Raw genomic sequence first — 91962 nt, 5'->3', positions numbered from 1 at the left:
GGGCGGGTTTCGGTGACCCCCGGGGTGCGCCGGCCGAGCCGGGCCCCCCCCCCCCCGGGATTACCCCCCCCCCGGCCCACCCCCCCGGCGGCGGCCCCCCCCCCCCCGGCGCCCCCCCGCCGCCGTTCCCGGGCCCGTACGGCTGTGTCATCGGCCACAGGGCCGGGCGCGCCGACGCCGGTGCGCGCGGGGCGCGTGCGCCGCCCGCGTGGTTCGTACGCCCAACCGGCGCACGCCTCCTGACGCCGCGCCCGCCGTCGCGGCAATCGGCCGAAACCGACTGACGGGCCCGCGCCACGGCGCACCCGCTCGTGTCCGGCCCGTCGACGCCGGGCGGTGCCCGTGGATAAGGTCGGGCCCCATGGCTGGCAGACCGCCGGGCGCACCGCCCCAGACGACTGCGACGAGGCCCGGCGCCGCCACGGCGTCCGGACCCGTGACGGCCCGGTTGCGCAGGAGGCTCCGCCGGGTCCGCCGAAGGCTGCGCACGGCCGGTGTCGACTACTTCCGCGGCGGCGCCGCCGACTGGCCGGTGCTCTGCGCCCTCGCCCTGCTCGTCCCGCTGCTGATCCTGCTCAACATCTGGATCCCCGCCTGGGCCCCGCCCACCGCGCTGGTCCTGCCGATCCTGGCCGGCGCGCTGCTGCTGCGCCCCGGCAGCCTGGTGGTGCTGTACGCGCTGGCGGCGCTCGGCCTGTCCGCCGAGTCGGTGATCCACACCGGCCAGCGGGTGGCCAGCGAGAACCCCGAGGCCTACGTCTACGGCGTCACCCCGGGCGCGGCCCTGGTGGTCGGCGCCGCCGGGGTGGGCGGCCTGCTGCTGGCCCAGTTCCGGGCCCGGGTCGGCGTGCCCTGGTGGGGCGGCTCGACCATGCTGTTCGACCTGCGCGAGCGGCTGCGGGTGCAGAGCCGGGTGCCGGAGCTCCCGGACGGCTGGCACGCCGACATGGCGCTGCGCCCGGCCGGCGGGCAGTCCTTCTCCGGGGACTTCGTGGTCGCCGCCCGTACCGGCCCGGGCCAGCGGCTGCTGGAGGTGGTCCTCGCGGACGTCTCCGGCAAGGGCATGGACGCCGGCTCCCGCGCGCTGCTGCTCTCCGGCGCCTTCGGCGGCCTGGTGGGCTCGCTGCCCGCGCACGACTTCCTGCCCGCCGCCAACGGCTACCTGCTGCGCCAGTCCTGGGAGGAGGGCTTCGCGACCGCCGTCCACCTGGTGCTGGACCTGGACACCGGCGAGTACGAGCTGCTGTCGGCCGGGCACCTGCCGGGGATGCAGCGGCTGGCGGGCGCCGGGCGCTGGGAGGTCAAGGAGGCCGAGGGCCCGCTGCTCGGGATCTACGACGGCGCGAAGTTCGACGGGGTGCGCGGCCGGCTGAACCGCGGCGACGTGCTGATGCTGTGCACCGACGGCATGGTCGAGGAGCCGGGCCGGGACCTCTCCGAGGGGATGGACCGGCTGATGGGGGAGGCGGACCGGCTGGTGCCCGGCAGCGGTCCGGGCGCGGGGGCCGGTGCGGCGGCCGCGCTGATCGAGACGGTGGCCCGGGACATCAACGACGACCGCGCGGTCCTGCTGCTCTGGCGCGACTGACGCCCCCTCGCCCCGGCCGTCCGTCACCGGACGGACCGGCACATGCCGCGGGCACCTGCTGTCAAGCCGGGCAGCCGATCTTCGGCCAAATCGGCCGCCCCGTCGGCTGACCGGACCTGCGGCTTCCGTTACCCGTCTCCGGCCGCCTTCCGGCCGCTCAGCGCCGCCCCGGCGACGATTCGTCAGAACGGCTCCGCTATCGTCCCGGTCGGCGGAAACTCGTCTCGCATCGCAGGATATCGGCGTTGGGCTGACTGTCAGACCTTTACGCAATCGGCACGGTCGACCACACTGAGTCCGGGCGGGACTGTTCAGGATTCGGGGGATGGGGGGCGTCACGTGCGGCACGGCAGACAACGTTCGACCGCGCCGGGCTCCCTCGCCGGTGGTGTGCCGGTCGATCCGCGATTCCGCCTCGGGACCGTCGGACAGGCCGGGGTCCGGCTTCGCAGGTGCCGCCGGGCGGCGGCACCACGCTATGAAACGAGGAAGTGAGTCCGGGTGGCACTCTCCGTCTCCGCGCTGGTCCTGTTCGCAATCCTGTGCATCATCTTCATCCGCAACAAGCAGTTGAAGATCGCGCACGGCATCATCGCCGCCCTGTTCGGCTTCATGCTGCACGAGACCACGGTCGCGGGCTCGATCAACTCCCTGCTGGCGAACCTCGCCCACAGCATCTCGGGCATCACCGGCGGCTGACCCGGCCGGGCCGTCCGCGACCCCCGCGAGGGGATCACCGGCCGGCCCGTCTGGCCTCCCGCCAGCGAGCGAACAGTCCCCGGGGGCGGGCCGCCGCCGGGGCGGGGGCGCGCATCGGCGCGGGTGCCGCGGCACCCGCCGCCGCGGCCTGCCCCGGCGCCGCCCGCTCGGCCGTCAACAGCACGAACAGCCGCGCCCAGCACAGTCGTTCGCCCCGCGGCCAGTCCATCGCGCGCAGCGCCGCCGACGCGGCCTCCGACACCTCGCCGTCGACCCGGACCTCGGCGACGTCGTCGCCCGCCTTCCCGCCCAGGAAGAGCTTCACCCCGACCGGCCCCGGCCCGGCCAGCTGCGGCCGCAGCGCGGGCGCGAGCGCCGGCAGCACCCGGTGCTCGGCGAGCCAGCCCGCCAGGTGCTCGTTGCCGAAGCCGAACACCGCCGCCGGCCCCTGGACGGCGTGCCAGCCCGGGAGTTCGGGGTGGTCCGCGTGGTCGGCGTGCACGCCGCGCCCGTCCGTCAGCTCGACCAGCACCGAGGCGGTGGTGGTCGCCCACATCTTCACCGCGTTGGCGAGCTTCTCCTCCTCGGTCTTGCCGAGGCCGGCCGCGCAGTCCCACACCACCGGCGCGTCCGCCCGGCCCAGGTGCAGCACGTAGCCGAGGTCGACGTGGCCGGCGCCGTCGTTCCCGGGGTGCTCGCGCACCGCCACCGCCGTCGTCCCCGGGCCGCGCACCACCTCGCCGTCGGCGCTGAACTCCTGTCCGAGGCGTGCCATCTCCCGGACGACACAGCGCTGTATGACGGCCAGCCGCTCCTGGGGACGCACCGGGACTCCTCCACCTCGGAGCGCGGCGGGTGAGCTCCCGCTCGAACTGCGCTCGAACGCCGCCGAGGCTATCGGCCCGGCAGCCAGGCGGGAAACCGTCCGGCCTCCCCGGTTCTCCGGTCGCGGAAATGTCTGGAATGCACCACTTTGGGAAGCGGAACCGCCCTGTGGCCGCCGGCCGGGGCCCTGCCGCCCGCCTGGAGAGCCCGCATGACCCCCGCCGCCCCGACACCCCCTCCGTCGCTCCTGGCGGCCCCTCCGGCACCCCTTCCGCCCCTCCTGGCGGGCCCGGACGGCTCCGGCCTGGCCGCCGAGATCGAGGCCTACCTCGCCTCGCTGCCCGCCCCCGCGCGCCGCCCGGTGCCGTACGTCTGCCCCCACGGCACCGCCGTGCGGCCGTGGTGCGCCGGCCACCCGGCGCCCCGGGCCACCCTGCTCGACCGGGTGCTGCGCCGCCCGGCCCGCCCGGTGCCGGTCAGCGCCGCCGACCACCTGCGGCTCGCCTCCCGCTACATCGGTGCCCACGGCTGGCTGCAGGGCGCGATGTGGGACGCACGCGGCCGGGTCTGCCTGCTCGGCGCCCAGGCCGCCGTCCTCGCGCACGGCTACGGCACCCCGGCCACCGTGCGCACCGCCCGGGTCCAGCTGATGGAGGTGCTGCACGCGACCGGCCGCCCGGCGCACTCCCCGGACGAGTACAACGACCGCCCCGCCACCAGGGAGGCCGACGTCCACCGGCTGCTCGACCGGGCGGCCGCCCGGGCCGCCCGGCTCGGACTCTGAACCGGCCCTTCCGGCCTCGCGGGGCCGGGTGGACCGCCCGGAAACGCCAACGGCCCCGGTGCGTGGAGACGCACCGGGGCCGGGCCGATGAGCGGGCGACGAGAATCGAACTCGCGTGACTAGTTTGGAAGACTAGGGCTCTACCATTGAGCTACGCCCGCGCGATCCCCCGGTCGTTGTCGGCCGGAAGTTCGGGGGACAGCGTACCTGGTCCGGTCGCTTCCGTGCACACCGGATTCTGCGCGCGCTCCCTCGGACCGCCCCCGAATATGTCGGCGAGCCGCCAGGGCCCGACGTGTACGCTTCCTCTCGGCACCACGGGGTGTGGCGCAGTTTGGTAGCGCGTCCGCTTTGGGAGCGGAAGGCCGTCGGTTCGAATCCGGTCACCCCGACAGTGCGGCAGGGTCTCGTCCACCGTGGCGGGGCCCTGTTCTGTTCGGGCCCGACGGTGGCGCCTGGCGTCCGCCTTTCGTGGTACCGGTAGGATGGGGCGCTGGCGGTAGTCCCTGCGGTGTCAACCCAGGTCAACCGCACGAGGGCGAGGAGTCACTCTCACCGTCCACCCCCCACGGGAGATGCAGCTCCAACCCTTCATCGCCCGTCTCGCCCGACCCATTCGTACGGCCTCGGCCGGCGGCCGGGAACGGCGGAGGCAACCTGACCGCAAGCCCATAGGAGACCTAACCGTGAAGAGCGCCGTCGAGACTCTGAACCCGACCCGGGTTCGACTCACCGTCGAGGTGCCCTTCGAGGAGCTCAAGCCCAGCCTCGACGCGGCGTACAAGAAGATCAACCAGCAGGTCTCGGTCCCGGGCTTCCGCAAGGGCAAGATCCCGAACCGGGTCATCGACCAGCGCTTCGGCCGTGGCGCCGTGCTGGAGGAGGCCGTCAACGACGCCCTCCCGCGCTTCTACACGCAGGCCGTCGACGAGGGCAAGATCGAGGTCCTCGGACAGCCCGACATCACCAACATCGAGGGTGTCGAGAAGCTCGCCGATGGCGGCGACCTGAAGTTCACCGCCGAGGTGGACATCCGTCCGGAGATCACCCTCCCGGACTTCGCCTCCATCGAGGTGACCGTCGACCCGATCGTCGTCTCCGACGAGGACATCGAGAAGTCCCTGGAGCAGCTGCGCGAGCGCTTCTCCTCGGTCAAGGACGTCGAGCGCGCCGCGGCCGCCGGCGACATCGTGGTCGTGGACCTGATCGCCAAGGTCGACGGCGAGGTGCCGGAGGACGGCACCGCCAACGGCGTCAGCTACGAGATCGGCTCGGGCCGCCTGATCGACGGCATCGACGACGCCGTGACCGGCCTGGAGGCCGGTGGCACCGCCACCTTCTCCACCGAGCTCAAGGGTGGCACCCAGGCGGGCCAGACCTCCGAGGTCACCGTCACCGTCACCGCCGTCCAGGAGAAGGAGCTGCCCGAGCTGGACGACGAGTTCGCCCAGCTGGCCAGCGAGTTCGACACCCTGGAGGCCCTGCGCGACGACTCCCGCAAGCGCCTGGAGCGCATGAAGGAGTACGACCAGGCGACCCAGGCCCAGGAGAAGGTGCTGGACGCCCTGCTCGGCCTGGTCGAGATCGAGTTCCCGGAGAAGCTCCTCAAGGACGAGGTCGAGACCCGCAAGCACAACCTGGAGCACCACCAGCTCCAGCCGATGGGCCTCGACATCGACAGCTACCTGGAGACCCAGGGCAAGACCCGCGAGGAGTGGGACGCCGAGATCGAGGAGCAGGCGAAGAAGGGCATCAAGACCCAGTTCGTCCTGGACCAGATCGTCGCCGACGAAGAGCTGGGTGTTAACCAGGAGGAGCTGACCGAGCACCTCATCCGCCGCGCCGCCGGCTCGGGTCTCACCCCGGACCAGTTCGCGCAGCAGGTCGTCCAGGGTGGCCAGGTGCCGCTGCTGGTCGGCGAGGTCGCCCGCGGCAAGGCGCTGGCCACCGTGGTCGAGGCCGCCAAGGTCGTCGACACCGAGGGCAACGAGGTCAACTTCGACGACGAGGACGAGACGGCCGAGACCGTCGAGGCCCCCGCCGCCGAGGAGACCGCCGCCGAGGAGAAGACCGAGGCCTGAGTGCCCCGGTAACCCCTGAGGTCTGCGACGGGCCCGGACGCCGTACGGCGTCCGGGCCCGTCGTCGTCCCCCGGGGCGGACCCGACCCTGCGCTCACAGCGAACAGTTCTGCGTGAGGGATTCTGCGGCCCGGCCTGCGCGTTAGGGTCCTTGGACAGCACCAATCACACCGTGATACCCGGAAGCTGTGCGACATCGTGACGGCCGTGGAGCGACCGTCCAAATCGACTGAGCAGGTGGCTAAGTGACGTTCCCGCAGATGCAGATGCCTGGCCCGATGGCGCCGCACGCCGCCTCTGGTGACGTGCTCGGCGGCCTGGGCGACCAGGTGTACAACCGGCTGCTCAACGAGCGGATCATCTTCCTCGGCCAGCAGGTCGACGACGACATCGCCAACAAGATCACCGCCCAGCTGCTGCTGCTGGCCGCGGACCCGGAAAAGGACATCTTCCTTTACATCAACTCCCCGGGCGGTTCGATCTCGGCGGGCATGGCGATCTACGACACCATGCAGTACATCAAGAACGACGTCGTCACCATCGCGATGGGCATGGCGGCCTCGATGGGCCAGTTCCTGCTGACCGCCGGCGCCAAGGGCAAGCGCTTCTCGCTGCCGAACGCCAACATCCTCATGCACCAGCCGTCCGCCGGCCTCGGCGGCTCCGCCACCGACATCCGCATCCAGGCCGAGCAGCTGCTGCGCACCAAGAAGCGGATGTCCGAGCTGATCGCCTTCCACAGCGGCCAGTCCTTCGAGCAGATCACCAGGGACTCCGACCGCGACCGCTGGTTCACGCCGGAGGAGGCCCTGGAGTACGGCCTGATCGACGCGATCATGCACAGCGCCGCGGACGTTCCCGGCGGCGGCGGCACGGGCGCCTGAGCCTCGGCCCGGCCCACGAGACCACAGCCACAACGCCCCGGAGGACAAGAACCCCCATGATCATCCCCAGCCTGTCGGCCGCCCAGGCCCGCGTCGAGGACATGCGCGCCGAGGGTCGCTACATCGTCCCGCGCTTCGTCGAGCGCACCACGCAGGGCATCCGCGAGTACGACCCGTACGCCAAGCTGTTCGAGGAGCGCATCATCTTCCTCGGCTCGCAGGTCGACGACGTCTCGGCGAACGACATCATGGCGCAGCTGCTGTGCCTGGAGTCGATGGACCCGGACCGCGAGATCCAGATGTACATCAACTCGCCCGGCGGCTCGTTCACGGCCCTGACGGCCATCTACGACACCATGCAGTACGTGAAGCCGGACATCACCACGGTCTGCATGGGCCAGGCGGCCTCCGCCGCGGCCGTGCTGCTCGCCGCCGGCACCCCCGGCAAGCGGATGGCGCTGCCGAACGCCCGCATCCTGATCCACCAGCCGTACACCGAGACCGGCCGCGGCCAGGTGTCCGACCTGGAGATCCAGGCCAAGGAGATCTTCCGGATGCGCGAGCAGCTGGAGCAGATGCTCTCCAAGCACTCCAACAAGCCGGTGGAGCAGGTGCGCGAGGACATCGAGCGCGACAAGATCCTCACCGCCGAGGAGGCCCTGGAGTACGGCCTCGTCGACCAGATCATCTCCACCCGCAAGACCTCGCTGACCTCCTGAGGCCGGCACCCTCCGAGGCGGGGCGCGCATCCTGCGTGCGCGCTCCGCTCCGGGTCGTCGGCGGCCTCCGCAACGGCATCTGTTCGGTATCAATTCGCCCAGGGCGTAGGGCAGACCCGGCGAAGAGGACGGAATCAGGGGCCCGGCAGAGTACCGTCGGATAGCGAGACCGATCGCCGTCGGCGTTGACGGTCCACAGCACCAGGCCCCGGAACTTCTGCGGGGCCCCTGGCGAAGGGGAAGCACCTCGTGGCACGCATCGGAGACGGTGGCGACCTGCTCAAGTGCTCGTTCTGCGGCAAGTCGCAGAAGCAGGTGAAGAAGCTGATCGCCGGCCCAGGCGTGTACATCTGCGACGAGTGCATCGACCTGTGCAACGAGATCATCGAGGAGGAACTCGCCGAGACCTCCGAGGTGCGCTTCGAGGAGCTGCCGAAGCCGCGGGAGATCTACGAGTTCCTGGACCAGTACGTGGTCGGCCAGGACCTCGCCAAGAAGGCGCTGTCGGTGGCGGTCTACAACCACTACAAGCGCGTCCAGGCCGGCGAGGCGGGCCGCAGCGGCGGCAACGGCCGTGAGGACGCCATCGAGCTGGCCAAGTCCAACATCCTGCTGCTGGGCCCCACCGGCTCCGGCAAGACGCTGCTGGCGCAGACCCTGGCCCGGATGCTCAACGTGCCGTTCGCGATCGCGGACGCCACCGCGCTGACCGAGGCCGGGTACGTCGGCGAGGACGTCGAGAACATCCTGCTCAAGCTGATCCAGGCGGCCGACTACGACGTCAAGAAGGCCGAGACCGGGATCATCTACATCGACGAGATCGACAAGGTCGCGCGCAAGAGCGAGAACCCGTCGATCACCCGGGACGTCTCCGGCGAGGGCGTGCAGCAGGCGCTGCTGAAGATCCTGGAGGGCACCACCGCCTCGGTGCCGCCGCAGGGCGGGCGCAAGCACCCGCACCAGGAGTTCATCCAGATCGACACCACCAACGTGCTGTTCATCGTCGGCGGCGCGTTCGCCGGCCTGGAGCGGATCATCGAGGGCCGGGCCGGCGCCAAGGGCATCGGCTTCGGCGCCAACATCCGCTCCAAGCGGGAGTCGGACGCCAGCGACCACTTCCGCCAGGTGATGCCCGAGGACCTGGTGAAGTTCGGCATGATCCCCGAGTTCATCGGCCGGCTGCCGGTGATCACCAGCGTCCACAACCTGGACCGCGAGGCGCTCCTGCAGATCCTCACCGAGCCGAAGAACGCGCTGGTCAAGCAGTACCGCAAGCTCTTCGAACTGGACGGCGTGGAGCTGGAGTTCTCCCGGGACGCGCTGGAGGCGATCGCCGACCAGGCGATCCTGCGCGGCACCGGCGCGCGCGGTCTGCGGGCCATCATGGAGGAGGTGCTGATGTCCGTGATGTACGAGGTGCCCTCGCGTCAGGACGTCGCCCGCGTGGTGGTCACCGGGGACGTGGTCTCCAAGCACGCCATCCCCACTCTCGTCCCGCGCGACATGATCAAGCGCGAGCGGCGCGAGAAGAGCGCCTGACCCGCGTCCGCCGCATCCGCAAGGGCCCCGCACCGACCGGTGCGGGGCCCTTCGGCGTCTCCCGGTGCCGGAGGGTCACCGGCGGTTCCCGGTGGACTACTTGGGGACCTCGGCGACCGCGCGCAGGTCGCGGGTGTCGGCGGCGAGCTTGTCCAGGTCCGGCTGGGCGCTCGGGTCGGCCACCGTCATGACCATCACCAGGCCGCTGCTGTCGGCCCAGGCGCAGATGCCCATCGTGGTCCCGGCCTCGCCCTCGCCGCCGACGACGGTGGCGCACTCCATCGCGCCGCCCTTGGGGCCGGCGTCCACCACGTGCCGGTTGTCGAGCTTGCGACCGGTGGACGCCATGCCCTGGAACGCCTGGTTCAGTTCCTGCTTCGGCGCCAGGACCTTGCCGTAGCCCCCGAACACGACCAGCTGAGGGTCCGACTGCGCGTTCTGGTAGAGGGCGCCCACCCCGGTGGGGCTCCAGTTGCCGTCGCCCTTGCCGAAGCTGGAGGTGAGCCCCTTCTCCAGGGTGTCGGCGACCTGGGGGTCGTCGCTCTGGCGCAGGTCCTTGAACGTGGCCGGCAGGACGATCTTCTGGGTGCCCGCGCTGCTGGCGACGTCGTAGACGAAGTAGGCGAGCGCGCCGCCGCCCAGCAGCACGAAGGCGCCGACGACGCCGAGCACGGTCCAGAGCGTCTTGCGGGACTTGCGCGGCGGCGGCACCGGCGGGTACGCGCCGTACCCGGGGTAGGCGCCCGGCTCGCCGACCGGCGGGTAGCCGGGCGGGGGGCTCTGCGGCGGGATGCCGCCGTAGCCCGGCGGGGCCGGTGGGGGCGGCGGTGCGTCGTGTCCCGGCTGCGGCGGGGGGCCGTAGGGGTTCTGCTCGGTCACGCGAGGCCTCTCTGATGGCGATGCCCGGGTGCCGCCCGGCGCGGCCGGCGGCGGCGGGGAGGTGGTGGTGACGTGGCGGGGCGGTGCCCCGGTTACTTGGCGACGACCATGGCGTCGCGGATCGCCCGGGTCCTGTCCGCGGCCTGGGCCGGGGTGAGGCCCTGGCCGCCGCCGGTCAGGCTGATCTTGCTGAAGGTGATCCGGCCGGTGGTGGACTTGTCCGCCCACACGCAGACCGTGGGCCCGGCCTTGCCCGCGATGACGCTGGCCACGCCGCAGGCGAGCTTCGCCGAGGAGCTGTGGCCGTCCTGCGCCGGGAAGTCCGTCAGCGGTGTGGACCAGGTCAGCCCGCCGCTGTCCTTCTTCGAGTCGTCGATGATCTGGCCGGGGTCGTTGAGCTCCCCGTAGACGCCGACCACGGAGAGCGTGTCGAGCGCGTCGGAGCCCTTGCTGTAGCTGGCCGCCAGCACGTTGAGGTTCTTGCCGAACTTCGCCGCCTCGGGCTTGGCCGGGTCGACGGCCTCCTCCTTGGCCGACTTCTGGGTGTAGCCGTCCGGCAGCGACTGCGGCGCGGAGATCTTGTACTGGCCGCCCTGGTCGTCGCCGAGGAACTTCCACGCGGCGAAACCGCCGCCGCCCAGCACCAGCGCGCCCACGACCAGGCCGACCACCAGGCCGGTCCGGCCCTTCTTCGGCGGCGGCGGGTAGCCCGGCTGGCCCGGCTGGCCGTACGGGGCCTGCGGCGGGTAGCCGTACGGGGGCTGCGGGGCGCCGTACGGCTGCTGCGGGGTGCCGTAGGGCGGCTGGGGAACGCCGTAGGGCTGGCCGTCCTGCGGCGGGTAGCCGTACTGGGGCGGCTGCTGCGGGGCGCCGTAGGGCGGCGGCGGTTGCGGCGGGCCGTACGGGGGCTGACCCCCGTACGGCTGAGGCTGTCCCTGCGGTTGTCCCTGCGGATACTGCTGGCCCTGGCCGTACATCTGCGTCCGTGCTCCCCCGCCGCACCCGCGGCCTGTCGTCGTGTCGTCCCGGGGTCCGTGCGGACACCGGACGAGTGCCCGGGAACGGTACCGTACGGTGTCCTCCGCCGAGCCGTTCGGGCGGGTCGCGTCCGCGCGGAGAAAGCGGTTCGTAACACGGGCCTGCGGTTACGTAAACTGTGCGTCGTGACCGACACGACGAACCAGCACCCCGTGAGCACCTTTGCCGGGGACGAAGCAGCCACTCTCCCGACGACCTACACCCCCGCGGACGTAGAGGGCGAGCTGTACGAGCGCTGGGTAGAGCGTGGCTACTTCACCGCGGACGCCAAGAGCGACAAGCCCCCGTTCACCATCGTCATCCCCCCGCCGAACGTGACCGGCAGCCTGCACCTGGGCCACGCCTTCGAGCACACGCTGATCGACGCGCTGGTCCGCCGCAAGCGGATGCAGGGCTACGAGGCGCTGTGGCAGCCCGGAATGGACCACGCCGGCATCGCCACCCAGAACGTGGTCGAGCGCGAGCTCGCCAAGGAGGGCAAGTCCCGCCACGACCTGGGCCGGGAGGCCTTCGTCGAGCGCGTCTGGAAGTGGAAGGCGGAGTCCGGCGGCCAGATCTCCGGCCAGATGCGTCGCCTGGGCGACGGCGTGGACTGGTCCCGCGAGCGGTTCACCATGGACGAGGGCCTGTCCCAGGCCGTCCAGACCATCTTCAAGAAGCTCTTCGACGACGAGCTGATCTACCGGGCCGAGCGCATCATCAACTGGTGCCCGCGCTGCCTGACCGCCATCTCGGACATCGAGGTGGAGTACCAGGACGACGACGGCGAGCTGGTCTCGATCCGCTACGGCGAGGGCGACGCCTCGATCGTCGTCGCCACCACCCGCGCCGAGACGATGCTGGGCGACACCGCGGTCGCCGTCCACCCGGACGACGAGCGCTACCGCCACCTGGTCGGCACCGAGATCGAGCTGCCGTTGACCGGCCGTCGGATCCCGGTGGTCGCCGACGCCCACGTCGACCCGGAGTTCGGCACCGGCGCCGTCAAGGTGACGCCCGCGCACGACCCGAACGACTTCGAGATCGGCCAGCGGCACGGCCTGCCCTCGGTCGCCGTCATGGACGAGCACGCGGTCATCACCGTGCACGGCCCGTTCCTCGGCCTGGACCGGCTGGAGGCCCGCTCGGCGATCGTCGCCGCGCTGCGCGCCGACGGCCGGATCGTCGCCGAGAAGCGCCCGTACGTCCACTCGGTCGGCCACTGCTCGCGCTGCAAGACCACCATCGAGCCGCGGCTGTCCATGCAGTGGTGGGTCAAGGTCGGCCCGCTCGCGAAGGCCGCCGGCGACGCGGTCCGCGACGGCAAGGTCAAGATCCACCCGCAGGAGATGGAGAAGCGCTACTTCGACTGGGTCGACAACCTGCACGACTGGTGCATCTCGCGCCAGCTGTGGTGGGGCCACCGCATCCCGGTCTGGTACGGCCCGAACGGCGAGGTCGTCTGCGTCGGTCCGGACGAGCAGCCGCCCACCGGCGAGGGCTGGCACCAGGACAACGACGTCCTGGACACCTGGTTCTCCTCCGGGCTGTGGCCGTTCTCCACGCTCGGCTGGCCGGAGCAGACCGAGAGCCTGGCGAAGTTCTACCCGAACTCCGTCCTGGTCACCGGCTACGACATCCTGTTCTTCTGGGTCGCCCGGATGATGATGTTCGGTCTCTACGCGATGGACGGCACCCCGCCGTTCCACACCATCGCGCTGCACGGCATGGTCCGTGACCAGAACGGCAAGAAGATGTCGAAGTCCTTCGGCAACGTGGTCAACCCGCTGGACTGGATGGACAAGTACGGTTCGGACGCGCTGCGCTTCACGCTGGCGCGCGGTGCCAACCCGGGCGTCGACGTGCCGATCGGCGAGGACTGGGTCCAGGCGGCCCGCAACTTCGCCAACAAGATCTGGAACGCCACCCGCTTCGCGCTGATGAACGGCGCCACCGTCGAGGGCCCGCTGCCCGCGCCGGAGGAGCTGACCGCGACCGACCGCTGGATCCTGTCGCGCCTGAACAGCACCGTCGCCGAGGTGGACGCGCTGTACGAGGACTACCAGTTCTCCAAGCTGTCCGAGGCGCTGTACCACTTCGCCTGGGACGAGGTCTTCGACTGGTACGTCGAGCTCTCCAAGACCACCCTGGCCAAGGGCGGCCCGCAGGCCGACGCCGCGCGCCGGGTGCTCGGCGAGGTCCTGGACGTCACGCTGCGGCTGCTGCACCCGATCGTGCCCTTCGTCACCGACACCCTGTGGACCACGCTCACCGGCGCCGAGTCGCTGGTCATCGCGGACTGGCCGACGGACAGCGGCTACCGCGACGCCGAGGCCGAGGCCGAGATCGCCACGCTGCAGCAGGTGGTCACCGAGGTCCGCCGGTTCCGCTCGGACCAGGGCCTCAAGCCGGGCCAGCGCGTCCCGGCGAAGCTGGAGCTGGACGGCACCGTGCTGGCCGTCCACGAGGACGCGATCCGCTCGCTGCTGCGGCTGACCGTCCCCGAGGAGGGCTTCGCGGCCACCGCCTCGCTCCCGGTCGCCGGCGCCACCGTCGCGCTCGACCTCTCCGGCACCATCGACGTCGCGGCGGAGCGCAAGCGCCTCGCCAAGGACCTCGCGGCCGCCGAGAAGGAGAAGGCGCAGACCACGGCCAAGCTCGGCAACGAGGCGTTCCTCGCCAAGGCGCCGGACGAGGTGGTCGCCAAGATCCGGGGCCGCCAGGAGGCCGCCGAGGCCGACATCGCCCGGATCACCGCCCAGCTCGCGGCGCTGCCGCAGGGCTGAGCCCGCACCGGTCCGTGAGGGGCCGCACTCCGCGACGCGCGGGGTGCGGCCCCTCCGGCGTTTCCGGGCGGCTCGGCCGGTCGCGGCGGCGGTGTTCTTTTTGCTACGCCTAATAGCCCATCAACATTGCTCCCTTCCGGCGAATATTCATCCTGGACCGGGTGAGGTCCTATTCCTTCCGAATTCATTCCGGTCTTGCCCGCGCGGGTTCGCGGAAGTTTGCAGGTCGGATGTGTACGGTGTGCACGGAGTTTCTGACGGGTGTTTCTGCTGAGCGTTCCTGCTGAGCCGACGGACGGGAGGGCATGGCGTGGTGGTGACCGAGGAATTGGCCGACGAACTTCCTGCCGAGGCGGTGGAGGAGGCCAAGGCCAGGGCGGCGACCCTGCTGCTGGCGTTCCGCCACGGCAACCAGCTCGCCTTCGACCACGAGCTGGACCTGCTCCTCGCCGAGCGCGCCGAGCGCGAGGTGACCACCCTGCTCGCCTGGATCGCCGCCGAGGCCGTCCGCAAGGCGTACGCGCCCGAGGTCGGCGACCGGGTGCTGCGGGCGATGGCCCGGCGCGCCCCGGCCGACAACGGCGCGGTCGCGGTGGACGAGGAGAGCGCGGACGCCGCCCGGCTGATCGAGGCGGTGGCCGCCGGCGAGGTGGCCGAGGTGCGCGGCCTGGTCGCCTCGACCGCCGACACCACCTTCCTGCTCGGCGGTCTGCTCCAGGGCGTCGCGATGATGCTGCCGCTGCTGCCCGAGGGCGAACTGGCCGAGATCACGGCCGAGTTGCGCCGCCGGCACGGCGGGCCCGCGGCCCACGTCCCGGAGGCCCGGGCCGGGGTCTGAACCCCGGTCCGGGGAGGGGCGTCACGGCATGGCGTGCAGGTGCGCGCCGATGGTGCCCGCGACGGGGCTGCCCGCCTTGGCGTCCCAGTTGGTCGACCAGGTCATCGCCCCGCCGATGCCCGGCCAGGTGGTGTCGGGCTTGTAGCTGCCGCAGTTGGTGCCGGCGGCCAGGCAGCCCAGCGCGTTGTCGACCACGCTCGGGCTGACGTACCCGCCGCCCGCCGCGCTGGTGGAGGCCGGCACCCCGAGCCCCACCTGGTCGGGCCGCAGCCCGCCCTTGAGCTGGATGCAGGCCAGCCCGGTGAGGAAGTCCTCGGTGCCCTGCGAGTAGACGTTGCCGTCGCAGCCGTTCATCGCACCGGAGTTGTAGTACTGCATGTTGACGATGGTGAGGATGTCCTTCACGTTCAGCGCCAGCTTGAAGTACTCCATGCCGGTCGACTGCATGTCGATGGTCTGCGGCGCCATGGTGAGGACGAACCCGCTGCCGCTCTTCGCCGCCAGCGAGTGCAGCGCCTGGCCGAGGTAGACGGCGTTGACGCCGTTCTCCAGGTCGATGTCGATCCCGTCGAAGCCGTAGCCCTGCATCAGCGCCCGGGCGGTGCCGGCGAAGTTGGCCGCCGAGGTCGGGTCGCTCACCGACACCGTGCCGTTCTGCCCGCCGACCGAGAGCACCACCTTCTTGCCGGCCGCCCGCTTGGCCGCGATGTCGGCCTTGAACTGGGCGTCGGTGTAGCCGCCGAGGCGGGAGGAGAGGGCGGGGTCCAGGGTGAAGCCCAGCCCGCCCGGTGTGGTGGTGGCGTCGGCGAAGGAGACCGCGATGATGTCGTAGGCGGCCGGGACGTCGCCGATCCGCTGGACGGTGGCGCCGTTGTCGAAGTTCTGCCAGTAGCCGGTCAGGATGTGCTTGGGCAGGCCGGGCGGCTTGCCGGTCGAGGTGGCGGTGGGGCTGCCGGTGCCGGTGTCCGTGGGGGAGGGGCTGCCGGTGCCGGTGGGGCTCGGGGACGTGGTGGCGGTCGGGCTCTGGGAGGGCTGCGGGCCGCCCGGGCCGATCAGTGAGACGTCGTCGGCGAGGAAGGCGGGCTGCCCGTACCAGCCGTGCAGGTAGACGGTGACGCTGGTGGTGCCCGGGCCGGTGGTGAAGCCGGTGCTCAGCTGGGCCCAGCCGGTGGAGTTCGTCCAGGTGCCGGGGTCGGTGCCGCCGGTGCCGCGGGCACCCAGGTAGACGTACGAGCCCTGGACCCAGGAGCTCAGCGTGTACGTCGAGGAGGGCTGCACGGCGACGGTCTGGGTGCACTCGCCGGTGTCGCCCGAGCCGGGGGTGGACTGCAGGGCGTAGCGGCCGGAGTGCGCGGTCGTGCTCTGGACGGCGCCGTTGCCACAGGACCAGCCGGACAGCGTGCCGGTCTCGAAGCCGCCGTTGGTGATCAGGTCGGGGTCGGCGGCCTGGGCGCCGGTGCCGGTGGCGAGGGCGAGCCCGCTCAGGCCGAGGGCGACGGCGCAGGCCCCGGCGATCAGGGTGTGGGCGGCGCGTGGGCGCCGGTGTCGGGCAGGTGGCATGACTCCATCTCCTGTGGGGGAGGCCCGGCGGCGCGCCTGAGTGGTGGGGGTGGAGCGCCGTCCGGGGTGTCGATGGTGCGCGTGCGGGAGCTACCGACAACTCAAGTCCCTGTCGGGGAAGGAGACTTGACTCACAAGGTGGAGTAGACCAATCCGGCTGTCAAGAGGGCGCTAGGCGGCCGACGGCCGTGCCGTGGAGTCGGTTGCTGCGGTACCGACTGCTCCGGGCTGGGCCGGCTCGGCGACCGCGGCGGCGACCGCGGCGGTGAGCGCGGCGATCCGCGCCGAGGCCAGGCCGTCGCCGTACGGGCTCGGGGTGGCCGCGAGCCGGGCGAGCCGCTCGGGGGTGTCGGCCAGCCAGGCCCGGGCCAGCTCGCCCAGGTCCTCGTCGGGGCCCACCAGTGCGGCGAAGCCCGCCGCCACCGCCTCCGGACGCTCGGTGGAGCGGCGCACCACCAGCAGTGGGCGGCCGAGCACGGTGCACTCCTCCTGCACGCCGCCGGAGTCGGAGACCAGCAGCGCGGCGTGGCTCGCCAGACCCAGGAAGTCGGCGTACCCGACCGGCCCGGTGACGGCCAGGCGCTCCAGCAGGGCGTCCAGTGCGAAGCGCTCGACGGCGGCCCGGGTGCGCGGGTGCATCGGGAACAGCACCGGGGTGCCCGCCCGGGCGATCCGGTCCAGTTCGGCCAGCACGGCGCCCAGCGCCTCGGCGGTGTCGGTGTTCTCCGGGCGGTGCACGGTGGCCAGCACGTAGCCGTCCGGGCGCAGCCCGTGCGCGGCGAGCAGCGCGGCGCGGTCGGCCGCGGCCGGCAGCTGACGGCGGACCACCTCGACGACGGTGTTGCCGGTGAGCGCGATCCGCTCCTCGGCGAGGGCCTCGGCGCGCAGGTTGGCGACGTTGTCCCCGGTGGCGGCGCAGAGCAGGTCGGAGACGTGGTCGACCATCACCCGGTTGTGCTCCTCGGGCATCGCCCGGTCGAAGCTGCGCAGCCCGGCCTCGACGTGCACCAGCGGGATCTCCCGGGCGTTGGCGGCCAGCGCCCCGGCGAGGGTGGCGTTGGTGTCGCCCTGGACGACGACGGCGGCGGGGCGGTCCTCGGCGAAGGCGGCGTCCAGCTGGCCGAGGGACTGGGCGATCTGGCCGGCCCGGGGGCGCCCGCCGACGCCGGTGAGCAGCTCGGGGCGGGGCAGGTCGAGGTCGCGCAGGAAGCGGCCGGACATCGCCTCGTCCCAGTGCTGGCCGGTGTGCACCAGGCGGGTGGCGTCGCCGAGTTCGTGGATCAGCGGGGCGAGCTTGACCAGTTCGGGGCGGGTGCCCAGGACGACGGCGACGCTGGCGGGGGGAAGGCACATGCTCATGGGGAGGCTCCGAGGGGGTGGGGCAGCTCAGGGCTCGGGCGCGGGGCTCAGGCGCGGGGCTCAGGACTGAGGCTCAGGACTCAAGGGCGGTGGGGGAGCCGAGGGCGACCTTCTCGGCGTTGCGCCGGGTCTTGGCCCAGCCGTTGCGGCCGAGCAGCATCCGGGCGGCGGCCCGGGTGGCGACCACGAAGAGGTGGTAGGCGTAGAGCCAGATCAGGACGCCCCAGAGCAGTCCGGTGAGCCGGCCGCGGTCGGGGTGGACGAGCCGGCGGTAGGCGAAGCCCCAGAACACCATCGGCAGGGTGGCGACCGCGAAGGCGAGCAGCATCCACGGGCCGAACCTGACGTGGAAGTCGGCGGTCTCGGCGGGGAAGAGCACCAGCCCGGCCGCCGTGATCCCGAGCGAGAGCGGGAACAGCAGGACCAGCAGCACGCAGACGACGGGCTGCAGGAAGGTGTACAGCACCTCGGCCTTGCCGGACCAGGTGTAGAAGGGGGAGCGCAGCACCCGGCCGGTGTAGCGCAGGCACTGCATGTTGCCCTGGGCCCAGCGGGTGCGCTGGGTGAGGAAGCGGCGCAGCGAGATCAGGCCCTCCTGGGAGACCTGGGTCTCGGTGACGTGGGTGAGCCGCCAGCCGGCCAGGCGCAGGTCGAGGCCGGACTCGTAGTCCTCCAGCAGGGCGCGCTCGGGCCAGGGGCGGCCGGCCCGGCCCTCCTCGGCGGTGAGCGAGTCGAGGGCGGTGAGGCGGGCGAACTGGCCGTTCCCGCCGAGGCCGACGCTGCCGGTGCGGCGGCGCAGCAGCTGCATGCCGGCGTTGTTGGCCTGGAACTCGACGTCCTGCATCCGGACCAGGGCGCGGGCGAACGCGTTGGCGGCCCGGCCGCGGCCGGGCAGCGGGAGTTCGTCGTCGGCGTTGCGCATCCGCACGCCGATCTGGACGGCGCCGGTGTCGGGGCGGCCGAGCGCCTTGCCGTTGCAGACCTGGGGGAGGGTGCCGGGGTCGAGCCGTCCGTCGGCGTCGACGACGCCGATCACCACGCGGGAGCGGTCGGTGTCCTCGGGCAGCCAGGCGGTGATCTCGCGGTAGGCGGCGTTGAGGGCGGCGCCCTTGCCGATCCGGGCGTGCGGGCGGCGGCGCTGGACGAGGTGGACGCGGTCGTCGTGGGCCGCGGCGGCGAGGACGAGGTCGCGGGTGGCGTCCTCGCTGTCGTCGTCGATCACCCACAGGTGGGCCTCGGGCGCACTGGCGCGCAGGCCGGCCAGGGTCTGGGTGACCACGGCCTCCTCGTCGCGGCAGGGGATCACCAGGTGCCACTGGAAGGCGGCCGGGTCGCCGGGCTCGGCGGGCCGGTTGTGCCGGAAGGCGTGCCGGGAGCCGGCCCAGTACAGGAGGAAGCGTCCGAAGACGAAGGCCATGTAGCCGACGAGCGCCAGTGAGACCAGTCCGGCGAACCAGACGACGGCGTCCTGGCGGAGCACGATCCAGTCGTGCAGAGCGTCGGGCATGGCGTAGTACTCCTCGTGATCAAAGGCGGCGCGGCTCCAGGGGGTGCGAATCGATGCTTCGTCGCGGTTCAAATTCGCCAAAGAGATAGTAAAGGGGGCAAATTGGAAACTCCGACCAAAGTGGTCGTTCTCACCCCGTGAGGACGGCCCGCCAACCCTCCGTAGACTGTGGTCGTGAGCGACAAGGCCGACCCGAACCCGTACACCCTCCGCCCCGCCGACGGCGACACCGACGACACCCTGCGCGATGTCGAGGTGGAGCTCTCCAAGCGCTGGCCGGAGAACAAGCTGGAGCCCTCGCTCGACCGGATCGAGGCGCTGATGGACATCCTGGGCCAGCCCCAGCGGTCCTTCCCCTCCATCCACATCACCGGGACCAACGGCAAGACCTCCACCGCCCGGATGATCGAGCAGCTGCTCAACACCTTCGAACTGCGCACGGGCCGCTACACCAGCCCGCACGTGGAGAGCGTCACCGAGCGGATCACCCTGGACGGCGCCCCGATCACCCCCGAGCGCTTCGTCGAGGTCTACCGCGACATCGAGCCGTACGTGCAGATGGTCGACGCGGCGCAGCCGGTGCCGATGTCCTTCTTCGAGGTGCTGACCGGCATGGCCTACGCCGCCTTCGCCGACGCCCCCGTGGACGTCGCCGTGGTCGAGGTCGGCATGGGCGGCTCCTGGGACGCCACCAACGTCATCGACGCCGCCGTCGCCGTGATCACCCCGATCGGGCTGGACCACACCGACAAGCTCGGCGAGACCACCGGCGAGATCGCGGTCGAGAAGTCCGGGATCATCAAGTCCGGTGCCGTCGCCGTCGTCGCCCAGCAGCAGCTGGACGCCGCCCAGAACATCCTGCGGCGCGCCGTCGAGGTCGACGCCACGGTGGCCCGCGAGGGCATGGAGTTCGGTGTGATCCGCCGTGAGCTCGGCGTCGGCGGCCAGCTGGTGACGCTGCGCGGGCTCGGCGGCGAGGAGTACGAGGACGTCTTCATCCCGCTGCACGGCGAGCACCAGGCGCACAACGCGGTGCTGGCGCTGGCCGCGGTCGAGGCCTTCTTCGGCGTCGGCGGCGCCCGCGGCGGGCAGCTCGACGTGGACAAGGTCCGCCAGGCCTTCTCCGGCGTCTCCTCGCCCGGCCGCCTGGAGGTCGTCCGCCGCAGCCCCACGATCATCCTGGACGCCGCGCACAACCCGCACGGCGCCCGCGCCACCGTCGCCGCCCTCGGCGAGTCCTTCGGCTTCACCCGGCTCGTCGGCGTGATCGGCACCTCCGGGGACAAGGACGTGGCCGGCGTGCTGGAGGCCTTCGAGCCGGTCCTCGCCGAGGTCGTCATCACCCAGAACTCCACCCACCGCGCGATGGACGTCGACGAGTTGGCGGCGCTGGCCGTCGACATCTTCGGCGAGGACCGCGTCCAGGTCGAGCCCCGGCTCGACGACGCCATCGCGGCCGCCGTCACCCTCGCCGAGGAGGAGGGCGACCTCGGCGGCGCCGGGGTGCTGGTCACCGGTTCGGTCATCACGGTGGGCGAGGCCCGCCTGCTGCTCGGGAGGAAGTGACATGAGGACCCTCTGCTCCTCGACCCTGATCGGCGAGGCTCTCCTGGCCATGTTCGCCGCGCTGGTCGCGATGCAGCTGTCGAGCGTCTCCACGGCCACGATCTGGATCGTCACCGGGATCGTCATGGCGCTGTGCATCGCGCTCTGCGGCATGATCAACCGCCCTGGTGCGGTGGCCGTCGGCTGGGCGCTGCAGATCGGCCTGATCGCCAGCGGCTTCATCCTGCCGACCATGTTCGGCCTCGGTGTGGTCTTCGCCGGCCTGTGGTGGTGCTCGGTGCACTACGGCCGCAAGGTGGACGAGTTCAAGGCCGCCCGGGCCGCCGCCGAGGCGGCCGCCGTACCGGTCTAGGGCCCGGACCGGCGGGCCGACACGCCGCACACGCAAGGTAATCTCTGCCGTGTCGGCTCCCGCCCGTCGGCCCGACTGCCTTGCCGTACCGAATCCCCAGGAGACGCACCGTGTCCCAGCGCACTCTCGTCCTGCTCAAGCCCGACGCCGTCCAGCGTGGCCTGGCCGGCGAGATCATCAGCCGCATCGAGCGCAAGGCCGGCTGGCGGCTCACCGCCGTCGAGCTGCGCACCTTCGACCGGGCGACGCTGGAGCAGCACTACGCGGAGCACGTCGGCCGCCCGTTCTACGAGCCGCTGCTGGAGTTCATGACCTCCGGTCCGTCGATCGCCCTGATCGTCGAGGGCGAGGAGGTCGTCCGCGGCATCCGGATGCTGGCCGGTGCGACCAACCCGCTGGAGGCCGGGGCCGGCACCATCCGCGGCGACTACGCGACGATCACCCGCGAGAACCTGATCCACGCCTCGGACTCCCCGGAGTCGGCCGAGCGCGAGATCAAGATCTTCTTCCCGGCGCACGCCTGAGTCCAGCCGGGCGACACGCCCGAGGGACCTTGGCACTGCCCCGGTCGGGACCATTGGCCCGGCCGGGGCACTTTTATCGTGAAATAAGCAACCAGAGGTGCCGACACGGCGTCCCAATGCCCGGAGAAGCGAACACGCTCCGGACAATGGACGGTATGCCCCGCATCGACGTCCGTGCCGCGCCGCGTGACTACGATGGACGCGACTCAAGGGCCCGGTAAGGCAGCTCAGCTGGCTCCGCCCGAGCGTGGGCGCGCTCTCGTCCAACCCCCCTATGAACTCCGAGCCCGGGAAGGCAACCACACCCCATGGCGAGCAACCTGTCGTTCATCGGCCGCGACTTGGCGATCGACCTTGGAACTGCCAACACGCTGGTGTACGTCAGGGGCAAGGGGATCGTCCTCAACGAGCCGTCCGTCGTCGCGGTGAACACCAACACCGGCGGCATCCTGGCGGTCGGTGCCGAGGCGAAGAAGATGATCGGCCGGACGCCGGGCAACATCGTCGCCATCCGCCCGCTCAAGGACGGCGTGATCGCCGACTTCGAGATCACCGAGCGGATGCTCCGCTACTTCATCCTCAAGATCCACCGCCGCCGCTACCTCGCCCGCCCCCGGGTCGTGGTCTGCGTGCCCTCCGGCATCACCGGAGTCGAGCGCCGCGCCGTGATCGAGGCCTCCTCGCAGGCCGGCGCCCGCCAGGTGCACATCATCGAGGAGCCGATGGCCGCCGCCATCGGCGCCGGGCTGCCCGTCCACGAGGCCACCGGCAACATGGTCGTCGACATCGGCGGCGGCACCACCGAGGTCGCGGTCATCTCCCTCGGCGGCATCGTCACCGCCCAGTCCATCCGGGTCGCCGGCGACGAGCTGGACAACGCGATCGTCCAGCACATCAAGAAGGAGTACTCGCTGCTCCTCGGCGAGCGCAGCGCCGAGCAGATCAAGATGAGCATCGGCAGCGCCTTCGGCCTGGAGGGCGAGAAGGACGAGCACGCCGAGATCCGCGGCCGCGACCTGGTCAGCGGCCTGCCCAAGACCGTGGTCATCTCCGCCGCCGAGGTCCGCGAGGCCATCGACGAGCCGGTCAACTCGATCATCGACGCCGTGAAGACCACCCTCGACCAGTGCCCGCCCGAGCTGGCCGGCGACGTGATGGACCGCGGCATCGTGCTCACCGGCGGCGGCGCCCTGCTGCGCGGCCTCGACGAGCGGCTGCGCCGCGAGACCGGCATGCCGATCCACATCGCCGAGAACCCGCTCGACTCGGTCGCGCTCGGCTCCGGCAAGTGCGTCGAGGAGTTCGAGGCGCTCCAGCAGGTACTGGACGCCTCCCCGCGCCGTTAGCACCACCGAGACATCCGACACTCAACTGAACGGGCTGCCGCCCGGGCCCCACAGCCCGGGCGGCCGACCAGGTACGAAGGGGCAGTACCAGCACCGTGAGGGACACACGAGAGAGCCGGCTGCTGCTCATCCTGCTGGTGGCCGTCGCCTTCGCACTCGTCACCGTGGACATCAAGGGCGGTGAGAGCTCCCCCCTCGGCGGTGCCCGACACGCCGCCGCCAGCGTCCTCGGCCCGGTCGAGCGCGGCGCCGCCACCGTCGTCGACCCGGTCGCCGACACCGTCCGGGCCTTCCGCGACGCCGCCTCCAACAACGGCCGCACCGACGAGCTCGCCCGCGAGAACACCGAACTGCGGCAGAAGCTCGCCTCCTCCGACATGGCCACCGGGCGCACCAAGCAGCTCGACGACCTGCTGCGCACCGCCGGCGCCGGCGGCTACACCGTCAAGGCCGCCCAGGTCATCGCGATCGGCCCCGCCCAGGGCTTCTCCTGGACCATCACCATCGACGCCGGCAGCGACGACGGCCTCACCCGCGACATGACGGTGATCAACGGTCAGGGCCTGGTCGGCCGGATCACCACCGTCGCCCCGACCACCGCCACCGTGCTGCTCGCCTCCGACCCCGGCTTCTCGGCCGGCACCCGGCTGGAGGCCTCCGGCGAGATCGGCTTCGCCTCCGGCGGCGGCACCAGCCCGATGAAGGTCTCGCTGCTCAACGGCAAGGCCCAGGTCAAGGCCGGCGACCGGCTGGTCACCTTCGGCTCGCAGAGCGGCCGCCCGTTCGTGCCCGGCGTGCCGGTCGGCAAGGTCGTCGAGGTCGAGGCCACCCCGGGCCAGCTGACCAAGACCATCCTGGTCGAGCCCTTCGTCCAGTTCACCCGGCTGGACCTGGTCGGCGTGGTGGTCGTGCCGCCGCGCGCCGACCCGCGCGACGCCGTCCTGCCGCCGGCCCCCGCCCAGACCCCGGCCGCCCCGGCCCAGACCCCGGCCGCGCCCGCCGCCCCGCCCGCCAAGCCCACTGGGGGGAACTGAGCCATGCGCCTCGCCCGCATCCCCGTCTCCGCCGGCCTGATCCTGCTCGGCCTGATCCTCCAGGTCAGCGTCTTCGGACGGCTCCAGCTCCCGGGGGCCACCCCGGACATACTGCTGCTCGTCGTGGTCGGCCTGGCCATGGTCTACGGGCCGTCCGGCGGCTGCGTGGTCGGCTTCTCGGCCGGCCTGCTGGCCGACCTCGCGCCGCCCTCCGACCACGCGATCGGCCGCTACGCGCTGGTGCTCTGCCTGATGGGCTACGCCGCCGGGCTGCTGCGCCCGGACCACGGCCGCCAGCGGTCGGTGTCCAGCGCGCTGATGGTGGTGGCCGCCGCGGCGGTCGCCTCCACCCTGCTGTACGCGATGGTCGGCGCCCTGGTCGGCGACACCGCGGCCCGGCACGTCGGCCTCGGCGGCCTGGTGGTCAGCGCCCTGCTGTACGACGTGCTGCTGGCGCCGTTCGTGGTGCCGCTGGTGATGCTGGTCGGCCGCCGCTTCGGGCGCGACCCGGTGACCGCGGCCACCGATGACGACCAGGGCGGCTCCGGCCTGGGCACGCTGGCCCGCTACCGCACCACGCGCGAGGCCTCGTCCGGCCCGTCCTACAAGAAGCGGCGCATGCCCGGCTTCGTCCGGCGCCCGTAACCGGCCCGGCCCCCGACCTCCCGACTTCCCGCATCCTGGAGCGCACGAGACGTGAGCAACATCCCCGAGACCGGCCGTACCCGGCGGGTGACGATCCGTCTGGTGGTGCTGCAGATCCTGGTCCTGTCGCTGCTCGCCACCCTCGGCGGACGGCTGTGGTACCTGCAGATCCGCAACGCCAGCGTCTACACCGCCAAGGCGACCGGCAACCACATCCGCGAGGTGGTCGAACCGGCCGTCCGCGGCGAGATCCTGGACGCCTCCGGGCGGATCCTGGCCGGCAACGAGGCCCGGCTGGTGGTCTCGGTCAGCCGCACCTCGCTGCTGCAGCAGAAGGACGGCGGCAAGGCGGTGCTCGGCCGGCTGGCCGAGGTGCTGGGGATGCCCGCCAAGGACGTGCAGGAGAAGACCCGGCTCTGCGACGCCAAGACCCCGCAGCCCTGCTGGAACGGCTCGCCCTACCAGCCGATCCCGGTCACCAAGGAGGCGACCACCCAGCAGGCGATGCAGATAATGGAGCGCCGAGAGGACTTCCCCGGGGTCACCGCGCAGCCCACCGCCGTGCGCCGCTACACCGGCGCCGAGGGCGCCAACATGGCGCAGGTGCTCGGCTACCTCTCGCCGGTCACCGACGAGGAGGTCAGCAAGACCGCCTCCAAGGCCGGCCTGGACCGCTACCTGCCGGCCGACCAGATCGGCCGGGCCGGCCTGGAGTCGGTGTACGACCGCGACCTGCGCGGCACCGCCGGCATCACCCAGCTGGAGGTGGACAACCTCGGCCGGGTGATCGGCACCGCCGGCACCGCCGCCCCGCAGACCGGCAACAACCTGGTCACCAGCATCGACGCCCGGGTGCAGAAGGTGGTCGAGGACAACCTGGCGCAGGCCATGGCCGACGCCCGGAAGACCTTCGACAAGGTCACCAACCGCAACTACGAGGCCGACTCCGGCGCCGCCGTGGTGATGGACGTCCACACCGGCCGGATCGTCGCGATGTCCAGTGCGCCGACCTACGACCCCAACCTCTGGGTGGGCGGCATCACCGGCAAGGACTACCAGTCGCTGACCAGCAAGGACTCCAACTTCCCGCTGCTGAACCGGGCCATACAGGGTCAGTCCGCCCCCGGCTCGACCTTCAAGGTCGTCTCCACCACCGCCGCCGTCGAGGCCGGCTACTCGCTGGACGGGACGTACGCGTGCCCGAAGAGCATGACCATCGGCGGCCGCGAGTTCAAGAACTTCGAGAGCGAGAACTTCGGCTCCATCTCCCTGGAGAAGGCGCTGGAGGTCTCCTGCGACACCGTCTTCTACGGCCTGGCGTACGACCAGTGGATGAAGGACGGCGGCATCAAGCCGAAGAAGGAGCCGGGCGACTGGTTCTTCAAGACCGCCCACCAGTTCGGCCTCGGCGCCAAGACCGGCATCGACCTGCCCAGCGAGGTCACCGGCCGGGTGCCGGACCGGCAGTGGAAGCAGTCCTTCTACGACAACAACAAGGACGCCTGGTGCGCGCAGGCGCAGAAGGGCGGCACCAGCTTCTCCGACCAGATCGCCAAGGAGAACTGCGTCGACGGCTACCAGATGCGCGCCGGTGACGCCGTCAACTTCGCGATCGGCCAGGGCGACACGCTCGTCACCCCGGTCCAGATGGCCCGGATCTACTCGGCGCTGGCCAACGGCGGCACCTTCTACCGGCCGACCGTCGCCAAGGCGGTGATAAGCCCGAGCGGGGACCTCGTCCGCGAGATCGCCCCGCACGAGGACGGCAAGTTCCCCGGCTCCCAGAAGCTGCTGAGCTACATCGACCAGGCCACCGCGGGCGTCATCACCGGCGGTACCGCCGCCTGGAAGTTCTCCGGCGCCGGCTGGCCGCAGAACAAGATCGAGCTGCACGCCAAGACCGGCACCGCCGAGGTCGAGGGCAAGCAGACCACCTCCTGGCTGACCACGTACAGCAAGGACTACGCGGTCGTCATGACGATAAGCCAGGGCGGCACCGGCTCCGGCGGCTCCGGCGACGCGGTTCGCCGGATCTACCAGGCGCTGTACGGCGTCGACGACAAGGGCAACATCGACAACGGCAAGGCGCTGCTGCCCGCGCCGCAGGCCGAACTGCCGAAGTTCAACCCGGACGGCACCGCGATCATCAAGCCGGCGGCCTACACCGTCGACACCGCCAACACCGCCGACACCGTCGGCCCGGTGCAGGCCGTCGCGGGCCCGGGCCTCCTGGCGTCGCCGGACCAGGCGCAGGGTCTGCCCGGCCCGGCGCCGGCCTTCCTGGAACAGGTGCCGGGCGAACCCGCCCCGGCCTCGGCCTTCCTGGACCCGGCGCAGCCGAACGACCGGCCCGCCCCGGGCACCGCGGCCGACGCCGCACTCGAACCGAACCGCGGCCCGGGAAGGGGGCGGGCATGACCTCCTACGGCTCCTACCGGCAACTGCGGCTGAGCCCGCAGCGCAGCGGGGTCTCCAAGGCCCTGGCCAAGGACTCCCCGCTGTGGCGGCTGGACTGGATACTGCTGCTCGCCGCGCTGGCCCTGTCGCTCGGCAGCTCCCTGCTGGTCTGGTCGGCCACCCGCGGCCGGGACTCGCTCACCCACGGCGACCCGCAGTACTTCCTGTACCGGCACCTGACCAACCTGGTCGTCGGGCTGGTGCTGTGCTCGGTGGTGATAGGGATAGGGAGCCGGCGCTTCCGCACCCTCGTGCCGTTCCTGTACATCGGCGTGATCCTGATGCTGCTCGCCACGCTCAGCCCGCTGGGCTCGACCATCAACGGCGCGCACTCCTGGATCCAGCTGGGCGGCGGCTTCTCCATCCAGCCCGCAGAGTTCGCGAAGCTCGGGATCGTGCTGGCGATGGCGGTCGTGCTGTCCGACCAGGTGGACGCGGGGGAGCGGGAGTACCCCTCGCACCGGGCGGTGTTCCGCGGCCTGGTCTGGGCCTTCCTGCCGATGTGCGTCGTGCTGCTGATGCCGGACGCCGGCTCGGTGATGGTGATGGCCGCGATCGTGCTGGGCATCCTGCTCGGCTCGGGGGCGGCCAACCGCTGGGTGCTCGGGCTGCTGGTGGCGGGCACCGGCGGGTGCGTGGCGATCTGGAAGCTCGGGGTGCTGAGCAAGTACCAGATCGACCGCTTCGCGGCCTTCGCCAACCCGCAGCTGGACCCCTCCGGCGTCGGCTACAACACCGCGCAGGCCCGGATCGCGATCGGCTCGGGCGGGCTGACCGGCAAGGGGCTGTTCCACGGGACGCAGACCACCGGGCAGTTCGTGCCGGAGCAGCAGACCGACTTCGTGTTCACGGTGGCCGGTGAGGAACTGGGCTTCGTCGGGGCGCTGGCGATCATCCTGCTGGTCGGCGTGGTGCTGTGGCGGGCCTGCCGGATCGCCCGGCAGGCGACCGACCTGTACGGGACGATCGTGGCCGCGGGGATCATCGCCTGGTTCTCCTTCCAGGCCTTCGAGAACATCGGGATGTGCCTGGGCATCATGCCGGTGGCGGGCATCCCGCTGCCGTTCGTCTCCTACGGGGGGTCGTCGATGTTCGCGGTCTGGATCGCGATCGGGCTGCTCCAGGCGGTCCGCAGCCAGCGGCCGATAGCGGCCTGAGCGGACTGTCCGTCCACGCGTTCGTCGGTCGAGGGCCGGCCCGGGAATTTCTCGGGTCGGCCCTTGGTGTTTTTCAACTGGGCGCTGTGGGTGGGTAGTTGTTGCCCGGTTGCGGCGGGCTGTGGCCCCGGTCAGAGCAGGCAGTCGGCGGCGGTGAGCGCCGCGCGGACCTGGTGGGCCAGCTGCTCCTGGACCGGCACCCAGCGGGCACCGAAGCGGTGGTGCAGCTGACCCAGGCTCTCGGTGACGATGTCGCGGGCCCGGCCCCGGGCCGCCGCCACGGTCGGACCGCCGCTGTCCGCCAGCAGCCGCAGCACCGTCGACGCCACCCGCAGCGGGATCCGGGCCGCGACGATCCCGGCGGTGGTCACCCGGGACACCGTGAGCGGCTCGGCGCACCAGCGGGCCAGCCACTCCTGGGCCACCGACGGGCAGAACTCCAGGGTGAACCCGGCCGCGCGCACCAGTGCGCCGTGCGCCGCCCGGGTGTGCGCGGGCACGTGGGCCAGCAGCCCGGAGAGCTCCTCGGCGCGCTCGCGCAGCGTCCGGGCCGCGGCGCCGACCGCCCGGTCCGCCGCCGGGTGCGGACGGCCGTCGCCGACCGCGTCCACGGCCCACATCGGCACCTCCAGCACGGCCGTCACCCCGCCGTGGCGGCCGGCGTACGACCAGGTGGACAGCTCCGGCTCGTCCGGCAGCGCCCGTGACCGGCCGGCGCCGTCCGCCGAGGGCATCAGATAGGTGCCGGGGAAGGGGCTGGCCCAGCCGACCGCGTCGAAGGGGTCGACGTCCAGCGGGATGCCGGCCCGGCGCACCGAGGCGGCGAAGAGTTCGGGCAGCCCGGGCACCGGAGCGGTCAGCTGGATGAAGGCGCCGCCGAAGTCCACCCCGTGCATCGAGCACTGCAGGAACGGGCGCAGCTCGTCGATCAGGCCGGTCAGCGCCAGGCTCTCCGGCATCGGGGGCCGGCCCGCGTCGGCGGCCGGCAGCAGTTCGGGCTGCTCCTCGAACGAGGGGCGGAAGAAGTGCTCGTAGTGCCGGCGCATGGTGAGCGGCCCGTCCAGCCAGCCCGCGTTGAGCGCGGCGCCGTCCGGGTCCAGGCAGAGCAGCAGGTGCCAGGACAGGCCGGGCCGGGTGGGGCGCGCCAGCAGCACCTCGGCCAGCCGCAGGGCGCCGGCCGTGCCGATCGGCTCGTTGGGGTGCGGGCCGCCGACGACCAGCACCGTGCGCGGGCCCCGGTCGACGGACAGCAGCAGCAGCGGGCGCCCGGCCCGCGAGCGGCCCACCTCGCGCAGCCGGCACCGCTCCGGGTGGCGCAGCGCGAGCCGCCGGGCCGCGGCCTCGGCCTGGGCCGGCGCGGGGTAGCGGGCCGCCCGGCTGCCGAGGGGCCGGGGCGGGCGGACCCGCCGGTCGGTGTCGGTCATGGCTCTCCTAGGGCGTGTCCCCTGGGGTGTGTTCGCGCGGCCGCCCGGCTCGTCGGGCCGCCGGGGCGCGCGGGGGCGCCGGCGGACGCGGCCTGCGGGGCCGGGGGCGGGGCCCTGCGCGCCGGGGACGGGTCGCCGGGGGGAGTCGGCGAGGGTTGAGCGTACGGCCCAACTCCCTTGTCCGGAAGGGGTGCAGAGGTCTCTGGCGAGGCCCTGTCAGTACCGCATGGGTGGTCCGGGCATGTCAACGGCGGACGGCGCCGGGCGGCGGGCGCGCACTGCGCGTGCCGGGGCGGGCCGGACCGGGGCGGCCGCGCCGGAGCGCGGGCGGGTGCCCGGCCCGGGCGGGGGGTGAGCCAGCGGGCCTTTCCCCGGATTGGGCTACCCTTGAGGGTCACCCCTCCCCGCCGTCGCCTGCCGATGCGCGCGGCACCGAATCACGTCGTAAGGGTTCCTAGTACATGACTGTCGAATCGGTCTTCCCACGCCTGGAGGCCCTCCTCCCGCACGTCCAGAAGCCGATCCAGTACGTCGGCGGCGAGCTCAACTCGACCGTCAAGGACTGGGACGCCTGCGACGTCCACTGGGCGCTGATGTACCCCGACGCCTACGAGGTCGGCCTGCCCAACCAGGGCGTCATGATCCTCTACGAGGTGCTCAACGAGCGCGAGGGCGTGCTCGCCGAGCGCACCTACAGCGTCTGGCCGGACCTCGAAGCGCTGATGCGCGAGCACGACGTCCCGCAGTTCACCGTGGACGCGCACCGCCCGGTGAAGGCCTTCGACGTGTTCGGCCTGTCGTTCTCCACCGAGCTCGGCTACACCAACATGCTGACCGCGCTCGACCTGGCCGGCATCCCGCTGGAGGCCAAGGACCGCACCGACGAGGACCCGATCGTCCTGGCCGGCGGCCACGCCGCGTTCAACCCCGAGCCGATCGCGGACTTCATCGACTGCGCGGTGGTCGGCGACGGCGAGCAGGCCGTGCTCGACATCACCGAGCTCGTCCGCGGCTGGAAGGCCGAGGGCCGCCCGGGCGGACGCGACGAGCTGCTGCTGCGCCTCGCCCGCACCGGCGGGGTGTACGTGCCGAAGTTCTACGACGTGGAGTACCTGGCCGACGGCCGGATCGGCCGCGTCGTGCCGAACGCCCCGGGCGTGCCGTGGCGGGTGTCCAAGCACACCGTGATGGACCTCGACGAGTGGCCCTACCCGAAGCAGCCGCTCGTCCCGCTCGCGGAGACCGTGCACGAGCGGATGTCCGTGGAGATCTTCCGCGGCTGCACCCGCGGCTGCCGCTTCTGCCAGGCCGGCATGATCACGCGCCCCGTGCGGGAGCGAAGCATCACCGGCATCGGCGAGATGGTGGAGCGCGGGCTGAAGGCGACCGGGTTCGAGGAGGTCGGCCTGCTGTCGCTGTCCAGCGCCGACCACACCGAGATCGGGGACATCGCCAAGGGCCTGGCCGACCGCTACAGCGACGACAAGATCGGCCTGTCGCTGCCGTCCACCCGCGTCGACGCCTTCAACATCGACCTCGCCAACGAGCTGTCGCGCAACGGCCGTCGCTCGGGCCTCACCTTCGCCCCCGAGGGCGGCAGCGAGCGCATGCGCAAGGTGATCAACAAGATGGTGTCGGAGGAGGACCTGATCCGCACCGTCGCCACCGCCTACGGCAACGGCTGGCGCCAGGTGAAGCTGTACTTCATGTGCGGCCTGCCCACCGAGACCGACGAGGACGTGCTCCAGATCGGCGCGATGGCGAAGAACGTCATCCAGAAGGGCCGCGAGGTCACCGGCCAGAACGACATCCGCTGCACCGTCTCCATCGGCGGGTTCGTGCCCAAGCCGCACACCCCGTTCCAGTGGGCCCCGCAGCTGTCCGCCGAGGCCACCGACGCCCGGCTGGCCAAGCTGCGCGACTCGATCCGCGGCGACCGTAAGTACGGCAAGAACATCGGCTACCGCTACCACGACGGCAAGCCCGGCATCGTCGAGGGCCTGCTGTCCCGCGGCGACCGCCGCATCGGCGCCGTCATCCGCGCCGTCTACGAGGACGGTGGCCGCTTCGACGGCTGGCGCGAGCACTTCTCCTACGACCGCTGGATGGCCTCCGCCGAGAAGGGCCTGGCCGGCACCGGCGTCGACGTCGACTGGTACACCACCCGCGAGCGCACCTACGAGGAGGTGCTGCCCTGGGACCACCTGGACAGCGGCCTCGACAAGGACTGGCTCTGGGAGGACTGGCAGGACGCCCTGGAGGAGGTCGAGGTCGACGACTGCCGTTGGACCCCGTGCTTCGATTGCGGCGTGTGCCCGCAGATGGACCTCAAGATCCAGATCGGTCCCACCGGGAAGAAGCTGCTGCCGCTGGCCGTGGTCAACGGGGCTGCCCCGCAGGGCTAGTTGATGGTGCGGGTGGTACGGATGGCGCGGATCGGGTGGGTCCGGGCCGCGTGACGTGCTCGAAGTGACGGATGGAGCCCTCCCCGGGAATCGGGGAGGGCTCCATGCGTTCGCCGAGCGGACGGCGGCCGGGGGCGTCGGGGTGCGGCTGACCAGGGGCGGGACGAGGGGGGTGGCGGGGCGCGTACCCTTTGAGGTGACAGAGTCCGGACAGCGGCGGCAGCCGTCGCGCCGGACGGGGACAACTGACTAAGGACTGAGCGACCCTGGCACGCCGTACGCCCGACGGTCCTCCGCCCGCGCCGACGGTGCAGCGGATCCGTCTCCGCTACACCAAGCGCGGCCGGCTCCGCTTCACCAGCCACCGCGACTTCCAGCGCGCTTTCGAGCGCGCCCTGCGCCGGTCCTCCGTGCCGATGGCCTATTCGGCCGGCTTCACCCCGCACCCGAAGGTGTCCTACGCCAACGCGGCCCCGACCGGGGTGGCGAGCGAGGCGGAGTACCTGGAGATCGGCCTGGCCGCCCTCCGTGACCCGGAGGAACTGCGGGCACAGCTGGACGAGTCGCTGCCGACCGGACTGGACGTGATCGATGCGGTCGAGGTCCGGACGCCGAACTTCGTGGAGCGCCTGGAGGCCTCCGAGTGGCTGGTCCGGCTGGACGGCGTCGAGCCGCAGGAGGCCGCCCGCGCGGTCGCGGTGTTCCTCGCCGCCGAGCGGGTCGAGGTCGAACGCGTGACCAAGAACGGCGTGCGGGTCTTCGACGCGCGCGGTCCGGTGGCGGCGCTCGAGATCGCCGCGCCGCAGGTCGTCGACGGTGCGGACACGGCGGCCGAAGCGGACCGCGATGTTCGGACCGGCCGTCCCTGTGCGATACTGCGCCTGGTAGTACGACACGCCACACCAGCCGTACGACCCGACGACGTATTGTCCGGTCTCCGTGTGACGGCCGACCTGGCGCCGCCGGTCCCCGCAGAGGTGACCAGGCTGGCGCAGGGGCCGCTCGACGAGGAGTCCGGCACGGTGACCGACCCGCTGGCGCTCGACCGCGCCGCGGCCCCGGCCGGCTGACAGCCGCCGGGGTGCGCGGGGCCGCGTCCGCCTGACGGGCGGAGGCCGGGTCCAGTGCCTCACTGGGCCCGACGGTCCTCCAGGTTCCCGCGGCTCCCCAGGGGAGCGAGCGTCGTCGCAGCACAGGCCGGCCACCTGAGGCCCGCCGACCAGGACGGTCGGTGGGCCCGGGAACCCCGTCCGGGAGCCACCCGGGGTTGGGGAACGGCGCAGCTTGGGAAAACCTCAGAAGACTGGTCAGACCAGAAGACTTTCGACACCCCGCCGTGCGGCGGGGCGCCGAGCGAGACTACGAGCCCCTGTGCGGCCTCGCGTCCGCGCGGCGGCACCGTGAAAGGGTCCGGCCCGAGCATCCTCGCGATGCCGGCCGGCCACGGGTGCCGTGCCGTGCCCGGATGTGGAGCCCGGGGGCCTGACGGGAGATCCACCCGCATGCTCGATAACACCGATCCGCAGCAGAACGCGGCGACGGAACAGAACGAGACCGCCCCGACCGGCGGCGAAGGCACCTCCGCGGCGCCGCCGCGCCGCCGTCGCCGTGCGGTGTCCCGCCCGGCGGGCACCCCGCAGGGTGCGGCCGCCGAGACGGCCGAGACGGTCGTCCAGGCCGAGGCACCCGCCGCCGAGGCGCAGGCCGCACCGGCCGCCGAGCCGGTGGCCGAGAAGCCGGTCCGGGCCCGCCGGACCCGCAAGCGCGCCGAGGCTCCGGCCGGGACGCCGGAGGCGACCCCGGTCGTGGTCACCGAGCCGGCCGCCGCCGAGGCGCCCGCCGCCGAGAAGACGGCGAAGACGAGCGCGAAGGCGACCGCGAAGCCGGTCGAGAAGGCCGCTGAGCCGGCCGCCGAGAAGGACGAGAAGGCGGAGAAGCCCGCCCGGGCCCGCCGCACCCGCAAGCGCGCCGAGGCGCCCGCCGGGGCGCCGGCCGCCGCCGAGACCCCGGCCGAGGAGCCCGCTGCCGCCGCCCCGGTGGCCGAGGCCCCCGCCGCCGAGCCGGCTGCCGAGGAGGCCCCCGCCGCTCCGGCCCGCCGGGCCCGTCGCCGCCGCGTGGTCGAGGCCGCGCCGGTCGTCGAGACCCCGGTCGAGGAGCCCGCCGCCGCGGAGGAGCCCGTCGAGGAGGAGCCGGTCGAGGAGGCCGTGGCCGTCCAGCCCGCGCCGGCCGCCGAGCCGACCCACCGGGTGCGCCGCCGTGCGGTCCGCCCGTCCACCGCGATCTTCCAGGCTCCGGTGTTCCAGGAGCCCGCCGCCGCCCCGGCCGCCACCCCGGCTCCCGCCGTGCAGCCGCAGGCGCAGCAGCAGCCCGCCGCCGCCCCGGCGCCGGTCGAGGCCCCGGCCGCCGCGCAGCGCGAGGAGGACGAGTTCGAGTACAGCGGCGTCGGCCGCCGCCGCCGGGTGCGCACCTCGGTGCGGGTGCAGCCGCCGAGCCGTTCGAAGGCCGCCGAGCGGAAGGCCGCCGAGCGGGCCGAGCGGGCGGAGAAGGCCGAGAAGGCCAAGGCCGTCGAGAGGGCGAAGGCCGCCGAGAAGGCGAAGCCGGTCGAGCGGGTCGTCGAGGTGCCGGTCGAGGCGCCCGTCGTCGAGGCCCCCGTCGCCGGTCCGGAGACCGAGGGCGAGTGGGAGGACGACCGTCCGTCGCGCCGTCGCCGTCGGGGCGGCCGCCGTCGTCGCCGTGGCGAGGCCGAGGAGTTCGAGGCCGAGGCCGTCGAGACCGGGCAGTCCGTCGTCGAGGAGCCGGCCGCGGACGTCGAGGAGGACGTCGAGGACGACGACGACCTGGCCGCCGGCCTGTCCTCGTCCCGCCGTCGTCGCCGTCGTCGCCGCCGCAGCGGTGAGGCCGGTGCCGTCGAGACCGCCGAGACCACCGAGGACGGGGTCCGCACGGTGGTGAAGGTGCGCGAGCCGCGCCGCCGTTCCACCGAGCCGTCCTTCGACCCGGACGAGGTGCAGTCCATCAAGGGCTCGACCCGTCTGGAGGCGAAGAAGCAGCGCCGCCGCGAGGGCCGCGAGCTGGGCCGCCGCCGGGTGCCGATCATCACCGAGGCCGAGTTCCTGGCCCGCCGCGAGTCGGTCGAGCGCGTCATGGTGGTGCGCCAGAACGGCCAGCGGACCCAGATCGGCGTCCTCGAGGACGGCGTGCTGGTCGAGCACTACGTCAACAAGGAGCAGGCCACCTCGTACGTCGGCAACGTCTACCTGGGCAAGGTCCAGAACGTGCTGCCGTCGATGGAGGCCGCCTTCGTCGACATCGGCAAGGGCCGCAACGCCGTGCTGTACGCCGGCGAGGTCAACTTCGGTGCGCTGGGCCACGGTGGCCCGCGCCGGATCGAGTCGGTGCTGAAGTCCGGCCAGTCCGTGCTGGTGCAGGTCTCCAAGGACCCGATCGGCCACAAGGGCGCCCGCCTGACCAGCCAGATCTCGCTGCCCGGCCGCTACCTGGTCTACGTGCCCGAGGGCTCGATGACCGGTATCTCGCGCAAGCTCCCCGAGAACGAGCGCGCCCGCCTGAAGCAGATCCTCAAGAAGATCGTCCCGGACGACGCGGGCGTCATCGTGCGTACCGCCGCCGAGGGCGCCTCCGAGGAGGAGCTGACCCGCGACGTCCAGCGGCTGCAGCAGCAGTGGGAGGACATCCAGAAGAAGGCCGCGACCGGCAACGCCCCCGCGCTGCTGTACGGCGAGCCGGACATGACCGTCCGGGTCGTCCGCGACATCTTCAACGAGGACTTCACCAAGGTCATCGTCTCCGGCGACGAGGCGTGGAGCACCATCCACGACTACGTCTCCAACGTGGCCCCGGACCTCGCCGGGCGGCTCCAGCGGTGGACCTCCGAGGTGGACGTGTTCGCCACCTACCGGATCGACGAGCAGCTGATGAAGGCGCTGGACCGCAAGGTCTGGCTGCCCAGCGGCGGTTCGCTGGTGATCGACCGCACCGAGGCGATGGTCGTCATCGACGTCAACACCGGGAAGTTCGTCGGCCAGGGCGGCAACCTGGAGGAGACGGTCACCCGCAACAACATCGAGGCGGCCGAGGAGATCGTGCGCCAGCTGCGGCTGCGCGACCTCGGCGGCATCATCGTGATCGACTTCATCGACATGGTGCTGGAGTCCAACCGGGACCTGGTGCTGCGCCGCCTGCTGGAGTGCCTGGGCCGGGACCGGACCAAGCACCAGGTGGCCGAGGTCACCTCGCTGGGCCTGGTCCAGATGACCCGCAAGCGGGTCGGCCAGGGCCTGCTGGAGTCCTTCTCCGAGCCGTGCGTGCACTGCAACGGCCGCGGCGTGATCGTTCACATGGAGCAGCCGAGCGCCCACGTCCACACCCCGGCCGTGTCGGCCGAGGCGGCCGCGGGCAGCAGCAAGCGCCGTCGCCGGGGCAAGGGCGGGGCGGCCGCCGAGGAGCCGCAGGCCGTCGAGGCCGCGGTGGCCGAGGTGGTCGTCGAGGGCGAGCCGGTGCGCGAGGAGATCGAGGGCCAGCTGGCCCTGGAGGTCCCGGGCGTCGAGGCGGAGGCCGTCGAGGAGGCCCCGGCCGCCCAGCCGGACCTGGTCGAGATCCCCGCCGCCGCGGCGGCTCCGGCCGGCCGCACCCGCCGCCGCGCGGTCCGCAAGGCGACGGCTCCGGCCGGGGCGCCGGGCGAGGCCGAGATCGTGGTGCTCCAGGCGCGGGCCGACGCGGCGCTGGAGGCGGCCCTGGAGGCTGCCACCCCGGCCGCCCCGGCCGTGGTGACCCCCGAGGCCGTCGAGGCCGTGGAGGCCGTCGTCGAGGCGCCCGCGGAGGAGACCCCGGCCGTCGAGACCGCGGAGGCCGTCGTCGAGGCCCCGGCGGAGGAGGCCCCGGCCGCCGAGGCCGAGGCCGAGGAGCCGTCCGCGGAGGAGGCTCCGGCGCCCAAGAAGCGGGCCGCCCGCAAGACCGCCGCGAAGAAGACCGCCGCCAAGAAGACGACCACGGCGGCCAAGAAGACCACCGCCCGCAAGACCGCGACCAAGCGGACGAGCGCGGCGGCCAAGAAGGCGGCGGCCGCCGAAGGTGATACGGCGGCCGAGTAGTGCCCACGCGCCCGGGGCGGGACCCTTCCCGCCCCGGGCCGTACGGGCCGGTTTGCCCCCCGGGCGGCCGGTCCGTATTCTTGACCCTCGGCGTGTCTACGCCACACGCTCCCGAGCACATCACCTTCCCGAAGCGCCGCGTTCGCGCGGCAGCGGGCGGGGAGAGGCCCCTGTGTCCGTACCCAGGCGGCTGGCGTCGGGAGTTCCGACCGAGTAAGGAAAGCAGGTACCGCATGTACGCGATCGTTCGCGCAGGCGGCCGCCAGCACAAGGTCGCCGTCGGCGACGTGCTGGAGATCGACCGTATCGAGGCCAAGCCGGGTGACTCGGTCGAGCTCTCGACCATCCTGATCGTCGACGGCGAAGCCGTCACGTCCGACCCGTGGGTCCTGGCCGGTGTGAAGACCCACGCCGAGGTCGTCGACCAGACCAAGGGTGACAAGATCATCATCCTGCGCTACAAGAACAAGACCGGCTACCGCCGTCGCCAGGGTCACCGTCAGAAGCACACCGCGGTGCGCATCACCAGCATCGACTCGGTCAGCAAGTAAGGGGATAGCGAGATATGGCACACAAGAAGGGCGCAAGCTCTACCCGTAACGGCCGTGACTCGAACGCCCAGCGCCTCGGCGTGAAGCGCTTCGGCGGCCAGGTCGTCTCCGCCGGCGAGATCCTCGTGCGCCAGCGCGGCACCCACTTCCACCCGGGTGCGGGCGTCGGTCGCGGTGGCGACGACACCCTGTTCGCGCTGACCGCCGGTGCCGTGCAGTTCGGCACCCGCCGCGGCCGCAAGGTCGTCAACATCGTGGCCGTCGAGGCCTGAGTCACACCAGACTCACAGTGAAGGGTGGGCCGGAATGTTCCGGTCCACCCTTCATGCTTTACGCAGGTAGCAGCAGACTTTCGCACACTGGAGGCACACCATGACCACCTTCGTGGACCGCGTCGAACTTCACGTCGCCGCGGGTAACGGGGGCCACGGCTGCGCCTCCGTGCACCGGGAGAAGTTCAAGCCGCTCGGCGGCCCCGACGGCGGCAACGGCGGTGAGGGCGGCAGCGTCATCCTCACCGTCGACGCGCAGGTCACCACTCTGCTGGAGTACCACCACTCGCCCAAGCGCAAGGCCACCAACGGCAAGCCCGGCGCGGGCGGCCACCGCACCGGCGCGGACGGCGGCGACCTCGTCCTGCTGGTGCCGGACGGCACCGTGGTGCTGGACCGCAACGGCGAGGTGCTGGCCGACCTGGTCGGGCACGGCACCAGCTTCGTCGCCGCCCAGGGCGGCCGCGGCGGCCTCGGCAACTCCGCGCTGTCCTCGGCCCGCCGCAAGGCGCCCGGCTTCGCGCTGCTCGGCGAGCCCGGCGAGGCCCGCGACATCGTGATGGAGCTCAAGTCCGTCGCCGACGTGGCCCTGGTGGGCTACCCGAGCGCCGGCAAGTCCTCGCTGATCTCGGTGCTCTCGGCGGCCAAGCCGAAGATCGCGGACTACCCGTTCACCACCCTGATCCCCAACCTCGGCGTGGTCACCGCCGGCGACACCGTGTACACCATCGCCGACGTGCCCGGCCTGATCCCCGGCGCCAGCCAGGGCCGCGGCCTGGGCCTGGAGTTCCTGCGGCACGTCGAGCGCTGCTCGGTGCTGGTGCACGTGCTGGACTGCGCCACCCTGGAGCCCGGCCGCGACCCGCTGACCGACCTGGAGACCATCGAGGCCGAACTGGCCGAGTACGGCGGTCTGGAGGAGCGCCCGCGCCTGGTCGCGCTCAACAAGGTGGACGTGCCGGACGGCCAGGACATCGCCGACCTCACCCGGGAGTCCCTGGAGGAGCGCGGCTACCAGGTGTTCGAGGTCTCCGCCGCCTCCCGCAAGGGCCTGCGCGAGCTGAACTTCGCGCTGGCGCAGATCGTCGCCGAGGCCCGCGCCGCCAAGCCGGTCGAGGAGTCGACCCGGATCGTGCTGCGGCCCAAGGCCGTGGACGACGAGGGCTTCACCATCACCGAGGAGGACGGCGCCTACCGCATCCGCGGCACCAAGCCGGAGCGCTGGGTCCGCCAGACCGACTTCTCCAACGACGAGGCCGTCGGCTACCTCGCCGACCGGCTGGCCCGCCTCGGCGTCGAGGACAAGCTGTGGAAGGTCGGGGCGCACGAGGGCGACACCGTCATCATCGGCCCGGACGAGAACGCCGTCGTCTTCGACTGGGAGCCGACCATGGCCGCCGGCGCCGAGATGCTCGGCCGCCGCGGTGAGGACCACCGCCTGGAGAGCCCGCGCCCGGCGGTCGACCGCCGCCGCGAGAAGCAGAAGGGCCGGGACGCGGCCGAGGCCGAGTTCCTCGCCTTCGAGGCGCTCTCCAGCACCCGCCCGGCCGCCATCGACGAGGGCGACGACGAGGAGTGACCCGGCCGGCCGGGACGCGTCCTGAGCCGGCCCGGGCGAACGGCCCCCACCACCCTCCGGGGCGGTGGGGGCCGTTCGCGTGTCCGGCCCCCGTCCGGAACTGACGGAGCGTCACTTCGCTCGGGAGGCCCGGGGCTTCAGCGGGTCGGCCGGGCCGTGCCGGCCGTCCGGACCGGCGGCCCGGCCGTGGCGGCGCCGGTCCAGCCGGTGAAACACCCTGCGGGCGACCTGCGCGGATCGCGTAGATTTCGGGAGTGACGGCCGGGCCCGGCCCGCCGCACCCGCACCACATCGGAAGGGCGTACAGCGAGATGAGCGAGGACTCACTGCGCGAGGAGGTGCTGACCGCCCGGCGGATCGTCGTCAAGGTCGGCTCCTCCTCCCTCACCACGGCGGCCGGCGGCCTGGACGCCGACCGGGTCGACGCCCTGGTGGACGCGCTGGCCAAGGTGCGCAGCCGCCCGGACGCGCCAGAGGTCGTCCTCGTCTCCTCCGGCGCCATCGCCGCCGGCCTGGCCCCGCTCGGCCTGGACCAGCGGCCCAAGGACCTGGCCCGCCAGCAGGCCGCCGCCAGCGTCGGCCAGGGCCTGCTGGTCGCCCGCTACACCGCCTCCTTCGCCCGGTACGGCATCCGGGTCGGCCAGGTGCTGCTCACCGCCGAGGACGCCAGCCGGCGCGCCCACTACCGCAACGCCTACCGCACCCTCGACCAGCTGCTGGCGATGGGTGCGATGCCGATCGTCAACGAGAACGACACCGTCGCCACCGCCGAAATCAAGTTCGGGGACAACGACCGGCTGGCCGCGCTGGTCGCCCACCTGGTCCGGGCCGACCTGCTCGTGCTGCTCTCCGACGTGGACGGCCTCTACGACGGCGACCCGGCCCGGCCCGGCACCAGCCGGATCGACCAGGTGAGCGGCCCGCACGACCTCGACGGCGTCGAGATCGGCAGCGCGGGCAAGGCCGGCGTCGGCACCGGCGGCATGGTCACCAAGGTCGAGGCGGCCCGGATCGCCACCGGCGCGGGCATCCCGGTGGTGCTCACCGCCGCCAGCCAGGCCGCCGACGCGCTGGCCGGACGGCGCACCGGCACCCTGTTCCTGCGCACCGGCAGCCGCACCTCCGACCGGATGCTCTGGCTGGCCCACGCGAGCAGCCCGCGCGGCGCCCTGCACCTCGACGCGGGCGCCGTCACGGCCGTCGTCTCCGGCGGCGCCTCGCTGCTGCCCGCCGGGGTCACCAAGGTGGACGGGGAGTTCACGGCGGGTGATCCGGTGGACCTTCTTGCCGAAAACGGCCACATCGTGGCTCGCGGACTGGTCAACTTTGATGCGAGGGAGTTGCCCCGCCTGCTCGGCCGGTCCACCCGCGACCTGGCCCAGGAGTTCGGCGCCGCGTACGAGCGTGAGGTCGTCCACCGCGACGACCTGGTCGTTCTGCGCGGCTGACCGGCCGGTGTGCCGGTACCGGCCGATCGGTTGAGCGCGGTCGGCGGGCCGCCCCGTACGGGGAGTGGCCCGGCCGCGGGCGAGGAGCGGTGCAGCCGTACCGGTCGGCCGCGGGCCGGCGGGTCCGGTGCGGGGGACGACACGACATCGCCGAACAGGAGGCCGCCGGTGGAACGCAGAAGCGAGGCAACGCTGACCGCAGGGACGGCGGGCCGGCGGCTGACCAGCATCGACGGCGGACGCGGGGACGGACCCGCCGAGCCGGCCGGTCCGCCGCCGCAGGGGCCCGGCAGGACGCGCAGGCCGCGGTCGCAGCACGCGGACCCGGGGGAGCCGCCCACCGTGCCCGAGCAGGCCAGGCTCTGGCACGTGGTGCTGAGCGTGTCCGGGCAGGTCACCCCGCTGTCCTCGCTGCGCGTCTCGCTGGAGCGGCTGGCGCACGACCACTCGTTCTTCCTCACCGCCCGCTACGCCGCCGACCACGCCGAGATCCGGTACTGGGAGCAGGCCCGGGACCTGCACGACGCGGCGGCGATCGCGCTGCGGCTGTGGGGCGAGCACAAGGTCACCGCGAACCTGCCGCCGTGGGAGATCGTCGGCCTGGAGGTGGTCGACCGGGCGACGTACCACAAGCGGGTGGCGGAGGGCTTCGGCGATCCGCCGCCGCACCTGGGCGGGGTGCACCCGTACTGAGGGGGGTGAGGCGCAGGGGAGAACCGTCTCACCGGGCCGTCCCGCCAGGCGAAATGGCCGCTCGGCGGGCCCTGCGCAGTCGCTACCCTTGGCGCATGACCAGCGACCTCGCCACCGCCGACAGCCCCGTCCTCGCCGTAGCGCGCCGAGCCCGGGAGGCCGCCGCCGCGCTCGCCCCGCTGCCGCGCAAGGCGAAGGACGCCGCGCTGCTGGCGATCGCGGACGCCCTGGTGGCCCGCAGCGCCGAGATCACCGCCGCCAACGCCGAGGACGTGGCCCGGGCCCGCGCGGCCGGCACCGCCGAGTCGGTGATCGACCGGCTGAGCCTCGACCACGAGCGGATTGCCGCGATCGCCTCCGACGTGCGCGACGTCGTCGGCCTGCCCGACCCGGTCGGCGAGGTCCTGCGCGGCTACACCCTGCCCAACGGCCTGGACGTGCGCCAGGTGCGGGTGCCGCTCGGCGTGGTCGGCATCATCTACGAGGCCCGGCCGAACGTCACGGTGGACGCCGCCGCGCTCTGCCTCAAGTCCGGCAACGCCGTGCTGCTGCGCGGCTCGGCCTCCGCCTACCGCTCCAACACCGCGCTGGTCGCCGTCCTGCGGGACGCGGTCGCCGCGGCCGGGCTGCCCGCCGACGCCGTCCAGCTCGTCCCGGGCGAGAGCCGGGACTCCGTCCAGGAGCTGATGCGCGCCCGCGGCCTGGTCGACGTGCTGATCCCGCGCGGCGGGGCCTCGCTGATCCGCACGGTGGTCGAGGGCTCGACCGTGCCGGTGATCGAGACCGGCACCGGCAACTGCCACGTCTACGTGGACGCGCAGACCGACCTGGCGATGGCCGTCGGCATCCTGCTGAACTCCAAGGCGCAGCGGGTCAGCGTCTGCAACGCGGCCGAGACGCTGCTCGTCCACCAGGACGTCGCGGACGCCTTCCTGCCGCTCGCGCTGGCCGCCCTCGCCGAGGCCGGGGTGACCGTGCACGGCGACGACGCGGTGCTCAAGGCCGCCGAGGGCGGCGCCGCCACCGTGGTGCCCGCCACCGACGAGGACTGGGGCGCCGAGTACCTGTCCTACGACCTGGCCGCGGCCGTGGTGCCCTCGCTGGACGCCGCCGTCGAGCACATCCGCCGCTGGTCCTCCGGCCACACCGAGGCGATCGTCACCACCTCGCAGGCCGCCGCCCGGCGCTTCACCCGGTTGGTCGACTCGACCACGGTGGCCGTCAACGCCTCCACCCGCTTCACCGACGGCGCCGAGTTCGGCTTCGGCGCGGAGATCGGCATCTCCACCCAGAAGCTGCACGCCCGCGGCCCGATGGGCCTGCCCGAGCTGACCAGCACCAAGTACATCGTCACTGGTGACGGGCACGTGCGCGGCGAGGCGACGCAGACCGTGGGCGGGGACGCGGACGTGCGCTGAGCGCGGCCCGCGCGGCGGGCCGGCCGGGCCCCGGGGCGGTCGGCAGCGGCCCGCGTCACACGTGTGACGGACCAACTGCGATGAGCCACAGACAAATCGGCCGCCCGGTAATACGCTGAATCCGTGGCTGACGATGTGGGGGGCTCGCCGTACCCCGACGGCGCCGACCACGGTGGTGCGGACGACGAGTTCGCCACCGTGGTCTTCGATGAGGCCTTCGTCCGGTCCGCCGCCGTGCACGAGCCGACGGCCAAGGAGCGGCAGCTCGCCGCCGCCGAGGCCCGGTTCGAGCCGGACACCGCGGGCCCGGTCTGGGGCTATGACGTCACCGCAGGGGACGGGCTGCCGCTGGAGCTGCGCCCGCACCCGAGCGGACTGGACGACGACCACCTGTACCCCGATCCCTGGTCGGGCCCCGGCCGGGCGACCGGCCGCCCGGGCCGGCGCCGACGCGGCTACGACCCGGGGCGCGGTCGCGGGCGGTACGTGGCCCAGCAGCGCTGGCACCGGCCGGTGGCCTGGGTGCTCGCCGTGATCATGGGCGTGAGCCTGGTGGCCGTCGCGGTCGCGGCGATCTACCAGGGCGTGGGCGGCTCCTCCGGCGCGCCCCGGCGCCCGGAGTCCGGCAGCAGCAGCCCCGGGACCGACCCGAGGCCCGCGCCGGCCGAGCCGTCGCTCGTGGTCACGGCACCTGCGGGGTGACGTCGTAGGGCGTGGCGCAGGGGTGGTGCGCGCCGGGGCGGGCGGTTGCGGGGCGTTCCCGGGAATCTGCGGTCGCACCCTCGTGGAGGGGCGAGGGCGCGCCTTACCCTGGTGTCATGGGTGACCCGCGAGAGCCTCCTGAGGGTGCGCCCGACGGTGGTTCCGGCAATGAGGACGAGTTCCGGTCCGTCGTCTTCGACGAGTCCTTCGTCCGGGCTGCCCGGATCCAGGAGCTGTCCGCCCGGGAGCGGCTGGCCGGGTCCTTCGGCCGGGCGACCCGCCCGCGGGTGCGGTTCGGCCCGCTGGGCAGCGTGCCGCGGCAGGCGCTCGCCCTGCTGCTGCTCGTGCTGCTGGCCTTCGGGGCCGCGGTGTACTTCGGGGTCAGCTCGCCGAACCGGATTTCGGCCCGGCCCGAGGGCAGCCAACTGACCGTCAGCCTGGTCGCGTTGAGCCCGGCCTCGGTGGTCCGGCCGGTCGCCGACCCGGCCAATCCGTTCGCCGCGCTGCCGGTCGGGTACAGCGACGGGGCGATCGGACTGGGCACCCCGACCGGGGCCGCCACCGAGCACTTCAGCCGGGTCGAGGTGACCAAGGCGCTCGACACCGTCCAGCGCTACCTGGTGGCCTCCTCGCTGGCCCCGGCCACCCTCGTCCAGGGCGCGACCGCCGACGTGCGGGCCTTCGTCACCCCCGGGGAGCAGGCCCAGTTCGACACCAGCGTGACCCAGTCGGTCGACGACCGGCACCACGCGCTGACCGGCTGGCTGGTGCGTTTCGACCCGGCGCAGGTCGCGCTGGCCGCCGACACCGTGAAGGTGACCGGCGCGATGCGGATCGACGAGGCCGACGGCGGCACGCTGCAGATCACCACCGACCACACCTTCGTCTACGCGCTGAAGCCGGCCGGAGCCGCGGCCGGTGCGCCCGTCACCCTGGAGACCGTCCGGCGGCAGCTGACCTTCCAGTTCGACCGGGTCGACCTGGCCTCGGCCCAGCTGCGGCTGGTGGACTCGGTGATCCAGGCCGGGCCGGAGCCCTGCACCACCTCGATGGCCGGCTTCCTCCAGCCGGTGCTGGCCACCCCGCAGGGCACCCAGGTCCCGCCGCCGGCGCCGATCGATCCGGGCAACCACGCGCAGCCGGCCTGGCAGGTGTGCGGGGTGCTCGCGCCTTAGGGCCCGTCCGGGGCGCCGGCGGCGAGCGGGAGGCGGACCACCGCGCGGGCGCCCGGGCCGGGCGGGGGCGGGTCGGTGAAGGCGGCGGTGCCGTCGACGCCGCGGGCGATCGAGCGGACCAGGGCGAGGCCCAGGCCGGCGCCGCCGGAGTCGCGGGAGCGGGCGTCGTCCAGCCGGACGAACCGGTCGAAGACCCGCTCCCGGTCCTTGGGCGGGATGCCCGGGCCGTCGTCCGTGACGGTCAGCACGGCGTGCCCGTCCTCGACGGTCACCGAGACGGCGACGGCGGTGCGGGCGTGCCGGGCGGCGTTGTCGAGCAGGTTGCGCACCAGCCGGCCCAGCCGCAGCTCGCTGCCCGGGACGGGCGCGGGCTCCAGGGAGACGGCCAGGAAGGCGGGCCCGCCGGTGGACGGGTGGGCGCGTTCGGCGACCTGCTCGCCGACCAGGTCGGCGAGGTCCACCGGCTCGCCGCCGAGCGGCCCGGTGGGCTCCTCGACGGCGGCGAGCAGCAGCAGGTCGTCGGTGAGCAGTTGTAGCCGCTCGGTGTCGGTGAGCGCGTCGCGCACCACCTGCGGCCACTCCACGCCCGCCGGGTGGGCCAGCGGGACCTCCAGCGAGTTGCGCAGCGCGGCCAGCGGGCTGCGCAGCTCGTGCGAGGCGTCCGAGACGAGTCGGCGCTGCTCGTCGATCGCGTGTTCCAGTCGGCCGAGCGTGGTGTTGGTGGTCTCGGCCAGCCGCGCGATGGCGTCCCGCGAGGGTGGCACCGGGACGCGTTCGTGGAAGGCCCCGGCGCCGATCCGGGCCATGCCCCGGCGGATCGACTCCACCGGCCGCAGCGCCAGGCCGGTGACCAGCCAGGCGATCAGGGCGGTGAACAGGGTCGCGGCGGGCAGCACGTAGCGCAGCAGGATGCCGGTGATCCGGTCCTCGGCCTGGTCGGCGACGGTGGGGTTGACCAGCAGGTAGACGGTGACGCGCTGCTCCGGCATGCCCAGGATGCCGGTGTACTGCCGCAGGGTCCGGGAGGAGACCGGGTCGGTGACCCGCTTGATCATGGTGACGTCCCGGCCGATGAGGGAGGGGCCGTTCTCCGGCAGGTGGAACAGCCGGGTGTGGTCGGGCAGGGTGATCCGGACCCGCTCGGTGTGCGCGGGGGAGACGTCCTGGGGGTAGGGCGGGAGGGGTGCGAAGGGTTCGGGCGGCAGGCCCGCGTACTCGCCCAGCAGGGTGTTGGCCCCGGTCTCTTTCTTGTCGGGGTAGATGGTGATGCTGCCCTGGCCGTCGGGGGCGAGCGGGAAGGCCACCTGGCCGTCGGCCAGGACCAGCAGGAACGACTCCTTCAGGGTCGAGGTCCAGGTCTGGGTGCCGGTGGTGATGTCGTGGGCGACGAGCTGGGCACTTTCCTGGGCCTGCTTCTCGGCGACGGCCGTCCACTGGTCGTGGACCGCGCCGCCGACCCAGAGGGCGGCCACCGAGAAGGCCAGCACGGAGGCGAGGGCCGCGCCGAGGGCGGCGCGGATGCGGAGCGAGGAGCGGTGCCAGGGGCGCAGCAGCGGGCGGAGGCGGTCAGTGTGCATCGGGCACCAGCCGGTATCCGGCGCCGCGCACCGTCTCGATCCGGCAGCCGATGCCGGGCACGTCCAGTTTCCGCCGCAGGGCGGCGACGTAGACCTCGACGATGTTCACGTCGCCCCGGAAGGCGGCGTCCCAGACGGTGTCCAGGATGCCGCCCTTGGGGACCACCTCGCCGGGGCGGTGGGCCAGGCATTCCAGCACGGCGAACTCCTTGGTGGTGAGCCGGACCTGTCGGTCGGCGGCGGTGCAGCGGCGGGCCGCCGGGTCGATCCGCAGCGCGCCGACCGCGAGCACCGGCGGGCGGGCGGCGGCGCCGCGGCGCAGCAGGGCGCGCAGCCGGGCGGTGAGGACGACGTAGGAGAACGGCTTGCTGAGGAAGTCGTCCGCGCCGCAGTCCAGCGACTCGGCCTCGTCGTACTCGCCATTCTTCGCGGTGAGCATCAGAATCGGTACGGAATTTCCGGTGGCGCGCAGTTCGCGGCAGACCTTGAAGCCGTTGAGGCCGGGCAGCATCAGATCGAGCACGATCGCCGAATAGGGCTCGGTGAGGGCGAGTTCGAGCCCGTGGACGCCGTCGTGGGCCAGGTCGACCGCGTATCCCTCGGCCGCCAGCCCCTGCCTCAGGGACTGCGCGAGCCGCTCCTCGTCCTCGATGATCAGTAGCCGCATGACGGACATCCTTGGGGGAATTACGTTTTCCCGCAACGGCCTTGACCGGCTTGCCCGGGATATCCGAGCTGAAGTTTTCCTCAGCTTTCCTCAGTTTCCCTTCAGTGGGGAATTCCTAGCGTCCGGGTCATGGATTTCCGACGTGTGCTGCCGTGGTCGGTGGCCGCCCTGCTCGCCCCGCTGTACGCCGCCGTCTCGCTCACCAGATACGGCCGGTTGGAGAGTTCGGGTTTCGACCTGGGCATCTTCGAGGAGGCGGTGCGCGCCTACGCCCGGCTCGAAGCACCGGTGGTCGCGCTGAAGGGCACGGGCTTCAACCTCCTGGGCGACCACTTCAGTCCGGTGCTGGCGGTGCTGGCGCCGTTCTACCGGCTCTGGCCGGGGGCGGGCACGCTGCTGGTGGCGCAGGCGGTGCTGGTGGCGCTGTCCGCGGTACCGGTGACGGCGTACGCGGTGCGGGTGCTGGGGACGGCGGGCGGGGCGGTCGCCGGGGTCGCGTACGGGCTGTCGGCGGGGTTGCAGAGCGCGGTGGCGTTCGACTTCCACGAGGTGGCCTTCGCGGTGCCGCTCGCGGCGGCCGCGGTGGTGGCGCTGGCCCGGGAGCGGTACGGCCCGGCGGTGGCGTGGGCGCTGCCGCTGCTGCTGGTCAAGGAGGACCAGGCGCTGCTGGTCGCGGCGGTCGGCGGCTACGTGTGGTGGCGCGGGCGGCGCCGGCTGGGGGCGGTCACCGTGCTGGCGGCGGTGGCGGCCGGCCTGCTGGTCACCCTGGTGGTGATTCCGGCGCTCAACCCGGGCGGCGAGTACACGTACGGGCACATGGGGGAGTACGGCGGCGGGAACCCGCTGGCGCGGCTGCTGTTCCCGGCGGTCAAGGCGCTGACCGTCCTGCTGCTGCTGGCGCCGACGCTGCTGCTGGCGCTGCGCTCGCCGCTGGTGCTGCTGGCGGGCGTGCTGCTGGCGGCCCGGTTCTGGGTGGACAATCCGGCGTTCTGGCGCACCGGGCAGCACTACGACGCGGTGCTGGTGCCGCTGCTGTTCACGGCGGGGCTGCACGGGGCGGGCCTGCTGTTGTCCCGGCTGTCCCGGCTGGGCCGGCTGGGCCGGGGGCTGCCGGTGGCGGCGGGGATGCTCGCCGTCACGGTGGCGCTGACCGCGACCGGCCCGGTGGCGGGCGTGCTGTCGGGGGACGCCTGGCGGGGCGACGGGCGGGCGGCGCAGGTGCGCCGGGTGCTGGCGGTCGTCCCGGACGGCGCCCGGGTGGCCGCCGCCAACCGTCTGGCGCCGCAGCTGACCGGGCGCTGCACGGTGTCGCTGTTCCCGTACCTGACGCCGCCGGGTGGTGCGGGCGGGCCGGGCGGCTGGGGGCGGCCGGTGGCGGAGTGGGTGGCGGTGCTGGAGGAGCCGGACGGCTTCCCGGTGCCGGTGGCGGAGCAGCGGCGGTTCCTGGCCGGCCTGGTCGACGGCGGCGGGTACCGGCGGGTGGCGGACGGGGCCGGGGTGGCGGTGTACCACTGGCAGCCGGGGCAGGCCGACGGCCGGTGACCCCGGGCGGGGCGCACCGGCCGTCGGCGCGGGTGCGGCGGGTCAGCCGTCGGTGCGCTCGCCCCGGTCGGTGCGGCCGTCCTCGCGGGTGGCGGAACCGCCGCGGGAGCCGCCGGTGAACGTGTCGGCGAAGGTGTCGCGGAGCTTGCCGCCGACGGTCGCGGCGCCGCCGGCCACGTCGCGGATCAGGCCCATCAGCGGGTCCTTGCTCTCCTTCACCGAGGTCGTGTAGTGGTCGGCGGCGGCCTTCCACTGCTCGCCGACCGAGGTGTCCGGGTCGTCCGTGCGGCGCGGGTAGGCGCCGGCCAGGATCGAGCGGTACTCGTCGCTCTCCGCCCACTTCTTCAGCTGGGCGACCCGTACCACCGCGAACGGGTGGCTCTGCGGCAGCAGCTGGAGCAGCTTGAGCACGCCGTCGCGCAGGTCGCCGGCCTTGTCGTACTCCTCGGCCTGCTCCAGGAAGGCGTCGACGTTCAGTTCGGCCAGGTTGTGCCCGCCGGCCAGTTTCATCAGGGCGCGCATGGACGCCTGGACGTCCTGCCCGGCGAGCAGGCCGGCCCGGTCGCTGGACAGCTCCGCCTTGCGGAACCACTCCTTGAGCGCGGTGACGATCGCCATGATCGCCAGGTTGCCGAGCGGCACCCAGGCGACCCGGGTGGCGATGTTGGTGAGGATCATCAGCATCGTCCGGTAGACCGCGTGGCCGGACATCGCGTGGCCGACCTCGTGGCCGATGACCGAGCGCAGCTCCTCCTCGTCGAGCAGCTCGATCAGGCCGCTGGTGATCACGATGATCGGGGTGTCGATGCCGATGCAGTACGCGTTGACCGTCGGGTCCTGGGTGACGTACAGGTCCGGGACCTGCTCCAGGTCGAGCACGTAGGCGGCGTCGCGCACCATGTCGTACAGCTCGGGGAACTGGCGCTCGGAGGTCTTCACGGCGGTGGCCAGGAACATCAGCCGGATCGAGCGCTCGGACACCAGCCCGGCGAGCTTCCTCAGGACGTCGTCGAAGCCGGTGAGCTTGCGCAGGGCGACCAGGGCGGAACGGTCCGCGGGGTGCTCCCAGGCGCGGGTGGAGATGTCGGGGAAGCGCTGGCGGCGCCGGCTCGGGGTCTTCGCGGTCGGGTCGGTCATGGTCTGAGTACCTCCTGGTCGACGGCGGCCCCGGCTCGGCGGCCGGCCCCCGCTGGTCTACGCCTGCAACGACTGTCCTTGCAACGTCCGCGGTTGCGTACTCGTCCCCACGGGCAGCGTACGCGCGGGCCGGGCCACGCCGCAGGGGCCGGTGGGCGGCGCCGGTGTGAGGCCGGTCTACCCTGAATGTCCTGGAGAACCGAGACCGGATCCGGCCGCGGTACCGAGCAGTTCGAGGAGCCCCGCAGATGTCCACCGACGCGCTTGTCAGCCTGGCCGCACCCATCTCCAACGAGGCCGGCCCGGGCCTGTTCCTGCGGATCATCGTGGTGGCGTCGTTCGTCGGCGTCGGCCTGCTGGTCTGGATCATGGCGCGCGCCTTCCGCGGCAACTGAGCACCGCCGCCCCGGTTCGGGCTCACGCCCGGTCAGCGGCGGTGGGCCGCCGAGCGGTTGCCGGGTAAGCCCCCGTACGATGACAGGTGGGCCTTCACCGGCCCGGAAGAACCCCTGGTCCGTTCACCCGAGCCGAGAAGGTCCCGCCGACCATGAACACTGCCGCCGCACTCCCCGTCCTGAACCTGCTCGCCGAGAGCGAGGGGGGCAACCACGAGAGCCTGAACCCGTACCTGACGGGTGGCGCCGCACTGTTCATCCTGGCGCTCCTGCTCTTCGTGACCACCCGCTTCAACCGGGACCGCTGAGCCGCCTCCCGGGGCCGCTCGGGGAGCGTCCGGCGTACCGGCCGGCCGCTCCCTCACGCGTCTTCGGACAACCCCCACCCGGGCGTTCCCGCACCGTAACGGGCGTCGCGTAAGGTGTGGCGGCATGGGAGAGCAGGCCGGGAATCCCGGCGGACCGGAACCGGTGAAGAAGCGCCTCGGGGTGATGGGCGGCACCTTCGACCCGATCCACCACGGCCACCTGGTCGCCGCCAGCGAGGTGGCGAGCGCGTTCCACCTGGACGAGGTGATCTTCGTGCCGACCGGGCAGCCGTGGCAGAAGAGCGACCGCCACGTCACCCCGGCCGAGGACCGCTACCTGATGACGGTCATCGCCACCGCCGAGAACCCGCAGTTCTCGGTCAGCCGGATCGACATCGACCGCGAGGGCCCGACGTACACCGTCGACACCCTGCGCGACCTGCACTCCCAGCACCCGGACGCCGACCTCTTCTTCATCACCGGCGCCGACGCGCTCGCCCAGATCCTGTCCTGGCGCGACTCCGACGAGCTCTTCTCGCTCGCGCACTTCATCGGGTGCACCCGCCCGGGACACACCCTGTCGGACGCCGGACTCCCGGTGGGCGGGGTCTCCCTGGTCGAGGTCCCCGCGCTGGCCATCTCCTCCACGGACTGCCGCAACCGGGTCGCCAAGGGCGAACCGGTCTGGTACCTCGTCCCGGACGGCGTGGTCCGCTACATCGACAAGCGGGCGCTCTACGCGCCGCACCGGACCTGACCAGGAGCGGGCGTGACCGAGCGAAGCGGCGGAGGCCGGCAGCACCAGCACCAGCAGCAGCCGGAGGACTGGTCGACCGGGCAGTACCAGCAGTACCAGGGGGGCTACCAGCAGCAGCCCGAACAGGTCCCGGAGCAGCAGCAGTACGACCAGTACGGGCAGCCGGTGTACACGGGGGACCCGTACGGCGGCTACCAGGAGCAGCAGCCGTACCAGGCGTACCAGCAGCCCCCGCAGCAGCAGTACGACCAGCAGCAGTACGACCAGTACGGGCAGCCCGTGCAGGCGTACCAGCAGCAGGGGGGCTACGGCTACCAGGACCCGGCGTACGGCGCATGGGGGTCGCCCGGGCCGGAGGCCGGGGGCGGCTACCAGCAGCAGGCCTACCCGGCGGCGGGTGCGCCGGCGGCGGTCGAGCCCGAGGCCGTCGTCGCGCCTGCGCCCGCCGCGTCCGCGCCCGGCGCCCCCGTCGCCCCCGCGCCGCCGCGCCCGCGCGTGCCCCGGCCCGCCGCCGAGGCGGCGGGCGCCAAGCCCGAGCCGCCGTCCGAACTGGTCGGCGGGGCCCGGGCCGGCAAGGCCGGCGGCAAGCCTGGAGGCAAGGCCGCCAAGGACGACTACCCCACGGACGAGTTCACCTTCGTCGACGAGGAGGGGGAGGAGTCCGAGGACGTCATCGACTGGCTGAAGTTCGCCGAGTCCCGCAGCGAGGTGCGCGCCGAGCGCCGCCGCCGGCTGCGCAACCGGCTGATCGGCCTCGGCGTGGTGGTGGCGCTCGCGGCGGCCGGCACCGGCGGCTACCTCTGGTTCACCGGCGACAAGCAGACCGCGGCGAGCGCGGCCGGTCCGCGCCAGGTCAGCGTGGTCCACCTGCGCGACCTCCAGGGCAAGGTCTCCAGCGCGCTGCTGGTCAACGACTCCACCGGGAAGAAGGGCACCGTGCTGCTGCTGCCCGACACCCTGCGGCTGCCCGGCCCCGGCGACCCGCCGGTCACCACCGTCGGCCAGGCCATGGACAGCATCGGCGCCTCCGCGACCCGCGACGGCCTGTCCACCGTGCTCGGCGCCCCGGTCGCGGGCACCTGGCGGCTGGACACCCCCTACCTGGAGATGCTGGTCTCCCAGCTCGGCGGCGTCCGGGTGGACACCAACGCCGAGACCCACGAGGGCGGCAAGCCGGACGGCAAGCTGCTGTCCGCGGCCGGCAAGAACACCCTGCTGAACGGGAAGGCCGCGGTCGCGTACGCCACCCTCCAGGCGCCCGGCGAGAACCGGGACGCCCAACTGGCCCGGTTCGGACAGGTGATGGACGCGGTGGTGCGCACCATGCCCACCGAGTTCAAGGACGCCAAGGACGACGTGCACCGGATGAACGCGGTGCTCGACCCCTCGCTGCCCGAGGACGCCCTCGCCGGAGTGCTCGCCCAGCTCGCCCAGCAGGCGAAGGACGGCCACCTCGGCACCACCGCGCTGACCGTCAAACCGGACGGCGGCCTGGACGAGGCCACCGCCGGCAAGCAGGTCAAGGACGTGCTCGGCGGCACCGTGAAGTCCGCGGCCTCCGCCGACGCCCCCGCCCGGGTCTCGCTCCAGGACGCCACCGGCAACGACCAGGCGGCGGCCGCCGCACAGGTCCAGATCGTGAACTCCGGCCTGACCTTCCTGCCCGGCTCCAAGACCGCCGCGCAGGCCGCCAGTGAGATCCGCTACACCGACGACGCCCGGCAGGCCGCGGCGAAGTCGCTGGCGATCAGCCTCGGACTGCCGGACACGGCGGTGAAGAAGGTCGGCGACGCCCAGAACGCGGACCTGGTGGTCGTGCTCGGCAAGGACTACCAGCCGCCGAAGAGCCAGTAGGCCGCGGCCTCCGGCCCGGGCGGCCCCGGAAAAGCGTTCCGGGGCCGCCCGGGCGGCGTGAGATCCTGGAAGGCGACCCCCGGCCAGGAGCCAGGGGTCGCCCCCCAAGCCGCCGAGCCGGAAGAACACCGTGACCGTCACCGACCACAGCCAGCAGCTCATCACCGTCGCCGCGCAGGCGGCGGCCGACAAGCTCGCGCACAACATCATCGCCTTCGACGTCAGCGAGGTGCTGTCGATCACCGACGCCTTCCTGATCGCCTCCGCCAACAACGACCGCCAGGTCCGGTCGATCGCCGAGGAGATCGAGGACCAGCTGCGCGAGCAGCTGGACATCAAGCCGGTGCGCCGCGAGGGCGAGCGCGACGGCCGCTGGATCCTGCTCGACTACCTGGACATCGTCGTGCACGTCCAGCACTCCGAGGAGCGCTCCTTCTACTCGCTGGACCGCCTCTGGAAGGACTGCCCCGAGCTGCCGCTGCCCGAGGACGCCCTGGCCACGCGCAACCGGCCCGACGCCCACACCGACGAGGCCGGCAACGTCGTCGCCCCGGCCGACGACTTCGGCAAGCCCGAGGACCTGCACTGAGCCGGGACGGGCGGGGGCCGCGCGTCGTCTTCTGGCGCCACGGCCAGACCTCGTGGAACCTGGAGTCCCGCTTCCAGGGCACCACGGACATCGAACTGACCGACCAGGGCGTCCTCCAGGCCCAGCGGGCGGCCCGGCTGCTCTCCGGCCTGCGCCCCGACCTGCTGATCTCCTCCGACCTCACCCGGGCCAAGCGCACGGCCGAGGAACTGGCCGAGGTCACCGGCCTCGACGTGCAGCACCACGAGGGCCTGCGGGAGACCTACGCGGGCTCCTGGCAGGGCCTGACCAACGCCGAGATCCGCGACCGCTTCCCGGAGGAGTACGCGGCCTGGGCGGCCGGCGAGCCGGTGCGGCGCGGCGGCGGCGAACTGGCCACCGAGGTCGCCGACCGCTCGGTGCCGGTCGTGCTGGAGGCCGTCGACAAGCTGCCGGAGGACGGGACGCTGGTGGTGGTCAGCCACGGCGGCACCATCCGCACCATGCTCGGGCGGCTGCTGGACCTGGACCCGGTCCAGTGGGAGTGCTTCGGCGGGCTGTCCAACTGTTGCTGGTCGGTGCTCGGACAGGGGGCGCGCGGCTGGCGCCTGCTGGAGCACAACGCGGGCACGCTCCCGCAGCCGGTCATCGGCGACGACACCTGAGCGACGACGCCTGAGCGATGACGCCTGAGCGACGGGCGCGTCGCGGGGTGGGGTGGGGTGCGGGCGGGGTTGCGGGCATGCAGGGGCTTGCCGGGGGCTCGCCAGGGGCGTGCAGGGGCTTCGCAGGGGCGGATTTCGCAGTTCCGGCCCTGACCAGCTAGAGTTTTCCTCGTTCGCAGGGAAGGAACGCGGCCCGGAAGGGAAGCGGGAGATCCGACGACTGCGGGGCTATAGCTCAGTTGGTAGAGCGCTTGCATGGCATGCAAGAGGTCTGGGGTTCAATTCCCCATAGCTCCACTCCGCACCAGCGATCCTGTTCGATCAGGAGCGCCCGTGTCGCGGGGCTGTAGCTCAGTTGGTAGAGCGCTTGCATGGCATGCAAGAGGTCCGGGGTTCAATTCCCCGTAGCTCCACAGTAGTTGAGAGGCCGTCACCCATCGGGTGGCGGCCTCTCGCGTTGCCGGGCCGCCTCTGTGGGTCTGCCAGTTCCCGTCGCCGGGGCGCCTCCGGGGTGACCTGCGGGCCCGGGGGTGGCAGTGCGGGTCCCGAAGTGGGGGCGCGGGCCCCGGGGGCGGGAGCGCGGGTCTCGGGGAGGGGGAGCGGGGGCCTGAGGGAGCGGGAACGCGGGCCCCTGGGAACGGATTCGTGGAGCACCCCCGGGACCGTGTAAAGTGGGCGATGTCGCCGAGGGAAACCGGACGGAAACGGTCGAAAGCCTCCGGTGACATCGCAGGTCAAGGGGCTGTAGCTCAGTTGGTAGAGCGCTTGCATGGCATGCAAGAGGTCCGGGGTTCAATTCCCCGTAGCTCCACAGCAGTCGAGGGCCGCCTCCCGAAATGGGAGGCGGCCCTTCGGCGTTCTGCGCATGCCACCGGCGGAAGGGCCGGAAAGACCGCTACCGTCGTTCCATGGCCGATCTGGAGCGAAGGCGGAACGAGGAACTGGCCCGGATACTGCACCAGCTCGGCTGGAGTCCGGAACGGCTCGCCCGCGAGGTGAGCCTCGCCCTGCCGCCAGGCCTGGCCATCAGCTCCACCGCCCCCTACAAGTGGCGCGACCGCGGCATGGTGCCGCGCAGCCCGCACGACCAGACCGTCTGCGAAGTGCTCAGCCGCACCCTCGGCATCGCCGTCACCTACGAACAGCTCTGGGGCCGGATGGGCGGCCACCGCGGCGCCAAGATCCTCTCGCCCCGGCTGCTCACCGACCCGTGGACCGCCGACACCGCCCAGACCGCGCTGCGCGAGGCCGCCACCGACGCCGGGCCCGTCCGCCTCACCGACCTCTTCCGCGGCGCCGACCTCGACCAGGCCGCCGAACGGCTCGCCTCCCCGCCCCCGCCCGTCGGGGGCGGCGAAGGGGCGCTGCGCATCGACCCCGGCCTCGTCGGCGACCTCGGCCTGTCCTACCGCAGCAAGCAGCGGCTCGAACGCTCCTGCGGCGGCGGACTCGTCCTCGGCCCCACCCGGGCCGAACTCGCCATGCTGGCCAAGCTGCTGGAACTCGGCGCCTACGACGAACGGGTCGGCCGCGAGCTGTACGGCACGGCCAGCCGGCTCGCCCGGCTGGCCGGCTGGGCCGCGTACGACCTCGGCCACGACGCGGCCGCCCAGCGCGCCTTCGTCGCCGCCCTGCGGGCCGCCCACGTCAGCGGCGACGTCCGGCTCGGCGTCGCCGTGCTCGGCGGCCTGGTGGTGCTCGCCACCCAGGGCACCGGAGGGCGCGGCCTGGACGCCGTCGCCGCGCTCAACACCGCCCTGGCCCGGCACGGCTCCGTACTGAGCCCCGTCGGCCGGGCCCGGCAACTCGGCCGGATCGCCCGCGCGCACGGCCGCCGGGGCGAGGCCGAGCAGGCCGAGGCCGCCGCCGCCCGGGCCTTCGCCGAACTCGACGGCGTGCCCGGCACGGAGGCGGCCCGCGCCGAACTCGCCGGGATGGTGGGGGAGGGGCGGCTGGCACTCGGCCAGCACCGGATGGCCAAGGCGCTGCTCGCCGAGGCCGTCGCCGGGCTGGGGGCCGGCCGCGGGCGGTCCAAGGCGCTGCTGATGGTCCGCCTCGCCGAGACCCACCGGCGCCTCGGCGACCAGCGGGAGGCCGCCCGCACCGCGTCGCTCGCCCGGGCGCTCGCGGCGGGCATGCAGTCCGAGCGGCTGGCGCGGGCGCTGCGCGACTTCGACGCGGCGACGCGGGCGGCGTCGGCGTCGGCGGGGCGGTGAGGTCTGTGTGTGGCGGGGCGGGGGCGGGGGCGGGGGCGGCGTCGGTGGGGCGGGGGCTGCGTGTGGTGGGGGGCTTCCCGGGTCGGCGGTGAGGTCCGTGCGGGGGCGGGCCCGGGGCCGTCGGGCCCCGGTGGATACCCGGGAGCGCGCTGATCTGCTTGCGGTACCCTGAGCCCATGCGAACCGTGCGCCTGCTCCTTAGCCGGCCGCGCTGACCAGGACCGGTTACGCCCTCGGGCGGTGCCGGAGTCGGCGTGGCGTCCCCTCCTGCGAGGGGATTTTTTGTTTTCCGCCCCCGTTCACGGGCCGGCCGTGTCCGCGGTTCGCCAACTGACATCGATGGAGCTTGAAGGACCATGAGCGAGACGACCCCTGCGTCCGGCACGGCCGAGACCGCGACCGAGCCGTTCCGGTACAGCGCCGCGCTGGCGGCGGAGATCGAGTCCCGCTGGCAGGACCTCTGGGAGAAGGAGGGCACCTTCAACGCCCCCAACCCCGCCGGTGCGCTGGCCGACCCGGCGGCCGGAGACGTCGCCGCGAAGCCGCACAGCTTCATCATGGACATGTTCCCGTACCCCTCGGGCGCGGGCCTGCACGTCGGCCACCCGCTGGGCTACATCGCCACCGACGTCTACGCCCGCTACCAGCGGATGACCGGCCACAACGTGCTGCACACGCTGGGCTACGACGCGTTCGGCCTGCCCGCCGAGCAGTACGCGGTGCAGACCGGCACCCACCCGCGGGTCTCCACCGAGGCCAACATCGCCAACATGCGCCAGCAGCTGCGCCGGCTGGGCCTGGGCCACGACCCGCGCCGCTCGATCTCCACGATCGACCCGGAGTACTACCGCTGGACCCAGTGGATCTTCCTGCAGATCTTCAACTCCTGGTACGACGAGCAGGCCGGCCGGGCCCGGCCGATCGCCGAGCTGATCGCCCGGTTCGAGTCCGGCGCGAAGCCGACCCCGGACGGGCGCCCGTGGGCCGACCTGTCCGCCGCCGAGCGCGACGAACTGCTGGGCGAGTACCGGCTGGCGTACTCCAAGGAGGTGCCGGTCAACTGGTGCCCCGGCCTGGGCACCGTCCTGGCCAACGAGGAGGTCACCGCGGACGGCCGCTCCGAGCGCGGCAACTTCCCGGTGTTCAAGTCCAACCTGCGCCAGTGGATGATGCGCATCACCGCGTACTCCGACCGCCTGATCTCCGACCTGGACCTGCTGGACTGGCCCGAGGCCATCAAGCTCCAGCAGCGCAACTGGATCGGGCGCTCCGAGGGCGCCCGGGTCGACTTCGCCGTCGACTCCGGTGAGAAGATCACCGTCTTCACCACCCGGCCCGACACCCTGTTCGGCGCCACCTACATGGTGCTGGCCCCCGAGCACGGCCTGGTCGACTCGATCGTCCCGGCCGCCTGGCCCGCGGACGTGCCCGCCGAGTGGACCGGCGGCGCCGCCACCCCCGCCGAGGCCGTCGCCGCCTACCGCGCCACCGCCGCCGCCAAGTCGGACGTCGAGCGGCAGGTCGAGGCCAAGGTCAAGACCGGCGTCTTCACCGGCGCCTACGCCGTGAACCCGGTCAGCGGCGCGTCCGTCCCGGTGTTCATCGCCGACTACGTGCTGATGGGCTACGGCACCGGCGCCATCATGGCCGTCCCCGCCCACGACCACCGCGACTTCGCCTTCGCCCGCGCCTTCGCGCTGCCGATGCGCTGCGTCGTCCAGCCCACCGACGGGCGCGGCGAGGACCCGGCCGCCTGGGACGACGCCTTCGACACCTACGACTCCGTCATCGTCAACTCCTCCCGGGACGGGCTGACGCTGGACGGGCTGGGCGTCGTCGACGCCAAGGCCGCCGTCACCGCCTGGCTGGCCGAGCGCGGCATCGGCGAGGGCACCGTCAACTACCGTCTGCGGGACTGGCTGTTCAGCCGCCAGCGGTACTGGGGCGAGCCCTTCCCGATCGTCTACGACGAGGACGGCGTCATGCACGCGCTGCCCGAGTCGATGCTGCCGGTCGAGGTCCCCGAGGTCGAGGACTACTCGCCGCACACCTACGACCCGTACGACGCCACCTCCTCGCCCAAGACCCCGCTGTCGCGCAACGAGGCCTGGGTCAACGTCGAACTGGACCTGGGCGACGGCGTCCGCACCTACCGGCGCGAGACCAACACCATGCCCAACTGGGCGGGTTCGTGCTGGTACGAGCTGCGCTACGTCGACCCGTCGAACTCCTCGGCGGTCGTCGACCCGGCCAACGAGAAGTACTGGCTCGGCCCCACGGCCACCAAGCCGGCCGGCGGCGCCGACCTGTACGTCGGCGGTGCCGAGCACGCCGTGCTGCACCTGCTGTACGCGCGCTTCTGGCACAAGGTGCTGCACGACCTGGGCCACGTCTCGTCCGTCGAGCCGTTCCACAAGCTGTTCAACCAGGGCATGATCACCGCCGACGTCTACCGCGACGAGCGCGGCTTCCCGGTGCCCGCCGCCGAGGTCGAGGAGCGCGACGGCCAGTACTTCTGGCAGGGCGAGGCCGTCAAGCGCGAGGCCGGCAAGATGGGCAAGTCCCTGAAGAACGCCGTCGCCCCCGACGAGATCGCCGACGAGTACGGCGCCGACACGCTGCGCCTGTACGAGATGTCCATGGGCCCGCTGGACGTCTCCCGCCCCTGGGACACCCGCGCCGTCGTCGGCTCGTACCGCTTCCTGCAGCGGCTGTGGCGCAACGTCGTCTCGGAGGCCACCGGCGACCTGGTCGTCACCGAGGAGGAGCCGGACGAGGCGACGCTGCGTGCCCTGCACAAGGCGATCGACGGCATCCGCGGCGACATGGCCGGGCTGCGGTTCAACACGGCCGTCGCCAAGGCGATCGAGCTGAACAACTACCTGGTCAAGCGCGGCTCCACGCCGCGCGCCGTGGCCGAGCAGCTGGTCCTGATCGTCGCGCCGCTGGCCCCGCACATCGCCGAGGAGCTGTGGCGCCGGCTGGGCCACGACGAGTCGCTGGCGCACACCGACTACCCGGTCGCCGACCCGGCGTACGTGGTGGACGAGACGGTGACCTGCGTGGTGCAGCTCAAGGGCAAGGTGAAGGCCAGGCTGGAGGTCGCGCCGACGATCTCGGACGCCGAGCTGGAGGCGCTGGCGCTGGCCGACCCGGCCGTCGTCGCGGCGATCGGCGAGGCGCCGGTGCGCAAGGTGATCGCGCGGGCGCCGAAGCTGGTGAACATCGTTACGGGCTGAGGCTGAGAGGCTGAGGCTCAGGTCGGTCGGCTGCGGTTGAGGTCGGCCGGCTGCGGTTGAGGTCGCGCGGCTGATGTCGGTCGGTTGGTAGTCGGCCGGCTGAGGCTGCTGGGGCGGGTGTCCTTCGGGACGCCCGCCCTTGCTCGTGCCCGGGGCCCTGGGAGGACCCCCGAACCCTCGGGGAGATCCCCGATCTGTCCCTGATCTCCGCTGCCCGGGCCCGTTCCGTCCGCCCCGGGCCCGATCCGGCGGCTACCGTGGAACCCTCGGCAGTACGGCCCGCGTTGGGTCCGGTGGGGGCCGAAACGGTGGCGGAAGGTGGCTCGCGATGGACGCGTTCGGCGTGATGATCGGCCTGGTCCTGCTCTTCGGGATCGCGGCGTTCGTCCTGGCCGTGGTCGGCACGGTCAAGGCGGCGAAGGCCGTCGCCACGAAGATCGGGCGGCACGAGGCCAACGCCCGGCGCGCCGTGGAGAACGCCACCCTCAAGGCGAAGACCTTCACCAAGGTCGGACCGCCCGGCCAGATCGCCGCCGTCCGGCTCGGCCTGCGCACCTCGCTCGACGGCACCCGGCAGGTGCTGGAGAGCGGCCTCCCCCAGGACGGCCAGCTCGGCGAGTCCCTCGCCCTGCTCGGCAGGCTCGACGCACACGCCGCCGAACTCGACGGCGAACTGCGGATGCTGGAGCGGGAGCCGGACACCGCGCGGATCGCGGCCAAGCTGCCGGAGCTGCGCGAGCGCGCCGAACGGATCACCCACTCCGCGGAGACCATGCGCTGGGCCGCGCAGGACCGGATGCACCGGTTCGCGGACGACGAGCTGAGCCGGCTCAGCCAGGAGTGCGAGAGCGAGGCGGGGGCGCTGCGGCACTGGGACACCTCGGGGGAGTCGTCGTCCGCGTCCGCCTCCGGCTCCGGCTCCGCTGCGTCCTCCGCGTCCTCCGCGTCCTCGGGTTCGGGGGCGTCCTCGGGTTCGGGTTCTGGCTCGGGGGCGGCCTCCGGGGGTGCTGCGCGGGCCGGGCTGACGGACGGGAAGGGCCGTCCGAGCGCCGAGGAGCTCCTCGGACTCGCCGACCCGCTGGCCAAGCTGGCCCAGCGGCTGCGGAAGCCGTCGGCGGGGCCCACGGCAGGCTGAGCTGAGCCGAGCCTGAGCCGAGCACCCCGCGCCGGGTGCTGCGGCCGTGCTTCGGCGGGTGCTGCGTGCTTGCTCCGGCGGCGCCCTCGGGGCCTTTCGGGGCTCGCACCCGGGCGCTGTCCTCCCGGACGAACGGGGAGTAATCTCCGCCTCATGCCCTCTGACCTCGCACTTGTCACCGACTCCACGGCCTACCTGCCGCAGGAGACCCTCGACCGGTACGGGATCACGGTGGTCCCGCTGAGCGTCGCGGTCGGTGACGCGGTCCTGTGCGAAGGCGTCGAGATCTCCCCCAAGGACGTCGCCGAGGCGCTGCGCGACAAGCAGCGGGTGACGACCTCCCGACCGAACCCCGAGGCCTTCGCCGCCGCCTATCGGGCCGCCGCCGAGGCCGGGGCGAAGGGCATCGTCTCGGTGCACATCTCCGGCGAGCTGTCCGGCACGGTGGAGGCCGCCCGGCTGGCGGCCGCCGAGGCGCCGGTACCCGTGCGGGTGGTGGACAGCCGACTGGTCGGCATGGCCCTCGGATACGCGGTGCTGGCGGCGGCCGAGGCGATCGCGGCCGGGCGGGACCTGGCGGAGGCGGCCGAGGCCGCCACCCGGCGGGCGGCCGTGACCAGCGGGTTCTTCTACGTCGACACCCTGGAACACCTGCGCAGGGGTGGCCGGATCGGGGCGGCGCGGGCGCTGCTCGGGTCGGCGCTGGCGGTCAAGCCGCTGCTGCACCTGGACGGGGGGCGGATCGAACCGCTGGAGAAGGTGCGCACCGCGTCGCGGGCGATCGCGCGCTTGGAGGAGATCGCCGTCGAGCGCTCGGGGGGCGGGGAGGTCGACATCACCGTGCACCACCTGGCGGCCGAGGAACGGGCCGAGCCGCTCGCGGAGCGGCTGCGGGCCCGGGTGCCGGGGCTGCGGGAGCTGTACGTGGGCGAGGTGGGGGCGGTGATCGGCGCGCACGTCGGGCCGGGGCTGCTCGCGGTGGTCGTCGCGCCGCGCTGAGCGGGCCGGGCGTGCCGTGTCGCGGGCTCTGGTCAACTCTTCGTGGCGCTGATCACTCGTGTGAGTGATCTGTTTTGTCCACAACCCCTGAGTTATCCACAGGGGTTCGGTAATTTCTGCGTACTCTGCCGAGGACTCCTACCGTCCTCGGCATGACGACCATGGGCCTGGGCGCGGCGAAGCGCCACGAGATCAACGAGACCGTCCGGCTGCGGATGGCGGCGCTGCTGCCGACCGGCGGCGGCGTCGCGGGCGATGGGGCGGGAGCAGAGGCCGGGGCGGGCGGGCCGGTGGGCTCCGGTGCCGCGATGGGCGCGCTCGCGTCGACCGGGCCGCCTTCGGGCGCGGTTCCGTCCGGGGCGGGGGAGCGGCCTCCGTCGGCGGGGCCTGTGCCGCCTGTGCCGTTGGAGCCGGTCAGGGCGGGCGGTGACGCGGATCCGCCGGGGCCGGGGGCCGGGTCGGGCCTTCGATTCGGCTCGGCGATGGCACTCGACCGGCGGGCGGTGGCCGGGTTGGCCGTCCTGCTGCTGTTCGCGGTCGGCTACGCCGTGCAGCACTTCTGGCTGGCCAGACCGCAGGCGGTGGCCGTGCCGGCGTTGGCGTCCGCCCCGGTCTCACCGGTCCCACCGGTCTCGCCGGGGGTGGAGGGGGTGGCGGGGGCGGCATCCGCGTCCGTGCCGACTCCGGCCTTGGGCCCGGGCCCGGCCGCGGTCTCGGTGGCCGATCCCGTCGGCCCCGGGGGTGGGGCGGTCGTCGTGGTCGACATCGGCGGGCGGGTTCACCTCGCCGGCCTGCACACCCTGCCGGGTGGCTCGCGGGTGGCCGACGCCCTACGGGCGGCGGGCGGTCCGCTGCCGGAGACGGACACCCGAAGCCTCAACCTGGCCCGGGTCCTGACGGACGGTGAACAGATCCTGGTCGGCGAGCCGGCTCAGGCCTCCGCCCCGGGAGCCGGAGCCGGCAACGGACCGCCGGCGGCCGGCACGCCCAGACCGCCCGTCAGCCTCAACCGCGCCGGCCTCGAACAGCTGGACACCCTCCCCGGCGTCGGCCCGACCCTCGCCCAGCGCATCCTCGCCTACCGCACGTCGCACGGCTCGTTCCGCACGCTCGACCAGCTCCGGCAGGTCAGCGGCATCGGGGCGCGCACGTTCGCGGAACTCCGTCCGCTGCTGACCCTCTGACCTCCCCGTCCGTCCCCTTGCCCGCCTGTTCTCCCGCCCGTCCGTCGTCGGCCGTCGTTGCTCGTCGTCGTCGTCGTTCGTCCGTCGCCGCCACCCGCCGAAGGGAGGTACCGCCGTGCCCGCCACCACCGAACCGAACCTGCCGAACCGCTCCACCGGTGCCGACTTCCGGCTGCTGCTTCCCGCCGTCTCGGCCTGGGTGGTGACGGCCGCGCTCCTCGGCCTGGAGCCGGGGTACGACGTCCTCGCCTTCGGCCTGGCGGGTGCCGCCGCGCTGGCGGCCGTCCTGCTCACCGGAGCCGCCGCCGCGGTGGCCACCCCGCTGCACACCGCCGATCTGCACCGGGGTCCGCTGCCGGAGCTCGTCCGAGCGGCCGAGCACGCCCCGCCGCGATCCCCGGGCGAGCCCGCTCGGGTGGTGGAGGCGGAGCTGACCGTCGCGGGGGACCCGAAGTCCCACGCGGCCCGGGGCGGGACCACCGGCGGGCAGACCCTCCTCACCGTCGACGCGGTGGCCGACCGGGTCACGCTCCTGCCGGACGGGCGCAGTACCCGGACGCGAACCCCGGTGACCGTCATGGTCCGGGGCGCGGAATCCGGGCCCTGGCAGGGGCTGCTCCCGTCGGAGCGGCTGGTGGTGGAGGCCGAGGTGCGGCCCGCGGGAGACGGCTACGACACCGAGTGCGCGGCGCTGCTGGTCGTCCACGGCCCGCCCCGCCGCCTCGCGCCGCCGAACCTGCCGCAGCGGATCGCCGGGCGGCTGCGTGCCGGTCTGCGCACGGCCAGCGACGGGCTCCCGCCGGACGCGCGCGGGCTGCTCCCGGGCCTGGTCGTGGGGGACACCTCGCGACTGCCCGACGACCTTGAGGACGCCTTCCGGGCCACCGACCTGGTGCACCTGGTGGCGGTGAGCGGGGCCAACCTGGCGATCGTCCTCGGCGCGCTGCTGGGCGCCCCGGGGCAGGCCGGCACCCCGGAACGGCGCGGGCTGGCCGCGCTGCTGGGGCTCTCGCTGCACACCAGCGCGCTGCTCGGGACGGCGCTGACGCTGGCCTTCGTCGCCGTCTGCCGGCCGGAGCCCAGCGTGCTGCGCGCGGCCGGGACGGGGCTGATCGGCATGCTCGCGCTGGCCACCGGCCGGCCCCGGCAGGCGGTGCCCGCGCTCGCCGGGGCGGTCCTGGTGCTCGTCCTGCTCGACCCGTTCCTGGCGCGTTCCTTCGGATTCCTGCTCTCGGTGCTCGCCACGGCCGGGCTGCTCGTCCTCGGGCCGCACTGGGCCGAGGCGCTGCGGTCCCGGCGCTGGCCGCACCACCTGGCGGGTGCCCTGGCGGCGACGGCCGCCGCCCAGGCCCTGTGCGCGCCGGTGACGGTGGTGCTGTCCGGGCACGTCAGCCTGGTCGCGATCCCGTGCAACCTGCTGGCCGAACTGGCGGTGGCCCCGGCGACCCTGCTCGGCTTCGGGGTGCTCGTGCTGCAGCCGCTCCTCCCGGACCTGGCCCGCCTGCTCGCGGAGCCGGCCGGAGTGCCGGTCGGCTGGCTCGCCCTGGTGGCGCGGCGCGGCGCCGAACTTCCGGGCGGCCAACTCTCCTGGCCGGGCGGGTGGTTCGGGACGGCGACGGTCGCGCTGGCCACCCTGGCGGCCTGCTGGGTGATGCCGCTCCTGCTGCCACGGCGAGCGCCGTCCGGCAAGCCCGTCCGTGCCCGGCGGCGGTGGGTGCGGGCGCTGGTGACGGGGGTGCTGCTCGTGGTCCTGCTGGCCGTGCTGCTGCGGCCACCGCAGCTCACCCGGATCGCGACCGGCTGGCCGCCGCCGGGGTGGCGGATGGTGATGTGCGACGTGGGCCAAGGGGACATGCTGGTGCTCGCGGCCGGTGCACCGGACAGCGCGGTGGTGGTCGATGCGGGGCCGGATCCGAACGCCGCCGACAGGTGCCTGCGGGATCTGGGTGTCACGGAAGTGCCGCTGTTGGTGGTGACGCACTTCCACGCCGATCACGTCGAGGGTGTGCCGGGGGTGGTCCGGGGCCGCCGGGTCGGAGCGATCGAGGGCACGACCCTGGACGATCCACCGGGTGAGGCGGCCCGGGTGGCGGGCTGGGCGGTCGGTGCCGGAGTCCCGCTGCTGCGCGCGGGGCGCGGTGAACGGCGCTCGGCGGGCCCGGCGTTGTCCTGGGAGGTGGTCTGGCCCGACGCCGGGGCGGCTGTCGAGGCCCCGGGGGCGAACAACGCGAGCGTCGCGCTGCTGGTGTCGGTGGCGGGCGGACTGCGGATGGCGTTGCTCGGGGACCTCGAACCGCCTGCCCAGTCGGCGCTGCTGGGCCGGTTGGGGCGGGTGGACGTCCTGAAGGTGGCGCACCATGGATCGGCGCATCAGGACTGGGCTTTGACCGGTGCGTTGCGTCCCCGGCTGGCATTGATCTCGTGCGGCGAGGGAAACGCGTACGGGCATCCGTCCGTGCGGACGGTGGACCGGCTGCGCGCGCTGGGTGCGAGCGTGCTGCGCACCGATCGGGTGGGCGACATCGCGGTGACGGGCGGATCGCCGGCCGTCCTCGGGGTGTCCGTGCACCCGCAGGCGGCGCACGAGGCGCGCAAGCCCCGCTCGCACGCTGCGGACGGAGCGCCCGCCTCCCGTACCGGGCGGGGCTCGCACACCCCGCGAGCCCCGCCCGGCTGACCCCGCCCTCCTCTCCTCCCAACCATCAGGTGGGGAAGGGAAAGGGGTTGGGGTGGGGAGGAGGGAGGGGGCGGGGGGCGGGGCGGGGCCCGGAGAACGATTGCGGCGCGCTCCGGGCCCCGCCCGGAGCGCGCCGAAGTACGGGCACCTGCGATGGCGCGTCGCACTCGACCATCAAGCGCGAGCTGTCGGCAGGGCCGGTCGGGTCAGCAGGAGATGTTGCCGCCGCCGACGTCGGTGCCGAGGATGCCGACGAAGTTCTGGAAGAGGTTGATGCGGTCGTTCCGCTCGTCCGGGTTCTTGCCGTCGCATTCGAGGGCGCCGTTGATGCTGCGGATGGTCTCGCCGAAGCCCCTGCCGTTGACGATGGCGTCGTGCGCGGTCATCGTCCCGGCGCCGCTCTGGGTGTCCCAGAACCAGAGGCCGGTCTTCCAGGAGACGGCGGAGTCCCGTTCCACCTGGTACGGGTCGTCCAGCAGGTCGATGTGCAGGGCGTCGCCCGCCGCCTTGTAGTTGAAGTTCCAGCTGATCTGGAGCGGGCCGCGCCCGTAGTAGGCGCTCTGGCCAGCCGGACAGCCGTAGGACTGCGAGGCGTCGCAGTAGTGGCTGTAGTTGGCGGTGTTCTGCTCGACGACGTACCGCAGGCCGCCGGTCTCGTGGCTGACGTTGGCGAGGAAGGCGGCCGCCTCCCGCTTGCGCGTCGCGTCGTCGCCGGTGGTGGCGAACCCGGGGTAGGCGCTCAGCGCATTGACCAGGCCGTCGTACGTGTAGAAGGAGTTCCGGTTCGGGAACATCTGGTTGAACTGGGCCTCGCTGACCACGAACCCGTCGGCGGAGGCGGGCGTCGCCGGAACGGCGACCGCCAGCCCGCTCGCGACTGCGGCGGCGCTCAGCACGGCCAGAACGCGGGACCGGGTCCGGGAGAGGGCGCGGGATACCGACATCTGCACTCCTTGGGTGGCGTGGACCGAGTCGCTGGGCCCCTGCGGGCAGCCGGCTCGGATGCGCGAAGATTCGTGGCCGAAGCAACGTTCGCAGAATGGCACGCACTTGGGGTGAGGAGGCGCGGAAGTGACGGTGAATCACTCGACAGGGGTGTGGCTCATCGAGGGTTGACGCCGCGGTGGCCGGACCCGGTGGCCTCGTGCTCCTCGGCCCGGAACGGGCGCAGCGCCGCGTCCGGGGCCCGTCCCCCCTCGCCCGTCCCTCTCGAAGACTCCGGGCCGGGCCCGGCCGGCCGGGTCAGCCTTCCTCGCGCCAGCCCTCGTGCTCGACGGCGATGGCGTCGAGGGCGCGCAGCAGGGCCGGGGTCCAGCCGTCCTCCGGGGGCTCGACGACGACCAGCCACTGGGCGTCCTCGGCGTCGTCCTCGCCGGCTAGGGCGTCCCGGACGAGGTCGAGCTCGCCGAGGTCGGGGTGGGCGGCGCTGAGCTCCTCGGAGGCGTCCTCGGCGGCGTCGCGGTCGGGCAGGACGAGCAGTTGCCGGGCGTGCGGGTCGTTGACGTCCGGCAGGTCGGTGGTGTGGTTCTCGGTCACCGGACCATTCTCCAGGTCGGGTGATCGGCGCGGTCGGGCAGGTCGGGTCGGGCAGGTCGGGCCGGAGAGGCGGGACCGGGCGGGACCGGGGGCGGGGGTCGCCCCGGGCGGGAGTGTCCGCGCCCCGTGGGATGCTGGTAGGCGATGGCCAGGAAGAGTGCACCCGACGACCTGCTCGCCCCGCTGACCCTCGCGGTCGGCCAGGAGGAGCTGCTGCTGGACCGCGCGGTCGCCCAGGTGGTGGCGGCGGCAAAGGCGGCGGACCCGGACACCGACGTGCGGGATCTGCCGCCCGGCAGCCTGCAGCCGGGCAGCCTGGCCGAGCTGACCACGCCGTCGCTGTTCGCCGAGCGCAAGGTGATCGTGGTGCGGGCCGCGCAGGACCTCTCCGCCGACTCGGTGAAGGAGGTCAAGGCGTACATCGAGGCGCCGGCCGAAGAAGTGATCATGGTGCTGGCGCACGCGGGCGGGGCCAAGGGCAAGGGCCTGCTGGACGCCGGGCGCAAGGCGGGCGGTCGCGAGGTGGCGTGCGCGAAGCTGACCAAGGCGAACGAGCGGCTGGCCTTCGTCCGGGGCGAGTTCCGTACGCTGGGCCGCTCGGCCACACCGGAGGCCTGCCAGGCCCTGCTGGACTCGCTCGGCAGCGACCTGCGCGAGCTGGCGGCCGCGTGCAGCCAGCTGACCTCGGACGTCGAGGGCGCGATCGACGAGACGGTGGTGGCCCGCTACTACAGCGGCCGGGCCGAGGCGACGGGCTTCGAGGTGGCCGATCTGGCGGTCACCGGCCGGGCCGCGGAGGCGCTGGAGCGGCTGCGCTGGGCGCTGGCGGTGGGCCAGCCGCCGACCGGCATCACCTACGCACTGGCCTCCGGCGTGCGTAGCATCGGGCGGCTGGCGACCACCGGGCGGAACATGCGTCCGGCGGACCTGGCCCGCGAGTTGGGCATGCCGCCGTGGAAGGTCGATCGGGTGCGCCAGCAGATGCGCGGCTGGACGGGCGACGGGGTGGCCACCGCGCTGACCGCGATCGCCCAGGCCGACGCCGCCGTCAAGGGCGGCTCGGACGATCCGGCCTTCGCGCTGGAGCGCGCGGTGGTGGCCGTCGCCCGGGCGGCCCGGGCCGGGTCCCGCCCGGCGTACTGACGGCGGCGGGGCCACCGGACCGGACCCAGGACGAGCCGGACCCGGCTACCCGCCGACCCACCTGCCACCGCCTACGTGCCCATCGAGCGGACGGTCCCCCAGACGCCGGCCCGCAGCGCCGCCGGAGCCCCGGAGCCCCGGAGCCCCGGAACCCCCGAGCCCCCGAGCCCCGGACACGCGTGACCGACGACAGCGGTCGGGCCGCGGAACGCGACAGGCGCCGCAGTGGGCCTCTGGAGAGAGGCCGACTACGGCGCCTGTCGTACTGCTTCGTACACCGCACCCGCGTGGCGAACGCAGGCCGCGTGCGGTGCGAGTCTCACGCGCCTCAGGGGTCCGGGTAGAGGGCCGGGTCCGTCCCGAGGCGGTGGGGGCCGAGGCCCCCGGGGCGTCAGGCCTGGGCGGCCGTGTTGACGCGCTTGGTGATGGCCGACTTCTTGTTGGCGGCCTGGTTGGCGTGGATGACGCCCTTGCTCACGGCCTTGTCCAGCGCCTTGGAGGCGGCGCGGGCCAGCACGGTGGCCTTCTCGGTCTCGCCGGCGGCAGCGGCCTCACGGGCCTTGCGCAGGGCGGTCTTCAGCGAGGACTTGACGGCCTTGTTGCGCAGGCGCGCCTTCTCGTTGGTCTTGTTGCGCTTGATCTGGGACTTGATGTTCGCCACGAAGGAGCCTCAGTCTTGTCTAAAAGGATTGAACGGGCTGCACCGCGCGGCCGCCGGGCAGCTGAGAGGGCATGCCGGGGCCAGGTGCAGCAGCCCACGCTACCAGGGGCCCGCCACCCGCCCCAAACCGGGAGCCCGGCCCCACGGCGGGTCGCCTGTGCAGTACTGGGTCGGCTACGCGCTGAGCACCGGCTCCCCGTAGTGCTCGACCTCCGGGAACGGCCGGTAGAAGTGGTGCAGCAGCTCCCGCCACTGCCGGTACTCGGCTGAGCGGCGGAAGCCCTCGGTGTGGTCCGCGAGCGTCTCCCATTCCACCTGGAGGAGGAATCGCGAGCCGCGTCCTTCGTCGAGGCAGCGCCGCAGGTGCAGGGAGCGGAAGCCCTGCTGGACGGCGATCAGGGGCCGGGCCTCGGCGAAGGCGGCGAGGAATTCGTCCTCCAGGCCGGGCAGGACGTCGAGCAGGGCGCTTTCGAGGATCACGGGGTGCCATCCTGCCGCCTGGCGCGGGCCCGGAGAAGGTCCGGGCGGACCGAACGGCGGTCCGCGCCGTGGTCGTGGGAAGATGGGAGGAACTATTTCGATCGGACGAGACTGTCCGGTCCCCGGGAAAACCGGTCAGCGATGACCAGGACACCCCCGGCCCCGGACCAACGGAGAATCGGACCAAGGTGCCCGCGACCCCCAGCAATGTGCCAGAGCCCAGCCGTACCGACCCGGCGCTGATCCGCAACTTCTGCATCATCGCCCACATCGACCACGGCAAGTCGACGCTCGCAGACCGGATGCTGCAGATCACCGGCGTCGTCGACCCGCGGCAGATGCGCGCCCAGTACCTCGACCGCATGGACATCGAGCGCGAGCGCGGCATCACCATCAAGTCGCAGGCGGTCCGCCTCCCGTGGGCGCCGAAGACCGGTCCGAATGCCGGGACGACGCACATCCTCAACATGATCGACACCCCCGGCCACGTGGACTTCACGTACGAGGTGTCCCGCTCCCTCGCGGCCTGCGAGGGCACCATCCTGGTGGTCGACGCGGCCCAGGGCATCGAGGCACAGACCCTCGCCAACCTGTACCTGGCGCTGGAGAACGACCTCACGATCGTCCCGGTGCTGAACAAGATCGACCTGCCGGCCGCCCAGCCGGAGAAGTACGCGGCGGAGATCGCGCACATCATCGGCTGCGACCCCTCGGACGTGCTGCAGGTCAGCGCCAAGACCGGCCTCGGCGTCGAGGACCTGCTGGACCACATCGTCAACACCATCCCGGCCCCGGTCGGCGTCAAGGACGCCCCGGCCCGCGCGATGATCTTCGACTCGGTGTACGACTCCTACCGCGGCGTGGTCACCTACGTGCGTGTCGTGGACGGGCAGCTCACCAAGCGCGAGCGGATCGCGATGATGTCCACCGGCGCCACCCACGAGCTGCTGGAGATCGGCGTCATCTCGCCCGAGCCGAAGGTCGCCGACGGCCTGGGCGTCGGCGAGGTGGGTTACATCATCACCGGTGTGAAGGACGTCCGGCAGTCCAAGGTCGGTGACACCATCACCTCGATGCACAAGGGTGCGACCGAGGCGCTGGGCGGCTACAAGGAGCCGCGCCCGATGGTGTTCTCCGGCCTGTACCCGCTGGACGGCTCGGACTACCCGCTGCTGCGCGACGCCCTGGACAAGCTGCGGCTGAACGACGCCGCGCTGGTGTACGAGCCGGAGACCTCGGTCGCGCTCGGCTTCGGCTACCGCTGCGGCTTCCTCGGCCTGCTGCACCTGGAGATCATCCGGGAGCGCCTGGAGCGCGAGTTCAACCTCGACCTGATCTCCACCGCCCCGAACGTGGTCTACCGGGTGGTCATGGAGGACGGCACCGAGCACATCGTCACCAACCCGAGCGAGTTCCCGACCGGCAAGCTTGCCGAGGTGTACGAGCCGGTCGTGCGCGGCACCATCCTGGCGCCCAACGAGTTCGTCGGCGCGATCATGGAGCTCTGCCAGTCCCGCCGCGGCAACCTCCAGGGCATGGACTACCTGTCCGAGGACCGGGTCGAGCTGCGCTACACCCTGCCGCTCGCCGAGATCGTCTTCGACTTCTTCGACCAGCTGAAGTCCAAGACCCGCGGCTACGCCTCGCTCGACTACGAGCCCATCGGCGAGCAGTCCGCCCAGCTGGTGAAGGTCGACATCCTGCTGCACGGCGACGCGGTGGACGCCTTCTCCGCGATCGTGCACAAGGACAAGGCCTACGGCTACGGCGTGATGATGGCGGGCAAGCTGCAGAAGCTGATCCCGCGTCAGCAGTTCGAGGTGCCGATCCAGGCGGCCATCGGCTCCCGGGTGATCGCCCGTGAGACGGTCCGCGCGATCCGCAAGGACGTCCTCGCCAAGTGCTACGGCGGTGACATCTCGCGCAAGCGCAAGCTGCTGGAGAAGCAGAAGGAAGGCAAGAAGCGGATGAAGATGGTCGGCCGCGTGGAGGTCCCGCAGGAGGCCTTCATCGCCGCGCTGTCCACCGACGCCGAGGCGCCGAAGGAAAAGAAGTAACCACAGGCGCGTGAGAGGGGCCCGGGCGGACAACCGCCCGGGCCCCTCCTCGTTCTCTCCGCCGGAGCGGGCCGCCGCAGTTTCCCCGCCGGAGCGGACCGCCGCAGCTTCCCCCGCCGCAGCTTCTCCCGCCGCAGCGCGCCGCGGACGAGGAGCCGGGGCGGTTCGGGCCCGCCCCGGCTCGGCGCCGGCGGTGTGCGGCGGTCAGTCCACCTCGGCCACGGCCTCCGCGAACTGCGCCTGGTACAGCCGCGCGTAGGCGCCGTGCGCGGCGATCAGCTCGTCGTGCGAGCCCTGTTCGACGATCGAGCCGTTCTCCATCACCAGGATCACGTCGGCGTCCCGGATGGTGGAGAGCCGGTGCGCGATCACGAAGCTGGTGCGGCCGGTGCGCAGCCGGGCCATGGCCCGCTGGATCAGCACCTCGGTGCGGGTGTCGACGGAGCTGGTCGCCTCGTCCAGGACGAGGATCGACGGCTGGGCGAGGAACGCCCGGGCGATGGTGATCAGCTGCTTCTCGCCCGCGCTGACCCCGGCGCCGTCGTCGTCGATGACGGTGTCGTAGCCGTCCGGCAGGGTGCGCACGAAGCGGTCGACGTGGGCGGCCTTGGCGGCCTCGACGACCTGCTCGCGGGTGGCTCCCTGGGCGCCGTAGGCGATGTTGTCGGCGATGGTGCCGCCGAACAGCCAGGTGTCCTGGAGCACCATGCCGATGCCGGAGCGCAGGTCCTCGCGGGACATCGCGGAGACGTCGACCCCGTCGAGGGTGATGCGTCCGGAGCTGACCTCGTAGAACCGCATCAGGAGGTTGACCAGGGTGGTCTTGCCGGCGCCGGTGGGGCCGACGATGGCGACGGTCTGGCCGGGTTCGACCTTGAGCGAGAGGTCCTCGATGAGCGGCTTCTCGGGGTCGTAGCGGAAGGACACGTCCTGGAAGGCGACCCGGCCGTGGATGGTGTCGGGCCGCTCGGACACGGCCGGTTCGGGGGTCTGCTCGGGGGCGTCCAGCAGCTCGAAGACGCGCTCGGCGGAGGCGACCCCGGACTGCACCAGGTTGGCCATGCTGGCGACCTGGGTGAGTGGCTGGCTGAACTGCCGCGAGTACTGGATGAACGCCTGTACGTCGCCGATGGACAGCGCGCCGCTGGCCACCCGCAGGCCGCCGACGACCGCGACCAGCACGTACTGCAGGTTGCCGATCAGCATCATCGCGGGCTGGATGATCCCGGAGATGAACTGCGCCCGGAAGCTGGAGGTGTACAGCGCCTCGTTGTGCTCGCGGAAGGTCTCGGCGGACTCGCGCTGGCGGCCGAACACCTTGACCAGGGTGTGGCCGGTGTACATCTCCTCGATGTGCGCGTTGAGTTGGCCGGTGGACTTCCACTGCTGGACGAACTGGGGCTGCGCCCGCTTGCCGACCTTGGCGGCGACGACCACCGACAGCGGCACCGAGACCAGGGCGATCGTCGCCAGCAGCGGGGAGATCCAGAACATCATTGCCAGCACGCCGACCACGGTGAGCAGCGAGTTGACGACCTGTCCCATGGTCTGCTGCATGGACTGGCTGATGTTGTCGATGTCGTTGGTGACCCGGCTGAGCACCTCGCCGCGCGGCTGCTTGTCGAAGTAGCTGAGCGGCAGTCGGGCGATTTTGGCCTCGACGTCCTGGCGCAGCCGGTAGCCGGCCCGCTGGATCGCCGTGGTGGCCAGCCGGCCCTGGACGATGCCGAACAGAGCGGAGGCGAGGTAGATGACCAGCACCCAGAGCAGGACGGTGCCGATGGCGCCGAAGTCCATGCCCTGGCCGGGGGTGAAGTCCACCGAGGAGAGCAGGCCGGCGACGCCGCCCTCGCCGTGGGCGCGCAGCCCCTCGACGATCTGCGCCTTGGAGGTGCCGGGTTCGAAGCGGGCGCCGACGACGCCGGCGAAGATCAGGTCGGTGGCGTTGCCGAGGACCTTGGGGCCGGTGACGGCGCAGCCGATGCTGAGCACGCCGAGGGCCAGCACGCCGGAGATCAGGTTGCGTTCGGGGCGTAGCAGGGCGAGCAGCCGCTTGCCGGAGCCCTTGAAGTCCATGGACTTCTCGGTGCCCTGGCCGCCCATGAAGCGGCCCGGTCCGGCGGGGCCGCGGCGGGCGGCGGCGGCCTGCGAGTCGCTGGGCAGTTCGTCGGCGGGGTCCGCGGCCTTGGTGTCCGGGTCGGGCTGTGTGGTGTCCGTGGTCTCGGGGTCCGCAGTTCTGGTGTCCGCGGCCTCGGGGTCCGCTGTCGCGGTGTCCGCGGTCCTGGTGTCCGCGTCGGGCTTGCCGGGGGTGGTCACGCCGCCTCCTGCTCGGTGAGCTGGGAGAGCACGATCTCCCGGTACGTCGGGTTGTCGGCCATCAGTTCGTGGTGGGTGCCGGTGCCGACGACCGCGCCTTCGTCGAGGACGATGATCCGGTCGGCGTCGCGGATGGTGGAGACGCGCTGGGCGACGATCAGCACGGTGGCGTCGGAGGTCTCGCGGGCGAGGGCCTTGCGCAGCCTGGCGTCGGTGGCGTAGTCGAGCGCCGAGAAGGAGTCGTCGAACAGGTAGACGTCGGGCTGGCGGACCAGGGCCCGGGCGATGGCCAGGCGTTGGCGCTGGCCGCCGGAGACGTTGCCGCCGCCCTGGGCGATCGGGGCGTCCAGGCCTTCGGCCAGTTCCTCGACGAAGTCCTTGGCCTGGGCGATCTCCAGGGCGTGCCAGAGTTCCTCGTCGGTGGCGTCGGGCCGGCCGTAGCGGAGGTTGCTGGCGACGGTGCCGGAGAACAGGTAGGGCTTCTGCGGGACGAGGCCGACGCTCTCGGCGATCGTCTCGGGGGCGAGTTCGCGCACGTCGACGCCGTCGAGCAGGACCTGGCCGGAGGTGGCGTCGAACAGCCGGGGCACGAGTCCGAGCAGGGTGGACTTGCCGCTGCCGGTGGAGCCGATGACGGCGGTGGTCTCGCCGGGGCGGGCGGTGATGGCGATGCCGCGCAGCACCGAGGCCTCGGCGCCGGGGTAGCGGAAGTCGACGTCGCGCAGTTCCAGGTTGCCGCGGCGCAGCACCTCGGTGATCGGCGCGGCGGGCGGGACGACGCTGGAGGAGGTGCCGAGGACCTCCTCGATGCGCTCGGCGCAGACCTCGGCGCGCGGCACCATCATGAACATGAAGGTGGCCATCATGACGCTCATCAGGATCTGCATCAGGTAGGAGAGGAAGGCGGTGAGCGCGCCGATCTGCATGCCGCCGTTGTCGATCCGGTGGGCGCCGAACCAGAGCACGGCGACGCTGGAGACGTTCACGACCAGCATCACGGCCGGGAACATGAACGACATCAGCCGGCCGACCTGGAGGGCGGTGTCGGTGAGGTCCCCGTTGGCCTTGGCGAAGCGGGCCTGCTCGTGGTCGTCCTTGACGAAGGCGCGGATGACCCGGATGCCGGTGATCTGCTCGCGCAGGACCCGGTTCACGGTGTCGATCCGGGTCTGCATGCTGCGGAACTTGGGGCGCAGTGAGCGGACCAGGAGGAGGACGACGGCGCCGAGCAGCGGGATGACCGCGAGCAGCAGGCCGGACAGCGGCACGTCCTGGTTGAGGGCCATGATGATGCCGCCGACGCACATGATCGGGGCGGCCACCATGAGCGTGAAGCTCATCAGGGCCAGCATCTGGACCTGTTGGACGTCGTTGGTGGTGCGGGTGATCAGCGAGGGGGCGCCGAACTGGCCGACCTCGCGGGCGGAGAAGCTCTGCACCCGGTCGAAGACGGCGGCGCGGACGTCCCGGCCGAAGGCCATGGCGGTGCGGGATCCGTAGTAGACGGCGCCGATCGAGCAGAGCGCCTGGACCAGGGTGATGCCGATCATCACCCCGCCCACTTGCAGGATGTAGCCGGTGTCGCCCTTGACCACGCCGTCGTCGATGATGTCGGCGTTGAGCGTCGGCAGGTAGAGCGCCGCCAGGGTGGACACCAGTTGGAGCCCCACGAGCAGCGCGATCGGTCGGGAGTACGGGCGCAGGTACGCCCTGAGAAGTCTGATCAGCACTGGCACACTCTTGTCGTCGACGGGTGGATTCGCATCCCGATTCTCGTTCTTTGGTGGACTCGTACAGGAGATTCACGAGTTGTGGATCGCAGGTTTGCCCAGTCCTTTGCCGAACCGTACGGCGGGCCCGGTTGCCCGGGTTCACCGGGGCGCGGGGCGGAGTCGTCGTCGGGCACCGGTGGCGCGGTGGTGTGCCGGCCGGGCCCCGCCCTCTTACGGAATGACCGGTTTCCCCCTAGGCTGCTGATTGCCCCCTTGTTACTCGCCGGTATCGCCAGGGTTGACCGGGGGCCCGGCGACCGCCCCCCACGGGCGCCGAAACCATCCCTCAGACGGCCACCCGCCCCCGGAGGTCCTCGTTGAGTTCCGCGCAGTCCCTGATCGACTCCGGCAGTGCCGACTTGGTCGCCGGGCGTCCCGCCTCCGTCGCCCACCTCTTCCTGGAGCGGGTCGCCGCCACCCCGAACGCCGAGGCCTACCGCTACCCGGCCCCGGTCGACGAGCACGCCGCGGACAGCGCCCCCGGCGCCGAGCAGTGGCGCTCGCTGACCTGGGCGCAGACCGCGGCCCGGGTCAAGGCGGTGGCCGCCGGGCTGATGGCGCTCGGCATCCGGCCGGAGGACCGGGTGGCGCTCGCCTCCTCCACCCGGCTCGAATGGATCATCGCCGACCTCGGGAACATGTGCGCGGGTGCCGCCACCACGACCGTCTATCCCAGCACCAACGCCGACGAGACCGCGTTCATCCTCTCCAACTCCGGTTCCAGGGCGCTGTTCGCGGAGAACTCCGCCCAACTCGCCAAGGCCGTCGACCAGCTCGGACAGCTGCCCGAGCTGCGGACCGTCATCCTCTTCGACGCCGCCGAGGCCGACGCCCCCGGGACTGACGCCGCCGGGACTGACGCCGCCGGGAGTGACGCCGCCGAGGCGGGCGCCCCAGAGGCCAGTACCCCCGAGGCCGAGGGTCTGAACGCCCTCACCGTGCTCACCCTCGCCGAGCTGGAGCAGCGCGGCGCCGAGTACCTGGAGCAGCACCCGGACGCGGTCGAGAAGACCGTCGCCGCGCTCGACAAGGAGCAGCTGGCCACCCTCATCTACACCTCCGGCACCACCGGCCGCCCCAAGGGCGTGCGCCTGGTGCACGACTGCTGGGCGTACGAGGCCCGGGCCCAGGAGGCCAGCGGGCTGCTGCGCTCCGACGATGTCCAGTTCATGTGGCTGCCGCTGTCGCACGTGTTCGGCAAGACGCTGATCTCCGGCCAGATCGCCACCGGCCACGTGATGGCCGTGGACGGCCGGGTCGACCGGATCATCCACAACCTGCCGGTCATCCGGCCGACCGTGATGGCCTCGGCGCCGCGCATCTTCGAGAAGGTCTACAACGGCATCGCCGGCCGGGCCCGGGCCGAGGGCGGAGCCAAGTACAAGATCTTCCGGTGGGCCGCCAAGGTCGCCCGCGAGCACGCCCGCGCCGTCCAGGAGAGCCGGATCGCCACCGGTGCCGGCACCGCCCCGCTGGGCCTCAGGCTCCAGCACGGCCTGGCCGACAAGCTGGTCTACGCCAAGATCCGCGCGGCCTTCGGCGGCCGGCTGCGCGGCGCCGTCTCCGGCAGCGCCGCGCTCGCGCCCGAGATCGGCTACTTCTTCCTCGGCGCCGGCGTGCCGATCCTGGAGGGCTACGGCCTCAGCGAGACCAGCGCCGGCTCCTGCGTCAACCGTGAGGAGGACATCCGGATCGGCACCGTGGGCCGCCCGCTGCCCGGCACCGAGGTCCGGATCGCCGAGGACGGCGAGATCCTGCTGCGCGGCCCCGGCGTCATGCGCGGCTACCACGACCTGCCCGAGAAGACCGCCGAGGTGCTGGAGGCCGACGGCTGGTTCCACACCGAGGACATCGGCGAGCTCGGCCCCGACGGCTTCCTGCGGATAACCGACCGCAAGAAGGACCTGTTCAAGACCTCCGGCGGCAAGTACGTCGCGCCCAGCGAGGTCGAGGGCAGGTTCAAGGCGGTCTGCCCGTTCGTCAGCAACATCCTCGTGATCGGCAACGGCCGCAACTTCTGCACCGCGCTGATCGGCCTGGACGAGGCGGTCATCATGCCGTGGGCCGCCGAGCACGGGCTGAAGGGCAAGTCCTACGCCGAGGTGACGGCCGACCCGCAGGTGCACCAGCTGATCGAGGGCTTCGTCAAGCGGCTCAACGCCGACCTCCAGCGCTGGCAGACGATCAAGAAGTTCCACCTGCTGCCGCGCGATCTCGACATCGAGCACGGCGAGCTCACCCCGAGCCTGAAGATCAAGCGCCCGGTGGTCGAGCGGACCTACGCGGACGCCGTCACCGCGATGTACGCGGGCGCCAACGAGGCCTGATCGGCCCCGCCCCCGTACGGCTCACCGGTTCGGGTGAGCCGTACGGGACAATGGGGTCATGCCCTCCGCACTCCCCGACGGCGAACCGGTGCCGTCCGACGGTTCCCTGCCCGCATCCGCCCGCACCGGTCTCGGGCAGCGGCCGTTCGGCTTCTACCTGCACGTGCCCTACTGCGCCAGCCGCTGCGGCTACTGCGACTTCAACACCTACACCGCCACCGAGCTGCGCTCCTCCGGGGCGGTCGCCTCCCAGGAGACCTACGCGGACAACGTGGTAGCCGAGATCCGGCTGGCCCGCCAGGTCCTCGGCCCGGTCGACCTGCCGGTGCAGACCGTCTTCCTCGGCGGCGGCACCCCCACCCTGCTGCCCGCCCGCGACCTGGTGAAGATGCTCGCCGCGCTGCGCGAGGAGTTCGGGCTCGCCGACGGCGCCGAGGTCACCACCGAGGCCAACCCGGAGTCCGTCGACCCGGCCTACCTGGCCGAACTGCGCGAGGGCGGTTACAACCGGGTCTCCTTCGGCATGCAGAGCGCCCGCCCGCACGTCCTGAAGCTGCTCGACCGCCACCACACCCCCGGCCGCCCCGAGGCCTGCGTCGCCGAGGCCCGCGCCGCCGGCTTCGACCACGTCAACCTGGACCTCATCTACGGCACCCCCGGCGAGTCCGACGACGACTGGCGCGCCTCCCTGGACGCCGCCATCGGCGCCGGGCCCGACCACGTCTCCGCGTACTCCCTGATCGTCGAGGACGGCACCAAGCTCGCCGCCCGGGTCAAGCGCGGCGAACTGCCGATGATCGACGACGACGTGCACGCCGACCGCTACCTCATCGCCGAACAGGCGCTCAGCGCCGCCGGCTACACCTGGTACGAGGTCTCCAACTGGGCCACCACCCCCGAGGGCCGCTGCCGCCACAACGAGCTGTACTGGACCGGCGCCGACTGGTGGGGCGCCGGCCCGGGCGCGCACAGCCACGTCGGCGGCGTCCGCTGGTGGAACGCCAAGCACCCCGCCGCCTACGCCCAGGCCCTCGCCGAGGGCCGCACCCCCGCCCTGGGCCGCGAGGTGCTCGCCGAGGAGGACCGCCGGGTCGAGCGCATCCTGCTGGAACTGCGCCTCGCCGAGGGCATCCCGCTCACCCTCCTCACCGACACCGGCCGCCACGCCGCCGCCCGCCACCTCGCCGACGGCCTCCTCGCCGCCGAGCCGTACGCCGGGGGCCGCGCCGTCCTCACCCTCCAGGGCCGCCTGCTCGCCGACGCGGTCGTACGTGACCTGGTGGACTGACATTCGTTAGCGTGGGTGTCAGCCGTCGGAGGGAGCGTGCGATGACCGCCATCGATGATCGGATGACCGGGATCTTCGAGAACCTGGAGGTGCCGGAAGGCGTCAAGGCCGAGCTCATCAGGGGGGAAATCGTGATGATGGCCGGGCCGGACCTGGTCCACAACCTCATCGTCGAGTGCATCGTGGATCAGGTCCCGAGGGCTCTCTGGCATCGGTTGCAGACCCAGGACCTGGCTTTCGCGCACGAGGCCAGCGAGCCGCAGCCGGATCTGGTGGTGATCGAGCGGGGCGCGGTGGAAGCCCCCGGACGGTTGGTCCCGGCGCCTGCGGTGACCATGGTCGTCGAGGTGGTGTCGAAGACCAGCGTCTATCGCGACTACCACGTCAAGCGGGAGATGTACGCGGGCGGGACGATCAAGGCCTATCTGATCGTCGACCCCTTCAAGGGCGAGTGTCTGCTGCTCACCGAACCCGACACCGCTACCGCGTCGGGCGTGCCGGACTACGCGGTCGGGCAGCCCTTCAAGTTCGGCGACCCCATCCGGGTCGACGTCCTGGGCGTGACGCTGGACACAGGTGAGTTCGGAACGCTCTGACAGTCACTCCGGAATCGTCACGAAGTCGATCAATTCTTCGACCTTGCCCAGCAGTTCCGGCTCCAGATCCTTGTAGCTGTCCACCGTGGAGAGGATCCGCTTCCAGGCGGCGGGGGTGTTCACCGGCCAGCCGAGGCGGCGGCAGACGCCCTCCTTCCACTCCTCGCCGCGCGGGACGGCGGGCCAGCCGGGGATGCCGACGGAGGCGGGCTTCACGGCCTGCCAGATGTCGATGTAGGGGTGGCCGACGACCAGGACGGCGTCGCCGGTGACCTGGGCGGCGATGCGGTGCTCCTTGGTGCCGGGGAGCAGGTGGTCGACCAGGACGCCGAGGCGCCGGCCCGGGCCGGGGGCGAAGTCGGCGACGATCGCGGGCAGGTCGTCCACGCCCTCCAGGTACTCGACGACCACGCCCTCGATCCGCAGGTCGTCGCCCCAGACCCGCTCGACCAGTTCGGCGTCGTGCCGGCCCTCGACGTAGATCCGCGACTCGCGGGCGACCCGGGCCCGGGCGCCGGGGACGGCGACCGAGCCGGAGGCGGTGCGGCCCGGCGTGCGGGAGGGGGCGGGGCCGGCCGGGCGCACCAGGGTGACCGTCCGGCCCTCCAGCAGGAAGCCGCGCGGCACCAGCGGGAACACCCGGAGCTTGCCGAAGCGGTCCTCCAGGGTGACGGTGAAGCCCTCGGCGGTCTTCTCGCAGCGCACCACCGCGCCGCAGAAGCCGGTGGCGGCCTCCTCCACCACCAGGTCCCGTTCGGCGGTCACCTCCGGGGCGGGCTGCTGCTTCTTCCACGGCGGGGTCAGGTCGGGTCCGTACTGGCGGCTGTGCATGAAAGCGACTATACGGACGGACCGTCAGAGGCCCGGCGCGCCCCAGACCGGGAACCAGCGGCTGAGGTCCTTCTCCAGCCGCAGGTCGTTCCCGAGCGTCGCGTTGACCTGGAGCTCCAGCGGGCTGTTGCGCCGCTCCCCGCCGCCGGGCATCGGGGCGAAGGGGTAGAAGGTGCCGCGCTTGTAGAGGTAGACCAGGGCCAGCGACTGCCCGTCCGGGTTGCGGAAGCCGACCAGCGAGCAGAGCAGCTGCGGCCCGAAGCCGTTCGCCTCCAGCTCGCTGTTGACCGCGTGCAGGTCGTTGACCAGGTCCGGCAGTTCCTCGGGGGTGTGCCGGGCGAGCAGCCAGGAGTAGCCGTAGCCGTCCTTGGAGGCCTCGACCGGGACGCCGCCGCGCTCGGTGTCGGCGTCGAGCAGCGCCCGCACCTGTTGTTCGACCTGGCCGAAGGCCGCGCCCTCGACGGCGGCGAAGCAGACCGAGCCGAGCCCGGTGGGGGTGAACCCGGCCGCGGCCTCCAGGGTGAGGGCGGCGGACGGGACGCCGAACAGCTGGTCGAGGTCGGGCTTGACGGGCTTGGTGCGCCCGAACAGGGTGTCCAGGATTCCCACGGCGGTCCTTTCGGGGGAGGGAGTCGGGAGGAGCCAGGAGGGGGGCGGGAGGGCCGTAGGGGGCCGGGGCCTCAGCGGCCGAGCTGCTCGGAGATCTTCGCCAGCTCCGCGAGCCGCTTCTCCAGCGTCGGGTGGGTGGAGAACAGCTGCGAGGCGGTCTCCCGGGCGCTCAGCGCGGGGGCGAAGTAGAAGGCGTTGTAGGGCTGCGCCTGGCGCAGGTCCTTGCTGGGGATGGCGGCGATCTGGCCGGTGACCTTGGTGAGCGCGGAGGCGAGGGCGCTGGGCCGGCCGGTGAGCTGGGCGGCGGCGCGGTCGGCGGCGAGTTCCCGGTAGCGGGACAGGAGCCGGGTGAGCAGGAAGCTGATGGCGTAGACGACCATCGACACCAGCGGGATGATCAGGGCGACGATGGCCGCGTTCTGGTCGTTGTTGTTGCGGTTGCCGCCCATGAACCCGCCGTACATGGCGATCCGGGTCATGGCCCCGGCGAGGACGCCGAGGAAGCCGGCGATGGTCATCACCGCGACGTCCCGGTGGGCGACGTGGGACAGTTCGTGGGCGAGGACGCCTTCCAGTTCCTCGGGCTCCAGCCGGCGCAGCAGGCCGGTGGTGACGCACACCACGGCGTTCTGCGGGTTGCGGCCGGTGGCGAAGGCGTTCGGCATGTCGTTGTCGGCGACCGCCACCCGGGGTTTGGGCATGTCGGCCAGCGCGCAGAGCCGGTCGATGGTGCCGTGCAGTTGCGGGTACTGCTCAGGGGTCACCTGGTGGGCGCCCATCGCCCGTTCGGTGATCTTGTCGCTGAACCAGAACTGGGCCACGAACAGCCCGCCGGAGATCAGGACGATCAGTGGCCAGGCGCCGCGCAGCAGCACGATCAGCAGACCGGTGAAACCGACGTACAGCAGCCCGATCACGAACATCGTCACGACCATGCGGCCGGTCAGGCCGCGGTCGGGCGCGAAACGGGTGTGCTGGCCCGAGCTCGACATTGCTTGCTCCTCCATTCGCCGTCGTCTTCGATGCTGCCACCCGGACGGCCCTGCGGCACCACCCCCGCGCCGGGAACTGCGGGCAGGATCACTCCGGCCGGGCCGTTCCTGCCGTTGGGCCCGGGCCTTACACTGGCAGGTACGGTTTTGGCACTCGCAGGTTCAGAGTGCCAAAGCGGGTGCCGGAGCCGGGATCCTCCCGGAGCGGGCAGCAGCATGCGTGACACGAACGGACAACGTGCGAAGACGGAGGTGTGTGCCCCATGGCCGGTGAGGTTCGCCAGCTGGACGACCGCAAGCTCGCCGTGCTCCGCGCGATCGTCCAGGACTACGTGGGCACCGAGGAGCCGGTCGGCTCCAAGGCCCTGGTGGAGCGGCACAACCTCGGAGTCTCCCCGGCGACCGTGCGCAACGACATGGCGGCGCTGGAGGAGGAGGGCTACATCCACCAGCCGCACACCAGTGCCGGGCGCATCCCCACCGACAAGGGGTACCGCCTGTTCGTCGACAAGCTCGCCGAGGTCAAGCCGATGAGCGCCCCCGAGCGCCGGGCGATCCGGCACTTCCTGGACGGCGCCGTCGACCTGGACGACGTGGTCATGCGGACGGTGCGGCTGCTCGCCCAGCTCACCCGGCAGGTCGCGGTGGTGCAGTACCCCTCGCTGTCGCGGTCCACCGTCCGGCACATCGAGCTGGTGGCGCTGGCCCCGACCAAGGTGATGCTGGTCCTGATCACCAACACCGGCCGGGTCGAGCAGCGGATGGTCGACTGCCCGGGCCCGGTCGGCGAGACGGTCCTGGCGGACCTGCGGGCCCGGATCAACGCGCGGGCCGTCGGCCAGCGGCTGCCGGACGTGCCGGGGTTCCTGGAGGAGCTCCCGGCGGGTTTCGAGCCGCCGGACCGCCCGACCGTCAGCACGGTCCTGGCGACGCTGTTCGAAGCGCTCGCCGAGCAGAACGAGGAGCGGATCATGCTGGCCGGCACGGCCAACCTGACCCGCTTCGGGCACGACTTCCCCCTGACCATCCAGCCGGTGCTGGAAGCCCTGGAGGAGCAGGTCGTCCTGCTCCGCCTCCTGGGTGAGACGGCGGACGCCGCGATGACGGTCCGGATCGGGCGGGAGATCGCCTACGAGGGGCTGAATTCCACCTCGGTGGTGTCGGTCGGTTACGGTTCGGGCGACGAGAGCGTGGCCAAACTGGGTGTGATCGGTCCGACCCGGATGGACTATCCGGGCACAATGGGGGCGGTGCGTGCGGTGGCGCGGTACGTGGGCCAGATCCTGGCCGAGTCGTAGCACAGGCCGCCGTCGGAACCTCTGACGGCGGTGTCCAGTCGCAGCACTACTACAGGCGGAACAAGCGGAGCATTTGGTGGCCACGGACTACTACGCGGTACTCGGCGTCCGACGGGATGCGGGGCAGGACGAGATCAAGAAGGCCTTCCGACGCCTGGCACGCGAACTGCACCCGGACGTCAACCCGGACCCGAAGACGCAGGAGCGGTTCAAGGAGATCAACGCCGCTTACGAGGTGCTCTCCGACCCGCAGAAGCGCCAGGTCTACGACCTCGGCGGTGACCCGCTCTCGCCGGGCGGCGGGGGCGCGGGCGGCTTCGGCGCGGGGGCGGCCGGATTCGGCTTCTCCGACATCATGGACGCCTTCTTCGGCGCCGCGGCCGGCCAGCGCGGCCCGCGCTCGCGCACCCGCCGCGGCCAGGACGCCATGATCCGGCTGGAGATCACCCTGGAGGAGGCCGCCTTCGGCACCACCAAGGAACTCCAGGTCGACACGGCCGTCACCTGCACCACGTGCAGCGGTGAGGGCGCGGCCCCCGGCACCTCCGCGCAGACCTGCGACATGTGTCGCGGCAGGGGCGAGGTCTCCCAGGTCACCCGGTCGTTCCTGGGCCAGGTCATGACCTCCCGGCCCTGCCCGCAGTGCCAGGGCTTCGGCACCGTCGTGCCGACCCCGTGCCCGGAGTGCGCCGGCGACGGCAGGGTCCGCGCCCGGCGCACCCTGACCGTCAAGATCCCGGCCGGTGTCGACAACGGCACCCGGATCCAGCTGGCCGGCGAGGGCGAGGTCGGCCCCGGCGGCGGCCCGGCCGGCGACCTGTACGTCGAGATCGCCGAGACCACCCACACCGTCTTCCAGCGGCGCGGGGACGATCTGCACTGCACCGTCACCATCCCGATGACGGCCGCGTCCCTCGGCACCCAGGTGCCGCTGCAGACCCTGGACGGGCTGGAGGAGCTCGACATCCGGCCCGGCACCCAGTCCGGCCAGTCGATCCCGCTGCACGGCCGCGGCATCACGCACCTGCGCGGCGGCGGACGAGGCGACCTGATAGTGCATGTCGAGGTGCAGACGCCCACCAAGCTCGACCCCGAGCAGGAGGAGCTGCTGCGCCGGCTCGCGGTGCTGCGCGGCGAGGAGCGGCCGTCCGGCCAGTTCGCGCCGGGCCAGCAGGGCCTGTTCTCGCGCCTCAAGGACGCGTTCAACGGCCGCTAGGCCCTAGGGCGTGTCTGGCAATTCCCGCCGGGCGCGCGACGCCGGGCATCCCGCCTGGACGCACCGGCGAAACGTCCAAGTACGGCCCAGTACGAGGACGCTTCGCCGGCACGCCCAGCCGGGCGCCCAACGCCGCGCGCTGATCCGCCGCGAATTGTCAGACACGCCCTAGCCCGGGCCCGCCAGGCCCTGGCCGTCCGCGCGGGGGTGCCGGGTTCTGCCCGGCGCCCCTTTCGCGTTCCCGATCCGCCCCACCCCCCGGAGGTTCCCCGCATGACCGCCCCCGTCTTCGTCGTCGAGACCGAGCGGATCGCCGCCGCCGCGCCCGGCTCCGTGGTGCGCCTCGACGGGCCGGAGGGGCGGCACGCGGCCGCGGTGAAGCGGCTGGCGGCGGGCGAGGCGGTGACCCTCGCCGACGGGCTGGGCCTCGGGGTGGACGGGACGGTCGCCGCGGTGCTCGGCAAGGACGCGATCGACGTCACGGTGGCCGCCGTCCGCCGGGAGCCCGAGCCGGCGCCGCGGATCGTCGTCGTCCAGGCGCTGCCCAAGGGCGACCGCGGCGAGCTCGCGGTGGAGACCATGACCGAGGTCGGCGTGGACGTGATCGTCCCGTGGGCCGCCTCGCGCTGCATCACTCAGTGGAAGGGCGAGCGGGGCGCCAAGGCGCTCGCCAAGTGGCGGGCCACCGCCCGGGAGGCCGGCAAGCAGTCCCGCCGGCTGCGCTTCCCCGAGGTGCGCGAGCCGGCGACCACCCGGCAGCTGGCGCCGCTGCTGGCCCAGGCCGCGTTCGCCGCCGTGCTGCACGAGGAGGGCGCCGAGCCGCTGGCGCTGGCCGCGCTGCCCGCGGCCGGGGACGTGGTGCTGGTGGTCGGCCCGGAGGGCGGGGTCTCCCCGGAGGAGCTGGCCGTGTTCGCCGAGGCGGGCGCCGGGCCGTACCGGCTGGGCCCCTCGGTGCTGCGCACCTCCACCGCCGGGGTGGCCGCCGGCGCCCTGCTGCTGGGGCGCACCGGCCGCTGGTCGTAGCCGGCCCGCCCGTGCGGTCGGAGTCTGCCCGAACCGGCCCGCGCCGTGCGCGCGCGTGCCTACGCTGACCGCGTGACGGAACCCCTGAGCACCTCTGCGGGCGCCTACCTGCGCCACCCCCATCTGCACGGTGACCTGGTCACCTTCGTCGCCGAGGACGACGTCTGGCTGGCCCCGCTGGACGGTGGCCGGGCCTGGCGGCTGACGGCCGATCACCTGCCCGTCCGGCACCCCCGGTTCGCCCCCGACGGGCGGCACATCGCCTTCACCTCCACCCGGGACGGCGCGCCCGAGGTGCACGTGGTGCCGGTGGACGGCGGGCCGTCCCGGCGGCTCACCCACTGGGGCAGCGAGCAGACCGAGGTGCGGGGCTGGACGGCCGACGGGCGCCCGATCGCCCTCACCACCGCCGGTGAGGCGACCCTGCGCCGCAGCTGGGCGCACGCCGTGCCGCTGGACGGCGGCGAGTCGGTGCGGCTGCCGTACGGGCCGGTCGGCGGGCTCGCCTTCGAGCCGGGCGGCGACCGCGTGCTGCTGGGCACCGTCAACAACCGCGAGCCGGCCTGGTGGAAGCGCTACCGGGGCGGCCGGGCGGGCAAGTTGTGGATCGGGCGGGACGAATTCGTCCGCGTCCACGAGGAGTTGGACGGCCAGCTCGACTCGCCGCTGTGGGTGGGGGAGCGGATCGCCTTCCTCTCCGACCACGAGGGCGTCGGCGAGCTCTACTCCAGCCTCCCGGACGGCTCCGACCTGCGCCGCCACACCACCGACCCGGACGGCTTCTACGCCCGCAACGCCGGCACCGACGGCACCCGGGCGGTGTTCCACCGGGCCGGCGACGTCTGGCTGCTGGACGACCTGGCGGGAGCCGCGCCCCGCCGCCTCGACATCCGGCTGGCCGGCCCGCGCAGCGGCCGCCGCCCCCGCCCGGTGCACGCCGCGCACTGGCTGGAGTCCGCCGCCCCCGACCGCACCGGCCGGGCCGGCGCCGTGGTGGTGCGCGGCGACGTGCACTGGCTGACCCACCGCGAGGGCCCGGCCCGGGTGCTGGACGAGACCCCGGGGGCGCGCGGGCGGCTGGCCCGGGTGGTGCCGGGCGAGGACGGCACCCAGGGCGTGCTGTGGGTGTCCGACGCCGAGGGCGAGGACGCCCTGGAGTTCGCCCCCGACGCCCAGGGCGCCGAGCGCCGCCGACTGGCCGCCGGGCGGATCGGCCGGGTCAACTCCCTGGCGGTGTCCCCGGACGGCAGGCAGGCCGCGCTCGGCGTGCACGACGGCCGGGTCCTGCTGGTCGCGCTCGCCGACGGCACCGTGCACGAGCTGGACCGCAGCGCCGACGGCGAGGTCGGCGGGCTGGCCTTCAGCCCGGACTCGGCCTGGCTGGCCTGGTCGCGGCCGGTGCACCGGCTGGGCCCGTACTCGCTGCGCCAGATCGTGCTGGCCGACCTGGCGACCCGGACGGTCGGCGAGGTCACCCAGGAGCGCTTCATCGACACCTCGCCGGCCTTCACCGCGGACGGCCGCTACCTGGCGTTCCTGTCGGTGCGCAACTTCGACCCGGTCTACGACTCGCACGTCTTCGACCTGTCGTTCCCCAACGGCTGCCGCCCGTACCTGATCACGCTGGCCGCCGACACGCCGTCCCCGTTCGGGCCGCAGCGGGCCGGGCGCCCGCTCGGCGGGGAGGAGGACGAGCCGCGCGGCAGGAAGGCGGACGGCGAGGAGGCCGCCGGCGACGCCGCGCCGGTGACCAGGGTCGACCTGGACGGCATCGCGGACCGGATCGTCCCGTTCCCGGTCGAGGGCGGCCGGTTCGACGCGCTCAGGGCCGCCAAGGACGGCGTGCTGTGGACCCGCGCCCCGCTGCTCGGCGAACTCGGCGACGAGGCGGCCTCGCCCGAGGACGAGCGGCCCCGGCCGGTGCTGGAGCGCTTCGACCTGAGGAAGCGCCGCGTCGAGCAACTGGTGCACGGCGTGGACGGCTTCGCGGTCAGCGGGGACGGCACCCGGGTGGCCGTGCTGGACGGGGGCGAGCTGCGGATCGTCCCGGCCGAGCACAAGGCGGGCGGCGAGGACGACGAGGTGGGCGTCGACCTGACCCGGCTGCGGGTCACCGTCGACCCGGCCGCCGAGTGGCGGCAGATGTACGCCGAGAACGGCCGCCTGATGCGCGACAACTTCTGGCGCCCCGACCTCGGCGGCGTCGACTGGGCCGGCGTGCTGGACCGCTACCGGCCGCTCGTGGAACGCCTCGGCTCGCACGACGACCTGGTCGACCTGCTCTGGGAGGTGCACGGCGAACTCGGCACCTCGCACGCCTACGTCGTCCCGTACGGCCGGTACACCGAGCCCGCCCGGCGCCAGGGCCTGCTCGGCGCGGACCTCGCCAGGGACGGCGACCGGTGGCGGATCGCCCGCATCCTGCCCGGCGAGTCCTCCGACCCCCGGGCCCGCTCGCCGCTGGCCGCGCCCGGCGCCGCGATCCGCCCGGGCGACGCGGTCCTCGCCGTCAACGGCCGCCCGGTGGACCCGGTCACCGGCCCGGCCCCGCTGCTGGCCGGCACCGCCGGGCAGCCGGTCGAGCTGACCGTGGCCGGCAAGGACGGCACCGACCGGCGCCACCCGGTGGTCGTCCCGATCGCCGACGAGGAGCCGCTGCGCTACCACGACTGGGTGGCCGGGCGGCGGGCCGCGGTGCGCGAGCTGTCCGGCGGCCGGCTCGGCTACCTGCACATCCCCGACATGCAGTCGGCCGGCTGGGCCCAGATCCACCGCGACCTGGCCGTGGAGCTGGCCAGGGACGGCGTGATCGTCGACGTCCGGGAGAACCGCGGCGGCCACACCTCGCAGCTGGTGATCGAGAAGCTCGCCCGCCGGATCGTCGGCTGGAACGCCATCCGGGACACCGACCACCCGGTGCCCTACCCCCTCGACGCCCCGCGCGGGCCGGTCGTCGCGCTCGCCAACGAGTTCTCCGGCTCGGACGGCGACGTCGTCAACGCCGTCATCCAGACGCTCGGCATCGGCCCGGTGGTCGGCACCCGCACCTGGGGCGGGGTGATCGGCATCGACAGCCGCTACCACCTGGTCGACGGCACCCTCGTCACCCAGCCCAAATACGCGTACTGGCTGGAGAACTACGGCTGGGGCGTGGAGAACCACGGCGTCGACCCGGACGTCGAGGTGCCGATGGCCCCGCACCAGTGGGCCGCCGGCGAGGACCCGCAGCTGGCCGAGGGCGTGCGGATCGCCCTCGCCGCGCTCGCCGCGGCCCCGCCCCGCACGGCCCCGCCGATGCCCTGGGCGTAGGGCACGCCCCCGTCGCCCCCGTCGGGCGGGAGAGCAGCCGAACGGGAGGTCGGCCCGGCCGACTTCCCGCTAGGCTGCGCCCGTACGGCCCCAGACCAGACACGAACCGAGGAGAAACCGATGGCCGGCGAGCCGCAGCCCGACTGCCTGTTCTGCAAGATCGTGGCGGGCGAGATCCCGGCGACCGTGGTGCGCAAGACCGAGCGCGTCCTCGCCTTCCGCGACATCGCCCCCAAGGCGCCGCTGCACGTCCTGGTCATCCCGCACGTCCACTACCCGAACGCCGCCGAGCTGGCCGCCGCCGAGCCGGAGATCGCCGGTGAACTCCTCGCCGAGGCGGGCGCGGTGGCCAGGGACGAGGGCGTCGAGGACTACCGGCTGATCTTCAACACCGGCGCCGGCGCCGGCCAGACGGTCTTCCACGCCCACGTCCACGTGCTCGGCGGCAAGCCGATGACCGAGAACATGGTCTGACCTACGTGTCACAGCGCGAACTCGTCGTCCTCGGCACCGCCAGCCAGGTGCCCACCCGGCACCGCAACCACAACGGCTACCTGCTCCGCTGGGACGGCGAGGGCCTGCTGTTCGACCCCGGCGAGGGCACCCAGCGGCAGATGCTGCTGGCCGGCGTCTCGGCCACCCAGATCACCCGGATCGCCGTCACGCACTTCCACGGCGACCACTGCCTGGGCCTCGCCGGGGTGATCCAGCGGATCAACCTGGACCGCGTCCCCCACCCGGTGGACGTCTATTTCCCGGCCTCCGGCGAGGTCTACTTCGAGCGGCTGCGGCACGCCACCGCCTACCACGAGACGGCCGTCCTGCGGCCCCGGCCGATCGACGAGCCGGGCCCGCTGCCCGCACCCGGCGCCCGCTTCGCGCTGGACGCCGTGCGGCTGTCCCACCCCGTGGAGTCCTTCGGCTACCGGCTGTCCGAGCCGGACGGCCGCCGCCTGGTGCCCGAACGCCTCGCCGCGCTGGGCGTCTTCGGCCCCGCGGTCGGCCGCCTCCAGCACGAGGGGGCGATCGAGGCGGACGGCCGGCGGGTCACCCTGGAGGAGGTCAGCGAGCCCCGGCCGGGCCAGCGCTTCGCCTTCGTGATGGACACCCGGCTCTGCGACGGCGTGTACGAACTCGCCGAGGGCGCCGACCTGTTGGTCGCCGAGTCGACCTTCACCGACGCCGACTCCCGGCTCGCCGAGGAGCACGGCCACCTCACCGCCGGGCAGGCCGCCAAGGCCGCCGCCGAGGCCGGCGTGCGCACCCTGGTGCTGACCCACTTCTCCCAGCGCTACCCGGACCTCGGCCAGCATCTGGCCGACGCCCGCAAGCACTTCGACGGCGAGCTGGTGCTCGCCGCCGACCTCGCCCGGGTGCCCGTCCCCGTCCGGCGCCAGCCGTGAACCCGGCCCGCACCCCGTGAAAAGCGCTCGCGCCGCCCCCCGATCTGCCGCAGCATCGTCGGGTGCGGCCCCGCCGCCCGCCGCGGCGACCACGTGCGCGGCGTACCCTGGTGCCCCGGAGAGACCGATCGGCACACGACACCACGGATGGGATGAGGCAGGCCCAGCGCCGACCTATGAGTGACACATCGCAGACCCGTACGAACGGACAGTCGCGCTCCGAACCGGCCGACGACGGTCGCGTCAGCGCCCGGATCGTCATCCCCGAGAAGCACCCGATGGTCACCCTGCTCGGCACGGCGGACTCGCTGCTGCGCGTGATCGAGCAGGGCTTCCCCGCCGCCGACATCCACGTCCGCGGCAACGAGGTGACCGCCACCGGAGCGCGCGCCGAGGTCGCCCTCGTGCAGCGGCTCTTCACCGAGATGATGCTGGTGCTGCGCACCGGCCAGCCCTTGACGGAGGATTCCGTGGAGCGCTCCATCGCCATGCTCCGCGGTGCCGCGGAGGACCCGGACAGCCCGGCGCCCTCCAAGGTGTTCACCGCGAACATCCTGTCCAACCGGGGCCGCACGATCCGCCCCAAGACCCTCAACCAGCAGCGCTACGTCGAGGCGATCGACAAGCACACGATCGTCTTCGGCCTCGGCCCGGCCGGCACCGGCAAGACCTACCTCGCGATGGCCAAGGCCGTCCAGGCCCTCCAGGCCAAGGAGGTCAACCGGATCATCCTGACCCGCCCGGCCGTCGAGGCGGGGGAGCGGCTGGGCTTCCTGCCCGGCACCCTCTACGAGAAGATCGACCCGTACCTGCGCCCGCTGTACGACGCGCTGCACGACATGATGGACCCGGACTCCATCCCGCGCCTGATGGCGGCCGGCACCATCGAGGTCGCGCCGCTGGCGTACATGCGCGGCCGCACCCTCAACGACGCCTTCATCATCCTGGACGAGGCCCAGAACACCTCGCCCGAGCAGATGAAGATGTTCCTCACCCGCCTCGGTTTCAACTCCCGGGTGGTGGTCACCGGCGACACCAGCCAGATCGACCTCCCGGGCGGTACCCGCAGCGGCCTCAAGGTCGTCCAGGACATCCTGGCCGACGTGCCCGACATCCACTTCTCCGTCCTCACCAGCACCGACGTGGTCCGCCACAAGCTGGTCGGCCGGATCGTGGACGCCTACGAACGCTGGGACGCCAAGCAGGAGGCCGAGGAGAACCCCTCGCCCGCCCGCAAGCCGGCCCAGCGGCGCGGCTCCCGC

At 72.9% G+C, this 91962-nt stretch carries 72 protein-coding genes and 5 tRNA genes (1 of these 77 only partly in view); 57 read left to right on the top strand and 20 right to left on the bottom strand.

The window, feature by feature from the left end; translation table 11 throughout:
* Positions 1-448: 448 nt before the first annotated feature.
* A complete protein-coding gene (locus ACFWPI_RS03625) occupies positions 449-1588 on the top strand; it encodes a PP2C family protein-serine/threonine phosphatase (RefSeq protein WP_063351101.1) in 1140 nt (379 codons plus the stop codon).
* Positions 1589-2089: 501 nt separating this feature from the next.
* Positions 2090-2287: a hypothetical protein gene (locus ACFWPI_RS03620; protein WP_063347574.1), complete on the top strand. Its 198-nt coding sequence runs from the start codon at positions 2090-2092 to the stop codon at positions 2285-2287.
* A 34-nt stretch (positions 2288-2321) separates the two neighbouring features.
* Here the strand turns inward: ACFWPI_RS03620 and ACFWPI_RS03615 are convergent, their stop codons facing one another.
* Positions 2322-3113, bottom strand: a complete 792-nt coding sequence (locus ACFWPI_RS03615; RefSeq protein ID WP_380371235.1) for a DUF6348 family protein — start codon at positions 3111-3113, stop codon at positions 2322-2324.
* Between the two features lie 210 nt (positions 3114-3323).
* Between ACFWPI_RS03615 and ACFWPI_RS03610 the strand changes: the two genes are divergently transcribed.
* Positions 3324-3896, top strand: coding sequence for a hypothetical protein (locus ACFWPI_RS03610; RefSeq protein WP_380371237.1), 573 nt, complete (start codon positions 3324-3326; stop codon positions 3894-3896).
* 90 nt (positions 3897-3986) lie between these two features.
* Here ACFWPI_RS03610 and ACFWPI_RS03605 read toward each other — a convergent pair.
* A tRNA-Gly gene (locus ACFWPI_RS03605) sits at positions 3987-4057 on the bottom strand.
* 157 nt (positions 4058-4214) lie between these two features.
* Here ACFWPI_RS03605 and ACFWPI_RS03600 point away from each other — a divergent pair.
* The 5 genes from ACFWPI_RS03600 to clpX all read left to right on the top strand — a co-directional run bounded on the left by ACFWPI_RS03600 (position 4215) and on the right by clpX (position 9118).
* A tRNA-Pro gene (locus ACFWPI_RS03600) sits at positions 4215-4288 on the top strand.
* Positions 4289-4582: 294 nt separating this feature from the next.
* Positions 4583-5977, top strand: a complete 1395-nt coding sequence (gene tig / locus ACFWPI_RS03595; protein WP_363369863.1) for a trigger factor — start codon at positions 4583-4585, stop codon at positions 5975-5977.
* 265 nt (positions 5978-6242) lie between these two features.
* The gene (locus ACFWPI_RS03590) at positions 6243-6860 is read left to right on the top strand and encodes an ATP-dependent Clp protease proteolytic subunit (protein ID WP_360211667.1); all 618 of its coding nucleotides are present in this window, start codon (positions 6243-6245) and stop codon (positions 6858-6860) included.
* A gap of 56 nt (positions 6861-6916) precedes the next feature.
* Complete coding sequence (locus ACFWPI_RS03585; RefSeq protein WP_063347570.1) at positions 6917-7579, top strand: ATP-dependent Clp protease proteolytic subunit; 663 nt, start codon at positions 6917-6919, stop codon at positions 7577-7579.
* 249 nt (positions 7580-7828) lie between these two features.
* Positions 7829-9118 carry an ATP-dependent Clp protease ATP-binding subunit ClpX gene (gene clpX / locus ACFWPI_RS03580; RefSeq protein WP_063347569.1) on the top strand — a complete coding sequence of 430 codons (1290 nt, stop codon included), beginning with the start codon at positions 7829-7831 and terminating at the stop codon, positions 9116-9118.
* A 96-nt stretch (positions 9119-9214) separates the two neighbouring features.
* On the opposite strand, the gene ACFWPI_RS03575 is transcribed toward clpX, so the two are convergent.
* Both ACFWPI_RS03575 and ACFWPI_RS03570 read right to left on the bottom strand, forming a co-directional pair.
* Positions 9215-9997: a hypothetical protein gene (locus ACFWPI_RS03575; RefSeq protein WP_380336924.1), complete on the bottom strand. Its 783-nt coding sequence runs from the start codon at positions 9995-9997 to the stop codon at positions 9215-9217.
* A gap of 92 nt (positions 9998-10089) precedes the next feature.
* Positions 10090-10974 carry a hypothetical protein gene (locus tag ACFWPI_RS03570; protein WP_380371242.1) on the bottom strand — a complete coding sequence of 295 codons (885 nt, stop codon included), beginning with the start codon at positions 10972-10974 and terminating at the stop codon, positions 10090-10092.
* A 213-nt stretch (positions 10975-11187) separates the two neighbouring features.
* Here ACFWPI_RS03570 and ACFWPI_RS03565 point away from each other — a divergent pair, with 213 nt between their 5' ends.
* Positions 11188-13800, top strand: coding sequence for a valine--tRNA ligase (locus ACFWPI_RS03565; protein WP_107453022.1), 2613 nt, complete (start codon positions 11188-11190; stop codon positions 13798-13800).
* Positions 13801-14116: 316 nt separating this feature from the next.
* The gene (locus tag ACFWPI_RS03560; RefSeq protein WP_350878266.1) at positions 14117-14638 is read left to right on the top strand and encodes a hypothetical protein; all 522 of its coding nucleotides are present in this window, start codon (positions 14117-14119) and stop codon (positions 14636-14638) included.
* Between the two features lie 21 nt (positions 14639-14659).
* Here ACFWPI_RS03560 and ACFWPI_RS03555 read toward each other — a convergent pair whose 3' ends face one another.
* The 3 genes from ACFWPI_RS03555 to ACFWPI_RS03545 all read right to left on the bottom strand — a co-directional run bounded on the left by ACFWPI_RS03555 (position 14660) and on the right by ACFWPI_RS03545 (position 19064).
* Positions 14660-16198 carry a chitinase gene (locus ACFWPI_RS03555; protein WP_380371245.1) on the bottom strand — a complete coding sequence of 513 codons (1539 nt, stop codon included), beginning with the start codon at positions 16196-16198 and terminating at the stop codon, positions 14660-14662.
* A gap of 171 nt (positions 16199-16369) precedes the next feature.
* Positions 16370-17551: a non-hydrolyzing UDP-N-acetylglucosamine 2-epimerase gene (wecB, locus tag ACFWPI_RS03550; RefSeq protein WP_380371247.1), complete on the bottom strand. Its 1182-nt coding sequence runs from the start codon at positions 17549-17551 to the stop codon at positions 16370-16372.
* Between the two features lie 79 nt (positions 17552-17630).
* Positions 17631-19064: a glycosyltransferase gene (locus ACFWPI_RS03545; protein WP_380371249.1), complete on the bottom strand. Its 1434-nt coding sequence runs from the start codon at positions 19062-19064 to the stop codon at positions 17631-17633.
* Between the two features lie 174 nt (positions 19065-19238).
* Between ACFWPI_RS03545 and ACFWPI_RS03540 the strand changes: the two genes are divergently transcribed.
* From ACFWPI_RS03540 to rodA, 8 genes are all read left to right on the top strand, one after another.
* Positions 19239-20630, top strand: coding sequence for a folylpolyglutamate synthase/dihydrofolate synthase family protein (locus ACFWPI_RS03540; protein WP_363369878.1), 1392 nt, complete (start codon positions 19239-19241; stop codon positions 20628-20630).
* A gap of 1 nt (position 20631) precedes the next feature.
* Positions 20632-20982 carry a DUF4233 domain-containing protein gene (locus tag ACFWPI_RS03535; protein ID WP_063347563.1) on the top strand — a complete coding sequence of 117 codons (351 nt, stop codon included), beginning with the start codon at positions 20632-20634 and terminating at the stop codon, positions 20980-20982.
* Between the two features lie 110 nt (positions 20983-21092).
* Complete coding sequence (ndk, locus tag ACFWPI_RS03530) at positions 21093-21506, top strand: nucleoside-diphosphate kinase (RefSeq protein WP_063347562.1); 414 nt, start codon at positions 21093-21095, stop codon at positions 21504-21506.
* Between the two features lie 320 nt (positions 21507-21826).
* Complete coding sequence (locus ACFWPI_RS03525; protein WP_031076009.1) at positions 21827-22852, top strand: rod shape-determining protein; 1026 nt, start codon at positions 21827-21829, stop codon at positions 22850-22852.
* A gap of 95 nt (positions 22853-22947) precedes the next feature.
* Complete coding sequence (gene mreC / locus ACFWPI_RS03520) at positions 22948-23886, top strand: rod shape-determining protein MreC (RefSeq protein WP_380371253.1); 939 nt, start codon at positions 22948-22950, stop codon at positions 23884-23886.
* A 3-nt stretch (positions 23887-23889) separates the two neighbouring features.
* Complete coding sequence (gene mreD, locus ACFWPI_RS03515) at positions 23890-24531, top strand: rod shape-determining protein MreD (protein WP_063347560.1); 642 nt, start codon at positions 23890-23892, stop codon at positions 24529-24531.
* A 51-nt stretch (positions 24532-24582) separates the two neighbouring features.
* Positions 24583-26949: a penicillin-binding protein 2 gene (gene mrdA / locus ACFWPI_RS03510; RefSeq protein ID WP_380371256.1), complete on the top strand. Its 2367-nt coding sequence runs from the start codon at positions 24583-24585 to the stop codon at positions 26947-26949.
* The gene (rodA, locus tag ACFWPI_RS03505; protein ID WP_063347559.1) at positions 26946-28145 is read left to right on the top strand and encodes a rod shape-determining protein RodA; all 1200 of its coding nucleotides are present in this window, start codon (positions 26946-26948) and stop codon (positions 28143-28145) included. The genes mrdA and rodA overlap by 4 nt, the downstream gene beginning before the upstream one ends.
* Before the next feature lie 131 nt (positions 28146-28276).
* Here rodA and ACFWPI_RS03500 read toward each other — a convergent pair whose 3' ends face one another.
* On the bottom strand, positions 28277-29569 hold the full coding sequence (locus tag ACFWPI_RS03500; RefSeq protein ID WP_380371259.1) for a M14 family zinc carboxypeptidase: 1293 nt from the start codon (positions 29567-29569) through the stop codon (positions 28277-28279).
* A gap of 461 nt (positions 29570-30030) precedes the next feature.
* On the opposite strand from ACFWPI_RS03500, the gene ACFWPI_RS03495 reads away from it, so the two are divergent.
* From ACFWPI_RS03495 to ACFWPI_RS03445, 11 genes are all read left to right on the top strand, one after another.
* The gene (locus ACFWPI_RS03495; protein ID WP_063347557.1) at positions 30031-31974 is read left to right on the top strand and encodes a TIGR03960 family B12-binding radical SAM protein; all 1944 of its coding nucleotides are present in this window, start codon (positions 30031-30033) and stop codon (positions 31972-31974) included.
* 308 nt (positions 31975-32282) lie between these two features.
* Positions 32283-33044, top strand: coding sequence for a TIGR03936 family radical SAM-associated protein (locus ACFWPI_RS03490; RefSeq protein ID WP_063347556.1), 762 nt, complete (start codon positions 32283-32285; stop codon positions 33042-33044).
* A 432-nt stretch (positions 33045-33476) separates the two neighbouring features.
* The gene (locus ACFWPI_RS03485; protein ID WP_380371263.1) at positions 33477-37085 is read left to right on the top strand and encodes a ribonuclease E/G; all 3609 of its coding nucleotides are present in this window, start codon (positions 33477-33479) and stop codon (positions 37083-37085) included.
* A gap of 233 nt (positions 37086-37318) precedes the next feature.
* Positions 37319-37636 carry a 50S ribosomal protein L21 gene (gene rplU, locus ACFWPI_RS03480; RefSeq protein ID WP_063347554.1) on the top strand — a complete coding sequence of 106 codons (318 nt, stop codon included), beginning with the start codon at positions 37319-37321 and terminating at the stop codon, positions 37634-37636.
* Positions 37637-37650: 14 nt separating this feature from the next.
* Positions 37651-37908 carry a 50S ribosomal protein L27 gene (gene rpmA / locus ACFWPI_RS03475; protein ID WP_030309712.1) on the top strand — a complete coding sequence of 86 codons (258 nt, stop codon included), beginning with the start codon at positions 37651-37653 and terminating at the stop codon, positions 37906-37908.
* 100 nt (positions 37909-38008) lie between these two features.
* Positions 38009-39487, top strand: coding sequence for a GTPase ObgE (gene obgE, locus ACFWPI_RS03470; RefSeq protein WP_063347553.1), 1479 nt, complete (start codon positions 38009-38011; stop codon positions 39485-39487).
* A 311-nt stretch (positions 39488-39798) separates the two neighbouring features.
* Complete coding sequence (proB, locus tag ACFWPI_RS03465; RefSeq protein WP_063347552.1) at positions 39799-40935, top strand: glutamate 5-kinase; 1137 nt, start codon at positions 39799-39801, stop codon at positions 40933-40935.
* Between the two features lie 168 nt (positions 40936-41103).
* Positions 41104-41628, top strand: a complete 525-nt coding sequence (locus ACFWPI_RS03460) for a hypothetical protein (RefSeq protein WP_380371267.1) — start codon at positions 41104-41106, stop codon at positions 41626-41628.
* A 95-nt stretch (positions 41629-41723) separates the two neighbouring features.
* Complete coding sequence (locus tag ACFWPI_RS03455) at positions 41724-43046, top strand: glutamate-5-semialdehyde dehydrogenase (RefSeq protein ID WP_380371269.1); 1323 nt, start codon at positions 41724-41726, stop codon at positions 43044-43046.
* 123 nt (positions 43047-43169) lie between these two features.
* Positions 43170-43748, top strand: a complete 579-nt coding sequence (locus ACFWPI_RS03450; protein WP_063347549.1) for a hypothetical protein — start codon at positions 43170-43172, stop codon at positions 43746-43748.
* 116 nt (positions 43749-43864) lie between these two features.
* A complete protein-coding gene (locus ACFWPI_RS03445; protein ID WP_063347548.1) occupies positions 43865-44923 on the top strand; it encodes a hypothetical protein in 1059 nt (352 codons plus the stop codon).
* On the opposite strand, the gene ACFWPI_RS03440 is transcribed toward ACFWPI_RS03445, so the two are convergent.
* On the bottom strand, positions 44920-46500 hold the full coding sequence (locus ACFWPI_RS03440) for an ATP-binding protein (protein WP_380371271.1): 1581 nt from the start codon (positions 46498-46500) through the stop codon (positions 44920-44922). The two genes, ACFWPI_RS03445 and ACFWPI_RS03440, sit on opposite strands and share 4 nt — an antisense overlap.
* Positions 46490-47167: a response regulator transcription factor gene (locus ACFWPI_RS03435; protein WP_380371273.1), complete on the bottom strand. Its 678-nt coding sequence runs from the start codon at positions 47165-47167 to the stop codon at positions 46490-46492. The genes ACFWPI_RS03440 and ACFWPI_RS03435 overlap by 11 nt, the downstream gene beginning before the upstream one ends.
* A 129-nt stretch (positions 47168-47296) precedes the next feature.
* Between ACFWPI_RS03435 and ACFWPI_RS03430 the strand changes: the two genes are divergently transcribed.
* Positions 47297-48709 carry a DUF2079 domain-containing protein gene (locus tag ACFWPI_RS03430; RefSeq protein WP_380371275.1) on the top strand — a complete coding sequence of 471 codons (1413 nt, stop codon included), beginning with the start codon at positions 47297-47299 and terminating at the stop codon, positions 48707-48709.
* A 42-nt stretch (positions 48710-48751) separates the two neighbouring features.
* Here ACFWPI_RS03430 and ACFWPI_RS03425 read toward each other — a convergent pair whose 3' ends face one another.
* Positions 48752-49846, bottom strand: a complete 1095-nt coding sequence (locus tag ACFWPI_RS03425) for a M48 family metallopeptidase (protein WP_063347544.1) — start codon at positions 49844-49846, stop codon at positions 48752-48754.
* A 248-nt stretch (positions 49847-50094) separates the two neighbouring features.
* Here ACFWPI_RS03425 and ACFWPI_RS03420 point away from each other — a divergent pair, with 248 nt between their 5' ends.
* The 15 genes from ACFWPI_RS03420 to ACFWPI_RS03350 all read left to right on the top strand — a co-directional run bounded on the left by ACFWPI_RS03420 (position 50095) and on the right by ACFWPI_RS03350 (position 65843).
* The gene (locus ACFWPI_RS03420; RefSeq protein WP_159398425.1) at positions 50095-50241 is read left to right on the top strand and encodes a hypothetical protein; all 147 of its coding nucleotides are present in this window, start codon (positions 50095-50097) and stop codon (positions 50239-50241) included.
* 152 nt (positions 50242-50393) lie between these two features.
* Complete coding sequence (locus ACFWPI_RS03415; RefSeq protein WP_167745857.1) at positions 50394-50549, top strand: hypothetical protein; 156 nt, start codon at positions 50394-50396, stop codon at positions 50547-50549.
* A 124-nt stretch (positions 50550-50673) separates the two neighbouring features.
* Positions 50674-51306 (top strand): nicotinate-nucleotide adenylyltransferase, encoded by a 633-nt coding sequence (nadD, locus tag ACFWPI_RS03410; protein WP_063347543.1) that lies wholly within the window; start codon positions 50674-50676, stop codon positions 51304-51306.
* Positions 51307-51318: 12 nt separating this feature from the next.
* Complete coding sequence (locus ACFWPI_RS03405) at positions 51319-53160, top strand: LCP family protein (protein WP_380424548.1); 1842 nt, start codon at positions 51319-51321, stop codon at positions 53158-53160.
* A 130-nt stretch (positions 53161-53290) separates the two neighbouring features.
* A complete protein-coding gene (gene rsfS / locus ACFWPI_RS03400; protein ID WP_063347541.1) occupies positions 53291-53749 on the top strand; it encodes a ribosome silencing factor in 459 nt (152 codons plus the stop codon).
* Positions 53746-54393, top strand: coding sequence for a histidine phosphatase family protein (locus ACFWPI_RS03395; RefSeq protein ID WP_063351096.1), 648 nt, complete (start codon positions 53746-53748; stop codon positions 54391-54393). Before rsfS ends, ACFWPI_RS03395 begins: the two co-directional genes overlap by 4 nt.
* 224 nt (positions 54394-54617) lie before the next feature.
* Positions 54618-54690 (top strand) — tRNA-Ala (locus tag ACFWPI_RS03390).
* A gap of 43 nt (positions 54691-54733) precedes the next feature.
* A tRNA-Ala gene (locus ACFWPI_RS03385) sits at positions 54734-54806 on the top strand.
* Between the two features lie 325 nt (positions 54807-55131).
* Positions 55132-55204, top strand: a tRNA-Ala gene (locus ACFWPI_RS03380).
* 97 nt (positions 55205-55301) lie between these two features.
* The gene (locus ACFWPI_RS03375) at positions 55302-56609 is read left to right on the top strand and encodes a hypothetical protein (protein WP_380336878.1); all 1308 of its coding nucleotides are present in this window, start codon (positions 55302-55304) and stop codon (positions 56607-56609) included.
* Positions 56610-56965: 356 nt separating this feature from the next.
* A complete protein-coding gene (leuS, locus tag ACFWPI_RS03370) occupies positions 56966-59848 on the top strand; it encodes a leucine--tRNA ligase (RefSeq protein WP_380378489.1) in 2883 nt (960 codons plus the stop codon).
* Between the two features lie 328 nt (positions 59849-60176).
* Entirely contained in the window at positions 60177-60983 is an 807-nt protein-coding gene (locus ACFWPI_RS03365; protein ID WP_380378491.1) for a hypothetical protein, read from the top strand.
* A 153-nt stretch (positions 60984-61136) separates the two neighbouring features.
* Positions 61137-61982: a DegV family protein gene (locus ACFWPI_RS03360; RefSeq protein WP_063347537.1), complete on the top strand. Its 846-nt coding sequence runs from the start codon at positions 61137-61139 to the stop codon at positions 61980-61982.
* A gap of 152 nt (positions 61983-62134) precedes the next feature.
* Entirely contained in the window at positions 62135-63166 is a 1032-nt protein-coding gene (locus tag ACFWPI_RS03355) for a ComEA family DNA-binding protein (RefSeq protein ID WP_380378494.1), read from the top strand.
* A gap of 115 nt (positions 63167-63281) precedes the next feature.
* On the top strand, positions 63282-65843 hold the full coding sequence (locus ACFWPI_RS03350; protein WP_380378496.1) for a ComEC/Rec2 family competence protein: 2562 nt from the start codon (positions 63282-63284) through the stop codon (positions 65841-65843).
* 206 nt (positions 65844-66049) lie between these two features.
* Here the strand turns inward: ACFWPI_RS03350 and ACFWPI_RS03345 are convergent, their stop codons facing one another.
* Together ACFWPI_RS03345 and ACFWPI_RS03340 are read right to left on the bottom strand one after the other, a co-directional pair.
* Positions 66050-66787 (bottom strand): chitinase, encoded by a 738-nt coding sequence (locus ACFWPI_RS03345; RefSeq protein ID WP_380378498.1) that lies wholly within the window; start codon positions 66785-66787, stop codon positions 66050-66052.
* Positions 66788-67085: 298 nt separating this feature from the next.
* Complete coding sequence (locus ACFWPI_RS03340) at positions 67086-67379, bottom strand: hypothetical protein (RefSeq protein ID WP_350878232.1); 294 nt, start codon at positions 67377-67379, stop codon at positions 67086-67088.
* Between the two features lie 144 nt (positions 67380-67523).
* Between ACFWPI_RS03340 and holA the strand changes: the two genes are divergently transcribed.
* The gene (gene holA / locus ACFWPI_RS03335) at positions 67524-68522 is read left to right on the top strand and encodes a DNA polymerase III subunit delta (protein WP_063347534.1); all 999 of its coding nucleotides are present in this window, start codon (positions 67524-67526) and stop codon (positions 68520-68522) included.
* Between the two features lie 391 nt (positions 68523-68913).
* On the opposite strand, the gene rpsT is transcribed toward holA, so the two are convergent.
* Positions 68914-69183 (bottom strand): 30S ribosomal protein S20, encoded by a 270-nt coding sequence (rpsT, locus tag ACFWPI_RS03330; RefSeq protein ID WP_063347533.1) that lies wholly within the window; start codon positions 69181-69183, stop codon positions 68914-68916.
* A 174-nt stretch (positions 69184-69357) separates the two neighbouring features.
* Positions 69358-69663 (bottom strand): antibiotic biosynthesis monooxygenase family protein, encoded by a 306-nt coding sequence (locus tag ACFWPI_RS03325; protein ID WP_380378501.1) that lies wholly within the window; start codon positions 69661-69663, stop codon positions 69358-69360.
* 188 nt (positions 69664-69851) lie between these two features.
* Here ACFWPI_RS03325 and lepA point away from each other — a divergent pair, with 188 nt between their 5' ends.
* Positions 69852-71720: a translation elongation factor 4 gene (gene lepA / locus ACFWPI_RS03320; protein WP_079135577.1), complete on the top strand. Its 1869-nt coding sequence runs from the start codon at positions 69852-69854 to the stop codon at positions 71718-71720.
* A 204-nt stretch (positions 71721-71924) separates the two neighbouring features.
* On the opposite strand, the gene ACFWPI_RS03315 is transcribed toward lepA, so the two are convergent.
* Together ACFWPI_RS03315 and ACFWPI_RS03310 are read right to left on the bottom strand one after the other, a co-directional pair.
* Positions 71925-73823, bottom strand: coding sequence for an ABC transporter ATP-binding protein (locus tag ACFWPI_RS03315; RefSeq protein ID WP_380378511.1), 1899 nt, complete (start codon positions 73821-73823; stop codon positions 71925-71927).
* Positions 73824-74032: 209 nt separating this feature from the next.
* On the bottom strand, positions 74033-75766 hold the full coding sequence (locus ACFWPI_RS03310) for an ABC transporter ATP-binding protein (RefSeq protein WP_063347530.1): 1734 nt from the start codon (positions 75764-75766) through the stop codon (positions 74033-74035).
* A gap of 359 nt (positions 75767-76125) precedes the next feature.
* Between ACFWPI_RS03310 and ACFWPI_RS03305 the strand changes: the two genes are divergently transcribed.
* The 3 genes from ACFWPI_RS03305 to ACFWPI_RS03295 are packed head-to-tail and all read left to right on the top strand — an operon-like array spanning position 76126 to position 80019.
* Positions 76126-78135: an AMP-dependent synthetase/ligase gene (locus ACFWPI_RS03305; RefSeq protein WP_380378503.1), complete on the top strand. Its 2010-nt coding sequence runs from the start codon at positions 76126-76128 to the stop codon at positions 78133-78135.
* Between the two features lie 58 nt (positions 78136-78193).
* Positions 78194-79423, top strand: a complete 1230-nt coding sequence (hemW, locus tag ACFWPI_RS03300) for a radical SAM family heme chaperone HemW (protein WP_380378505.1) — start codon at positions 78194-78196, stop codon at positions 79421-79423.
* A gap of 41 nt (positions 79424-79464) precedes the next feature.
* Entirely contained in the window at positions 79465-80019 is a 555-nt protein-coding gene (locus ACFWPI_RS03295; protein WP_380378507.1) for a Uma2 family endonuclease, read from the top strand.
* 3 nt (positions 80020-80022) lie between these two features.
* Here ACFWPI_RS03295 and ACFWPI_RS03290 read toward each other — a convergent pair whose 3' ends face one another.
* From ACFWPI_RS03290 to htpX, 3 genes are all read right to left on the bottom strand, one after another.
* Positions 80023-80850, bottom strand: coding sequence for a DUF3097 domain-containing protein (locus ACFWPI_RS03290; protein ID WP_063347526.1), 828 nt, complete (start codon positions 80848-80850; stop codon positions 80023-80025).
* Between the two features lie 24 nt (positions 80851-80874).
* Positions 80875-81459 carry a hypothetical protein gene (locus ACFWPI_RS03285; protein ID WP_363369929.1) on the bottom strand — a complete coding sequence of 195 codons (585 nt, stop codon included), beginning with the start codon at positions 81457-81459 and terminating at the stop codon, positions 80875-80877.
* Between the two features lie 71 nt (positions 81460-81530).
* Positions 81531-82451 carry a zinc metalloprotease HtpX gene (htpX, locus tag ACFWPI_RS03280; RefSeq protein WP_063347524.1) on the bottom strand — a complete coding sequence of 307 codons (921 nt, stop codon included), beginning with the start codon at positions 82449-82451 and terminating at the stop codon, positions 81531-81533.
* 263 nt (positions 82452-82714) lie between these two features.
* Between htpX and hrcA the strand changes: the two genes are divergently transcribed.
* The 7 genes from hrcA to ACFWPI_RS03245 all read left to right on the top strand — a co-directional run.
* Positions 82715-83749: a heat-inducible transcriptional repressor HrcA gene (gene hrcA, locus ACFWPI_RS03275; protein ID WP_063347523.1), complete on the top strand. Its 1035-nt coding sequence runs from the start codon at positions 82715-82717 to the stop codon at positions 83747-83749.
* A 76-nt stretch (positions 83750-83825) separates the two neighbouring features.
* The gene (gene dnaJ, locus ACFWPI_RS03270; protein WP_063347522.1) at positions 83826-84965 is read left to right on the top strand and encodes a molecular chaperone DnaJ; all 1140 of its coding nucleotides are present in this window, start codon (positions 83826-83828) and stop codon (positions 84963-84965) included.
* 273 nt (positions 84966-85238) lie between these two features.
* Positions 85239-85988 (top strand): 16S rRNA (uracil(1498)-N(3))-methyltransferase, encoded by a 750-nt coding sequence (locus tag ACFWPI_RS03265; RefSeq protein ID WP_380379890.1) that lies wholly within the window; start codon positions 85239-85241, stop codon positions 85986-85988.
* Positions 85989-86060: 72 nt separating this feature from the next.
* A complete protein-coding gene (locus ACFWPI_RS03260; RefSeq protein WP_380379887.1) occupies positions 86061-89297 on the top strand; it encodes a PDZ domain-containing protein in 3237 nt (1078 codons plus the stop codon).
* A gap of 120 nt (positions 89298-89417) precedes the next feature.
* Entirely contained in the window at positions 89418-89771 is a 354-nt protein-coding gene (locus ACFWPI_RS03255; protein WP_380379884.1) for a histidine triad nucleotide-binding protein, read from the top strand.
* Positions 89772-89776: 5 nt separating this feature from the next.
* Positions 89777-90700, top strand: coding sequence for a ribonuclease Z (locus ACFWPI_RS03250; protein ID WP_063347519.1), 924 nt, complete (start codon positions 89777-89779; stop codon positions 90698-90700).
* Positions 90701-90876: 176 nt separating this feature from the next.
* Positions 90877-91962, top strand: the 5' portion of a protein-coding gene (locus tag ACFWPI_RS03245) for a PhoH family protein (RefSeq protein WP_380379881.1). 33 nt of this gene lie beyond the right edge of the window; the window shows 1086 of its 1119 coding nt (coding positions 1-1086); it begins with the start codon at positions 90877-90879; its stop codon lies off the right edge, out of view.

This window comes from Kitasatospora sp. NPDC058492, from assembly GCF_042720685.1.
Classification (GTDB): Bacteria; Actinomycetota; Actinomycetes; order Streptomycetales; family Streptomycetaceae; genus Kitasatospora.
The sequence above is the reverse complement of the archived record's forward strand: the minus strand, read 5'-3'. Positions and strand labels throughout refer to the sequence as shown.

Coding starts and splice junctions, on each gene's coding strand:
- ACFWPI_RS03610 (WP_380371237.1), top strand. CDS start 3,324: ATGACCCCCGCCGCCCCGACACCCCCTCCGTCGCTCCTGGCGGCCCCT.
- ACFWPI_RS03590 (WP_360211667.1), top strand. CDS start 6,243: ATGCCTGGCCCGATGGCGCCGCACGCCGCCTCTGGTGACGTGCTCGGC.
- ACFWPI_RS03585 (WP_063347570.1), top strand. CDS start 6,917: ATGATCATCCCCAGCCTGTCGGCCGCCCAGGCCCGCGTCGAGGACATG.
- ACFWPI_RS03570 (WP_380371242.1), bottom strand. CDS start 10,974: ATGTACGGCCAGGGCCAGCAGTATCCGCAGGGACAACCGCAGGGACAG.
- ACFWPI_RS03555 (WP_380371245.1), bottom strand. CDS start 16,198: ATGCCACCTGCCCGACACCGGCGCCCACGCGCCGCCCACACCCTGATC.
- wecB (WP_380371247.1), bottom strand. CDS start 17,551: ATGTGCCTTCCCCCCGCCAGCGTCGCCGTCGTCCTGGGCACCCGCCCC.
- ACFWPI_RS03545 (WP_380371249.1), bottom strand. CDS start 19,064: ATGCCCGACGCTCTGCACGACTGGATCGTGCTCCGCCAGGACGCCGTC.
- ACFWPI_RS03535 (WP_063347563.1), top strand. CDS start 20,632: ATGAGGACCCTCTGCTCCTCGACCCTGATCGGCGAGGCTCTCCTGGCC.
- mreD (WP_063347560.1), top strand. CDS start 23,890: ATGCGCCTCGCCCGCATCCCCGTCTCCGCCGGCCTGATCCTGCTCGGC.
- rodA (WP_063347559.1), top strand. CDS start 26,946: ATGACCTCCTACGGCTCCTACCGGCAACTGCGGCTGAGCCCGCAGCGC.
- ACFWPI_RS03500 (WP_380371259.1), bottom strand. CDS start 29,569: ATGACCGACACCGACCGGCGGGTCCGCCCGCCCCGGCCCCTCGGCAGC.
- ACFWPI_RS03495 (WP_063347557.1), top strand. CDS start 30,031: ATGACTGTCGAATCGGTCTTCCCACGCCTGGAGGCCCTCCTCCCGCAC.
- ACFWPI_RS03485 (WP_380371263.1), top strand. CDS start 33,477: ATGCTCGATAACACCGATCCGCAGCAGAACGCGGCGACGGAACAGAAC.
- rplU (WP_063347554.1), top strand. CDS start 37,319: ATGTACGCGATCGTTCGCGCAGGCGGCCGCCAGCACAAGGTCGCCGTC.
- rpmA (WP_030309712.1), top strand. CDS start 37,651: ATGGCACACAAGAAGGGCGCAAGCTCTACCCGTAACGGCCGTGACTCG.
- obgE (WP_063347553.1), top strand. CDS start 38,009: ATGACCACCTTCGTGGACCGCGTCGAACTTCACGTCGCCGCGGGTAAC.
- proB (WP_063347552.1), top strand. CDS start 39,799: ATGAGCGAGGACTCACTGCGCGAGGAGGTGCTGACCGCCCGGCGGATC.
- ACFWPI_RS03455 (WP_380371269.1), top strand. CDS start 41,724: ATGACCAGCGACCTCGCCACCGCCGACAGCCCCGTCCTCGCCGTAGCG.
- ACFWPI_RS03445 (WP_063347548.1), top strand. CDS start 43,865: ATGGGTGACCCGCGAGAGCCTCCTGAGGGTGCGCCCGACGGTGGTTCC.
- ACFWPI_RS03440 (WP_380371271.1), bottom strand. CDS start 46,500: ATGCACACTGACCGCCTCCGCCCGCTGCTGCGCCCCTGGCACCGCTCC.
- ACFWPI_RS03435 (WP_380371273.1), bottom strand. CDS start 47,167: ATGCGGCTACTGATCATCGAGGACGAGGAGCGGCTCGCGCAGTCCCTG.
- ACFWPI_RS03430 (WP_380371275.1), top strand. CDS start 47,297: ATGGATTTCCGACGTGTGCTGCCGTGGTCGGTGGCCGCCCTGCTCGCC.
- ACFWPI_RS03425 (WP_063347544.1), bottom strand. CDS start 49,846: ATGACCGACCCGACCGCGAAGACCCCGAGCCGGCGCCGCCAGCGCTTC.
- ACFWPI_RS03420 (WP_159398425.1), top strand. CDS start 50,095: ATGTCCACCGACGCGCTTGTCAGCCTGGCCGCACCCATCTCCAACGAG.
- ACFWPI_RS03415 (WP_167745857.1), top strand. CDS start 50,394: ATGAACACTGCCGCCGCACTCCCCGTCCTGAACCTGCTCGCCGAGAGC.
- nadD (WP_063347543.1), top strand. CDS start 50,674: ATGGGAGAGCAGGCCGGGAATCCCGGCGGACCGGAACCGGTGAAGAAG.
- ACFWPI_RS03375 (WP_380336878.1), top strand. CDS start 55,302: ATGGCCGATCTGGAGCGAAGGCGGAACGAGGAACTGGCCCGGATACTG.
- leuS (WP_380378489.1), top strand. CDS start 56,966: ATGAGCGAGACGACCCCTGCGTCCGGCACGGCCGAGACCGCGACCGAG.
- ACFWPI_RS03365 (WP_380378491.1), top strand. CDS start 60,177: ATGGACGCGTTCGGCGTGATGATCGGCCTGGTCCTGCTCTTCGGGATC.
- ACFWPI_RS03360 (WP_063347537.1), top strand. CDS start 61,137: ATGCCCTCTGACCTCGCACTTGTCACCGACTCCACGGCCTACCTGCCG.
- ACFWPI_RS03355 (WP_380378494.1), top strand. CDS start 62,135: ATGACGACCATGGGCCTGGGCGCGGCGAAGCGCCACGAGATCAACGAG.
- ACFWPI_RS03345 (WP_380378498.1), bottom strand. CDS start 66,787: ATGTCGGTATCCCGCGCCCTCTCCCGGACCCGGTCCCGCGTTCTGGCC.
- holA (WP_063347534.1), top strand. CDS start 67,524: ATGGCCAGGAAGAGTGCACCCGACGACCTGCTCGCCCCGCTGACCCTC.
- ACFWPI_RS03315 (WP_380378511.1), bottom strand. CDS start 73,823: ATGGGCGGCCAGGGCACCGAGAAGTCCATGGACTTCAAGGGCTCCGGC.
- hemW (WP_380378505.1), top strand. CDS start 78,194: ATGCCCTCCGCACTCCCCGACGGCGAACCGGTGCCGTCCGACGGTTCC.
- ACFWPI_RS03295 (WP_380378507.1), top strand. CDS start 79,465: ATGACCGCCATCGATGATCGGATGACCGGGATCTTCGAGAACCTGGAG.
- ACFWPI_RS03290 (WP_063347526.1), bottom strand. CDS start 80,850: ATGCACAGCCGCCAGTACGGACCCGACCTGACCCCGCCGTGGAAGAAG.
- htpX (WP_063347524.1), bottom strand. CDS start 82,451: ATGTCGAGCTCGGGCCAGCACACCCGTTTCGCGCCCGACCGCGGCCTG.
- hrcA (WP_063347523.1), top strand. CDS start 82,715: ATGGCCGGTGAGGTTCGCCAGCTGGACGACCGCAAGCTCGCCGTGCTC.
- ACFWPI_RS03265 (WP_380379890.1), top strand. CDS start 85,239: ATGACCGCCCCCGTCTTCGTCGTCGAGACCGAGCGGATCGCCGCCGCC.
- ACFWPI_RS03255 (WP_380379884.1), top strand. CDS start 89,418: ATGGCCGGCGAGCCGCAGCCCGACTGCCTGTTCTGCAAGATCGTGGCG.